Consider the following 113864-nt stretch of genomic DNA (forward strand, 5'->3'; position numbering starts at 1 on the left):
ATCGCCCGGATGATCTGCTGATTAGCGAGGTCGGTCAAGACGAGCCCTGGCTTGATATCTGTCAGTTTTTAGACAAGCCGGTTCCTAATCAGCCTTATCCCCATAGCAACAACCGCGCTGGTAAATTTCACAGAGCCGCTAGGCTGAGGCGGCAGCTCGCTACCTGGGTGAGATATGGTGGCCGATAAGCTAATCAGCTAAGGCGCAAAGCAATCTGAAGTGTCTCCTGTCCTCTTTTTATGCCGGGTGCCCGATGTCTTCTAGCTCTCTACTTAAAAGCGGTCTTTGGATTACAGCCAGCAATTTCTCGCGGCGCTTCTTTGCGCTGCTGAGCAACTTAGTTCTGGCGCGGCTGCTGCTCCCGGCAGATTTTGGCGTGATTAGCATTGCCTATATTTTTTGGTCTCTGTTTACGCTGTTTATCCAAAACTCGACGGGTCTTTTTATTCTCTATAAAGGCACGAGCGAAAAGCGCTATCTGGATACGACCTACTCTGTGAGCTTGGCGATTGGGGCGGTGATTGGGGTGGCGCTAGCGGCGATCGCCCCGCTAGTTGCCCGGTTCTTTGACGAGCCTGTACTCACCTGGCTGCTACTGGCCTACTCGGTCAATTTGTTTTTGTCGTCTGGGTATTACGTCTATGCTGCCATTCTGATGCGGCAAAAGCAGTATGGCGTTCTTGCAAAAGATACCTTTATCGCCTCGATGGTGCGCCTTTTGTTTACCATCGGCTCGGCTTTTTTGGGGCTGAGCTACTGGTCGTTTGCCATTGGCGACGCTGCCTTTTGGATCTTGAGCTACGTGCTGGTGCGCTATCAGTCTCACTTGCGGCTCTCGCTGCGAATAGATCCGCAGATTTGGCGAGAAGTGACCAGCTATTGTCTGAGCGCGGTCGGGTCGAGCTTTGGGTTTTATGCCAACTCCAATTTGGACAACTTTGCCGTGGGCAAGCTGCTGGGTAAGGCCAGCCTGGGCTATTACAATCTCGCTTATCAGCTAGCAATGGCGCTATCAACCATTCTCAACCCGGTGATGAATGAGTTGGGCATGCCCGTCTTTGCCGAGATCAAAGATCTTCATTTGCAAGAAAAAGCGCTCTCTGGCGTTGTCAAACAGATTGCCTATTTAGCGACACCGCTCTACGCGCTGATCTTTTTGATTGTTGATCAGCGATTTATTGTCTTTGTGTTTGGTGAAAACTGGGCACCGGTTGCCAATATTCTGCCGTGGCTGCTGCTTTCGACTTATTCAAGGGTACTCAATGGCCCGCTTAAGGTGATGCTCTCGGCTAAAGGCATGCCCAATATCAATGCAAAGGTCAATCTGGCGATCGCCCCAGTGGCCGTAGGCAGCTTTTTTCTGGGCGCTCATCTGGGCGGGGTGATTGGGCTGGCGATCGCCGCAGCCATCATTCTAGGGCTGGTGTGGACTCTCTTTTGGTGGTGGGTTGGCTGTCGCGCTGTGGGCTGGTCAATGGCCCGAATCTTGCTACCAGTGATCAAACCCTTTGTGCTGACGCTGGCGGCGCTCGTCGTTGCTGTGCCGCTGCCATCCATTGTCAGAGCCGTGGCGTTTACCCTTCTCTATCTTGGTTTGCTCAGGCTGTTTGACTCGCAGCAGCTGTTCTCTTATATGGCGATCGCTAAGCAAAGCCTCTCTAAAGTAATCCGCCGCATTCGACAAGCGAGCGCCCAGTCATAAGCGCTATCAGGCTTTCCTCGCTTTCACCAGTGCCCCACCTCTATTAAATGCTGCCCGTAACCCTATGAAAGTCAAAAACGTTTTAGTAACCGGAGAAGCCTTATTCCTGCAGCGACACCGCTTTTTGTTTGAAGAACTCGCGCAGCACGTTCAGACGATGGGCTTTCTAGAGCGCGAACCAGCGTGGTATGAGGCTTCTCCTATTCGCAAAGGCATCAAAGCCTGGTACGGCTTACGGCTCGGCTCATTACAGCAGGCCCACGCCGCCTTTCAAAAACATCCGGCAGGCTTTCGCGATCGCTCACAGCGACTAGAGAACCGCATCTACCAGCTCCCAGCTATCCCCGATTTGATATTTCACGTTTTTGCTACCTACCGACCTTTCTGGTATCCGGCAGAGATTCCTTACGTCTTGTTTTTAGACTTTACATCTGCCCTCTCTGGCCACATGTGGCAACCCTGGGCAGCGGCGATAAGTCCGGCTAGCCGGCAAGGGTGGCTTGAGTGCGAGGGCGCTACCTACACAGCCGCCCATCATATTTTTTGCACGAGCACTGTAGTCAAGCAGTCTCTCATCGAAGATTATGGCCAGCCCGACCCAAAAGTTACGGTAGTCGGAGCCGCTGGTAACTTCGTCAATCAGCCTTATACGGGTGAGAAAAATTTTGGTAGCCAGGTACTGTTGTTTAACGGTTCAGATTTTGAGCGAAAGGGCGGTGATATTGTCTTAGCTGCCTTTGAAAAAGTAAGGCAGGCGCTGCCCAATGCCAGGTTGGTTATTATTGGTAAAAAGCTAGACATCGCTATCGACGGGGTCGAAAATCCTGGCAGTATTACAGACGCTGATCGACTAATTTCTCTCTTTCTCAATGCAGATTTAGTGCTGGCCCCCGCCAGGTGTGACCCGTTCGCCATTTTCATACTTGATGCGATGAACTACGGGGTGCCCTGTGTCATTGCCAAAAACCCGGCCTGCGGCACGGCTGATTTTGTTCAAGATGGGGTGAATGGCTTTGTGATTGATCAAGATCCGCTAGATCCTGATACGCTGGCGCGGCGAGTGATTCAACTGCTCAAATCTCCTGAGCAGCTAGCAGAAGTCTCGCAGGCCGCCAGAGAAACGATGAAAAAGACACTGAGCTGGCAGGCGATCGCCGCTCAGATGATGCAAGTTCTCGCGGCGCTACCCGAAAAAGCCGAGATTTAGACCGAGATTTAGTTCAGGGGTCAGTTTAACTATTGTCACAACAGCTACAGCCATCTTAAATCGGATTTGTCCATGCAGTCTACAGCGTCTCGGTCTACTCCAGATATTGCCCTATTCATTCGCAGTCTGCATGGCGGCGGGGCAGAGCGGGTTTTCTTACACCTGGCCCGTGGCTTTGTCGAACGCGGCCTCTCTGTAGACTTAATTCTGCCGCGTAAAACCGGCGCTTACCTGGCCCAGGTACCACCTGAGGTGCGCATTGTCGATCTAGAATCACCACAGGTTTTGCGCAGCCTGCCCAAACTGGTGAACTATCTGAAGCAGCAGCAGCCCCGCGCCCTGCTAGCCGCTCTGCACTATCCCGCTGAGATTGCCCTGTGGGCGAAGCGCATGGCCGGCAGCTCCACTCGGGTTGTCGTCTCTGAGCGCAATACGCTCTCGGTACAGGCTCGCCATACCCAGCAGCTCTCTGTGCGGCTGACGCCACTCGCCGCCCGGCTGTTTTACCCCTGGGCAGATGATATTGTTGCAGTCTCTCAAGGGGTTGCCGATGATCTAGCTAGCACTACCCGCCTCCCGCCCAACGCCATTAAAGTGATTTACAACCCGACGGTCACCCCCGAGCTGATAGAAAAATCAAAATCGGCGATCGCCCATCCCTGGTTCGCCGACGGGCAGCCTCCCGTTATCTTAGGCGTGGGTCGGCTGCATCCTCAAAAAGACTTTTCTACCCTCATCCGCGCCTTTGCCAGCGTCCGACAGCGGCGGCCCGCTAAGCTGATCATTCTGGGCGTTGGGCCAGAAGAAGCCGCGCTCCGAGACCTGATTGAGACACTGCAGCTCTCTGCCGATGTCGATTTGGCTGGCTTTGCCCAAAACCCCTATGCCTATATGAGACAAGCCGCCCTCTTAGCCCTATCTTCGGCCTGGGAGGGCTTTGGCAACGTCTTGATAGAAGCGCTGGCGGTCGGCACCCCGGTCGTCTCGACAGATTGTCCTAGCGGCCCGGCTGAAGTCTTAAACCACGGCCAGTATGGGTTGCTCGTGCCGGTAGGTGACAGCGAGCAGATGGCCAAGGCCATTCTCAAAACGTTGGGAACTGAAGCTAAACCCGCCGATGACGCCTGGCTAGCCCAGTTTACGCCCGAAATTTGCGTTCAAAAATATCTTCATGTACTAGGATTCTCCTGAGCGTAGTATTCGACCTCTTATGCCAAATTTTCTAGAACCTCTTATAAATCCTGCACGGTTAGTCTCATCGCCGCTTTCGCTGGCGGAAAAGATTTTGTATTGGACGGCTGTACTCACGCCGGTATGGTGGCTATCGGGTATTCAGACGCTGTTTTATCCGGCGGTCGTGATTTTTTTGTTGCTTTACTACTTCAGGTTTGATACTGTCTTGCGGCGGCGGCTGCCCCTTTGCGTATGGGCCTGGCTGATCATGACGGTTTTTATGCTGTGGACCACGATTTTAGGGCTTGAAGATATGTCGGCTGGTCTGACGACGGTGGCAGCGGCGATGGTGACTTTCTTTAAAAGCTACCTGCTGATTTTTGCAGCGATCGCGCTCCCTTTCTTCAGTCGCATTCGTCTTCCTATTTTGACACGCGGCATCGTTTTAATGACCCTCGGCATGTTGGTCAACCTCATCGTTCAGATGGGGCTTCTGGTAGCCGGAATGTCTCAACAGGTGCTAACACCACCGCTGGCCCGGTTAATTCCTGGCGATGTCTCTAGCAGTCTGCTGGTTAAGACAGCAAGCTTTGAGTTTTTTGCGGGTTTACCTGTTCCTAGAACCATCCTACATACTGCTGATCCGCCGATTTTGGGCGTCTGTAGCCTGCTGTGCTTTTTAATCTGCCTGAACGAAACAAACCGCCCGCTGCGCAACTGGGCGCTGTTCAGCACGATTTGCACGCTGATTATCAGCTTCAGCCGCACCGCCTGGATTGGCTTTATCGCCAGCTTGATTTTGCTGGCCTGTCTGCGCTACGCCACTGTCCGTCAGCTACCGCTCTGGCTGACGGCGATCACGCTGTCTATTCTCAGCTGGTTTGAGCTGACTGTAGGAGCGCTTTTGCAAAAACCACAGGAGATTTTCGATAGTGCTCGGGCCTCTTCTTCCTCTACCCGTGCCTTAGTCGTCAAAGAGACATTAGAAGCCTGGCAAGAAAAGCTCTGGCTAGGGTGGGGAGTGATTCGCGGCAGGGCCTGGATCTATGACGATAACTACATTACCTTAGGGTCTTTTTCTACCTATGCCGCTGTCCTCTATCTCAATGGCGTCATTGGGTTTGTTGTTTTTATACTGGCATTAGGGCTAACGGTTGCCGACTTTTACTCAGGTGCTATTCGTAATCATTTTGCCTGTCAGATTGCGCTGGTTGGCTTTTTGATACTGTGTATTTTAATTCAGGCAACGCCACTGAGCTGGATGGCGATCTACCTTTGGTTTTTCTTTGTCTGGATAGGCGCTGTTTTGCAAGAGTACAGACAAGAGACGCAACAGGCCGACCGACTGAGCTGGGAGCAGCTAGTTCACAACCACGCCAGCAGCAGCTAGCGGCCAATTGGCAGGCAGTACGGCATAGATCGTAGGCTATAGACTATACACTTTAGACCGCACACTTTAGACCGCACCCTTTAGACCGCACGCTTTAGACACTGCCTGCCCAATCTGCTAATACGCGCTGATACGCTTTGAACCCTTACTTGGTCTTCGACCAATCTCATAATGGCCAGACTGCTATCTCTGCTGATTAGACACTGGAAGCCTCTCCTGGGCCTAAATATTCTTATTTTTGTCGGCATTATTGCCGGTAAACTGCTGACCTACGAGCCGGTTTGGCAGGCCGATGCCAAGCTAGTCGTTCCCGATACGACCAGTGACCTCGATGCCGACCTGGGTCCGCTGGGCTCACTGAGCACGAACAATCCTGAATTTTCTAATCAAGTCAATCCACTGAAGCTGCAAATATCGATTCTCACCAGCGACATTGTGATCGAGCAAGTCCTAGCTCAAGATCCGCAAAAGGAAAAATTTCTATCGCTGACCAGCTACAAAAAACTGTTTGACATCTCACCTGAGGAGCAATCTACCACTATTGAGATTGTCGCGACCAGCCCCGATCCGACCCTGGCGCAGCAGAGAGTCCAATGGCTGCTACAGGCGTATCAGGCCCGGCTAAACCAGCTAAGAACCTCTGAAAGTAGCGCCCGAGGAGACTTCAACCAAGATAAAGTTAGCCAGGCCAAAGCCGATTTAGAAGCCGTACAGTCAGAGCTAGCGCAGTTTCAACAAGCGTCAGGATTAGTCAATGCCGATGTGCAAACCGCCGAACTCGTCAAGCTAATCAACTCATTAGAAGCGCAGTTCATTGATACCCAGGCCACCGCTCAGATCAATGCCGATCAGGTTGAAGCGCTGAGCGCCCGGCTAGTGCTGACGCCCGATCAAGCGGTGCAGGCACTAGGACTGAATGAAAATGAAAACTATCAGCTGGTGCGCACGCAGCTAGCAACGCTATCAGTAGCGCTGGCCGAAGCCGAAGCCGAGTTTACCCCAGCCTCTCCACAAGTACAGCTAGCACAGCGTCGTCGAGATGAGGTTGCTGCCGAGCTGCAGCGATACTTAAACCAGGTCAATATTCCTTCGTCGCTAGATCTGTCTTTAACCAGCGGGGCAGAGGGCCGCTCAGAGCTGATTCAGCAGATGGTTTTGGCCGATAGCCTAGCGGCAGCTCAGCTCAACCAGGCCGCACAGCTCCAGACCAAAATCGGTCAGCTCAACAACACGCTCAGCTCGGTACCGGAGGCTCAAGCTCGTCTGCTCGAATTGCAGCAGCGCTACGATGTAGCAGAGGGCATTTACAAGGGGCTGGTAGCCCAGAGTCAGCAGTCGAATATCAGTGCGTTCAGCGCTTACCCGAGTATTCAGGTTTTAGATCCGCCCCGGGTTGACCCAGAGCCGATTGGCCCCAATTTGAAGCTGGCAATTGTCAACGCGCTGCTAGCGGCCATTGTCTTTAGCGCGGCCCTGCTGCTGCTGCTAGAAGGGCGCGATCCGCTACTCTCTCCTAAAGATTTGGAGACGATGAAGTTTGACTTTATTTCGCGCATTCCCCGATTTAAAGCTAACTTTGCGAAGCCAGTGCCTGACAAAGATCAAGAAGATCTCGTCGAGCTTCAGTGGTTGGCCTCTACTATCAGCGCCCAATCTTTGGCTAATCGAACGCTACTGGTAACGAGCGCAGTAGAGGAAGAAGGCAAAACGGCGATTACGATTGGCCTAGCAAAAGCTCTGGTCAATTTGGGATACAAAGTGCTGATTATTGATACGGATGTCTACCGGCAAGAGCTGAGCCAGCGGCTAGGAGTTAAGTTGTTTAATTTGCCTGGCCGTGAGACTGTTGATGTGCAGCCAAATCTATCGCTCAAGGCTCTCTCTGCTGATAAGCGCAGCCTCAAAGATGAATTCACCTATCTCTGGAGCCATCAGCAGAGTCACCGGCAGTACGATTATATTTTGGTAGATAGCCCGCCTTTTACAACCAGTAGTGAAGCGGCTTTTATGAGTCAGCTGATTGGTAATGTTTTGTTTGTCGTCCGACCAGATCTGAGCAGTCGCAATCGGGTTTATCAAAGCCTCGATCAGCTCGGTCAGTATTCGATCAAGCTGCTGGGGCTGGTGATTAACTACGATCAGGCGCAGACCATGCCCTACTCGCCTACTCGCACAGTGAATGAGCCAGCGAGCGTTGCCAACAAGTGATCCGCCAGCTAGAGTCAGTTCGCAGAAGCTGACCCTTAAAATCAGTTAGGATTATGAGAGGGTGTTGTTTTTAGAACAGTGACCTCATCCACAGACAGGTGTATCTTCCGCCACCGCTTACTCACGCCATGCTGCCGGGTCTTCCACGCTCCCTCTCACCAAACACTTTCACCCCAGTGCTATCGACTACTCTATGACAAGTCCTTGTTCTTTGTTTTTACTCGCTCGTAGAATTCTTCCATCACTTCAATAAACGAACTGTCTCGATTCCAGAAGGGTGGAAAGTCTCCTTGCTTTTTAATTAAGATCGCAGAGACACCAGATGATTCGGAGGCTTCGATAGTCTGAGGCAAACGCTTCGTGCCCTGCCAGAAGTCTCTCAGGCTGTCAGCTTTTTCGCGATGGGTGACCGGACGGGTGTAGTAGGTTTTAACCGACTCAGGAGGCTGTTGCTGTAGCGTTAGCTCTGCTGAGAGTGCCTGTCCGAGCGGTGATTTGGCCAGCTCTGCTTTTAAGTCTTCTCGGGAGAGACCGCGCAGCTCAAAGAGCAAAAACGGATCGTTGTCGAGTTCTGCGGCAATCAGATAGTGAACCCCGGCGATATGCTTGCAGGGATTGCTCCAGTCCGGGCAAGAGCAGTCTGTATGAAAATCATCTTTGCTGTGGGGAAGCAGCCTCAAGCCCAGGGTCGCAAAGCTATCCTCTATATTTTCAGGAATTTCGTTGAGCAAAAGCCTAGAGATCAAGCTGGCTTTAGAGGCGATCAGGGCGACGACTGCTGCCCATTTTGCTTTGCTAATCGGCTCAAATTCTATCTGGGTGGTGTATAGCGGTTCTTTATAAACGCCAAAGTAGGGGTTGACGGAGCCTCTGACTTTGGCGGTGACGGTACTGTCTTTGATTTCAAAGCTTTTGACTTTGTTGCCGCGAGCGTAGGACCTACCTCGACTGAGGCGACCGGCCCCGGTAATCTTCTCCAGCGCTTCGATAAATTTTTCGCCCCACCAGCTGCGGCTAAATTCAGCCATGATGTTTTCCTCCCAAAAATTTGAGCATCTAATCTAAAACGGCACTAAGGTTGAGCGAAATCAGCTGCTTAAAAGATTCGTTATCCAGCTCTGTTAACCAGGATTCGTCTGAACCAACGATGGAGCCTGCTAACTTCTTTTTATCTTCGATCATTTTGTCGATGCGCTCCTCTAGCGTGCCGATCGCTACAAACTTATGCACAAACACATTCTTATCCTGGCCTATCCGAAAGGCGCGGTCAGTGGCCTGATCTTCAACTGCCGGGTTCCACCAGCGGTCGAAGTGGAAGACGTGATTAGCTTTGGTGAGGGTAATGCCAACCCCGGCTGCTTTTAGCGACAGCACGAAGATAGAAGGCTCGGTTTCAGGGTCTTGAAATTCGGCGATCATTTGCTCGCGCTTCTCGCGGTTAGTGCCGCCGTGAATGTAATAGGTGTTGTAGTGGCTGTTGTGCTTGAGATGCTGGGTTAGGGCTTCACCGATTTCGCGATACTGGGTGAAGATCAGGGCGCTTTCATTTTCTTCTATCACCTCGCTGAGCATTTCTGTTAGGCGGCTGAGTTTATGCGATCGCTCTACCGAAAATTCACTTTCATCTTGCAAAAACTGCCGGGGATGATTACAAATTTGCTTCAGCTTAGTCAGGGTCGCTAGTATCAAGCCTTTGCGCTTCATGCCTTCGGCGGCATCGAGATCTTTACCCACATCTTGAATCACCGCTTCATAGAGAGAAGCTTGCTCTTTAGTCAGGTTGCAGTACAGCTTTTGTTCTACTTTATCGGGCAGATCTTTAATAATCGATTTGTCTGTCTTTACCCGGCGTAGAATAAACGGCTCTACCAGCTTTTTGAGCGTAGCCGATTGGGTAGGCTGGTTATCTCTTTGAATTGGTAGCTCAAAGTTTTTACGAAACTGAGCCTGTTTGCCTAAATAGCCCGGATTGAGAAAGTTAAAAATTGACCAGAGATCCATTAAGCGATTTTCGACCGGGGTGCCCGTCAGGGCCAATCGGTGATTAGCTTCGAGTTTTAAGATTGCTTTGGTCTGGGCGGTTTTCGGATTCTTAATGTTTTGAGCTTCGTCCAGCACGATACGATGCCAGGTGAGGTTACTCAGCAGCTCGGCGTCTTTGCGGGCCAGGGTAAATGAGGTGATCACCACGTCGCGTTTGAGGGCGATCGCCTCGAAGTCTTCAGGCTCTACCACCCGCTCCGACCCGTGGTGAATCGTCGCCCTGAGCTGCGGCGCAAACTGCTCCAGCTCTCGCTGCCAGTTGCCCAGTACCGAAGTCGGCGCAATTAACAGTGTCGGCGGCAGATATTCAATTCCCGCCTCAGCCGCCTGCTCTCGCTCCTGCACCAGCCGCGCAATCACCTGAATGGTTTTACCCAGACCCATATCGTCGGCCAGGCAGCCGTTTAACCCCAGATTATCCAGGTAGTGCAGCCAGGAAAGCCCTCGCTTTTGGTAGTCTCGCAGCGTACCCTGTAGCGCCGCTGGGTCGGGCATCTGCTCCAGGTGACTTTTGTCATTGAGCTGAGTGAGCATAGTAGAGAGCACATCGTCGCGGTCATACTCCACGTCTATGTTCTCTTCATCCGCCGTTAGCTTCATAAAGTCCAACAGGCTCAGTTCAGGATTTTCCGCCTGTTGCTTTTGCCAAAACTCCAGCATCTGCTGCATTTTGTCAGGATCTAGCTCCATCCACTGGCCGCGAAACTGTACCAGCGGTGATTTCGCGGCTACTAGCTGCTGCCATTCCTGCTGACTCACCGACTGGTCGCCAATGGCAAACTCGTACTGATACTTCACCAGCGTGTCGTAAGAAAAATAGCTTTTGGTCTGACTGCTGCCAGATGAGCTGCTGCCCTGCGCCCTGAGCTTCACCTTCGCTCGCTGGCGTCCTTTAGGCGTCCACCAGGCAGGCACTACGACTTTATAGCCGGCATCTTCTAGCACCCAGGCGGCATCTTTAAGAAAGTCAAAAGCGGTTTGCAGATTGACCGCAATGCCAACCGGTTCATCGGTTTCGAGCCCTTTCCAAAACAGAGGATAGATGCGGGCGGCATAGCCTAAGTTCATCAGCAAATGCTGCTCAAAGCTGTCGCCGAGCTGTTTGCGCAGTTCTTTCCCTTTTTTGCCGCGCAGCCGCCAGATATCTGCTAGCGGCAGTCGCAGCGAAGGATCGTCTTTAGGAGCCACTTCAAACTGAATAAACCAATCGCCTTCTGGCTGTTCGGGATCTTGCAGATGGAAGTAAATATGGAAGGGAATGGCGGTTTGAGATCGGGTGATGCGATCGCGCCAGGTCTGCCACTGCTGATACTGTTCTTTCCACTCAGGTGAAGTCCAGGGCTTGTCCAAATCGGCAAAAATGCAGTGCTCCAGTAGCGAACCTTCCGTTTTTTTGCGAAAGGTTTGCGGGAAGCCCGTTTGAGAAATCAGCTCAGCCAAAAAGCACTCTGAAAAATGCCGCAGTAAGGTTTCCCTATCGTAAAAATCGGGCGTTTTCTCGGGGGGCGCTGCTGTAGATTTTTCAAAGCCAGCGGCGCAGATGAGCGGCATGTAATCGACATAGGTTTGCAGCTCGGTTTCGTAGCGATCGCCGATCAGATCCCAGGTCGGGTATATCTCAAAATTGGGCAATTCGGCCTTAGCTTTCGTCCGTTTTTGGGCGGCAGTGGATCGCTTGCTGCGGGCATTACTCTTTGCTGGCGGCAGTTCTCGGTAGCGCATCGCCGGGATGTACTGATCTCGCTGCAGCACCTGTTTTAAAGACTGAGTGTAGTAATACCAGAACAGCAGATCGGCCCCTAGCTGCACCTCAGCGAGATTGTAGAGCGCAATAAAATGTAGCTCGTTGAGCACACTGAGCGATCGCCCGGCAGGCAGGGCATAGCCGTCAACGTCCCAAAGCTGATAGTCAAACGTCTCGGGCGGATCTTGCTCTAAGTAGCGAGAAAGCTCTAAAGAAGGCAGCGGCAAGTCATCGGCAGTGGGTAGCCAAAAACGATGCGGACGGATGCCTGCCTCGATGGATCGAGAGGAAGCAGGCTTAATACCGAGTTCTTCAAGTAGGGTGGCTAGAGCTGAGCGGGCTAAGTGATGGGGGAAGCGATCGCCCGGCTTACTGGCTTTTGATCGGCTCGGCTCACTCGTCTCTGGCTCACTCGTCTCTGCCCATAGACAAAACTGCCCGGACTGGATGAACGTATCTTCGGCCTGAGGAACCCAGGTGCCATGCAAAATTTTCATCACACATGCTAGCTGAAAGAGGCAATGCTTTTATACTAATGCCTATACAGTACAGGGCTGTGAGGAATTTGACAGCTTTCTATACGGTCACTGGCACACCCACGGAGAGACTAATGTCTTTATCTCGGTGTCTAATCGCCAGATCAGCGCCTTCCTTGAGTAAATAGGTCACAGAGCCATGCTGAATGTCTACCGTTAAAAGCTGCCCTCGAACCGTGACAGAAAACTGTAGTCGGTTTAGCTCAATGGGTAGCTTAGGGTCAAAAGAGATCTCCCCCCCATAATCGCGCAGGCCGCCAAAGCCATAGACCATCACCATCCAGCTACCGCCCATTGAAGCGATATGACAGCCGTCTTTGACGTTGCCCGACAGATTTCCCAGGTCCATAATGATCGCATAGGTGGCGTAGGTAAACGCCTTATCAATATCGCCAATCTCTGAGGCAACAACGCTCTGAATGCAGACAGAGAGCGAAGAATCTCCCGTCGTCAGCGCGTCGTAATACTCAAAGTTGCGCCGCTTCTGCTCCGCAGAAAACTTATCGCCGAGTAAAAACATAGCCAACACCAGGTCTGCCTGCTTAATCACCTGATGGCGATAGATGAATAGCGGATGAAAATGCAGCAGCAGCGGATATTTTTCGGGGGGCGTATTTTCAAAATCCCAGACTTTTTCGTCTAGAAATCCGTCGTGCTGAAGATGAATCTGCAGCCTTTCATCAAAGGGGATATACATCAGCTCTGCCGCTTGCTGCCAGGCCGCTATCTCGCAGAGGTCTAGTTTAGTATCGCGCGCTAAGTCATCAAAGCGCTCTGGCAGATCTCGCTGCATATGCTCCAACGTAGCAACAGCGTAGCTCAGATTCTCCTGAGCCATGAGATTGGTGTAGAGGTTGTCATTAACCACTGTGTTATATTCATCAGGCCCGGTGACGCCGTGAATACAAAATTTCCCCGCTTGTCGCTCTGAGAAGAAACCGATATCACACCATAAGCGGGCCGTTTCTATCAAAATTTCGGCCCCTTCTTCGTAGAGAAACTTGCGATCGCCCGTAATCTCTACATATTTTCTCAGACCAAAAACAATGTCGGCATTAATGTGATACTGCGCGGTGCCAGCGGCATAGTAAGCAGACGCTTCTTCTCCGTTAATCGTTCGCCAGGGAAAAAGCGCTCCCTTTTGGCTGACCATCCGAGCCCGCTGGCGGGCTTTATCTAACAGACTGTACCGAAATTTCAGCAGATTTTTGGCCAGCTCAGGGTTGGTATAGATCAAAAAGGGCAGTACATAAATTTCGGTATCCCAAAAGTAATGACCTTCATAGCCCTGGCCGGTTAACCCTTTAGCAGGTAGACCCAGCCCGTCGGTGCGGCTGACGGCCTGAAGAATGTGAAACAGACTGAAGCGAGTAGCCCGCTGCAAGGCGGCTGTTCTATTTTCAACGTCAGGATTGCCTTCGAGCTGAACGTCACTGCGCGCCCAAAAGTGGTCTAAGTAGTGCCGCTGACCGCGCTGTAAATTCTCAAATCCAAGCTTGACAGCTCGATCAAGCGTTCGCTCTGCGCGGGCACAGAGCTCTTCGGACGGAGAGTGCGTAGAAGTGTGGTAGGTCATGTATTTGGTGATCTGGATAGGCACCCCCGCCCTGGCCTCACCCGAAAACACAATTTCGCCACTATCGTCGCCGCATTTACGGCTGCTAGAGAAATCGCAGTCGCTGACCAGCGTATGGTCAACCCCACAAGCCAGGGTCATTTTGCTGGCGCGAGTCTGCTGTGCTAGCACCAAGCGATAGCCAAAAACATCGCAAGACTGAGGCAGCAGTACCCGGCTGGCAAACTCTCTAGATCGACGCGGATCGTTGTAGGGGCTCGACGGTTGCCCACTCTGAGCGTCGGGGTCGTAGTGAATTTTGGAGATAATGGCGATGTCAGCCTCGCCGTCTACGGCAGTGACCTCGTAAAAAATAGCGGCTAAGTGGCGATGCTTAAACGAGACTAGCCGACAAGATTCAATAGCAATCTGTTTACCCAGAGGCGTCTCCCACAAAACTTTTCGGCTCAAAGTGCCGGCTTGCATATCGAGCACTCGCTCGTAGCTCAGCAGTTTGGCCGTGGGTAAAAAGAAGGGCTCATCGTCTACGTACAGTTTGATAATCGTGCTGTCGGGCACATTGAGCATGGTTTGCCCCGTCTTCGCAAAGCCGTAGGCTTCTTCGGGGTAAATGATGGGCCAGAGTTCGTGAAAACCATTGACGAAGGTGCCGCTGTGATGGGAGGGTGCACCTTCTTCAAAGCAGCCCCGGATGCCTAAATAACCATTGCTCAGGGCATACAGCGTCTCCAGTTGACCTAAAAAGCGAGGATAAAACTGTTTTTCTTCTAGCCGCCAGGGATGCGTCGGATAAATGTGCTCAGGTAAGTTGATAGGCTCGCAGTGCAGCATGTTTTACAAAACTCTCTCATTAAGGCCATCGTGAAGGGCAGCGCTGTTTAGCGTTCCCTACCGAGGAATCAGCTCGCTCAGATCGCTGACAACAATATCTGCGCCGTTTTCCTGGAGAGCGCTGGCGTTGTTTTGTCGGGCCACGCCGACAACCAGCCCAAACTGCCCGCTGCGGCCTGCCTGGACGCCTGCGATCGCATCTTCAAAAACCACTGTTTTTTGCGGCTCACTACTCAGCTGCTCTGCGGCTTTAAGAAACGTATCGGGGGCAGGTTTACCCGGTAAATTGCTCTGTTCTGCCAGCTTGCCATCCATGATGCTATCAAACAAGTGAATGATCTTGGCGACTCTCAAAACTTCTTTGCAGTTGCGACTAGACGAAACGACAGCTAGCTTCACCCCCTGACTGCGCAAATAGTCGACTAAAGCCAGCGCCCCGGGGTAAGCGGCAATCCCTTCCTGATGTAAAACATCGGCAAAATAGCTGTCCTTACTATTGCCCAAGCCACAGACCGTTGTCTGGTTTGGCGGCGAGTCGGGCGACCCGTAAGGGAGCTGAATGCCGCGCGCATCGAGAAAGCTCTCTACGCCCGGATAGCGAGGCTTACCATCGACATACGGCGGGTAGTCGTCCTGAATGCTGAAAGGCTGAAAAGGGGTGCCCGTGGCTTTGGCATGGTGCGCCAGGAAATCGTCAAATACCCGTTTCCAGCAGGCGGCGTGGATTTTGGCAGTGGGCGTGAGCACGCCGTCTAGGTCAAAAAGTACAGCCTCAAACTGAGTGAGCGGAATCGCTAGCGTCATCGTGGTGCTGCCCCTAGGGTATCCGCTCATTATCGCTTACATACGAGGCGATTACGCGCTAAGTCGTCAGACCAAATTGGTCTGAACGGGATTCAACTAATTTGGCCATTTCGATGGGGTATTTGCCCAACAGATCACGAACTTGGGCGTCTGTGACTTGAGAAAAATCTTCATACCAGAGCGAAATTGCGCGAAAGGGATGAGGCGTCATCAAACAGACAAGCTGGTCTACCATCGCTCTAAAGTGATGGCACTCAGATTGTGGAGCGACTGGCACGGCTAAAACAACCTCTTTTGGCTTTTGCGATCGCAATATGGCGAGCGCAGCTTTAGCCGTAGCTCCGGTCGCTATCCCGTCATCCACCAAAATGACGGTGCGATTACGAATATCTAGCTGAGGACGACTGCCCCGGCACATCTGCTGTAGTCGCTGTAGCGCTATCTGTTCTTCGGCGATCGCCTGTTCAATCTCGCGCTTAGAAACATTCAGCCAGCGAATCACTTCATCATTTAGCACTCGGACGCCCTCAGTTGCAATAGCGCCGAACGCCATTTCCTTAGATCTGGGCACGCTCAGCTTTCTCACCAGGCAGAGGTCTAAAGGGACACTCAGCGCATGAGCGATTTCATAGGCTACCGGAACACCGCCTCTAGGCAGACCCAACACGACGGTATCAGCGCGAGTAGCATAGGTCTGAAGACAGGTTGCGAGCTGTCTCCCAGCGTCCGTTCGGTCATAAAATTTTTTCATATACTTGCTTCCTTTGATATCTAAAAACAACGTATTTATTCGGTGGCTATGTCAGAATAGTAAGTGAGATACAAACTCAGCGCGGCTTCTCTCTTCGTTATCGCAGCTCGCTGAAAGGAGACTGCTTGTGAAACTTAGATCGGCCCCGCATCCAGCACAGACTTTCCGGTGGAAAACTGCTCCTTTGGCTTTAGCGACAGTGCTTTTGTTAACGGTCTCGCCAGCATTATCAGAAGCGCCTTTATCAGACGCTGCGGTCATCCGTCAAAACAACGTACGCCAGCTGATTTTACTCAATGAGTGTATGGGCTGTGACCTGGCGGGCGTCACCTTGAATGCCGCTCATCTGATCGGAGCTGACTTGCGCTATGCCAACTTACGATTTGCTACGCTGATTGACAGCAACTTAGAAGGCGCTGATCTGACCGGAGCCGATCTCACAGGCGCTAACCTTACCGATGCCTTTTTAACTCATGCCATCCTGGCGAACGCTCAGCTTGACGGCGTAAATTTCAGTGGTGCCTGGCTTTACCAAGTTGATGTCTCAGGCGCTGATCTAAACAACATTGAGCTGACGGGCGCGCAGGTATTAGATACGCCGATCAGTGTTGGTGGAGAAGAGCCTCTAGAAGAAGGCGTCCCTTTAGAGCCCATGATGCCGTTCGAGAACACTAATCCAGCCACCCCCTATGAGCCGTTGATTAGCCCTGAATCTTAGCCGTAAATCTTAGTCCTGAATCTTAGCGCCGAATCTTAGTTGAGTCACAGTCATGGCGGGCCTGCGACAATCCGGTCAGTCTGCGCCCCTGTCATCAAACGAACGGTACGCTCGCTAGGCACTGTCTAGCCAGTCAAACATAGCGCTAACATGCTCTATCTCGACCAGCTCATGCTTCCACAAGGTGATAGGGAGCAAGCTGATATCTGCTTGATGATGATGCAGTGCTAGTGCGATCGCGTCACGAGAGAGCAGTAGTTCGCTCTCTAGAAATTGGAGAAATTGAGATTTAAGGGTGTGTGTCATCATGATTCCTTGACTGCGATTTGTCGATACTATGTTTGTTGACGGCGTGGGGGTGCAATTAGCAGCCGAGCCGCATCATATTCACATTGGCCTTTTAGGCCATTAGCCATTGGCCATTGGCCTAAAAGGGGCAAGTCTGGAAGATATAAGAATTATGGCCGTCAGTTATGAGGAACTTATGAGCTATGCAGCTTATAATGAAGTTAGGTAAATACCCCGAAGTACCTCTAAAAAAAGCCTCCCTAAGTTGCACACTAAATCAAACCCTAGCTTTGGCCATTTTGATATGAACCCCCAGCTAGAGAAAAATATTAGCCAGACTGAAATTCAGCTGTACGAAATGAGTACGGCGTTAGGTCACGCAGTAGAGGGCATTTCACGACTAGATAGCCAGGGGCGCTACTTGTTTGTCAACGAGGCCTATGCCCGCATGGTAGGCACTACGCCGGTTGAGATGATGGGTTGCGACTGGCAGTCAACCGTTCATGTAGAGGATCGCGCCAAGGCGATCGCTGCCTACCAGCGGATGCTCGCTCACGGTAAAGCTGAGCTAGAGTTCAGAGGGCTCAGGCGAGATGGCTCTGTTTTTGATAAGTCGCTGGTTATGGTCTCAGCCTACGACGAGCAGCAGCGGTTCACTGGCCACTATTGCTTCATGAAAGATGTGAGCGATCGCCAGCAAACAGCAGCCAAGCTACAGCAGCAGCTAGAGAGAGAACGGCTGCTTGCTAAGATCACCGATGCCATTCGGCAAACGCTCGATCTAAACCAGATTTTACATACCGCAGTCGATCAGGTTCGCCACTTTCTACGGACTGATCGCGTGATTGCCTTCCGATTTCTACCCGACTGGCAGGGCATAGTCGAAGCCGAATCAGTCACCGCTGGCTGGACGGAGACGCTGGGGATGAAAATTCAGGACTTGTGCTTTGGCGAACTCTACGCTGAAAACTACCGCTATGGCCGGGTCAGCGCGATTAGCAATATCGACACGGCAGATATCGGCCCCTGCTACGAAGAACTCTTAAGCGCTTTTCAGGTAAAGGCAAATCTGGTCGTTCCCATTTTGCAGGGCGACCATCTCTGGGGCTTGCTGATTGCCCATCACTGCCGTGCCCCTCGTGAATGGGAGCCTGAGAATACTCAGCTACTCAAACAAGTCGCCACCCAGATGGGTATTGCTATTCGGCAGGCAGAACTGCACCAGCAAACCCGCGAGCAGGCAGCTCTGATCGATATTGCTACCGATGCGATCTTCGTGCGTGATCTTTCAGGCAAAATTGCATTCTGGAGCCAGGGCGCAGAGCGGCTATACGGCTGGCGGCAAGAAGAAGCGATCGGCCAACCGGTTCGTCAGCTTCTAAAGAAGAAAGACAGTTTGGCGATTGAAACTGCCATTCGCACCACTATGGAGCAGGGTTTTTGGCAAGGAGAGCTGACCCAATCGACTAAAGCGGGCAACGAAATTTTGGTCGCCAGCCGTTGGACATTGATGCGAGACCCTGCCGGACATCCGCAGTCTTTGCTAGAAGTCAACACCGACATCACCGAAAAGAAAAAGCTCGAAGCGCAGTTCTATCAGGCTCAGCGGCTGGAGAGCTTGGGGCAGCTAGCCAGCGGCATTGCTCACGATCTCGGCAACGTTTTAACCCCCATACTCGGCATCGCTCAGTTGCTGCGCATCACCCAAAAAAATCCAGATGCCAGCACCCAGCAACAGCTAGATATTCTAGAAAAGAGTGCCAAACGCGGCGTTAGCATGGTCAAGCAGATCCTTACCTTCGCTCAGGGCAGCTCTGACGATACAACAACGGTAGATGTTGCAGCCCTACTGCAAGAAGTCATTGATGTTATCCGTCAGGGTTTTCCAAGCTCTATCGAGATTCATAAGAGCATGCCTCAGTCAGCGTCAGGTGACGGCTTTGGAAGCGTTTCTGCCGATTCGACTCATCTCCATCAGGTGTTTATGAACCTGTGCATCAACGCTCGCGATGCCATGCCAGGTGGCGGTGTGCTGACGATCTCGGTCGATAGCGGTTTTGTTGACGCAGCAGTTGCCAGCAAAATCCCAGATGCCTCAGTCGGACACTATATGATAGTGACAGTTACCGACACCGGTACGGGTATTCCGCCTGAAGTACGCGATCGCATGTTCGATCCGTTCTTTACGACCAAATCGCCCGACCAGGGCACCGGGCTTGGGCTTGCCACCGTGCTTGGCATCGTCAAAAACGCGGGCGGCTTTCTCAGAGTGATGAGCGAAGTCGGTCAGGGCACCCAGATAGAAGTGTATTTGCCGTCGGCTAACTGACGCCGCTGCCCCAGCATAATACCCCAGCGTCATGCCCCAGTTCATCTTCTATGCCTGTCCTACTGGTCCTCTGGCTCAGCAGCTAGCTACCTATTTTGAGCGCACGCAGCGATCCTGTGGCCCCAACGCCGCTCACGCCTATATGCCTCACTGCACGCTGACAGGATTCTTTGAGCAGTGCAGATTGCCTTCATGATTCTAAACACTTGGTCGGGGTGTCCTGGCATTTAATGAGGAGGGCAGTCAAACCGAGGTCACGCTACCCTTGAAAACCACCCGATCTGTTGTTAAGGTATTGCCCGACAGCTTTGAAACTTCAGAGCACTTCTATCCTCGGGTTCTCAACGCCCAGATTCATCCGCTGGTACAGCACTTCTTGAGCTTAGGCAATAGCCGCATTGCCGAACGCTACATTCACCTGCATCCAGAAGTTGATCCTCAGGCAGTCCATGCCGTCCTCGCCCACGATACTAAGTATTTTCGCTGGGGTGGGGCTGATCTGTTTGCAGCTACCACGGACAAGGGCATTCGGCGGATTATTGTCATTGAGACCAACTCTTGCCCATCCGGGCAAAAGTCCATGCCCTTCGGCACTGACGCTCACGAACAGAGCGGCTACCGGACACTGCTAGAGCGCACTTTTTTGCCTTTGCAGCAGCAGCGCCGCTTGCCCAAGGGCGGGCTCGCCGTGCTTTACGACAAAAATGAGATGGAAACCTCTGGCTACGCAGCGATGATGGCCGATGTCACCGGTGAACCGGTGTGGCTAGTGCCCTGCTTCCAAAACGATCCAGATTTGCCGGTGCGCTTTACCGAAGACCGGGTCTTAGAAATTCGCACGCCTGCCGGTGAGTGGGAGCCCATTCGAGCGGCCTTGCGGTATGTCACTCAGCGCCCCTGGAGTCGGATTCCGCCTATTACCCGTACCGCCATCCTCAACCCAATCGTGGTGTGCTTAACAGGCGGACGCAACAAATTAGTTGCCGCCAAAGCCTACGACTTTTATAACGCCGAGCTGCGGTCTACCGGGCTGATGATCCGCACGCCAGAAACCATTTGGGATGTGGCCAAAAATGAGATTCCGCTGTGGGTAGAGCGAATGGGCGGCATCGCTGTGGTGAAAGATCCTTACAGTAACGCCGGACAGGGGGTCTACACCATCACCAACCCGCGCGAGCTAGACGAATTTATGGCTATCGACTTTCGCTTTGAGCGCTTTATTGTCCAGAGCCTGGTCGGAAATTCTGGCTGGAGTTCGCAGACAGCTCAGGGGCGGTTCTATCATTTGGGTACATTGCCCAACCGCCGTAAGGAAATATTTGTCGCTGACCTGCGCATGATGGTGGGCGTCGGTGAGAGCGGGCCGTATCCGGTGGCTATCTATGCACGCCGGGCGCGTCAGCCACTAGCGACCACGCTAGACGGCAGCGAATCTTCTTGGGATATGCTCGGCACCAATCTCTCAGTACTGCATCAGGATGGCTCCTGGGGAAGCCAGTCGGAGCGGCTGCTGCTCATGGATAGCCGAGACTTCAATCAGTTGGGCATCGGATTAGATGATTTAATTGAGGGGTATATTCAGACAGTTCTATCGGTGATTGCTATTGACAAAATGGCTCAAAAACTGATCACCCAAAAAGGAACTTTCCGCCGCCGTTTGTTTAGTTCGCTCAATCCAGATCCAGCCTTTGTCAACGATATCAATCTATGAGTAGTCGCGCTTCGCTAGATTTTCCGGGTGCCTATGTTGTTGAAACTTTAGAAATTGAGCAGTTGCCAAGGGGGAGTTCTACCAGGCTGATGGTAGATCTCATTCACGATGGGTTAGGGCGGTCTTTACGGCTGCCCGTCGTCGTCGCTCGCGGGAAGCATCCGGGGCCGGTCTTTGGACTGACCGCCGCCCTACACGGCAACGAAATTAACGGTATCCCTGTGATTCACCGTTTTTTCGATACGCTGGATCTGCAGACGCTGCGAGGAACCGTCGTCGGGGTGATGGTAGTCAATGTACCGGCCTATCTTAATAACGAGCGCACTTTTGCTGACCGCACCGATATGAATCACATCATGCCGGGCAAAGCCAGTGGTAACATCGCCGAGATTTACGCCTATCGCTTTATCGACCGGATTGTCCGTCATCTTAACTATCTCATTGACCTGCATACGGCTAGCTTTGGCAATATCAATTCGCTCTATGTGCGGGCCGATATGACCAATGAAGTAACCGCTAAGATGGCCTATTTGCAGCATCCGCAAATTATTTTGCACAACCCCCCCTCTGACCGAACGCTGCGCGGGGCGGCGATGGAGCTAGGCATTCCGGCAATCACGTTAGAAATGGGAGACCCGCAGGTTTTTCAGTCAAAATATATTAAGGCAGCTCTAGTTGGGGTGCGGCGGGTGATGGCCGAAGTTGGGATGCTTCCCCGGCGTCCGGTTTCTCCGGGCCCGCCGCCGGTTTTATGCCCCAAGTCGCATTGGCTATATGCCGATCAGGGCGGTCTCTTAGAAGTTTTACCCAAGCCGACCGACCGGGTAGAAAAAGGGGAAGTAATTGCACTACAGCGCGACATTTTTGGAGAGGTGGTGAGCCAGTACCGGGCTCCTGAAGACGCGGTCATCATCGGCAAGAGCGTGAATCCGGTTACGCAGACCGGGGGGCGAATTTTGCACTGGGGAATCGTCGAGTCTCTGGGCATTCATCCCTTTCACAGCAAGCCTGAAGCTTAGTTGTTTTCTCTGAATTGTTTTCTCTGGCTGTTTATTCGGCTGTCTTTTGGAAGTGCGATGCGTTTTTTGTTTTTAGTGAATGACACGGATGCCATTCAACCCTCTCAAACGACTGCCCTGCTGATTGCTGCTGCGGCCCGGCATCATTCGGTGTGGGTGGCAGCGGTGGGGGATTTATCTGGCCGCAGCGATCGCCGACCCTGGGCCTATGCCAAACAACTGCCCCCCGCCCCTTACGATAATTTAGGGGCGATGACAGCGGCGATCGCCACCCTCCCTGCCGAGCCACTACCGCTAGACGGTGCGACCCTCGACTGCTTGTTCATCCGGACCAATCCGGCCCGCGACCTGGCTCGCAGCGCCACTCATCAAACGGCATTAGCCCTGACCCGGCTTGCCCAAGACCGGGGAGTGCAGGTGATTAACCAGCCCGATGGCCTGATCCGGGCCGCAACCAAACTCTATCTTCTAGAACTGCCCGAGTTTACCTATCCGCCTACGCTGGTGAGCCAAAATCGTACTGAGATTTTTGACTTTATCAAAGACTTGCGCTGCCCAGCAGTGCTCAAGCCGCTACAGGGAACAAGGGGAAACGATGTGTTTTTCGTCTCATCTGAAGCGGATAAGAATTTAAATCAGATGATTGATGTGATCGGGCGGCAGGGATTGGTGATGGCGCAAAAGTGCATCCCCGGAGCTGAAGCCGGAGACACGCGGGTAGTGGTGATGAATGGTGAAATCTTAGAGATCTCTGGAAAACCGGCGGCGGTTCACCGAGTGCCAGGACAAGGAGACTTTCGCAGCAACCTTCACGCCGGCGGAACAGCAAAGCCCGGTGTGGTCACCCATGCCATGCGTCAGGTGGTTACGGCCATTAGCGAAAAGTTAGTCAGCGACGGACTGTTTTTGGTAGGACTCGACTTTATCGGGAACCAGCTAATGGAAATAAATGTGTTTAGTACAGGCGGGCTGCTCCACGCTGAGCGGTTCACGGGCATGGCGTTTGCAGAGCAGGTAATTGAGTGGGCGGTTTCTAGCTCTCACAGCATCCATCGCTAGCGCCGGAAATTCGTACGGTAGCAATATCTATACCGTTAGGGCTAGCCACTTCTCTCTTTTGTCAGAAGAAGACTCACCGCGCTAACAGTATAATGCTACCTGCCTTTGAAAAACTGAACGGAGATTTTATGATAAAGCTATTTACCCACATGGCCAGTGCCGTAGCGCAGCGCCTGACTCGCTTGTGGGCCGGTTTGCAGCTACAGCGATTTGTCGCGATCGCCTTTGTCGGCCTATTCTTATTGACCACCAGCGTCGATAACTCTAACCTGAGCGCCAGCACCAAGGACATGCTAAACGACATGATCGCTCGGGGTGAAAGCGGTCGCCCGGTCACCACCGGCCAGTGGCAAGGTGAAAACGAACAGCTACAGGGCAAGCCGGGCAAGCAAGCCAAGCGAATTGTAAAAGAGTCAGCAGACGCGGTTGGCGAAATGGGCGAAATTTATCCCGGCAATGCCAAGACTGTTTTGCCTGGTCTCGAAAATCGTTCGCTAGAGTCTGACGACTAATCGAAAGCTCGGTTGATAACTAGCGGGTTATTAGCAGGAGACAGAAGGCAGGAGACAGGAGTCAGTAGTACTTCTTGTCTCCTGCTTACTGTCTACTGTCTCCCCGCTTACTCACCCCCTAACCGGCATACCGCCCCAAAATCTGAGCCAGCCCCGGCACCGCCGCCGCCACATCGCGCTTGACTGACTTGCGCAGCTTTTTATAAGAAGACAGAAGGATGCCGCTACCTTTCTTTTCCATGCGAGCATCAGTAGTGCTGAGAATGACATCGGCAGCGCGATCGCTATTTTGGCTGAGATACGCCACGGGGTCGCCTTTTTCGGTTCCTTCTGTCCACATGGGGTCGAGGGCAGCTAGCGTTTCGGGTAAGAGTCGCTGAATCGCCCCTGGAATATAGTCAGCTCCGATGCCCTTCACCACACCATAAGCAGCCTTTAGAGCCAGACCGGAGAGACCGCTTTTGGCCGCAACTTGCTCGTCTATGAGCTGCGCACAGTCGGCGGCGATGCTGCGGTAGGTCGCTTTATCGTTGATTTTACGAGTGAGTTCCATAGCAAATTTAAATTAGTCAGCCCACATAATAGTGTCTAATCGTTTCTGGCTGTCAAGATGCTATCCGGAAGCTAGGACTCCTCACAAAACCTTTAAGCTTAAACAGGGCGCTCTATCTTTGAAAGGCAGCTTCGGCTGGTTTAGCACCTGCCAGTCTATCCCAGCAGACCACGCCTCCTATGAAAACAGCCCTCTTCCGCCCTGATTTTCCGTTTTCACCTGCTAAGTTTCCGGTCTTTTACGGCTGGGCAATTTTGGCGGCCAGTGTGCTCGGTGTGCTCACCATGACCAGCCGCACTATGCTCGGCAAATGGTTTGACCGGGGCGGCGCGGGCAGGTATCTGGCACTGAAGGTATTTTTGTGGCCTTTGGGTTTGCGATCGCCCCTTACGGCTTTAGTCAGGCGATCGCCCTGTTGGGCTGGCGCGGCACCTGGCTAACTCTGGCAGCGATCGTCGGCATCGGCATGAGTAGCCTCGGCTGGCTGCTGTTTCGCGACAGTCCCGAAGCCTGCGGCCTGCGGATGGATGGCGACCCGCCGCTGGCACCGTTGCAGCCCGGTCAGGCTGAGACCGCCGTAGAGATCTGGGGACTCACCCGGCGGCAGGCGCTGAAGACGCTGGCGTTTTGGGCAGTGACGCTGGCGGTTGCCCTTCATTTTTATCTTTATGATGCTGGGGCAGGCAATGGGAATTGCAGCGATCGCCAATCTAGATCGGCCCGGCATGCTAATTCCGGCAGTGGTGGGCCTGGGCATTAGTGGCGGCTGCTTTGGTACGTTAACGACGGTGGTGCTACCGCGATTTTTTGGGCGGGCGCACCTGGGGGCGATCGCAGGCGTTCAGATGATGGTAATCGTCATCGCCAGCGCTCTTGGCCCGTCTTTATTGGCAAACTTCAAAGCGATCACCGGCTCTTATAACGGAGGGCTCTACACCTGCTGTTTGTTTGCACCTATTGTCATCTTCTTAATGCTATTCGTACAGCCGCCGACTGCTAGAAAGGCTAATAGGCGGTGACCAGGAACCAGGCAGTCAAAAGACAGCAGCGGCGATAAGCCAGTTTTCATACTATTAGGCTCTATGTTGTGAATGCCAAACTCCTCCTGTTTAGCAAGATTTTTGCTCCGAGCTGCTACCTTATGTATATGAAGCTTTAGGAGAGAAGGCTGTAGACGGTGTCAAACTATTTTCGGACAAAGTTCGGACAAGGCTTTTGATCAGGCGTATGGGTCAGTCAACCCCCCTTCATAACTGCCCCTTTCGCTGGAGCTTGACATGAAGATAATGCTTGTAGAGGCTCCCACGGTTGCCCGCAGCCTACAGCATCTGCTCTCCAGCCATCGCTATGAGGTCACTGTCGCCAGCGAAGACTTAGGGCTACAAGACTTAGGGCTACTTTCAAGAGCAGCAGCCGACCATCATCTAATTGTGGTGAATGCCCTACCAGGGCAGGAAGAGGCCCTATGCCAGCAACTCCGCCAGGACGGCTGTCAGACGCCCATTCTCCTGCTGCTGCCCTCGACAGATAGCCATCCTGGTATCACGACCCTCAAGGCTGGCGCAAACGACTATGTGACCAAGCCTTTTATAGATGCCACCTTGATGGGGCGAGTAGAATTTTTGTTGCACTGCAGCCAAAACAGTTTGCAGCCTGTACAAAACTTGGCCTCTGTTGGAGAGGGCACTGTTAGAGAGGGCATTATTGATTCCTGTATTGATGTGGGCGATCGCCAGCAGACAGAACGCCAACTTCAGCAACAGCTAGAGCGCGAAAGACTGATTGCCAAAATCACTGACTCTATCCGCCAAACGCTAGATCTAGATGAAATCTTACAGGCTGCGGCCGGCCAAGTCCGCCATCTTCTACAGACTGATCGAGTCATTATCTTTCGCTTTGAACCTGACTGGCAAGGCGTCGTTGAGGCCGAATCAGTCGCTCCCCAGTGGATTGCCACTCAAGGACTGCACATCCAGGATTCGTGCCTCAGCGAACTCTATACCAAAGGCTACACTCAAGGAAGAGTCAGCACTATTGAAGATATTGACACAGCAGACATCGATCCCTGGCACAGAGAACTACTGAGAAACTTTCAGGTGCGAGCCAATTTGGTCGTCCCGATTTTGCAAGGGGAAGCGCTTTGGGGGTTGTTGATTGCCCATCACTGCTCTGGCCCCCGGCAGTGGATCGCTGAGAGTACTCAGCTGCTGCTGCAAGTTGCTGCCCAGCTAGGAATCGCCATTCAACAGGCAGAACTGTACCAAAAAACCCGAGAACAGGCCGCCCTCATCGACATTGCCACAGATGCCATTTTTGTTCGCGATCTGGCCGGTCATATCATGTTCTGGAGCCAGGGCGCAGAACGCCTGTACGGTTGGCGGGCAGATGAAGCCATTGGTCAGGTTTCTCACCAGCTTTTAAAGAAAGAGAAGGCCGAATTCGAGCTAGCGCTCGATACCACACTAGCGCAAGGTTTTTGGCAGGGAGAACTGGCCCAGTCAACCAAAGCTGGAGACGAAATTTTGGTTGCGAGCCGTTGGACTTTGGTGAGAGATGATTCAGGTCGCCCGCAATCCCTGCTGGAGGTCAATACCGATATCACCCACGACAAGCAACTCGAAGCTCAGTTCTATCAAGCTCAAAGGCTTGAGAGCTTAGGCCAGCTAGCCAGTGGCATCGCCCATGACCTGGGCAACATGCTGACGCCTATCTTAGGAATTGCTCAGCTGCTGCGCATTACCCAAAAAGATACGGATGAGCTGACTAAAAAGCAGCTGAATCTGCTGGAGAGCAGCGCCCGGCGGGGCACTGACATGGTCAAGCAGATTCTCACCTTCGCTCAGGGCAGCCCTGAAGAAAAAACGATTGTAGATATTGTAACCTTACTGCAAGAGGTGATTGACGTAGCCAGACAGGGCTTCCCCAGCGCTATCGAGATTCATCAAGATATCGCACAGGCTCCAGGTTCGGCGCTGCGACCCAGAGAAGTTTCTGCTGATTCAACGCATTTGCACCAGGTGTTTATGAACTTGTGCATCAACGCTCGCGATGCGATGCCCCAAGGCGGTGTTCTCACGATTGCTGTTGATAACTGTTGGGTCAGTGAAGACATGGCTAGCAAAAACCTGGAAGCGGCGGTGGGCGACTATATCGTAGTCACCGTGACTGATACGGGCAGCGGCATTTCTCCTGACATACGTGATCGCATTTTCGATCCATTTTTCACCACCAAATCTTCAGATCGAGGAACGGGGTTAGGGCTAGCCATGGTATCGGGCATCGTCAAAAATGCAGGCGGTTTCTTAACGGTTGCAAGTGAGGTCGGGAGTGGCACTCAGATGAAAGTGTACTTGCCTGCCCTAAACTAACGCTTCAGCTCAGTCAAATCCATAGGCATCAGAGATTGTAGCCGCCGCCTTGATGCGTATTTTTAAGCTTTTCGCCAAAACTACAAGCACTATACTCAGTCTCGACCAATAAAAAGTCCACGATACTGTCCCAGATATTTCTTTAGTTTCACTAAATTGTATAAGAAGTAAGCTAGTATTGTTCTCTATCAAGAGAACCTTTCGCTATTTACTATCTATGACAATGACCGTTTTACCGCAGCTAAAAGAGATAGAGTCAGACCTAGTCGCCAAAGAAGAAACGCTGGCCGCACAACTAAAAGAACTGCGTGAGCAGTTGAATGGCGTGCGAGCTGTCATGCCGATGTTCGAAGGCAAATCTGAATCTGCTACAGAAGCACCAGCCCCGGCTGCTAGCAGCCAGCCTGAAGAATCCACACCATCTGTGGTGCCACCAGCCAAGGAAACAGCCCCCGCTGCGACAAAGGCCCCTAAAGCCAAGCGTAAAAAAGCAACAGCGAAGAAAGACGGTCGCGCCGCATCGTGGCAAAAGTACACCCGGCCCGGCGTCAAAAACGAGTCTATTCCAGATGCTGTCCGGTTAATCCTAGAGACCCAGCCAGACAAAGACTTCAAAATAGTGGAAGTGATGGAAGCACTGTTTGAAGAGGGAATGCCGAAAGCGCAATACTTGAAAGCTCGCAATCGCATCTCGAATGTACTGTCTGGCGGCGTTCGCGCCGGCGACTGGCACAGAGGAGAGCGCAGCACCTATCGCTTGACAACCGCCTAACTGCTGTCGTCTTGCGTTTAGCTCCACTTGGACTAGCCGCCGGACTGTAACAGCGCTGAGAAGATTTAACTAAAGTTAAATCTTCTCAGCGCTGTTTGAAAAGTTACTTGCGAAACCTGTCTGTTTCGTCGCTGACTGCGCTCAGACAGACGCTCAGACAGACAGATCTGGACAAGGCGATCAACTGCTGTAAGGCTCAGGCAAAGCGCTGCTGTTTAGGTTGAGCATTCAGGCAATATCTTTAAAAGATTGGCATTTGGGTAAGTTTGGGTAAGGTATATTTGGTTTGCGGATGCTTTGTCGCTAGCTCAAGATCAGCTCGAAGCAGTCAGACCTGAGCAGACGAAAGCGTGATGCCAACTTTTTATCTACAGCAGGTACTTTGATGGATTCTAGGCAAAGGCCGACGGTGGAGCCGCCCAATGGCCCCCAGGGGAAATCCGATAATCCTTGGATAGAAGCGCTTCAGACGGTGGGTCTGAGCATAGTTTTGGCGCTGGGTATTCGTACCTTTGTCGCCGAGGCCCGCTACATTCCGTCAGGCTCTATGCTGCCCACACTAGAAATCAATGACCGCCTGGTCGTCGATAAAATTCGCTACGATTTCAGCGATCCCCATCGCGGCGATATTGTCGTTTTTCATCCCCCTGAGACTGCCGGCGAGCAGGCTGCTCAGGAGGCGTTTATTAAGCGGGTGATTGGCCTACCTGGGGAAACCGTTATGGTAAAAGGCGGGCAGGTCTATATCGACGATGTGCCGCTGACTGAAAACTATCTGGGGGCTCCGCCTACCTACCAGTGGGGACCAGAGACCGTGCCCCAGGGGGCTTATTTGGCGCTGGGCGACAACCGCAACGACAGCTACGATGGTCACGTTTGGGGGTTTGTGCCGCGCGATCGCATCATTGGCCGCGCTACCCTGCGATTTTGGCCGTTTAACCGGCTAGCCTATCTGGCTGACCCCACTTACAGCGCCGAAAAATAAGTCTCAAATAAGCCTCAAGGCCCTGAGAGGTTAGGCCACAGCAAGCGCCGCCGCCTGCACATTGAGCCATTGTTTTAAGTGGTCGGCCACGCGAATGGCGTTGGCGACAATCGTCAGAGTTGGGTTGACGCCTGTATTAGACGGGAAAAAGCCGCCGTCTACCAGATATAAATTATCGAGGTCGTGGGCACGGCAGTTGAGATCGAGCACAGCGGTCTCTGGGTCGGTACCGAAGCGACTGGTCCCGCACTGATGCCCGACTGCAGCTAGCGGCTGAATGCTGCGCGGATAGAGGCCAAAGGGGAGCACCTGCTGAGTAGAGTCATCCATGTTTTTAAGGATGGTCGTCCAGCGGTGAACCAGGCGATCGCGCGCTTCTACATTGTTCGGTGTGTAGTCCAGGCAAATTTTTCCATTTACCAGGCGCACTCGGTTGTCAGCCTTCGGCAAATCTTCTGTCTGGAGCCACCACCCTGTCGCATGATCTGCAAGTACGTCCAGCACGGTCTCCGGCGTAAATTTTACATAGGGGGCCAGCAGATCGGGCGCTTCAGCCGGGATCATGCCGCCTTTGACATTGCCCGTATTTTGCACCATGCCCATCGGGTAGGGAAAATCGTCTTCACCCCAGTAAAAGTCGTTAATTGCAATCATCTTTTGATGCACCGCCGGATTGGGCTCAATGCTCAGCGCCACCATTGAGGTCGAGAGATGCTTCATAAAGTGGCGACCGAGCTGGTCGGAGCGGTTGGCGAGACCGTGGGGATGCTGTTCGTTTGCCGAGCGCAGCAGCAGCGCAGCGGAGTTAATGCTGCCGCAGGCCACGACGACAATATCTGCTGAAAAAAGCTGATCCTCACCATTCTGGGGTGGGTCAGAAGCCCCGGACTTCTAGTCCGCTCTTGTCTTAATGCGGTCTAGCCTGCTGCTCAATGTATTGCTTAACGACTTCTATCGGTGCGCCGCCTACAGAAGTTGCAAAATACGAAGGGCTCCATAGTGTTTCAGGCGATGGCTTTGGGTGCCCTGCCTTGCTGTAGGCCCGACTAGAAACGCCCTTTAGATGCTTTGCCAGCATAGAGACGCTTAGTTTTGGCGGAAACTCAAGCAGGACATGGACATGATCCCCCTCCCCATTGAATTCTAAAATCCTAAATTTCATCGAATCCGATACAGAGCGCATTGCCGCCTCTATGCACTTCAGCCCTTCATCAGTAAACACTTTGCGCCTGTACTTGGTGATGCAGATCAAATGTATTTTGAGGTCTGTAACACTGTGCCGCTCTCGCCTAAATTCATGGGTTGCCACTGGTCTAAATAGTCGCTATATTGGGTGCAGGACAACTTTAACACAAGCCATGAAAGCCCGCTATACATACCGTATCTACCCTAACCGCTTGCAGCAAGACAAACTTGCTCAAGTGTTTGGCTGTGTGCGTGTCGTTTACAACGATGCCCTGGCGCTGGTTAAGGCTAAGCCGGAGGGTGAGAAGTGGCCTAGCAATGCTGAGTTGCAAAAGCTTGTGATCACGCAGGCTAAGCGCACAGAGGCTAGAGACTGGCTGTCTTCTGTGTCTGTCGTCCCATTGCAGCAGTCAGTTCAAGATTTAGGCGTTGCCTTTAAGAACTGGTTTGCAGCACTGAAAGGGCAAGGTAAGGCTAAATTCCCTCGCTTCAAGAAGCGCTCTCATGAGCAGTCAGCACGGTTTACCGCGCGAGGGTTTAGCCTTCTGAATGGCAAGCTAGTGCTGGCTAAGATGGGCCTGTTCAAAGTTCAGTGGTCGCGTGAGCTACCCTCTGAACCGAGTTCTGTGACCATCATCAAAAACACGTCGGGACAATACCATGCCAGCTTTGTTGTCGAGATTGAGCAAAAGAGTGTTGAGCCTTTACGACCGTCAATCGGGATCGATTTGGGCATCAAGGTTTTCGCTTTCCCTAGTGTGGGTGAGCCCATCTTAGCTCCTGACTATTCAAAGCTTGATAGGCGTATCCGTCGCCTTCAGAAGCGTATGGCTAGACAGGTCAAGGGCTCTAATCGTCGAACTGCTACCCGTCTGAAGATTGCCAAGCTACATCTGAAGATTCGCAATATCCGCGAGGATTTCCTACACAAAACAACGACCAAGCTGATCCAAGAAAACCAATTGGTTTCGCTTGAAGATTTGAATGTGTCAGGGATGGTAAAGAATCGGAAGCTGAGCCGCGCGATTTCTAGGCAAGGGTGGAGAGAAGCCAGGACGATGCTAGAGAGCAAGGCAGCGCAGTATGTAAACCGCGCTGTTACTGTAATCAGCCGCTGGGAGCCCACCTCTCAGCTTTGTTCTGATTGCGGGTTCAAGTGGGGCAAGGTGGATCTGTCTGTGCGCTCAATCCTTTGCATAAGCTGCGGGGCTGAACACGATAGAGACAAAAATGCTTCCCAAAATATAGAAAAGTCGGGCAGGCTTATGTCCGACTCTAAAGAGACGTTGAGAGAGCATAAGTCTAGCTTGCTAGCAATTCTCGATGATGCGTCTAGCCACAAAGTAGAGCAGCAGCTTGGTCTGTTTGCCTAGCTTTAGAATCCTCGGACTTTTAGTCCGAGGAGCATGTCAACCCGCTCTAAAATCAGAATGCGTTTGCCTGTGGGCGCTAGCTGGTGGGCTACTGTGCCGCCGCCAGCGCCTGTCCCGATAATGATGATGTCGTATTGAGAGTGGGGCATAAGAAACTTGATAATAGGTGAAAACAAGGGAGCGGGGCAAAGAGCTTGCTAGCGCCGCTTAACTTTCTGTAACGTAAGGATAATTTTCTAGGCAGATCATCTGTCGCAGGTATGTGTTTGGCGCGATCGCTCAATAGACAGCCACCAAAACAGCCATAAACAACTATGTAGCGTAGCTCTGTCTTTCGTTAGAAGTAGCTCTGTCTTTTGTGAGAAATAGTTTGGCTAGGGCAGCTGTGAAAGATGAGAAAATCTCCACAGAGACATACTCTGTTTTGTTTTAACTGCCGCAATAATGAGTCATTGGCTTGGTGGCAGCGTAGCTTTACTATCTGGGTTATCCGGCCTAATGTCAGTGATTTGAACTTATGGGTCGGGTTTGTGTCAATGGTTGATCTGTTAAGTAAGTGGCCTCGCTGGCTGGTATTGGAGATTGTGATTCCGCTGACGCTACTCAATGGCTGGCTGTTATACAGAGGGCTACAGTACTTTCAGGAGCTAGTCACACTTTTGTTGATAGCGACGCTGCTGGCCTTTTTGCTGGGCTACCCGGTGCGTTTACTCCAGAGCTGGGGCATGCCCAAAGGCTATAGCGTGATGGTGGTCTTTGTTACGGCGCTATCGCTGCTAGCGTTGGCGGGCGCGGCGCTGGTGCCGACGCTAATACATCAATTTAGTGAATTTACCACCCGGCTACCCAACTGGCTCGAAAACGGGCAGCAGCAGCTAGAAGCGGTCGATGACGAAATTGCTCAGATGCCGCTGAGCGAATCGATGGATCTCGACGTGCTAGCGACTCAGTTTTTTGAGGCAGTCCCTGGCGAACTGCGGCTGCTGCCCAACCAGCTTTTAAACTTAGCGTTGGGAACGGCTGACAATATCGTCGATGGTTTGTTTACAGCCGTGCTGACGCTTTACTCTTTGCTCCACGGTAAAGATTTTTGGCAGGGGCTTTTGCGGTGGTTGCCCGGTGAATGGGGCGATCGCGTGCAGCGGGCAGTGCGATCGCAGTTTCAAAGCTATTTCGTCGGTCAGGCCACCATTGCCTCGCTGACGGGGACGCTGCTCGCTGGCGTATTTTTTCTATTTAAGATCCCTTTTTGGCTGGTTTTTGGCCTCAGCGTCGGCATTGCCGGGCTAGTCCCCTTCGGCGATTTGCTGGTGATGGTCGCCGTCAGCGCACTGGTTGGCATCAACGATCCGCTGCTGGGCGCAGAAGTGATTGTCGCCTGCCTGATCGTCGATCAAATCATTGACAACATCTTCGCACCGAGAATTTTAGGCGACGCGGTTGGGCTCAATCCGATCTGGATTTTGCTGTCGCTATTAGTAGGCGCACAGCTAGCAGGAGTTGTGGGCGCTGTGATTGCCGTCCCCTTAGCAGGCTCCATTAAACAGATTATTGACAGCCTGGAAGCTAAGCCAGCGGTAATTCTCCTCGGTTCTGATCAAAACTCGCCGGAGACGCCTTCAGATCATGATCGCTCTGCCGCAGTCGCACCCATATAAGCAGGCAGGAGGCAGGCAGGAGGAAGGCAAATTGTATACAGACATAATTCAACTGAGCTAAACACAAAAAACCTGCCATCTTGACCATTAGCGGCTATAGTGTTGGCGAACAAATATATCTTTTGAAGTATCTTTACCTGAGGCGAAACCTATGAAGCAAGTCAATTTCGTAGTGATTTTCGTAATCTGTCTGGCGCTGGTGCTCTTTGGCATTGAAAACACAACGCCCTCGGTGATTCACATTGTCCAAGGTGTCGATTTTGAAGCGCCTTTAAGCGTAGAGCTGATTGTGGCTGCTGGCATTGGGGCGACGCTGGCCTGGGTGTTTAGCGTGTGGGTGCATTTGCAGGGCGTAGCTCAGAAAAATCCTGAGGTGCAGCAGCGAGAAGTGCGAATTCAGCAGCTAGAAGAAGATGTCGAGCGCTACCGGGTAGAGCTAGAGCAGCTACCCATGCTGCCTCAGGCCAATGGTCAGGCAGAGACGGATGAAGCCTATGTGCAGTAGAGCCTATGTGCAATAGAACCTATGTCTGATTCACTCGCTCAGGGCGCGATCGCCTTTCTGATTGACTTGGCCGAAAAGGGAGAAATCGACCCTTGGGATGTGCAGGTGATTGACGTGATCGACCGCTTCCTGAAGACGTTAACCGAGCAGCCGATTGTCAAGCAGCCGCTGGGTCAGGGCCGGTCTTCCTATGAGTCGAGCTTGTCAGAGTCCGGGCAGGCTTTTTTATACGCCTCAATGCTGGTGCTGCTCAAGGCTGATACGCTGGTGCGCCACGAGCTAGTGCCAGAAGAGACCCTGGATGACGACTGCTTTGACGAGGAGCCCGATGCCGATACGAGCGAGCTGCCGCGTAACCTGGAGCAGCACATTCATCGGCGGGCAGTGGCCCCACCGCCCGCTAAACGTCAGGTGACACTCAATGAACTGATTGGCCAGCTAGAAGCGATCGCCGCTGCCATGTCAGAACCGGCCAGGGTGCGATCGCCTCAGCCCAAGCCTCACTCCAGGCGGGAGGCCGTCAGAGCGATCGCTCAGCTCGCCCATCAGGAAAACCTGAACGAAATTGCCGACGCCCTGAATGACTTTTTAGAGCGACATTGGGACGATGTCTTTGAAGATGCCGTCAACTGGATGGACTTTGAGAAGCTGCTAGAACACTGGGCCAGCTTTCGCCCCGAGCTATTAGGCGGCCCGATCAAAGGCGAACTCTCCGATGCCGAGTATCGGCACGAAAAAGTTGGCGTCTTTTGGGGACTATTGTTTTTGACTTCTCAGTCGAAAGTAGAGCTGTTACAAGAAAACTTTTATCAAGACTTAAAGGTACGTCAGCTCAATGAAGCGACTCTGGCAGAAATACCGGCTTATGTTTTGCCAGATTAACTTAACGCCATAGCACCCATTTGATATCTTTTCTTGAAGTGTTTAGAAAGGCCGTTATCGCTGAAACCAGCCAGGAATCATGCAGGAGTGAGATTAGCGTTCTTGCGGATCGTCAGTGCTTCGCATATCCAAAAGATCCTCTTTGGAAAAGAATTGGCCGATTCTTTCGGGCAGCAAATCGTTAAGTGGGCTCTCTCTCCGATAGGTATTTTCAGCGGTGTCTTTACTATTAGGGTTGTTTTCGTTGTTTTTAATCGCCTGCTTTACGATAGGACGCATAGATTCGCCGTAGTGCTCGACGGTTTTCTCCCCACGGGCTTTATCCATCTCATAATCAACGCTGTAGGCGATTAAAGTACGATTGGTCGGAGCAGCGCTCTGTCCCACCACAGGGCTACCTTCTAAACTGCCTGTAGAGCTGCTAAAAAGACTGGCGATCGCCACAAAGCTAATCACAAACGCTATTGTCACCTTCACAAACTGACTGCCATGCCATTGGAAACCCATACTATCTTTTGATTGATCCATCATGGTTTAAGCTTAAGCCTCACTTGAGCGAACTTCTCTAGATAACTTAACTGTAAACTAGCGACGTTGGGGCTGATAGTACCGGGTAGTGAAGGAAGCGAATCTGTCAGATCTGGGTATCCCAATTGGCTTGAAGGAGGATCAAGGTAACCTCCCCCCTCCTGCTTTTCTTAAGCCTCCTGGAATAAGACTTCCAGTTCTTCTACCCCTTGCCTGAATCGCTCTCTGCGAGCGCTTAGAGACACGAATTCTGCCATCCGCGATCGCAGCCTCAAAAAGTTGCCCACCTCACCAATTGCTCGGCAGAACCGCTGCGCAGCCTCGAACTCGCAAAATCCCAGTGTAAGAGGGCTTGCTTGATAGAGAATGCCCTCTATAATCTCGCGTTTTGTCCAGCTTCAGATCTAGATAGCAGATTGAGAGGTGCTCTGCTTAGTATTTGCTAGAGCTGAGCGCAAGTCTCCGTTTTGCTCTGCTAAAGCCGTTTCTGCAGTCTGCTGATCTACGCTGGTTAGATGCATCACTAGGGCCACCTTCACCTGCAAGCCACTCCGCTCTAGCAGATCGCCCGCCTCAGTTCGATCTAAATCAGTGAGGTCACAAAGAATGCGGATGGCGCGATCGCGTAGCTTCGTATTCGTCACCGCCACATCGACCATGCGGTTGCCATAGACCTTGCCGAGCTTTACCATCACCCCTGTAGACAAAATATTCAGCGCCAGCTTAGTCACCGTCCCCGCCTTCAGCCGAGTAGATCCGGCTAGCACCTCTGGCCCCACGATTAGCCGAATATCGACATCCGCCTCTACCGGTACCTGCTCAGCAGGGACACAGGCCATAAAGATGGTGTCCGCGCCGCACTGCTTTGCCGCTCGTAGCGCCCCGTGGACATAAGGCGTGGTACCGCCCGCTGTGATGCCGACGACCACATCGCGCCGGGTGACTTTGTGATCGATGATGGTTTCTGCCCCAGCTTCCGCTTCGTCTTCTAGCGCTTCTGAACTGCGCAGTAGCGACGCAGCCCCACCGGCAATAATGCCCTGCACTAGCTCCGGTGGCGTGCAAAAAGTAGGCGGACATTCAGCCGCATCGAGTACGCCTAGCCGACCGCTGGTGCCTGCCCCGACGTAAAACAGTCTGCCGCCGTCTCTCAGGGAAGCGGCTGTGAGGTTAATGGCCTGCGCTAGGGCTGTTCTGGCGTGAGCGATCGCCTCCACCGTCCGCTGGTCTTCCCGGTTAAAGACATCTACCAGTTCTAAAGTAGAGAGCTGATCCAGGTTCCGACTGTGAGGATTATTTTGCTCTGTGAGTAAGTGCCCGCGATTGATATCAGTCATAGTGGTCAGTCCTGGGAGTTTAGAGCAGCTTTTCTAACTGCTGGCGAATGCGATCCATTTCGTCTGAAGAGGAGTCGTAGACACTGCCCTGAGCGGACTCCTCAGGCGGGGCGTCCAGATTCCAGGTCGTCTCCTCTACCATTTTCTCAGGCGGCATGAGCAGCGTGCCTTCGGGGACACTGACGGCCTCGTAGCCAGCGCTCTCACAAAATTCTTCAATCTCTTCAGTTTCAAACGCTTCTACGGTCGCTGGCGGAAAATCTTGCGCCTCCAGCAACCCGCCAAAGCGGATGGCGTCATCTTCTACTTCAAACATCAGCACCAGATTGCGACCCTCCATTTGCAGCGAGTGAATTCCCTCGTTTTCAGTGCGAGCGTTAAATAAAACGACGTAGACAGGCATGGTTGGCTGCAGATAGATGAGTAATTAGGCGTATAGGGATCTTAAAGGATACCGCGCCGACGGCAACCGGGTACCCTGCCTAGCCGCCCTTCTGTAATAATGGGCTTTGCTTACCTTTCCTGCATTCCTATGGCAACGTTCTTACTCGAAGTAGGTACTGAAGAACTCCCGGCAAGTTTTGTCAGCGAGGCGCTAGCCCAGTGGAAAGCGAAAATTCCTGCCGATCTAGAAGCGCACTATCTATCTCTAGACCCAGAGACCGGCGGGCTGGCGCTTTACGGCACGCCCCGACGGTTAGCGGTCGTGATCAGCGGGTTAAGCGATCGCCAGCCCGACCGCGAAGAAGAAGCCAAAGGCCCCCCGGCCAAAGCCGCCTTTAAAGCTGGTAAGCCCACTAAAGCCGCTGAGGGTTTCGCCGCCTCCCGAGGCGTCGCTGTGGCGGATTTAGAAATTCGCGATACGGAGAAGGGAGAGTTTGTCTTTGTTCAGCAAAAGATTTTGGGGCGGGCGACCGCTGAGCTGCTGCAAGAATTGGTGCCTAACTGGATTTTTGGGTTAGAGGGCAATCGCTTTATGCGCTGGGGCGACGGCGATCTGCGGTTTCCCCGACCGATTCGCTGGCTGGTGACGCTGCTAGATGATCAGCTGCTGCCCGTGACGATTGAAAATGGATCTGAGGTTTGCCAGAGCGATCGCACCTCTGAAGGGCATCGCGTTCTCCATCCTGACCCGATTGAGATTAGCCAGGCGAAGGACTACGTGAGCGCCCTGCAAGCGGGCTATGTGAGCGTTGATCCGGCAGTGCGACGAGAGACGATTTTACAGCAGGTAGCCGCCGTCGCTGAATCGGTCAGCGGTCATGCGGTCGTCAGTGAAGACTTGCTGAGCGAAGTGGTCGATTTAGTAGAATGGCCGACTGCCATCATCGGACAGTTTGACGACGAATTTTTAGCCCTGCCGCCGCAGGTAACGGTGACTGAGATGGAGAGCCATCAGCGCTACTTTCCGGTGCGGCCCGCTGCTAACTCGGATGAGCTGCTGCCCTACTTTATTACCGTCTCTAACGGTGACCCGGCCAAGTCTGAGGCGATCGCCCGAGGCAACGAGCGCGTCATCCGAGCCCGCCTGTCTGACGGCAAATTTTTCTTCGATGCCGACCGTAAGCAGCCCCTGGAGGAATATGTGAACCGGCTGGGGAACGTCACCTTTCAAGCCCAGCTCGGATCGGTGCTCGACAAGGTTCATCGGGTGGGCAAAGTCGCCGCCCTATTGTGCAGACAGCTAGACCTGAGCGCCGAGCAGACTGAGCAAGTCGCGCGCGCTGCGCTACTGTGCAAAGCCGATCTGGTGACGCAGATGGTGGGCGAATTTCCTGAACTTCAGGGCTACATCGGCCAAAAGTATGCGCTTAGCAGCGGCGAACCTCAAGCGGTTGCCGACGCGATTTATGAGCACTATTTGCCCAAGGGCGCTGGAGATAGCTTGCCGCAGTCGCTCATCGGTCAGGTAGTCGGCATTGCCGACCGGCTCGATACGCTAGTCAGCATTTTTAGCATTGGCAAATTGCCCAAAGGCTCTACCGATCCGTTTGCGCTGAGGCGGGCGGCTAATGCAATTGTCAATATTGTTTGGGACGCGGGCCTACCGCTGGATTTACCGGCTGTGATTGCTCAGATCGTTCAAGATTTTGCGAGCGATCGCTCAGGAGTCAGCGCCACTAAACTCACCGAGCAGCTCACTGACTTTTTTGAGCAGCGGGTGCGCAGCCTGCTGCAAGAGGATATCGACTATGACCTGGTCAATGCGGTCTTGGGCGAAGCGGCTTATCGGCAGCGGGCGCTGGCTGATGTGCGGGATGTGCGCGATCGCGCCACCTTCCTCCAGACGATCCGCAGCGATGGCAGGCTCAGCCGCATCTACGAAACCGTCAACCGGGCCTCTAAACTCGCTGCTCAGGGCGATTTAAACACTGAAGTGCTCGATCCGACAGGTCAGGTCAACCCGGCCCTATTCGAGCAGCCCTCAGAGCAGACCTTTTACGATAGTTTGCAAAAGCTCGTACCTCAGACCCAAGCCGCCCAAGCCGAACGCGACTACGGCAAACTGCTCACCGGTCTAGAGCAAGCCGCCCCTGCCGTCGCCGATTTCTTCGACGGGCCAACCAGCGTTTTAGTCATGGCGGAAGACCCTGACATTCGCCAAAATCGTCTCAATCTGCTGAGTCTGCTGCGCAATCATGCCCTGGTTCTGGCAGATTTTGGGGCCATTGTAAAAAGCTAAGTGAAAAGTTAGATCAAAAGCTAACCGCTCAAGTGCATACGCTTTCCCGTATACTGACCTATCGAATTCAAAGACTGCTCAGCGCCCACACACCTTCAATCAGATTTTCATGAAAACAGCCCATGTTATCGGTCTTGGCCGATCTGGAATTGCTGCTGCGCGAGTTCTAGCTCGTCAGGGATGGCAGGTGACCTTAAGCGACCAGGGGACAGCCCGCCGCCATCAAGCCGAAGGGCAGGCGCTGCGAGATGAAGGCATCACCGTTAAGCTCAATCACAGCTTTGACCCAGAACCGGGGCTAGATTTACTGGTCGTCAGTCCAGGCGTTCCGTGGGATGCACCGGCTTTGGTCAAGGCGCGCGATCAAGGCATCGAAACCATTGGAGAAATGGAGCTGGCCTGGCGTAGCCTATCGGATCGGCCTTGGGTGGGCATCACCGGCACTAACGGCAAAACCACAACGACAGCGCTGGTAGCTGCTATCTTCAAAGCTGCTGGGCTGCAAGCCCCCGCCTGTGGCAATATTGGCTACGCCGCTTGCGAGCTGGCGCTGACTGCCCCGCCCGACTGGGTGATCGCCGAGCTGAGCAGCTACCAAATCGAAGCTGCGCCGACACTAGCGCCGACGATTGGTCTGTGGACGACCTTCACCCCGGATCATCTCAACCGACATGAAACGGTGGAAAATTACTACCGCATCAAAGCGTCTCTGCTCGAAAAAGCGCAGACCGCCATCATCAATGGCGACGACCCCACCCTGCGGCGCAAAGCCGCCGATTACTCGCCTGACAGCCACTGGACCAGCGTGAAAGGCAAAGCCGCCCTTGCACCGCTAACGCCCGACACCTATATAGAAGACGGCTGGGTGATGCACAAAGGTGAACAAATTGTAGAAACCCGGGCGCTGCGGATGGTCGGTGAACACAACCAGCAAAATCTGCTGATGGCAGTCGCGGCAGCGCGGCTAGCGGGCATAGAGGTAGAGGCGATCGCTCAAGGCGTCTCCCGGTTTCCGGGGGTCTCTCACCGCTTAGAGCACATCTGCACCTGGCGCGGCGTAGATTTCATTAACGACAGTAAGGCGACTAACTACGATGCGGCTGAAGTGGGTCTGCGCTCAGTGGCTGGTCCGGCGGTGCTGATTGCGGGTGGTGCGGCTAAAGATGGTGATGATATTGCCTGGATCAATCAGATAAAAGCAAAAGCTGCCGCCGTCCTGTTGGTGGGTGACGCGGCTGAGGGGTTTGCGCAGCGGCTGACGGCGATGGGCTACCCTCATTGCGAAGTTGTTGAAACGATAGATCGCGCTGTGGCTCGCAGCACCGACATTAGCAAGGCGCAGTTGATTAAAACAGTTTTGCTCTCACCGGCTTGTGCCAGCTTTGATCAGTATCCTAACTTTGAAGTTCGCGGTGATGATTTTCGTCGGGTCTGTACCAAATATTTAGGCGAGATGTAGGTAAGTGCCTGAACTGCCTGCTGTTTAAGCTTTTGGAGTCTTCGTATTTTCGCTTTGAGTGTCAAGTCACTGTGAATACCCTTATCGTTCCAGCACCTATGTAGATACAACAGTAGTCAGGTATCTTTTTTCAGGAGAATGGTGCGTGCGTGCGTTTTTGGGCTGTTCGTTTTTCGGTATTTGTTCGTTTATAGCTGTTTTGGTTTTATTGTTGGTTGATCGTAATGCTTTCAGGTCTTGGGCAGCGATTGACGAATGTGGAGATGATTGGGAGCAGTAGGCAGTCAGTACTGAAGATTTTGTGGGCTGCTTGATTTTGTTCTAGAAGCGGGCGATCGCCTCTAAAACTACTTCAGTGCGGCTCAGTGGGCCGGGTTCGTAGGTAAAGGGCTGAAGCTTTCCACCCGCAGCCTGAGCAGCGTAAGCCTTGATCACAGTAAGATTCTCCTAACGAGTGGGCTGTCAGCCCTATTTCAGCCCTATTGTAGTGGCCCGGCTGCTAACTCAATCATTTTGCCGCGCCAGCCTTTTTTAGACCCCTACCCTACCCGCTATGACTCAGCCCGACTGTATCCTTGGCATCGACATTGGCACGACTAGCACTAAGGTAGTTTTATTCAGCGCTAGCGGCGCATCGCTCGACCAGCACACCGTTGGCTATCCGCTGCTATCCGCTCAGCCCGATGTGCAAGAGCAAGACCCCGAAGAAATCTACCAGGCTGTAATCGAAAGTGTCCGCACCGTCATGCAGCGCCACCCGGCCCGACTAAAGACGCTGATGGGCCTATCTTTTAGCGCGGCCATGCACAGCCTGATCGCTGTTGATGATCGCGGTCAACTGCTGACTTGCAGCATCACCTGGGCCGACCGTCGCAGCACGCCCTGGGTAAGCAAAGTTCGCCAGTGCTGCGACGCTCACGCTCTCTATGCTCGCACGGGTACCCCTGTTCACCCCATGTCGCCGCTGGTAAAGCTGATGTGGCTACGTCACGAACAGCCCGATCTGTTTCGGCAAGCGGCAAAATTTATCTCTATTAAAGAGTATGTAATCCACCGCTGGTTTGCGCAATATGTGGTGGACTACTCCATTGCCAATGCGACTGGCCTATTTAATATGAAGGCGCTCGATTGGGATGCAGAAGCCTTAGCGCTGGCCGGAATTACCTCAGCGCAGCTCTCGCAGTTGGTGCCGACCACTCACATTTTGTCATCAATGACCTCAGAAGCGGCTGACAGCATGGGGCTACCGGCGAGTGTGCCGGTGGTGATTGGGGCGAGCGATGGAGCGTTGGGTAATTTGGGTATGGGCGCAATGACGCCTGATGTGGTGGCAATTACGGTGGGGACAAGCGGAGCCGTGCGCGCAATGGTAGATCGCCCCCAGACCGACCCCAAAGAACGGCTGTTTTGCTATGCCCTCACAGAAAATCACTGGGTGATTGGTGGCGCTACCAATAATGGGGGCATTATCTTGCGCTGGGTGCGTGAGCAGCTGGCTATGGCTGAGACAGATACGGCCCGGCTGTTGCAAGAGAATCCCTATGATATTTTGACGGCGATCGCCGCCACCATCCCAGCCGGTTCTGAAGGGCTAATCTTTCATCCATACTTGGCCGGAGAGCGATCGCCCCTGTGGAATGCCAACGCCCGAGGCAGCTTCTTTGGCTTGGGCTTGCACCATACTAAAGCTCACATGATTCGAGCGGTGCTAGAGGGGGTTGTTTATAACCTGTATATTGTTTTAACTGCTTTGGAAGATGTAGTTGGCCCTGCTAGCAGTATTCAGGCGACCGGCGGGTTCGCCCGCTCGACGCTGTGGCGGCAAATGCTGGCAGATGTCTTTAACCGGGTGGTGACCATTCCAGAAGTTTACGAAAGCTCATGCTTTGGCGCGGCAGTTTTGGGGCTCTACGCGCTAGAGCGCATTCCTCACCTAGAGCAGGTATCAGAGATGATAGGAGAGAGCGATCGCCACTGCCCTATTCCTGAAAATGCTCAGCAGTATCAGGTGATGCTACCGCTATATATGCAATTGCTCGAAAGCTTTGCGCCTTTTTACGAGACTATTGCCAAGATACAGTCTACCTAGAGATCAGGGATATTCCGTTCCAGACGCATCCTGGGAAAGTCTCTAGAGTAAAAGAATTCGTTGATTGAGGCTTTCCCAGGAATGAGCACTGTATAATTCCACTGTATGGTTCCGCTGGCCCTGGCGAGATCATTGTTGGCAGGACTCAAGGTGGTGGTGGTAGCGTTGCCTCCGTTCTCCTCCGTGACGCCGATCCGGCTTGTCGAGGGAGTGGTACTTAACCCTCACTCCATAGCACTATACTCACAGCATTGGTGAATTAATTTTGCCACTAACCCTGTCCATCCGGTCTGGTGGCTAGCGCCTAGCCCTTCCCCCGTATCGCCATTAAAGTACTCATAAAAGAGAATATAGTCTCGCCAGTGAGGGTTGTCTTGAAACGTTTTGTTGTTGCCATACACCGGGCGGCAGCCGTTCTCATCTCTCAAAAAAGTGCCAATCATCCGCTGTTCCAGCTTGGTGGCCACGTCCCATAGGTTCATCTCATCACCAGAACCATAAGGACACTCAATTTTGAAGTCATTTCCAAGAAAGTGATGATAGCGCTGTAGAGATTCGATCAGCAAATAGTTAGTGGGAAACCACACTGGGCCTCTCCAGTTAGAATTGCCGCCAAAAAGCCCCAAGCTAGATTCGGCGGGTTCGTAGTCTACCCGGTAGATGGTGCCATCGACATCGAAGGTATAAGGGTGGTCAGCGTGAAAGCGTGACAGAGCGCGAATGCCCGTCGGCCCCAAAAATTCATGAGGTTTGAGCATTTTTGCCAAAATCCGCCGTAGCTTATCCGGTCTTACGACCGAGAGCATCCGGCGTTTTCGACAGACATTAGGATCGTCCCCCGGCCTCGGTTCAATCTCCATCGTCGTGACGTTACGACATAGCCGGGTGCGATTGGCTTCAAACCATTCTAGCCGTTCGTTAAAGCCGGGTAGCCGCTCCATCAGTTCTGGCTCTAGCGTCGTAATCGCATAGAGCGGCATCAGCCCCACTAAAGAGCGAATTTTGATTGGCACCCGAGACATATCCGGCATGTGTAGCACATCGTAGAAGAAGCCATCTTCTTCATCCCAGAGCTGTACGGCGTTTTCTCCAGTTGCGTTCATCGCTTCGGCAATATAGATAAAATGCTCGAAGAATTTGGTCGCCATGTCTTCATACACCGGATTCTCTAAAGCCAGCTCTAGAGAAATTGAGAGCATATCCAGGCAGTACATTGCCATCCAGCTAGTGCCATCGGCCTGCTCCATTCGCCCACCAGTCGGCAGGGGTTTGCTACGGTCAAACACACCGATGTTGTCTAACCCCAAAAAGCCCCCTTCAAAGACGTTATTACCCTCGGTATCTTTGCGATTGACCCACCAGGTGAAGTTTAACAACAGCTTTTGAAAGAGTCTTTCTAAGAAGAGGCGATCGCCCTTCCCCGTCATCTTCTTCTCAATTTTATAAACCCGCCAGGTAGCCCAGGCATGTACCGGCGGATTGACATCGCCAAACGCCCATTCATAGGCCGGGAGCTGCCCGTTGGGGTGCATATACCATTCGCGGGTCATCACATCGAGCTGTTGCTTGGCAAAGTCGGCGTCAAGCATCGCTAGCGGAATACAGTGAAAAGCCGTGTCCCAGGCGGCAAACCACGGGTACTCCCAGGTGTCGGGCATGGAGAGAATATCCTGACTGTCAAGATGGTGCCAGTGACAGTTGCGGCCTCGCTTTCTCTGAGGCGGCGGGGTAATGGTGTTGGGGTCGCCCTTCAGCCAGGTGCTGACATCATAGAGATAGTATTGTTTGCACCACATCATGCCTGCAAAAGCCTGCCGCTGCACATTGCTCAGGTCTTGATTGTGAACGAAAGGAGAGAGCTGATGGTAAAACTTGTCGGCTTCCTGCTGACGCAACTGAAAGGTCTCTTCAAAGCAGCTGCCTAGCGGATCGTTGAGCATTGGGTTGTCGGCCAGCCGGAGCCTGATCTGTTGCGTTTCACCCGGTGACAGAGTGAGGTGATAGTGTACCGCCGACTTGGTGCCCGTTTGCGCTGGGTTAACCGCTGACTTGTCACCGTCAACCACATATCTGTGAAAGGCGTCTTTGACGTAGGGAGAAGGGTTGGCAACCTCAAATAGTTTCTCTTTGTTGGTTTCGTTTTCAGTGAATAGCAGCCCCGCCGTGGTTGCTAAGGACTGACTGCTTAAGTCAATCCATTTGCCCGGATTTGATTGGGCAGTCTCATTTTGATCTGCGTCAGATGGGACAGCGGTAGATCGGACGGCTGTGGGGGGCTGACAGTAAAACCACTGCTTGCCCAATTCGGGATGGCTGGTTTCGATGATCGATACGTTGCCGCTAGTGAGACTGGCCTTGATGGTGGGTTTGGGCGTTTGGCTATCCCATGACCAGGTGTTGCGAAACCACAGCGTGGGCAACAGATGTAGTTCAGCGGTTTCTGATCCGCGATTGGTGACAGAAATCTGGATCAGCACATCTTCGGCATCGGCTTTGGCATATTCCACCTGAACGTCAAAGTAGCGATCGCCCTCAAAGATACCGGTATCCATCAGCTCAAATTCTGGGTCAGAGCGATCGCGCCCATCGCCCCATCCTGCCTGCTTCAGCCGCTCGTAGGGATATTCTGCCTGTGGATATTTGTACAGCGCCTTCATGTAGGAGTGGGTCGGCGTGCTGTCCAGGTAAAAGTAGTATTCTTTAACGTCTTCGCCGTGATTGCCTTCGTTGCCGGTGAGGCCAAAAAAACGTTCTTTTAAAATAGGGTCATGAGTATTCCACATCGACATCGCAAAGCAGAGCAGCTGCCTGTCGTCGCTAATGCCGAGGATACCGTCTTCACCCCAGCGATAGGCCCGTGATCGAGCCTGCTCATGAGAAAAATAACTCCAGGCGCTGCCGCTCTCGCTATAGTCTTCGCGGACGGTGCCCCACTGCCGCTCACTTAGGTAAGGGCCCCACTTTTTCCAATTCGCCTGCTGGGTCTGATGTTCCTGAAGTCGGATCTGTTCGGGTGTCAGGGGGGGGCGCGTCATAGCAGGCGGGAGTAGCAACAGGGCGTGAGGTCGATCCACAGGCGATAGCAACACCCATAAACTATAGAGCCAAACTACCGGGGGAGGCTAGCGCCAAAGGTTGAGCCGGTCGCTTTTACAGGCTGCTTTGCGCCAAACTTTGTTCGAGCTGCGCGGTGCGGGTCACGCTCATGCGGGCCAAACACTGCGTTTCGCCAATGACCGTTGGGCTGTAGAGCGCTTCAAAAGCACAGTTGCTGTTGCGATACTCTATCCAGGCAATCTGCGCTTCGACCAGGTTACTCGTGCGATCTTCGCTTAAGGCGGCTAAGAGTGACTGATAGGTTTGATTGAGCTGAGCGTCTGCCGCCTGATAGCTGAGGTTGGGTAAAGCGGGTCGTCGCAGCTCAGCAGTGCGAGTTTGGGTGCGATCGCTCAGACAGCCGCTATAAATCATCGGTGCCATCGATCCGCCATCAAACTGACTGCGCTCAAACTCACAGTCGAGATCGCGAAACGCTAGCCAGGCAACTTCGGCTTTGCCCAGCGCTCGTTTCCCACTGCTTGGCTGCTCGGCTTTGACGGCCTGATAGACCCGGTTAAGCTCGGCATCGGCTTGAGTGTACGAGGCTTGGGCGCAGCGGTTCATGGCCTGCTGAGTTTGAGCACTGTCGCAGGCAGGGAAGGCTGCATCCGTCGTCTCATCAGCCGGGGCGATCGCGCTGGCAGCACCGTTTGGTTGACTCGCCAGATCGGGGTTATCGGGGGTAACAGCGCTCTCTGGCTGACCGATGGGTGCTGTCGCTGAGTCAGTCGCAGGCGTGGGCAAAGCAGAGGGTTCATCAGCCGATGGTTTGGTGACAGCTGGCTCAGTGACCGCAGGCTTGATGACAGACGGCCCGCTAGGCGACGTGCAGGCAACGACGCTGAGCAAAAGACCCGCTGCTATGAGCTGCCCCACGATTAAACCAGGGCGATTTTTTGGGGGCTGCGGACGTGGCGTTAGCGCAGCCTCTCGATCAGAGAATCGATCTTTGAGCAAACCGTCTGGCCAATTCTGCTGAGACATTATCCAAACCTTCAAGCGCAACTGTCTGCTTCAACCGTAGCGATTTGCCGCCGGTTTGATCGCCTCTGCCAGGTATCTTTCTGAAGCGTCTTTTTCCTAAAGTGCCTTTTCTTTGAAGTGCCCAGAGCTAGCTAGCTAAGTATGGCCGCATCTAATTCGGCGAGGGCTGTTTCCAGGCTGTCGTTGACGATTTGCTGATCAAATTCGTGGGCGGCGGCCAGCTCGGTTTTGGCCCGGGCCAGGCGGCGGGCGATCGCCGCTTCAGAATCTTGACCTCGGCTGCGAATACGCGCTTCTAAGGCCGCTACGTTTGGCGGACACAAAAAGATTTGCTTAGCATCTGGAAAATTCTTTCTGATCTGGCGCGCCCCGACCAGCTCGATTTCTAAAATGACTCGCTGTCCCTGGGCGACCGCCGCTGCAATCGGGGCTTTGGGCGTGCCGTAGCAGTTACCAGCAAACTCAGCCCACTCCAACAGCTCCCCTCGGCTAATCATCTTATTAAACCGATCGCGGCTGATAAAGTAATAGTGCTGACCGTCTACCTCACTAAGGCGAGGTCTGCGGGTGGTCGCAGAGACCGATACTTTGATATCAGGATGGCGCTGGAGCAAATGCTTGAGCAGTGTTCCTTTCCCAACGCCGCTTGGGCCTGCCAGCACAATCAGCCGGCCTGAGCGCCTGTCTATCTGCTCAGCAAAAACATCGAGGGTCGGCTGTTCTGGTGAAGTAGAAAGGGTAACCATAGTTAGGAAGTGTAGCTAAGCAAAAAATATAGCTAAAAACAGCATTTAAAGGGCTATTTGATATCGCAGTTGCTTAAAAGGTTAACTAAAGGGCTAAGGCAGCGGTGCCATCTCGTGTCACCGCTGGTCGAGAGATTAAACAGAGGGCAAGTCAAACAAAACGGTAGTCATATAGCGCTCAGCCCACTGCGGATCAAAGGCTTTTGCCAGCACCCGGCGAGTTTTATCATTTTGCTGCTGCTGCTGGCAGTAATAGCGCTGACGGTCTAAGAATTCTCTCAGGCGGTCGGGCTCAGGCTGTTTGGCGATCGCCTGCTGCACATGAACCGTCAGATAGTCTTGAACCTGGGCCAAAAACTGCTGCTCCTCTGCTGGGTTGGCGGGTTTTACGAAGCAGCAAAATTCCGAGAAAATCCGCTGTCCCCATTCCGGCAGATCGCGAGGCTGAAGGTAGCCTGGCTGATCGAGCGCCTCCAGCGCCTGAGTATAGCGCTCACTTAAGTGACCATCCGCCGTGGCCGCAGAGAGATCGACAATTGCCGCGCTCACCTGCCCCCGACCGCTGACAATATCGCAGCCAAAGATAGGAAGCCCATATTCAGGGCGAGGAAACATGACGCAGTGCAAAATGTCTAAATTTTTGCCAATGCGCGCCAGCTCCAGGTGCAGTTTGCGAAACTGAGGGGTTTGATAGCAGCGGTTGTCAATCACCAGCTTTTCGCCTTCTAGCTTGCCTTCTACGTAGCCCAGGTCGTCAGGCAGGTGGTAGGGAGAAAGCGATAGATGGCGTTGCCAAATAGTCTCTATCCCCTCGGCGAGCTGGCGAATCAGAGGATGCTGGTGCTGGCAAACAGAAGAAGCAGTAACGGAAATCGACATGTATTCAGCGCTGATACAATCCACACAAGGTGTAAACCCCTAGCATAGCAGTTTCAGCAGGCTCTCAAATTATTCCTGAACTGACAGCAGCCGCTAGAAAAGATCTATAGGTAGAGGACACCCAGGTCAGCTTCGAGTTACGCCTGAAACGACTTTACCCCATGCTTTTTAACTGCCCTCTAAAGCTCTTCAACAGCCAGTCCTCGTGCGGGCACTGCTCATGATCGCCAGCCAGCCACAGTCTCGTCAGCTTCTCGGGGTCAATCAGCAGGCTTATCAGTCGCTGAAAGCAGCCATGAGTCTCGATCTGCGACGCCAGCTGCTAATCGCGGTGTGCGACGATGTGGCGCTACAGAATCAGCTCGCTACCCAGCTGCAAAATGATTTGGAAGATATAGCTGCGATCGCCCAGGCCGCGGCAGATCCTGCTATGGAAAAAGCAGAGGGGAAAGGGGAAAGGGGAAAGGGGGAAAGGGGAAAAGGGGGTAGCAGAGCTATTAGTCCCGGCTCGTTAGGTGAATGGGCGCGTCCTTGTTCGCCAGATGTTGCTGGCCAGCAGCGATCGCTAGAGCGGCTCTGGTTTGACCCTGAAGATGCTAACTTGACCCGGCAGATTGCCCAGTGGATGCAGCAGACGATGCTCACAGAAGGCGCTCTGCCTCAAGTACAGATGTTGGGCATTGAGCAGATGACCCGTCAGCCTGCTATTACTCAAAATCACTTTTTGCGATCGCTCGAAAAAATCGAAGCGCTTCTCCCCCGGCTCAATACCAGTTTGCTGGTATGGATGCCCTGGCCCTGGCTACGCATGATTCAGCAATCGGCCCCGACGTTTTGGAACTGGCGCAACGGCGTTTTTGAATTTGTCAGCGATCCGACCCCGACCTCAGCGTGGCAGGAGTCGCTGCATCAAGATGAAACCAGCGCATCTGAGCAAGACATCCCGAAAGACATTCCGAAAGACACTCAGCCAGATGCTAGCCCCAACGCTGACTTAAGTGCCGACTTCGACACCTATCCGCTGACGGGCAATCTCTATGGCGAGGCTGGCGATGGTGAAGATGCCATTGATGTTGTTTCAGAAGCTATTGACGCGCAGACTGTACAGCCTAAGATTGCGCTGCATACCGTCCATGCTGAACCCGTTGTCCCGTCAAGTGAAGCGGTTGAGACACACACCGCTATTTGCTCACCTCCCTGCCCAGCGTGCGAAGCAGGCAACCCTAATATCTCAGAAATCAGCACCCTTGATATTGAGGGACGTACTGATACAGCAGACAGTTTTGAGCCAACGGTTCTTCATCGGAAGACGCTTAAAAAGCAGGTTGTGGAAACGGCAGGCGGTCTGCATTCGATTGTCAGCCAGGGCAGCCGCAGCAATGCCAGATCAGAGGCAGTGACCAGCGCTCAAGCCGATATGGATGGGCTGGACGATATTGCGCTCATATTTGCGGACTCTGCTGTGGGTGAGCTGCAGGTAGGAGAGAGGAATGGGAGAGTAGAGGAGACAGGAGAGCAGGAAAGCAGAAGACAGGAGACAGGAGAGCAGAAGAGCAGGGGGCAGGAGACAGGAGATCAGGAGAGGGTTGATAAACAGAAGGCTGCGGATGATTACTTTGCGGTGGGCTATGTTTACCGCAATCGGATAGAGGCTGGCGAGCGGGGGCTAGCGCTGATTGAACCGGCGATCGCAGCTTATGAGGGGGGGCTGCGCTGCCTGGACGGGCCGCATCCTAACTGGGGCAGTAGCCTTAACGATCTCGGGACGCTCTACTGGCTCAAAGCGCAGCAGCTGACTAACCCACAGCAGTCTGTAGACTGCATGAGTCATAGCATCACGCTCTATCAAGAGGCGCTCACTAAAATCGATCCGCAGCAGCCTACTAGCATCGCCGGGCAGCTCTATAGCAATATCGGCGCGGTCTATAGCTTACTGGCAACTTATGAGGAGCCAGTCGCTTATCTGCAGGCGGCCGCGACAGCCTACGGTCAGGCGCTACAGTTGGGCACTGTGGCATTGTCTGCTGAAGAGTCTGCTGTTTTGCAAAACAGTCTGGGTTCGGTTTACTGGAAGCTTTCTCACTACGATGCAGCACGGCCTAATTTATATCGGGCGATCACAGCTTACAAAGCAGCTTGCTCAGGCTATCGCCCCGATCAGCAACCGCTCGACTATGCAGCCGTACAGAACAACTTGGGTATCACTTACTGGAGCCTGGCTAAATACGAGCAGACTCAGGAATTGCTGAAGCAGGCGATCGCCACTTATAGCAACGCGCTTAAGTACCGCACGCCAGAAGTAGACCCAGCCGCCTGCGCCATCACCTATAACAATTTGGCCCTGGCCTATTGGGACTTGACCAAAGCCAATGACCTCTATCTCGACCAAAAGGCGCGCTACCAGAGAAACGCGATCATCGCCTTCGAAGCGGCGCTCAATATCAGTCAAGCAGCGAACACGCTGAGCAAAATGGACAGCGCGGCAATCTACCACTGTCTGGGCGATGTCCACGCGCAGATGGCCGAAACTGCGCCTTCTCTGCCGGAGATTGCTGAGAGTTTGCAAAAGTCTCTGTACAGCTACCTGCAGGCAATTGATGGCCTGCCCGCTGACTCAGCTGCCTATCAGGGCCGCTTTAGCGCCATTGTGACCAACCTGCGGGCTCATTACAATCAGCTAGGGCTCGCCGGGCAGCAAGCCGCCCTGAATACGGTGCCGCCAGCTCTGCTCTCTCAGGTAATGATGTCTCTGTAACAGGGGCTTAAGAAACAGGGGTTTAAGAACAGGGGTTTTAAGCGAGCTTACGATAGGCTAGAGAGGTCTTTGTATGTATTCCGTGAGGCCGATATGCCCCTCCTGATTGTCGCCGCTATTGCCATTGCTTTCTTGGCGATCGCCTTTGCCCTAGTCAATAATCAGCCAGTCATCATCAATCTTTTAATCGCGCAAGTCTCTGGCTCCCTAGCGCTGGTTCTCCTCTCTACACTGGCGATTGGCGTCCTGATCGGCCTATTGGTAATCACCCCAGCGCTGATCAAAAGAGGATGGCGGGTCTCACGCGCCAAAAAGCAGACCACTGAGCTAGAAGAGCAGCTCTCTGGTCGCGATCGCGATCTCACCAGTCAAACCCGCAATACTGACCGGCTGCGGCAAAGCCATGAAAACCTGCTGCTAGCGCTGAAGCTCACCGACCCAGGCACAGGTCTGATCAATGCCGAGGTGCTCCCTCAGACTCTCTCAGCACTCATTCAGCAAATGAAGCTACAGCCAGGCAATCCGCAGTTCAACGCTATTGGTCTGCTGATTGTCGATGCTAAGCGGCAGCTGCCCATTGGTGCGGTTGAGACGACAGCGCGGCAAAATGCTCAGCTCGATCAGGCGATCGCCGCTGTGATCCGCCAAAGCGTCACCCTCGACACCTGGCTATACTGCGACAGTCGCGATGAAAACGGCGCGCAGTTCATGTGCGTACTCACCGGCATGGATAAAACCGGACTCAAACAGTATGGCGAAACCCTGCAATCATCGCTGACTGAAGAGCCCTTGACCCTAGCAGATGGCTCAGTCGTCGCAGTCGATGCCAAGGTCGGCGGGGCCATTGCCGACAAAAACCACCCTACCAATCGCGAGCAAATCATCATCGACAAAGCCTATCAGGCCCTTGCCGAAGCCGGTAAGCACTCAATCAACCCAATTAAAGGCAGCAGCCCTGTGAAGATTGTTCAGGTCACCGACACCTGAAGGGCAGCTTTAGCCTGACTAGCTAGCTCATTGCCGGTCTAGAATTCACTCGATGCACTATTACGGCGTCGCCGTCAGCCAGCCACCGCTAAGCACGACCGTCAGCGCCATAAAGACAATCGTCAGCAGCCAGGTCGCCCGGTTCAGCGTTTCCTCTGCGCTCTTAGTGCTGGTAAAGAGCTGCGCCTGCCCGCCTAATGCGCCTAGCCCATCACCTTTGGGGCTATGCAGCAGCACCAAAACACAAACGCCGATTGCAGCGATCGCCCAAACAACCTTAACAACTGTGACTACCATGACAATTCCGCTAGGCCAACGCTAGCCCCAACTGGTTACTCACCCTATCCTATCGCGCCCCCCGCCCTTCTGTCTCCTGCCGCCTGTCTTCCTACCGCTGCAAAGAAACCTTCACCGGCGAACGACTAGACTTATAGTCGGCCTGCGGCTGCACAATCATCGATTGCCCGGTCATATCGGCAGGAATCGGCAGCTGCAAAATCTGTAGAATTGTCGGCGCGACATCGGCCAAACAGCCGCCCTCCCGGAGCTGCACCTCACAGCCATGACCCGGAATTTTTAGCCCCTCGCCCTCGATCAGAATGAACGGCACCGGATTGGTCGTATGCGCCGTCCAGGGCCGACCCTGCTCATCGTGCATGTATTCTGCGTTGCCATGGTCAGCGATGATCAAAGCGGTACCGCCCGCCCGAGCGATCGCTGCCAGCAATCGGCCAACTTCGCGATCAACCTCTTCAAGGGCGCTGATAGTGGCATCCATTTTGCCAGTGTGACCCACCATATCTGGGTTGGCGTAGTTCATGACCACCAACGAATATTTGTGTTTGTTGATGGCCGTGATCGCCGTATCGGTCACCTTAACTGCCGACATCTTAGGGGCTTTATCGTAAGTGGCCACCATCGGGCTGGGCACTAGCTCCCGATCTTCACCTGGAAAGGGTTCTTCTAGACCGCCGTTAAAGAAATAGGTGACATGCGCGTATTTTTCAGTTTCAGCGGTGCGAAACTGCTTAAGATTGTGCCGAGCGACCACTTCGCCCAAAATATTATCCAGGCTTTGAGGGGTAAAGGCCACACCCACCGGCAGCGACTGGTCATACTGGGTCATGGTGACAAAAGTCAGCGGCAAAATCGGATCGCGCTCAAACTCCGAAAACTCACGCTTGACAAAAGCCTGAGTCAGCTGGCGAGCCCGGTCGGGGCGAAAATTAAAAAAGATCACCCCATCCCCGGCTTCGACGGCTCCTGGTGATAGTCGCATCGGCTCGACGAATTCATCGTTGATATCGTTTTCGTAAGAAGCCTGTAGCGCCTCCAACGCTGAGGTACCACTGCCCTCACCGTCTTCTGTCATTACCCGATAGGCTTTCTCGATGCGATCCCAGCGGTTGTCTCGATCCATCGCATAGTAGCGACCGCTCAGAGTGACTAACCGACCGATACCCATCTGCTCAATCGCGTCTTGGAGTTTTTGTAGGGAAAATTGGCCGTCGGTAGGTTTAGTGTCGCGCCCGTCAGTAATGACGTGAATACAGACTTCTGAAAGATCTTGAGCCTTGGCCATCTCTAACAGACCGACTAGATGGCTGAGATGGGAATGCACGCCGCCGTCTGAGCAGAGGCCCACTAGGTGTAGCTTGCTGCCTGCGTAGCGCACCTTTTGGAACACCTCAAGCAGAGCCGGATTCTCTTGAATGCTTTTGTTTTCCACCGCGTCTGAAATTCTTACCAGCTCCTGCGGTACGACCCGGCCTGCCCCAATATTCAGGTGCCCGACCTCAGAGTTACCCATTTGGCCGTGAGGCAAGCCCACATCTTTGCCTGAGGTGTTGATAGTAGTATGAGGATAAGTCGCCCACAGGCTGTCGATTACCGGCGTTTTGGCGTGACTAATGGCATTGCCGCTGCTGTCTTCTCGGCATCCCCACCCGTCTAAGATGACGAGCACCATTGGAGAAATAGGCGTGTCTGCCATACCAGAAAATCCTCTACAATTTGCGACAGTTCGGAAAGGTTTTAAGTGAGTTCAGTTCTACCTGGGAGGTGTTCCCAGGCAGCGACCGCTCTGACAAAAATATAGTGGATGCTAACAGCAATCTTGACAGTAGAGAGCGTTTCTATTTGAGCTGAGTTTGAGCTAATTTCTTTCTGCGGCAGCTTCGGCGTCAGTCCCTATGTGAGAGGCTAAATACTGCTACACCTACTGGTCTGCCTCAGTTAGTCACTGATTAGGCCGCTGCTTTATGGCATCAAGGCTCAAGACTAACCCTACAAGACGTGCGTTTAGGCTCAACTCACGCTTAAAGCACTAAAGTAGCGCTGCTGTCTGCGATTAAGATACGAATCCAATCTTTTTTATCAAAGGTTTTTATAGTTACCACTACTCTCGCAGAAAATTTGCAATTAGAGTGCAAAAAACTTGTAAGTAGATATCTAATTATTTAGCATGTGTCACTCCTAAAATAAAGCGCTTTGGCCGTCTGATCTGTCTGAATCTGTAAGACGGCACTCCCAACTTTAAGGATAAACGCTCAGCTAGCGCCTTTTGTAGCTGCTTTGGCCTGACGCTGTTTCTGTCGTTTGGCTGCTACTTTGGCCGCTTTCTCCGCTTCGATTGTCTCTAGCCTAGTGCGCTCTTTTTCCTCTGAAATTTTATCGAGATAGTAGCGGTAGTCACCCCGGTACAGGCGCAGTTCACCCTCGCGAATCTCGACAATCTTGTTGGCGACCTGAGAGACAAAGTAGCGGTCATGAGAGACAATCAAGGCGGTGCCGTCGTAAGCCTTGAGGGCGTTTTCCAGCATCTCTTTTGCGGGAATATCTAAATGGTTCGTCGGCTCGTCTAAAATCAGCAGGTTCGCTGGCTGAAGCAGCATTTTTGCCAGGGCCAACCGGGCCTTTTCGCCCCCGCTGAGGGCTTCTACTTTCTTAAAGGCCGCACTGCCGCTAAATAAAAATCGACCGAGCAGCGTGCGCACTTCTTCGTTTTTCCAGTCGGGCACTTCATCGTGAATGGTGCCAATGACGGTTTTCTCTAGATCTAGCGCTTCTGCCTGATTTTGCTCAAAATAGCCGGGGATCACGTTGTGCGCGCCCAGAGCGACGGTACCATCGTCGGGCGGCTCGCTGCCGATAATCAGTCTCAGCAGGGTCGATTTGCCTGCGCCGTTGGGGCCGACAAAGGCAATGCGATCGCCGCGCTCGATCTCTAACCCTGTCCCCAAAAATAAGATTTTATCGCCATAGGTATGGGTCATATCGGCAATCGTCACCACTTCCCTGCCGCTGCGGGGAGCGGGCGGAAATTTGAACTGTAGCCCGCGCAGATCCGCAGTGGGGGCTTCGACTCGTTCGATTTTGGCCAGCTGCTTTTCGCGGCTCTTGGCCTGAGTGCTGCGGGTAGCGCTAGCCCGAAACTTCTCGACAAAGGCTTGCTGCTTGGACAGCTCCTTTTGCTGACGCTCGAAGGTACTCTGCTGGGCGACTTTGCTTTCTGCTTTTTGAGCCAGGTAGGTGCTGTAATTGCCGAGGTAGGTAGTTGAGACGCCGCGTTCGGTCTCCACGATAGAGGTACACAGCCGATCTAAAAACTCTCGGTCATGCGAGACAATCACCATCGGAATGGTGAGACCTTTGAGATAGTTTTCTAGCCACTCGATAGTTTCCAGGTCTAGATGGTTGGTCGGCTCGTCTAGCAGTAGCAGATCGGGCGACTGCAGGAGAACTTTGCCCAATCCCATTCGCATTTGCCAGCCACCACTGTAGGAGCTGACGAGGCGATCGCCCGCATCGCTCTCAAAGCCCATCTCTGGCAATATCTTCTCGATCCTGGCCTCTAGCCCGTAGCCGTCGAGCGCCTCAAACTGGCGCTGCTGCTTGTCGAGTTTGTTAATTAGCTTCTCTAGCTGGCGCGGATCGGCGCTCTCCATCTGCTTGGGAATATCAGCGAGCGTCTGCTGGATTTTGTTGGCCTCAGAAAAGACCGTCCAGAATTCTTCCCTAACCGTCCGCCGGGGATCAACTTCAAATTCCTGGTTGAGCGCAGCGATGTGCAGCTCGTTCGGGCGAATAATCGAACCGGTTGTGGGCTCTACTTCGCTCAAAATAATCTTCAGCTGGGTTGATTTGCCTGCGCCATTCACCCCAACTAGGCCAACACGCTCCCCAGTTTTCACTTCCCAGTTAATATCTTTGAGGACTTCACCGGTCGGGTAGATTTTGCTGATGTTTTCAAGGCGCAGCATAGACAAAGCTCCTTATGGGCTCCTTAGTAGTAGTGACAGTAATCCGCTAAGGGAAAACTCGGGCAGACAGTAGCTCTTTGGCTTGGTAACTTACGATTACAAGTTTTGCAGTATCTTAACAAAAATGTAACAAAAAGCGGGGGCGGGCATTTCTGTATACTCTTTAGGGATGACCGGCAGACGCGGTCAGTTTGAAAGATTACCAACGCTGCTCTGAGCCTTTATCTATGAGTTCGACTTCGCCGCTGCCGTGCTTAATGCCAATTTTGATGCCAGTCTTGAGCGGTTTTAGCGTTGCCGCTATGGTGCTAACTGCTGCCATGCCCGCCACGGCTCAGAGCCTTACCTTACCAACCGAATCGCCTGCTCTCCCGGCTGAGTCACCAGGAACTCCTGTGCCAGCGCCAGCGCCAGCGGCTGATCCAGACAGCCTCGATGCTGAGATTGCTAACTATTCAGACGAGGCGATTTCTATTGACTATCCGGCCACCTGGCAGATTGAAGTAGAAGACGACAGTTTGAAGATTACCAATCTGCCCGATACAGAAGCTGATTTGGTCGCCACTCAGATCTTTCAAATAGACGCGCCACCCGGCCCTTTGGTCAATGCCAATATTGACAGTTTTCTCGAAGAGGGCTCAACGGTTGGCCGCTATCGTACGATTACCGTTGATGGCCAGTCCGCCCTGGTAGTGTGGCTCTCTGACCGCCCGGATACGCTGAGCCAGGCGATCGCTACCTTCATTGGCTACGGCGATAAGACAGTTTTTCTTTTCAGTCGCTACGCCGACACTAATAGCACCGCCGAATCAGAGATCTTACGGCTGCATACCTCTTTCTCCAATCTAGCGGTCCAAAGCTCAGCCGCAGAGGGACCATCTGTCGGTAACTAACGTAGCGAAGAGTCTGTTTTTTGAGAAGACGGTGTTTTTTGAGAAGAGTCTGTTTTTTGAGAAGGCGGTGTCTTTTTGTCAGCGGGCTGCTGAGCGCCGCCCATTAAGTACAGCAAGGCCATGCGCACGGCGACACCGCTAGCGACCTGCTGAGAGACCAGGCTCACCTGCGGATCGTCCATCAGGTCAGAAGTGATTTCGACGCCGCGATTGGTCGGCCCTGGGTGCAGAACTTTGACATTGGGTGAGCAGTGCCGGAGGCGATCGCGCGTGATGCCAAACCGCTGATGATACTCTCGCAAGCTAGGCAGCAGGTGATCGCTCATGCGTTCTTTTTGCAGCCGCAGCGCCATTACAAAGTCAGCATTTTTCAGGGCCGAGTCTACCTGCCAGTGAATGAATACTTGCCGCTGCACGGTCCCTTCAGACGTTTCTAAAGGGAGTGAAAAGGCTTCGGCAAAAGCTTTAGGCAGCAGCGTTGGCGGCGCGGCTAAATGCACCTCAGCGCCACAGGCCGTCAGGCTCCACAGGTTAGAGCGGGCGACTCGTGAGTGCAAGATATCGCCCACTACTGCTACCTTTTTACCCCGCAAATCGACAATTGACGGCTGCTCTGGATTGAGCGAATTGCAAATAGTCAGCAAGTCGAGCAGGGCCTGAGAAGGGTGCTCGTGCTGGCCATCCCCAGCATTGAGGACGCCGACACCTGCGCCTAGCCGATCTAGCTCCTGAGCGATGGTTGCCGGTACCCCCGCCCCCCGATGGCGGACGACCATCAGGTCAGTGCCCATTGCCAGGTAGGTTTTTGCGGTGTCTAAGATGGTTTCGCCCTTGGTCAGCGAAGAGCTACCAGGTGAAAAGTTAAGCGTGTCAGCCGACAGGCGCTTGGCGGCGAGTTCGAAACTGCTCCGGGTGCGGGTAGACGGTTCAAAAAAAAGATTGGCAACGACCTGGCCTTGCAGCGTGGGCACTTTTTTGGTGCGCCGCGAGAGCACACCTTGAAAGCTAAGCGCCGTTTGCAAAACACTCTCATACTCCCCTGGCGTAAACTCTGCCAGAGAGAGAATATGGCGTCGATGCCAGGGGAAGGTACTCATACGGCTAGTTCACCGCTCAAGAGAAGGGTTAGACGGCGTAAAAGCTTGGCAAATTGGCACAGGGTGGCGACAGGGCAGACATCCATTTTGTAGGATAAGGGTATCTTTAATAGTGCTGTATTCAGTATTTCGTCAGATGGTTCGGTTGCCAAAACGTATTTCCAAGCAGGTTGTGGGGGCTGCCCCATTTAAGCTTACTAATACTTGTGTCACTGGCCTCGCCCTGACGCTCAGTCTGATTTTTACGGGCTGCGCAACTGCGCCCGACAAAGTGGTCGTAGAGCCCTCTCCTAGCCCCACGCCTGAAGCCGTAGAAACCCCTAAGCAAACCGCGCCGCCGACTGAGACCCTCGACAAGGCTCAGCCGGTTGAGGCTCAGCCTGATGGCCAGGCAGAGGGTGCTAAGCAGCCTGATGGCCAGATGGTGACTGTCTCGGTCTATACCATCGATGCTCAGTGCAATAATTTTGTCGAGCAGGCAGTGCAGGTACCCAACGAAGGGGCGATCACTGAGGCCGTCGGCAAAGCTATGGACGCGATTGACTACAACGCCTTTAAGCTGGAGAGCTATCAGGTCAACATCAACGGCAGTACGGCTACGGTTAATATGCAGCTCGCGCCGAGTTCGCAGCGTCAATTTGTCTCTCTTTCTAGCTGTGAGCAGCGGGCACTCTTTGGCAGCGTCGAAAAAACCCTGCTCAATAATGCCGATTGGAATGTCAGCGCCGTCAAGTTTACTAACAACGGCCAAGAAATTCTGCTTTAGTTCGTTTTTTAATCGCCATCTTCTCACCGCTTAGAGACCGCTAGCGAGTCTTTTAAGTACCAGCGCCACGGACGATCAGCGGCTTTAGTAATGCCAATGCGAGTCGTTTGCACGATTTCTTGGGCGGTCACCGGACGGCCATGCTCTAGCCATAAGCCGCTTTTGGGGTGGTAGCGATCGCCATCCAACGTCCGATCAATCTCCAACGCTCTGCATAGTTTTCCTGGCCCGGCTGCTGTGCGGTGGGGTTTTTGGCTGTGTTTGGGATCGAGCTGTGGCGGAATATCCCACAGATCCAGCGCTCGAATCAGGACGGCACTGCCGGTCCCTGGCGCTTCGGTGACCACATTCAGGCAGTGGTACATGCCATAGATCAAGTACACATAGCAGTGCCCTGGCGGGCCAAACATGGCAGCATTGCGCAAACTCTGGCCCCGGTAGGCATGACAGGCCGGATCGCCTGGGGAGTAGGCTTCGGTTTCGACAATGGTGCCGCGAATCAGAGGGCCATTGGGGAGTTGCCGAACGAGTGTGCAGCCAAGGAGATCGGGGGCGACTGCGACTGAGGGGCGATCGCACCACGCTGCCGAAATCAGTTTTTCCATTTGCGTTTCTGCTGGCTGACCCCCAGACTGATCCTCATTACAATTTGTCATAAACCATTAAGAATTAACATGCCATCAGAGTGAGTTGTTAGGATCAGCACTGACGTATTTCTCTGAGGAACCCGAAAGGGCTTCAGCTATCTTTAGACAATGGATATTAAACTTGTGCTTTTTCTAATGACGGGTCTATTTGCCGCCTGCTGCCTATTCTTTGGCACTCGCAACGGCTTTTACGACTCTAAAAACTACCATGGCAATGGCTCTGCCCATTAATGGCTCTATCCATTGCTCAGAGATGCATTGCCCAATGCCTAAAGACTGCCCGTGACTGAGCTATCTTGTCTGCCATATAGCGTCGGCTACGAAAATGAAGGGGTCTGTCTGAGCATTCAGATTGGCCCCTACTCTATCTTGCTCGACTGCGGCCTTGCCGATATCTCGGCGCTGCGAGAAGAAGCTGCCGATTTTGTTTTCTGCAGCCATGCCCATACAGACCATGTCAGAGGGCTGTTGCCCCTGCACCGGGCTTTTCCCCACCTGCCAATTTTCAGCAGCGAGGTCACTGCTCGCCTGGTGCCGCTGAACTGGCCCGACCAAGAAGATGCCAGGTTTTGTCGTTCGCTGCCTTGGCGATCGCCAGTAGAGCTAGCACCTGGGCTGACGGTCAGGCTATGGCCAGCCGGTCACCTGCCAGGAGCAGCCTGCTTTTTAATCACCTATAAAACGCCTCAGCGCACCTACAGCGTTTTCTACTCAGGCGACTGCTTCTTATCCAATGGGCGATTGGTCGATGGCTTACCCCTGGCAGAGCTGCGCAACCTCAAGCCCGACGTTTTGATTATCGAAGGCAGCTATGGCACCGAGCGGCACCCGCACCGCAAGCAGCAGGAAAATTATTTAGTAGAGCGCCTGAGCAAGGCGTTGACTAACCACGGACGAGCGGTCTTTCCCAGTCCGCTATTGGGATTGGGGCAAGAGCTGCTGATGCTGCTTCGGAGCCATCACCACTTCACCGGTCAGCCGCTAGATATCTGGGTCGATCCGCTGGTTGCTTTGGGATGCGATGTCTACTTAGGAGCCCTTTCGTCACTGCCCGCTACCGTCCAAAATTTTGCTCAGCACCAGCCCCTGTTTTGGGATGAACGGGTATTGCCCCGAGTCAGGCGGTTAGGGGTACGCGACTCCCCGGCAGATCTCGCAGCCGGGACAGACCCGGCTATCTTGATTGTTCACCCGGCCACACATCCCAGCGTTTACTGTCAGGCCGGTCTGTCGGACTGGACTGTGTTTGTGCCTGACTTAGAAGACATTCCGCTGTGGCAGGGTCAGCTATCAGACCCCTTAGACGGCCAGTTCAAACGGCGCTGGGCACCGTTTGATTGGCTAGCAGAAATGCAGACTACGTTGGCAAAGCCGGTTTTAGAGGATATGGCTACCGGCAAGACTGAAATAGAGCACTACATGCTCACCAGTCACAGCGACGGGGGAGGCACTACTCAGCTAATTCACAATTTGCGGCCCCAGCACGTCATTTTTGTGCATGGAAACCCAAAGCAGCTTACCGATCTGGCCGGTTTAGAGGCGCTGCAAAGTCGCTATCAGCTACATCTACCAACCGCTGCCCAACCGATTGATTTACCTTTGGCAGAGTCGTTTTGGCAACCTGCCCCGCCGCGCGAAAATCTCTACGAGGGCGAGGTAGATATCTCCGCTGAGGGGGTGGTGCTGACGCTTCCACCAAACCTAGAAGGTGACCCGCGTTGGATACAGCTGGCTGATACGGGCATTGTGGAAGCCAGTTGGCAGGGCGATCAGCTGGTGATTCGCGGGCTCAATCAGCAGGAACTGATGCAGGTAGCGCCTCGCGATCCGGTGGCGTCAGCCCGAACTTGTTATTACTGTCGTCATTTGCGCGGCCAGCGGTGCCGTAATCCAGAGTCGCCGCTGGTGGGTTTGCAGGTGACTTCCGAGGGGTCTTGCTCAGTATTTGAGCGCTCCAGTCGGTCGTTGGGGTAAGGGTTACTAAGTGACGTTCTGGTACAGCGGCAATCTATTTGAAGCGGGAGAGACCGGTAGCAATCCTTCTGTGCCTTTAGATGGGGTAGGGCTGCGATTTGGGGCGACGGTGTTTACGACGCTGCGGATTTATAGAGAAGACCTGCACCATCCGCTCACTCAGTGGGCAGGTCACTGCGATCGCCTCACCCGATCCATCCAGCAGTTTGGTTGGACGCTCCCAAATTGGGCGAGGATTTACCAGGGCTGCGAGCAGCTCAAAAGCCGCTACCCGATTTTGAGAATTACGCTCTTTGCCGATGGCCGTGAGTGGATTACAGGCCGGGCGCTGCCGCCTCAGCTACCGGTTCAGCAGCAGACAGGCGTCACCTGTTGGGTTGCCCCACCCGACTATGCCCGCAGCTTGCCCGCCCATAAGACCGGCAATTACTTAGCCTGCTGGCTTGCTCAGCAGCAGGCCCAGCGCTGTGGCGCTCGCGACGCCATACTGACCAACACTCAAGGCGAATGGCTAGAGACTGCTACCGGCAACCTGTGGGGCTGGGCCGAGGGGCAGTGGTGGACGCCGGTGAGCGATCAGTGTTTGCCGGGGCTGATGCGAAGCCAGCTAATGCAAGTCCTAGCGGCGACAGGTGAAAAGGTGGGCTGCCAGCCTTGGACAAAAGACCGGGTGATGGGGTTTGAGGCGATCGCCTACAGTAACTGTGCTGTCCAGCTTTTACCTATCCACACAATTCTAAACGGGGCAACTACACTAGAATATAGCTCTCAACATGCCAGTATCAGGGCATTGCAAGAGCGGATCGCTGATTTGGAAGCTGATCTAAGGTAGTAAAAGAGACCTGAGCACTGGCCCAAACAGCTAACGCCTGTAGGGATTCCTGAAAATGAGTTAACATAAGTTAATAACACAGGATTTAACGCTAGCAGTATTTGAGCTGTAGATTCTTGAGAATCAGATTCTTGAGAGCCAGCCCTCAGCTCCCAGACTAGGCGTCCTCACACCACCACTTAGGAGGCTTTCCCCCGGTGAATAAACGCTGGAGAAACGCGGGTCTTTACGTATTACTCGTCGTCGTTGTGATTGCGTTGGCAACCACATTTTTTGATCAACCCCGTGTCGAGACCCAGTCTTGGCGCTATAGCAAGTTTATTGACGAAGTTCAGCAGGGCCGCATCGAAAGCGTCGCCGTCAGCTCTGACAAGTCTCAGGCCCGCTTTGCCGCTCCTGATGGCACTGGCCGGATCGTCGTCAATCTTCCTCAAGACCCCGGTCTAGTCGATATTCTCACCAGTAACAATGTCGATATCTCGGTGCAGCCCACTCAGGACGAGAGCGCCCTGGTACGGGTTTTTAGTGCGCTAGTTATTCCAGTGCTGCTGCTGGTAGCGCTGTTCTTCTTATTCCGCCGCGCCTCAAACGGTCCTGGTAGCCAGGCGATGAACTTTGGCAAGTCTAAGGCCAGAGTACAGATGGAGCCTCAGACTCAGGTGACCTTTGGCGATGTTGCCGGAATCGACCAGGCCAAGCTAGAGCTAGCCGAGGTTGTAGACTTTTTGAAGAATGCTGACCGCTTTACAGCGATCGGGGCCAAAATTCCTAAAGGCGTTTTGCTAGTTGGCCCACCAGGAACCGGTAAAACCCTCCTAGCGAAGGCCGTTGCTGGCGAAGCTGGCGTCCCCTTCTTCTCTATCTCCGGTTCCGAATTTGTTGAAATGTTCGTCGGTGTCGGTGCTTCCAGAGTCCGCGACCTATTTGAGCAGGCCAAATCTAACGCCCCCTGTATCGTATTTATCGACGAGATTGACGCCGTTGGCCGTCAGCGCGGTGCGGGTCTGGGCGGCGGTAACGATGAGCGTGAGCAAACGCTGAACCAGCTCCTAACCGAGATGGACGGCTTTGAAGGCAACACAGGCATCATCATCATTGCCGCGACTAACCGGCCTGATGTCTTAGATGCGGCCCTGCTGCGCCCCGGTCGCTTTGACCGTCAGGTGGTGGTAGATCGCCCTGACTATGCGGGTCGTTTAGAAATTCTCAACGTTCACTCTCGCGGTAAGACATTCTCTAAAGACGTAGACCTGGAGAAAATTGCCCGCCGTACGCCTGGCTTCACAGGCGCAGACCTATCTAACTTGCTCAACGAAGCGGCAATTCTGGCAGCGCGGCGCAACCTCACCGAAATCTCGATGGATGAAGTGAACGATGCCATTGATAGAGTGTTGGCTGGCCCCGAAAAGAAAGACCGGGTAATGAGCGAAAAGCGCAAAACGCTGGTGGCTTACCACGAAGCCGGTCATGCGCTGGTCGGTGCGCTGATGCCTGACTATGACCCCGTTCAAAAAATCAGCATCATTCCTCGTGGCAGAGCCGGTGGCCTCACCTGGTTTACCCCGAGTGAAGAGCGCTTAGAGTCGGGTCTGTATTCTCGCTCTTATCTGCAAAACCAGATGGCGGTCGCCTTAGGTGGCCGGTTAGCTGAAGAGATCGTCTTTGGCGATGAGGAAGTCACCACGGGTGCTTCTAACGACTTGCAGCAGGTGGCGCGGGTCGCTCGTCAAATGGTGACTCGTTTCGGCATGAGTGACGTGCTCGGGCCGGTGGCGCTAGGTCGCCAGCAAGGCAACCCCTTCTTAGGCCGTGACATTGCCAGCGAGCGCGACTTTTCTGAGCAGACCGCTGCCTCGATAGACTCGGAAGTACGACTGTTAGTAGACCAGGCATACGACCGCTGTAAGTCTGTGCTTGTCAATAATCGTCATATCTTAGACAAGCTCGCCGATATGCTGGTAGACAAGGAAACTGTGGATTCAGAAGAGCTACAGAACTTGCTAGCTACCAACGATGTGAAGATGGCTAGCATTGCTTAAGGAAGGTGATTCGCTCAGACTGGTCAATCTATTCGATGGCTATCTGAGCGGATTTTTTCAATAGATCTTGCACATCTAAACTAATAGCCGCCCTTTTGATTTTCTAAGGGCGGCTTTTGTCTGTCTTTTATAGCTGAGATGCGGCCTAAAGAGCAGCTTCTTCTAATTCCTCTGCCAGGACTTCTGCCGAATTATTAGGGCTTTCAATGAGTTTGACTTTATGCAGCGATGCGCCCAGTTCGTCGATCGGTTGGCGCAGCAACTGACAGAGGTGAATGACGATATTTTCAGCAGTCGGCACTACCGACTGAAAGTAAGGTACGTCTTTGTTGAGGAAAGTATGGTCGAGCGGTTCAATGACGTGCTGAGCGATCGCTCCCTGCATCGCGCCTAGATCCACTAACATACCCGTGCGCGGATCGACCTCGCCCTTGACTGTTACCTCTACCCGATAGTTATGGCCGTGACCATTAGGCCGAGAGCATTTGCCATAGATCTCAGTGTTTGCCTCGTCGCTGAGATCCGGCAGCGCTAGCCGGTGAGCGGCGCTGAAGTGAGCTGAAGTGGTTAAATAGGCTTCCATTCCGTTTCCTTGATAGTCGGCCCAGAGATCTGGCGTTTCGAATAGCTGAATATTAATGAGGGGCAAGTGAGGCAGCAGCCGCTGCCAGATTACCCGAGCCACATTTTCCGTCGTGGGCAGAGTCGCTTGAAACGCCTGCCAGGTCTCATTGAGATAAGAAAAATCCAGCGGCTCTACGACCTCCCGGCGAATAATGTCTTTAGCCTCTGTCAGGTTAAGCACCATGCCATAGGGGTCTAGCTCGCTTTCAAGCGAGACATTTAGCACATAGTTGTGGCCATGACCGGGCGCGCGCGCGCACTTACCAAAAAGGCGTAGATTTTCGTGCTCGCTCAGCTCATCTAGCCAGTATCGGTGGCTTGATGAAAACTGCGATCGCCGATTGACAATGCACTTCATAGGGAACTGGCTTCTACAGATTAGTCAAACCAGCAGAACAGACTATAATCTTCTGTCTGCTTAGGATATTAAGAATTACAACGATTTCTCTATGATAACACCTGCAAAAAAAGCTGTATTCCTTCTACATCAAAGAAAACCACAAATTTAAAGAGAAAGTCTAGGCAGGTAACCGTATGTCACAAGTCCTTGTTATTAGAATTTGCAGCTGTAACAATGAATACAGAAATAAGACTTGAGCCCGTTCATCTCAGCCTTCACCTGAGACGGAAGTAAGGATAGCCAGGCTTCGCTAGCCCTGAAGGAACGCGTTGCCTCATGAATGTTTTCGCATTTATTTTTTTGAGGAACGAAACAATGAAACTTACCTATCGAGGTATTGAGTACGACTACAACCCCCCGAGGCTGGAGGTCACTGATAGCGAAATTTCCTGTCAGTACCGGGGGCATGCCGCTCGCTACAGCTATGTCCGCCATGTGCCAATCCCTCAGCCAGCTGAGCGATTGACTTACCGAGGGGTTGCCTATCAGACGACTCGTCAGGGAGGAATTCAGCAGATTACCCCGCAGACGGCAACTGGCACATCGCCTGCTTTGCTAACTGGCTTGCGCAGTAAGTTAGTCAGCAGCAGCCCGGCTGCTCAGGTCCGCCGCGAACTGCTGCGTGAGTCTAGCCGTCTGCACAAGGAGAATATCAGCCGCTCTTTGCAGCACCGCGTGGAAGTGGCCAAGACACAGGGCAACGAAGCACTGCTTCAGCAGCTAGAGTACGAAGCGCGTCAAACAGTATAAGCAGTATTAAGTTGGCTACCACTTGATGCTGTTTGGATAGGCCTTGGCCGTAAGAAGGGAAGGGATCATCGGGTCTCTTCCTTTTTTGTGGATGGCGAAAGGTTTATGGCAAGCGGTTTCCCTTTTGCTGGGTCGGACTGTTAGAAGATGCTGGAGCTTGGCAATAATAGCCCATTGACGCTGTTTAGATAGGGAGCCTCAGGATGGGCGTTTTCAATCAGGTGTTTGGGAGAGTCTCGGATGTGAAGCTAGCAATGAATTCAGCCGAGGCATTGGCGGCGATCTGTTTAGTGGCGATCGCTGCTGATGGCTATCTCTCCAAATCAGAAGAAGCTGAGATGACGCTACGGCTAAGCCGAATGCGGCTGTTTCAAGACTCTACAGAGAGCTTAGAGCACATTCAAGACAGCCTGGTAAGTAGACTAAAAAAGTATGGCCCCCAAGCCCTGATCGAAAGTGCCAGAGCCGTGCTACCGCCCAGTTTGGCTCCGACTGCCTTTACGATCGCCGTCGATCTGGTCTTTGCTGACGGCATTGTCTCCGCCGAAGAGCGAGCCTTTATAGATGACCTGCGTCATATTTTAGTCATTCCCGACGATTTGGCTCTGAAGATTGTCGAAGTGATGACGATCAAAAATCAGGGCTAGGTCAGCGGATGCTTTCCTGGCACACCTACCGCCCGAGGGAAATCTGGAGGCGTGAGTCTGACCTTGTGGATAAACAGGCAGTGGCGGCTGCTTTGGGTCAGCGGCGTCTGCCAGCTTTGCAGATCGGTCAGCTCGCCGCCCAGCAGCTCAATCACCGGCAGCAGCGCCTCGGTGTCATCGGTGCTCCACTGGCCGCGAAAGAGCACAGCTTGTCCGCCAGTCGTGAGCAGGGGCAGGGCGTACTCTGCGCAGGTTGCCGCAGAGCCGACAGCGCGTACCAGCGCTAGATCGTAGCGGGCGCGGTGGGCTGACTGCTGACCTAGCGCTTCTGCCCTAGCCGCTATGCAGGTAGCCAGTAAGCCGAGCTGGTGGCACAGCGTTTTGAGAAACTGCACCTTTTTGCGGGTGGCATCGACCAAAGTAAGATCGATAGGGGCCAGCGGTGAGAGGGCGATCGCTGCTGGAATGCCTGGAAAACCAGCGCCAGTACCAATGTCGATCATGCGAATCGGGGATTGATCAGAATCAACGTCAGCCTCCGCAGGCAGAGACGCTGCTGTATCTTCAGCAATCCAAGGGGCTAAGCCGCTGAGAGAGTCCCAAAGATGCTTTTCCCAAAATTCATCAGGCCCGGTGATTCGAGTCAGGTTTAGCTGCTGATTGCCCGCCAAAATCTGCGCGTAAAGCTGCTGAAATAGATCTTGCTGAGCCTCAGTAGGCTGCCAGCCCAGGCTTTGCTGCCATAAGTCTAGATGGGCGGGTAGAGGCTGCGATAGGGGTTCTGCAGCTTGGAACCCTGACGCTGGGGACGGCGTTTGGCCCGTTAGCTGAGGTGAGTCTGAAGGAGGAGAGGGGGCCATAGGTGAAGCGGTAGATCGCGCTATGAGTAGCTGAGATGAAAGATTTAGGTAAAAAGATTTAGGTAAATGGCTCAGGCAGCGGGCTGAGGCTGGCGGTGGCGCAAGCTGGCTGGCTGGACGCTGCTGAGCTGACCGTGGTTGATCGTCCAGCAGTGATCGGCGATGTCAACCAGGTCTTCGGCATCGTGCGAGACGATCAGCAGGCTCCACTCTTTTTTAAGCTCGGCCAGCAAGCTCACTAGCTGCTGTCGCATTGACCAGTCGAGGCCAGCAGTCGGTTCATCTAGCAGCAGCAGATAGGGCTGCCGAATCAGCTGCACTGCCAGGGCTAGCCGCCGCTGCTGACCGCCGCTGAGCTGCTGGGGCGAAGCCTGCAAAGACAGATGATCTAGCCCTACTGCCGCGAGGGCCTCCTGAACCCGATCTGAGCTGAGTTCGGGGGGGTGACCCAGGCGCAGTTCTTCAAAGACGGTATGGCCGCAGAAGTGCCGCTCAGGAAACTGAAAGACCAGTCCGCCTAGCTGCTGCAAAGCTTCGGGGAGCAGCGACTGCTCACGCCAGAACAGCTTGCCGCTAGTCGGCGTAGCGAGCCCGGCCAAAATTTCTAGCAGTGTGCTTTTTCCCGATCCGCTGGGGCCGACAATCAGCCCTAACTGCTTGGGGCCGAGATCAAATGAAATCTGCTTTAAGATGGGCAGAGCGCTGGCAGTGGGATGGTAGCTGATATCTCGCAGGTGAAGCATACAGAAAGCGTCGGCTGATATCGGTCGATGGGCCTTTCAATTGTATAGTGCATATTAGGTAGTGTTCGTCTGTTTGTCTTCGGTGTGAGGTTTGTGTGCAAGTTCAGTTTCGTGAATGTGACTTTTTTAATCTGTGGATCTGGCTGGAGTTTGAGACGGTGCCTTCGGTGGCGGAGCAGCAGTATATAGAGGAGATTTTTAGCTCCTGGTTTTTTATTGGGAAGCTGGGCGGCTTTAATGCTGAAAACCTGCAGGTGCAGGAAACGGGCGTTGATATCAGCTATTTTGACTATGACGAAGATGAGTCGGCGCGATCGCTCCTCTCGCTCATGCACAACATGGCAGAAGTCGAATTTCAAGGGCTCTGGGCGCGCTGCTGGCTGGATCTGGGTACGACCGATGCGATCGCCCTCGACGTGCTGATCAACACCGTGCGTCAGTTCAGTCAGGACTATGTAGAGATTCGGCAGATTATCGTTGGCGGTGAAAACGAAGACTGGCCGGTGCCTGAAGAAAATCCAGAAGCGGCCTTTCCTGACTAGGCTTTGCGATGGCTAAACGCATTCGACCGATCTCGCTGGGCCTGATTGAGCACAGCGGTCATATTTTTGTTAGCCAGGGGCAAGACTGCCATACTCAGGAAACCTTTTATCGTTTTTTAGGAGGTGGCATTGATTTTGGGGAAACCAGCCAGGCGGCGCTAGAGAGGGAATTCGTTGAGGAGATTCAGGCTGAGCTGACCGATATTGAATATTTGACCTGTCTGGACAATATTTTTACGATCAACGGTAAAGCCAAGCATGAGCTCATTCAGTTATTTCGCTGCCGATTTGTCGATCCGGCTTTCTACCAGCTAGAAGAGACATTTGAGCTGATTGAGGGCGATCGCACCGAAAAAGCCTTCTGGCTAAATACCCAGCGCGTCTTCAGCGGAGAATGCCGACTGGTGCCGGTCAGCTGCTTACCCTATCTAAAAAAATCACTGAAAAACTGACCCGTAAGGTCACGACTCCAAGTCTGAACTATGCGGAATCTGACGGTTCTTCGCAGGCCCCAATGCTCACCCAGCTAGTCGAACCGTCTTGCCAGTGTTCTTTTTTCCAAATGGGAGCATTGTGCTTGAGGGTGTCAATCGCGTATTGACAGGCAGCAAAGGCTTCGCCCCGATGCGGGCTACCGACAGCGACCAGCACGCTAATTTCGCCCACGACTAGCTTGCCAGTGCGATGGTGAATGACGACGTGAGTAATATCGGCCCAGCGCTGACGAGTCTCAGCGGCGATTTTCTTAAATACCTGCATGGCCATTGGCTCGTATGCCTGGTACTCTAGCGCCACCACCGGCTGACCGTCGGTTTGATTGCGCACCATGCCGCTCATCAGCACAATCGCCCCGTTGGCCCCATCGTCGGCTAGCTGATAGGCCCGTTCTAGAGAGAGAGGGGCAAAGGCGATCGCAAAATCATCGGTTGGCTGATCGCTAATCTGAGTATTCAGGTCAAAGGGCAAGCCAACGGTCATGATAGTGAGCGAAATATGGTAGGACTTTGAAAGCGAATTCTGCTAAGCGCCCTTAATGAGCGGATAGCTGCTTCTAGCTGGCATCGCCAGGGTGCAATAGAGCTGTTCTAGCAGGGTGATGTTTTGGCTTAGAGTATAGCGCTCCAGGACACGCGATCGCGCCTTTTGCCCCAGCAGCGTCGTAATTTCAGAATGTTCACGAAACAGCGGCAGCACCGTTCTCAGCTGGCTGGAGACCTTTTGCGTATTGAGAATAACGCCTGCCCCCTGCGCCAAAACCTCGCCATCGGCCCCGGCATCAGTCGCTACGCAGGCGGCACCACAGGCCATCGCCTCTAACAGCGAGAGCGAAAGCCCCTCGACTAAAGACGGCAAAATGAAGCAATCGGCCCCTCGCAAAATTTCAATGCGACGATCTTCATTAGCCACAAAGCCGAGCCACACGATGTTGCTATCGGTGTAAAAAGCTCGGAGAGACGACTCTAAAGGCCCGCTGCCGACAATCGCGAGCTTGTTCTCTGCCCCCATGTTCGCCAGCTTCCATCCTTTTAGCAGCGACTCCACGTTTTTTTCTATCGCCAGTCTGCCCTGATACACATAGAGTTGCCGCGCATTGAGCTGCTTTTTAATGCTAGAAAACCCGGGGGCATAGCGATAAGTATCGACCCCGTTAGGAATGACGGCCATCCGCTCTGACGGCACGCCCAGTTTCACCAGCAAATTTTGCTGAATTTGTGAAAACACAATTACCCGGTCGTAATGGGCCAGGCAGGGCGCATAGAGCTGATAGGTAAAATGCTGGGTGCTAGAGGAGAGATTGCGGCGTTTGCGGTCAAAGGCAGGGTGAAACGTAGCGACCAGTGGAATGCCTAAGCTGCGGCAAATCTCGGGCAGCTTAAAATCTAACGGAGAAAGCGTTAGAGACGCATGAACTAGATCGGGATCTAACTTTTCTAGGGTATCGGCCAGCAGCCGGGCCGATCCTAACGCTGGAATCGTTAAAATTTGAGACTTAAAAATAAAGGGGAGAGAGACTTCTTCGTAGCTAGAGTGATCGTCTGTAACCTCGTCAGACTGGGCAAAATGTAGAAATGTGACCCGATGGCCCCGATCTAACAGGGCATTGGTAATTTCTCTGCCGTAGGTTACGTTGCCACAAAAGGGAGATTTTTTACCAAGCCACGCAATATGCATTTACCGGTCAAAACGCTGGTTATAGGAGGAAATTTTGCAGTTAATGGTTGCTATCAGAACTGTTTGCTTTAGCAGCTAGAAGCCGCTCCTTCAGACTTTATCAGAGTGGGTGGGGTGGGGCGATCGCTAGCGGTGAACTCTCTGATTCGGATGGCCCGTCACAAGTGAACCCTTTGGGTATCAAGATGACCAGACGCACCGTAATTTTCACCAGAGCCTTTGTTACTTCTGATACTGACAAGCATATTGGCTTAGTATAAGCGCAGATGGTAGCCTTTACCGGGCGATCCCTCGGCCAGTGAAGGCAGAGAAAACTAGATGTAAATACTGAGATCAGATGACTACGCGGCGGTCTCGTCGACAGGCTCCCGCAGAGACGCCCGAACGAGCGACCAGGTAAAAAAACCGCCCATGGCCACCAGTATCGCCAGCAGGCCAAACACCGTTCGTAGGCCTAAAAAGGTTTCAGCAATGCCAGCTAGGGCTAGCGGTAGGCTCAAGGCGATATTGACCACGTTGTTTTGCAGACCAAACACTTTGCCCCGCATTTCTTCTGGCGTTTTTTCTTGAATGGTCGTCTGCATTGGGATGCCCACCATCGCGCCGAACAAACCCAGGCCGCCAATCAGCCCCAAGCTAGGCCACAGCTGTGCCGGTGCTAGTGAAAGTCCGGTCAGCATAGCCGCCATGCCCAGAGAGCCAGTGAGCCCTAGCTGAGGCCGAGAAAACCGCTGACCAAACTGGCCAATCGCTACTGCCCCAATCGCCAGACCGACCCCGCCCGCTGCCAGTAAAAAGCCAAACTGAGAAGAGCGAATCGTCGGAATCACTTCAGCTAATCTGACGGCCAGCACAGCTAGGGCCGCAAAGACAGAAAATAGGACGGTGAGCTGAATGAGGGCGCTGCGCACCTGCACCTGCTTTTGCAAGTAGGCTAGCCCGTCTTGAATGTCGCTCCAGACGTGGACCTGCTCAGGATTTTCAACTTTGGTTTCGTGGGTGGTCAGTAGCAGGAGTAAGATGCCTGCGATCGCATAGCTCACCCCCACCAGCACCGACTTGCCCAGCCCCGAACCGTTATCGATCGGAGCTAGCCACCTATCGGCTAGGGCCAGCAGCGGCTCACCTACCGCAAAGCCGATAATCACCGAAGCCATCATCGTCGTGGTGTAGAGCGAGTTAGCTGGCAGCAGATTACGCTCTCTGACAATCAGCGGAATTGCCGCCTGCTCAGCTGGTGCAAAAAATTGAGTCAGGGCAGAAACCAGAAAAGTAACGACTAGCAGAATGTAAAAGCCTACCGGCAGATCGAATACGTTCCAGCCAGCCGTCGCCCACAGCATCGCTGGCAGCAACGCCACCAGTAGACCGCGCAGCAGATTGGTAAGCACCAGCACAGGTTTTTTCTTCCACCTGTCTACATACACCCCTGCCAGGGAGCCAAAAAGTACAGCCGGAATTGTGAAGGCAATCATGATCGCCGATACCCAGCCGCTGATAGTCTGCTCTGGCGACTTGTAAGTGTCAGAGATGATGGCAATCATCAGCACCAAATAGACTTTGTCCGCTATTTGGGAAAAAACTTGACCGCTCCACAGCGTTAAAAAGTTGCGATTGCGAAACACTGGCCACAGCCCCGCCTCACGAGACGATTCGACTGTCTCAAGCTCACTTCCTTGAAAAGGGGTATCCGGCCCAATATCGCCAGTAGGTTCACCAGCAGACTGAGGCACGTTTTTGGGCTCTTTTGAAGCTGGCTCTAGCCCGTTATCTGCTGCTGCCCTTTTCTTCGCTTGTGCTGCTGGATCTTCAGGGCTGTTGCCCAGTGCTTTGGCGGCTTCGGCTTCTTCATTGTTTAGATGGTCAGTGTCAGATTCAGACTCGCGAAGCATGAGTTGAGGAGGTAAAGCAGGTGTCAATGAGCGTGGCGGAACGAATAGGCCGATCAAACTGATATTGGGTGTACTGTCGCAAGATTTTTTCTATATGCCGCCACATGATGTGCGGTTCAGAGTGGTCTGCCATTTTTGCGGGCGTTCCGGCCTTTTCTATTGTGCCTGATCGGGCGGCTAATTTGGGGTTTGCAGAACTGGCGACGCTCAAAATCAGCTCAGGCTGGCTAAGCTGCTGCATCAGGGCCAGCTCAGCAGCGCTCAGATAGCCCACGATGCCTAAGTTGGCAGTCAGCTCTTTTGAAACCACCGGTCTACGGCGCTGACCCGGTCGGGGAGGCTGAGTCGCAGATGGCTTGGCCAGAGATTGGGGTAGAGATTGGGGCAGATAGTCGGCGCTAGCGTCGTGGACAGCCAGAGACGGGGCAGACCGATTGAGCCGCTCTGAGCGGGCCTGCGCTATCTGCTTCAGGCGATCGCTCTCCATCCTCTGTAGTTCAGCCATATCGACAACCCCTCCTGAGGAAACGCTAAACCCAGCGTACCAGTCCGGGTTGCCCAGTTCAGGCACGAGCGGCGATCGCGACAGACAGCAGCGAAACACTTCAGGTGCAACCCCAGCTAACACCAGCAGGTGAAAGACAGCCTGAACCAGACAGGGTAAAACATTCGCCCTGGTCGCCGCTTCTAACCGGCCCAAATGCTCAATGAGTAGATAGTACAGCTCTGCCTGAGGCTGATCAGTCAGCGCCTGAGAGAGAACGATTTCTGCCAAATACTGACTGGCAGTGAGCTTAGCGAGATCTTTACTCAAGCCAGGAAAGGAGCGCAGGGTTTCCGCCTGCACCAGCTTGTCAATAGATTTTCCTTTGACAAACAGCAGATCGTTGACGACAAAGAGCCCAGAGCGTCCGCCCAGCTTGGACTTGTGTTTGCGGGCACCAGGAGCGATCGCCCTCACCAGCCCCTGCTCTTTGGTCAGCACCGTCACCAGCCGATCAGATTCGCCCATCGGCATCGCCTTCAAGTTGATGCCCATCGTTTTGTAGCTGCGTTGCGTCATATGCTAATTTGCGTCGGTGTCGGTATCGGCCTGAAGCTGTAAGATTTCGGGGCCGCGAGAGGTGCCCAGCCGGGTAGCCCCTGCTTCTATGAGCGCGATCGCCTGTTCGGGTGTGCGAATGCCGCCTGAGGCTTTGATGCCAATGCGTTCTCCGCCAATCTGACGCAGCATCTGGACATCTTCTACCGTAGCGCCGCCCTGCCAGCCTGTGCTGGTCTTCAGAAAGCTCACACCTGCATCCAGGCAGATTTCAGCAGCCAGTCGTTTTTCATCGCGGGTGAGCAAAGCCATTTCTAAAATCGCCTTGACCGGCTGGCCCGTCAGCTCTACAATCGCCGCTATCTCAGCGTGCAGCCGATTGGTCTCCCCCATTTTTAGCCAGCCCAGGTTAATGACTACGTCTAGCCCGGTAGCGCCATTTTCAACCGCTTCTTGGGCTTCATAAAGCTTCACCTTGGCGGTGGTCGCTCCGCTCGGAAAGCCAATAACTGTACAAACTTGAGGGCGCTTACCGTGCAGCCGCTCAACAGCTAAAGGCACATGCACCGGGTAGATACATACCGAGGCAAACCCATAGCGGTCAGCTTCGTCACACAGATGGGCAATTTGCTCCGAGGTCGCCGCCGGGGCGAGCAGCGTATGGTCAATCAGCGGGGCTAGATCGACAGTCCGAGCAGTGCGGGTACGGCCAGCATTCATAGGTAAGTAAGATGTTAAATTTATGTCGTTTTTACAGGAAATTACTGAACCTTGACGTTGGCAAAGGTCACCCGAGGCTCATATGAGCTTATATATGGACAGGCGCTGTGCTGAAACGCGCACTCAACCGAGGACGCCCAAGTAAAACTAAATCCATCGCTCTATTGTTTTTAGCCCCTCTGTTATTTTCGGCCCCTCTATTATCTCTAACTTAGCGGGAAAGTGCCTATCACAAAGGGCAATCTTGATACATCCCGCCGTCATACCCTCCTGACCGTCGTCACTTTTCCCTGCCTGCCTCCTGTCTCCTGCTCACCCGCTCACCTACCATCCGCTATGGCCGTACCGCTAATTTCAGCCATTATCTGTACCCACAACCGTGAACAGTATCTGGGCGCTGCTATTGATAGCCTGCTGAGCCAAACGCTAGACAGCTATGAGGTGATCGTGGTGGACAATGCCTCTACCGATGGCACCGCCGCCGTCGCCAAAGCCCGGTTAGATAGCCCGAAGGTGAGCTACGTCTATGAGCCAGCGCTAGGGCTATCGGTGGCTCGCAATACGGGCGCAGCGGCTGCTCAGGCACCGATTATCGCCTATCTAGATGACGATGCTGAGGCCAGTGCTGGCTGGCTTGCGGCACTACTAGCAGTGTTTGACCGCAATCAGAAGGTGGCGATCGCCGGCGGCAAAGTCACTTTAATCTGGCCACCCAACGCGCAGCCCCCCCGCTGGCTCTCAGACGATCTATCCAGCGGCTTAGGCGCTTACGACTTGGGCAATGATCTGGTCTATATTCAGCAGCCTGCGCTTACCCCCCGGGGGCTCAATTACGCCGTACGCAAGCAGTTTTTAGACTCAGTTGGGGGCTTTGATACCCATCTGGGCCGGGTGGGTAAAAATCTCCTCTCTAACGAAGAGCAGCAGATGACCCGCCTGGCGCTCGACCAGGGTTGGCAGGTGGCCTACGTGCCCGATGCGCTGGCAGCCCATAACGTCGCCCCGGCTCGGATGAAGCCTGCCTGGTTCCTCAGCCGCAGCTGGTGGCAGGGCATTAGCGAAAGCTACCGGGAGCAGGCTAGCGGCACTACTGGCCTCTGGCAGCTTCGCAGCGGCGGCGAACGCCTGGTGCGCGGCCTCTATAAAACGCTCAAATATATTCATCGGCCCGCTCAGCGATTTGAAAACTTTGCCTATGCCTACGGTCAAATTGCCTATTTGGGCAGCGTTACCAACCATCTAATCCGCCATCGGGACAGGCCCCAAACTGTGGTTTAGCCGCCTGGTTCTAGCCTGCCGCCGCCCTCAATCTGACGACTTTAACTACTCCTTCGCCGCTAATATCATGACTGCATCCATTCCAGTTTCTGTTCTCATTCCTGCTAAAAACGAAGAAGAAAATCTGCCCGCCTGTATTACTAGCCTGGCGCAGGCTGACGAAATTTTTGTCGTGGATTCTCAGAGTGAGGATAGCTCAGTTGAGATTGCAGAGCGCTTAGGCGCAAAGGTCGTCCAGTTTGACTTCAACGGTCGCTGGCCCAAGAAGAAGAACTGGTCGCTGGATAATCTGCCCTTTCGCAACGAGTGGGTGCTGATTGTTGACTGCGATGAGCGCATTACGCCCGAATCTTGGGCCGAAATCGCTGAGAGGATCAAAAACCCCGATCTGGACGGTTACTACATCAACCGCCGGGTCTTTTTCTTAGGCAAATGGATTCGCCACGGCGGCAAATATCCTGACTGGAACCTGCGCCTCTTTCGCCATGCCAAGGGCCGCTACGAAAATCTCAACACTGAAGACATTCGCAATACCGGCGACAACGAAGTGCATGAGCACGTCATGATTCCTCACGAAAAGGTGGGCTATCTCAAAGAAGACATGCTCCACGAAGATTTTCGCGACCTTTACCATTGGCTAGCCCGGCACAACCGCTACTCCAACTGGGAAGCGCGGGTATATTACAACCTGCTCACCGGCATGGGTGATGACGGCACTATTGGCGGCAATCTGTTTGGTGATGCGGTGCAGCGTAAGCGCTTTCTCAAAAAAATCTGGGTGCGCTTGCCCTTTAAGCCGCTGCTGCGCTTTGTGCTGTTTTACTTCATTCAGCTGGGCTTTTTAGACGGATATGCAGGCTATGTGTATGGGCGGCTGCTCAGTCAGTATGAGTACCAGATTGGGGTGAAGCTGTACGAGCTAAAGTTTGGCGGTCGGCTAAATAAGCTGGAGCGCAGCAGTGAGCCTGCCCCAGTGCAGGCGAGTCCGGTCTCGAACTGAGGTTCCCCAGAGTGGATGTAAAGTCAGCTGCGGATGATTTTGGGACACCGCCGTTTGTCGATTTGAGCCGCTACCATCAGCCGGGCTACGAGGCGGGCGGCTCTAGGGTAAAAATGTTGGTGTGGTGGCTGGTGCAGGCGGTGATCTTCCCGCTGACCCCACATACGGCTCATGGCATTCGCTGCTGGCTGCTGCGGCTATTTGGTGCCAAAATCGGCCAGCAGGTGATGATTCGCCCCACTGCCCGGTTTACCTACCCGTGGAATGTTGAGATTGGCGACTGTAGCTGGGTCGGGGACGACGCTGTGCTTTATAGCCTCGCCCCGATTAGGCTGGGCCGTCACTGTGTGATTTCGCAAAAAAGCTATCTCTGTACGGGCAGTCATGACATCAGCGACCCCCGATTTGGGCTAATGACCGGCGAGATTGTGATAGAAAACGGCGTTTGGGTAGCGACTGACTGCTTTGTGGGCCCCGCTGTGCGAATTGGTGCAAATGCGGTGATTGGCGCTCGTAGCACGGTATTGCAGCCGATGCCGGGCGGACAGGTTTGCCTGGGCACGCCCTGTAAGCCGGTTAAGCCTAGACCGATGGATCAAGTAGCCGATGCCGGGCGATAGCTGCGCCAGAGATCGGAATAAATGACGCGATCGCTCTGCCAGGGCTTATGGTGACCGCCACTCCAGTGGATAACGTTGACTTTATTCGGGTCGCGTCTGAGCAGCCGCGCTATCCAGTGGGGCTGCCCATAGCCGCAGCAGTTCCACCGCTTGTCTAGAGGGATATAGGTGTCTTTGAACATTAAGTTAAAGACGGTTTCATCGCCCAGGTGATAGAGGCGGTAGTCGTTTTTGGCATCCAAATCGAGATAGTGGTGCAGCAGATCGTAAGTTTGCTCCGTCCAAAAAGAGAGGTCGGTAAGCAAGACGCCGCTATTGAAACTGCTTTTGAATTTGCGCAGGTCACCCCACATTTTGAAGGGGTTGCTGAAGTAGAAAATCGCTGGAAAAAACTGAGGAACTGCGGCCAGATAGCGCTGTGGCGTCAGCTGCTCGCCCTGGGCAAAGAGCGATCGCACATCTCCTAGCACCAGCGTATCGCCATCGAAGTAAATTACCCGTTGCACATCGGGAAAGAGATCCTTGAGAAACAGACGGGCGTACTGCATGTAGCGGGAGATTCGCCGCTCTGGTTTTTTCTCTTTAAACCGGCTGTCTAAGTAGTGCTTGAGATAGTCTGGTGGGGTGAATTCTCTGACTCTAAAGATCGCTGCCTCCGGACCATGGTCAGCGGCAAACGTGCTGTGCAGCAGATCAGTAAAAAAGGGGCGATCGCCCACCGGTACCGCAATATTAAACCGCAGCGGTAGGGTACTATTCCCTTCGCTTGCTGAGTAATTCTGCCTGTCACTGGCGTTGCGAAGAATAGAGTTGATGACCACCAGCAGCGGGGTCTGAAGCGCACGGTTCAGTGAAAAGGCAATGTCAACGTACATAAAAATCTCGCGTCGCGGGGCTGTAAGTCTAAAAGATGAGTCTAAAAGAGGGAAAACGGTACCAGGCCTAATACTCTACTGAAAAATCGCCGCCTAAGGCCAGGTGAAGTAAAACGTGGTGCCCTGACCGACTTGAGAGGTGAGCCGGAGAATGCCGCCCCGATTTTCGACGATTTTTTTGACAATAGATAGCCCAATCCCGGTGCTGTCGGGATTATTAGCTGAGAGGGTCTGAAAGATTTTAAAAACCTGCTCATGATACTCAGGGTCTATCCCTGGCCCGTCGTCGGCTACGGCAAATTCGTAATGGCTAAAATTGTAGCGATCGCTGTGGCTAACCTGCTGAGCCGAAACGGTCACTTTGCCATCTTTGCGGGTGTGATGCTTGTAGCTGTTGCTAATTAAATTGCTAAAAATCTGCTGTAGCAGCAGTCGCTCGGTTTCTAGCGTGGGCAGTTCTCTAGCAATCTGCACGCCAAACTGAGGCGGTAGGTCCAGCGATTCAACGACCTCTTTCACGAGTTCTGCTACATTGACAGTCTCAATCGGGTTTTCACCGCGATCCGCTCTAGAGTATTGCAGCAGCCCGTCAATCAGCGCATGCATTTTGGCTACTCGGGCCTGTAGCAGGGTGATTTGTTTGCCGATGGCGCTATCAGCAGAAACGTCTAGATCTTCCGCAATCCAGTCAGAGAGATTGTTAACCGCTCGCAGCGGCGCTTTGAGATCGTGAGAGACGATGTAGGTAAATTCGTTGAGGTCTTGATTGCGACGAGCGAGGGTAACGTTGAATTGACTGAGGGATTCGTTGGCGATCGCCAAATCCCGATTGCGGTCCACAATCACCTGGTCGGCCTGACGATAGAGATAAAAGGCCACTGCATAGCTAATCAGGCTCAAAACGACCGTTGCCGCCAGCAGCCGATCAACCAGCTGTTTGGTTCGCTGTAGCTGCTCTCGCCGACTCTGAAGGAGCTGCTGTTCCTCAGCTTTTAGACTGTCTAGCTCAGATCTGAGGGTATTCATTTCAGCTCCACCCTGGGCGATCAGGCTCTGCAGCTGGGCCGCAGACTCAGAGGATCGCTCAGGGGAGCGGCCCAACAGCTGACAAATATCTTCTAATAGGCTTAGATACGTCTTTATGTCAGCCTGAATAGCGGCTAGCCGCACTTGCTGATTGGCGCTGTTAGCCGTGAGCTGGGCGAGCATAGCCACGCGATCAGGAATGGCGCGTCGGGCGTGCTGATAGGGCTCTAAAAACTGAGGGTTTTGAGTCAGGCCGTAGCCGCGCACGCCGGTTTCTGCATCTACCAGCAGCGTTAGCAGCTGATTGCTTTCTTTAAGCGTTTCTTCAGTGTGAATCACCCAGTTAGAGGCCAGTCGCTCTTGCTGCCGTGACCAGCTCCAGTTGATTAAGGACGACAAAGTGAAAATAGTGGGTACCAGCAAAATGAAAGCACCCCGCCGCGTGATCGAGAGTCCCAGCCAAAAGCGACGCATAGGTCAACGCAGATAATGCTGATAACGTTCAGCCATGCTAGCACGGTTGATTTGCACTTAATCCTGAGGATGTCTTTGCTATTGACAGGGTTCAAAGTCCGGGCAACCGATTAGCTGCGGTAAAGGCGTCAATTCGCCTGTCAGCGGCCAGTTGTTTTGCTCAAATGTGTCTTCTATCCGGCGAATGCGGTCATCTGTGAGCGGATGAGTCTGCTGCCACTGCGCTACCTTTTTCAGCGCGCCCCAATCAAAGTCACGAGCCCGAGCCCGCTCAAAAAAGCCGAGGCTGTGTCCGCCGTGATGGTAGTGCGCCATCATCAGCGCGATCGCATAGTCATCGGCGGCAATTTCCTGCTGACGGCTATAGCTGAGTTCGGCCAGGTTCACTGCGCCCGCAAGGCTCCTCGGCCCCAGCCCCAGCCCTAGCAGGCTATTGAGGGTGATGAAAACGAGCGATCGCCCCAGTGCCTGCAGCGGGTCACGGTGGTGCAAATGCCCCAGCTCGTGAGCCAGCACAAAAGCCAGCTCATTTTCACTCTCTACCGCCGCCAGCAGCCCGTCGGTAACAAACAGATAGCTGCCCGCTGTGACCATGGCATTTTCTACGGGCATATCGAGAATGCTCACCTTTGGGGGTGGATACTGGGCGGGGCCGACGGTCTGGGCAGCGCCTGCCTGTAGCTTTTCTAATAGCTGGTTGAGATAGGTGACCCGGCGATCGCGCTGATCAGCCTCAAAGGGAAGAGAAGCCACCAGCGTCGCCCCGATTTTCTCCTCGGTTTGGCGGCTCATGCGCAGGGCCATCTGACTAGCTACCAAGCCCAAGCCACCGTAGATCAGCGCCCCGACACAGGCCACCGTCGCTAGCAGATAGGCCACATTCACCAGCGGATGAACCGGCGTAACGTTTACTTCTTCTGTGATTTCTTTAGGAACGTAGGGCATGGGGACGAAGGATCAAACTAGCTGCGGAGCGCAAATTGGCTAACGAATTGCCGTTCCGTAGGCCATAATCTCTACGGCTGCTAGCCCGCTACTCGACTGCCCCCCAATGCAAGACGTTTCAAAGCGCACGTTGACCACTTGAGAAGCGCCCCAAGCGATCGCATCTTCCTTCATCCGCAGCAGCGCTTCCCGGCGACCACGATCTATCAGGCTTTCGTACACCACCATGCGGCCTCCGACCAGATTGCGCAGTGCCCCCGAGAAGGTCTTGAAGTAGTCATTGGCGACAACGACACTGCCAACAAAGAGCTGGGTTTCGTGGGCATGGGGCAGGGCTTGCTTAGCCCCAAAGCTAACCACCGGCACATGCAGCGTCTGCTTTTCTCTAGCCCTGATCGATATATAGTGCTGCTGCTCAAAGTATTGTCCGGCAAAAAAGCCGACGCCAATCAAAATCAAAAAGACGATCAGTTCCATGGCTGCACTCCTATCGCACTTTAACGGCAGTACCATAGGCAAACAGCTCTGCCGCTCCCGGCGCTACCGAAGAGGTGGCAAAACGCACGTTTACCACTGCATTGGCACCGAGCTGCTGAGCCTGCCTGACCATCCGCTCTACCGACTCTTTGCGGGCCTCCTGCAGCAGCTCGGTATAGCCCTTCAGCTCGCCGCCCACAATATTTTTGAATCCGGCCAGAATATCTTTGCCGATGTGCTTGGCCCGAATCGTGCTGCCCTGAACCAGTCCATAGTGCTCAACGATTTCCTTACCCGGCACTCCTTCCAAGGTCGTGAGAATCAGAGCTTTGCTAGAAAGTGCGCTCATACCAAGTTACTCCAGATCGCTTTAAGGACGCTTCAACACGAAAAGTCGCCATACCGGATAAAATGCCCCTCTTTGACTGCAGCCTACCAACCAGTCCACTCGGTTAACTATCAGCAGTCTCCCCTTACTCCTTCTTCTTTTCCTTTCCCCCTTCCCCTCTTTCAGATCAATGTCAATTTAAACCTACTCAGCCCGCCTGAAGATAGGTCGCAAAAAACGCAGTCGTCTTCTCCCAAGCATCTTCAGCCGCAGCGGCATCGTAATTTTGCCCAGAAGGATTAGCAAAGGCATGGCCAACGCCCGGATAGAGGTTAATACTGCCCGGATTGCCGAGCGCAGTCAGCCGAGATTCAAAAACTTTGACATCCTCAACTGCGATAGAGCTGTCGTCTTCGCCGAAAAAGCCAATTACGGGCATGTCTAGCCCGTCCAAGGCTTCAGGAGCCAAAATGAGCTGACCGTAGTAGATCGCCATCGCGTCCAGGTCGGGCAGCAGTAGCCCGGTGCGCAAAGACCAGTTGCCGCCAAAGCACCAGCCAACAGAGCCGAGCTTGGGCGCAGCGTATTTGCCGGTCAAAAACTGAGCTGCCTGGTTGATATTGTCTTGAGCAGGGCCAGGAGAATCCATCACTGAACGCATTAGTTCGCGGGCCTGTGCCGGGTCAGTGGCGACTTCTCCGCCATAGAGATCGATAGCTAAAACGGTGTAGCCTTCTCCGGCGAGGCGGCGGGTCATAGCTTGAATATTGTCAGTAAGCCCCCACCATTCGTGAATGGTAATCAGGGCGGGTAGGGCCTCGCTCTCTGGATTTTCAGGCTGCGCGAGATAGCCGGTGACGGGCTGGCCTGCTACTGTGGCATAAACAATTTCCTGGCCAGTGACAGGGACGCTGGGTTCGGCCATGGCTGCAGGTGTAGCGGTGGGCTGGTCGCCGCTGTGCTCTTCTGCCAGGGTCTCCATGCTATCAGCGGGCTCGTTGCCCTGGCTGGCTGGCTCAGAGCTGGTGCTGCCACAGGCTTGAAACAATAGAGCCAGTGATAGGGCCAGAGCAAATAGTGTTCCCCCCAGCGATCGCCCAGAGTTCCCTTTAAAAAGACGCATCAACTCCCTTTGTCTCCATAACTACTTATCCATCATGCTTTATCAATCACGCTCGGTAGCCGTCTCAAGCGAGCCAATTCTTTAAGAAAGTTTCTAACCAGCGATCCACCGCAGCACTGTAGCGGCGATGGTTTTGCAATTGCACCGGGCGAGTCTGCGTATCGGGCGCGCCAATCAGATCAGCGCCATGGGTGCTCCAAAAGTCCACCATCTCGGTCGTCATCTCGGGGTGAAACTGCAGGCCATAGGCGCGATCGCCCCACCGAAAAGCTTGATTGGCAAACGTATCGCCTCGGGCCAGCAGCACCGCTTCGTCTGGCAGCTCAAACCCTTCTTTGTGCCACTGGTAAATGTTCATCTGAGGCGGAAATAGACCGGCACCCGCTGCCGTTGCATAGACCGAGTAATAGCCAATTTCTTCAAGCGCATCGTCGTGATGCGTGACCTTTGCACCCAGCACCTTAGCCAGCATCTGCGCGCCCAGGCAAATGCCCAGGTAGGGCAAACCAGCCGCGAGTACCTGCCGAATCCAGGCCAGCTCTTTATGCAGGTAGGGTTCGTCATCGTTAACGCTCATTGGCCCGCCAAACACCAGCGCCGCTGCATAATTTTCCAAGTCATCGGGTAGCGGCTCACCAAAAATAGGCGCACGAATATCTAGCTGATATCCCTGGTCAATTAGCTTAGAACCCACCAACCCGGCAACAGAGGTCTCCTTGTGAATAATGGTCAGGATCTTGCTAGGGCTAGGGGCTGTTTTGGAGGCCATGATACAGGGTTTTTAAGAGATGTCTGCAGGACTAATATAAGTAATACAGGGCTACTGGCTGGGGCGGAGTAGAATCCGATACCAACTTTCAGCATAGCCACTTACTCTAGCGCCGATCTCCGCAAGAGAAAAGCTCTACTAGCTTTATGCCAGCAGAGCCTCTGCCATTCATAGTGCCTGTTAAGAAGTGGGCCAGTCAGGTCTCTTCGCGACTGTCTTCGCTGCTGCCCGAAGAATCGTATAGCGCATCGAGCTGGTCTCTGGCATCTTCCATTGAGATAGAGCGCATTACCAGCAGCGGTTCGTTAATCACATCGCCGCTGTCGTCTAGCAGTTCGGGATGAGAAACCGGGCGACGATCGCCTCGATTGGGCGACATGGGCTGACGCGACTGAGTACCCAGATTCACCAGGTTGCGAATCATATTAGAGACGGCCAAGACGGCTAAGACTGTAAAGGCGAGAACGTAAAGCAGGTGAAGCATAGGGATAATCGGGATAGAGGAGGGCTTACGGACGGCTAGATTGACGGATGGCCAGATTGAGGGTTGCCTGGATTTTCTCGGCGCAGGCGTAGGGCAATGCCCCAACATTCGTGAACAAGCTTATGCCAGGACATGACCACCGGCATATCAATACCTGCTTTGCCCTCGGTGGCGGCGGCTAGCGCTTGGGCCGCGCTGACTTGCTTTTGGGCTGAACGGACTTGCGATCGCAGCACTTGCTGCTGCTCTGGACTAAGAAAGTCAATAGATTGAGCCTCTAGCAGATCGGCACTCCGGCTAAACCAGTGCTGAAAGTCGTCGAGCAAAGGAGGCAGCACGGTCTGAAGCAGCCTGATGTCTTCTGGAACCTCTGGCGAGCTGTCTTCGGGTGGCGTGGGGTAAAAAGGCATATTTTTGCTACCGACCTACCTATAGTTTAGTACGAACTTTCTGCTGGCGTGAGCAAATCAGGTCGGTCTCAGGCATTCTTCAGTCTAATGAGGGGTCAGCGGTCTGCTTTAGGTCCAGATCCAGGTCAAAGTCGGTAGCGATCGCCTGAATTTCATTTAGCGTCTGCCAGCCCGCTGCCCAGATCTGGCGATTTTTGAGAACCTTAGCATTTAGCCAAAACCGGGCCTGAGGGTCGCAAGCGGCCACCAGCTCGGCAAAGACCCAGCCGCCTTGATTTTTCCGATTGACGACGTGAAAATGCCGCCAGCCCAGAGTTTTCTGCTGAGCCGTCCATTTGGAGCCGACGAGATGAGGAAATTTGGGTTTGGCCAAAGGACAGCGCTAGAGTGAAGGAGTTTAAATTTTGACAGTCAAGATTTTTAGACAGTCAAGATTCTTAATAGGCTTAGTGTAAACCAGCGCAGCGAGCAGCAGCAGTGCGGGTTACTTGGCTAACTGAAAGCGGACACTTTCCGGATCGGCTATTAAATGCCACATCGATCAAGCCTGTCAGTGCTAAGATGCGATGCCTTGATGTGCAAAAAGCTGCGCGCTAATCGTACCTAATCTTCTAAGGTTTTTTCGAGGCTCCTCTAGGGCTACGCACCATGATTGAAGTTGACCAGCTCAGCAAAACTTACGGCTCCACGGCTGCTATTAAGGATGTGACCTTCAGGGTAGAGCCGGGCGAAATCCTCGGATTTTTAGGCCCTAATGGAGCCGGTAAAACGACGACCATGCGGATTTTGACTGGTTATCTACCCGCTAGCGCCGGGACAGCTCGGGTAGCCGGTAAAGATGTGCATACCGAGTCAATGGCGGTGCGACAGAGCATTGGCTATTTGCCAGAGACGCCGCCGCTTTACCCGGAGATGACGGTAGAGGGGTTTTTGCACTTTGTCGCGCGAATTAAAGGGGTGGCAGCGGGCGATCGCGCCACTCAAGTAGCGTCAGCAATCACGCGCTGCAACCTCCAAGAAAAGCAAAAGGTGATCATTCGTAAGCTGTCAAAAGGCTTTCGGCAGCGAGTTGGTATTGCGCAGGCGATCGTCCACAATCCGCCGGTCATCATCCTCGATGAGCCCACAGTGGGCCTTGACCCTCGGCAGATTATTGAAGTGCGCAACCTGATCAAAAGCTTGGCCGGAGAGCATACGATCATTCTCTCGACGCACATTTTGCCGGAGGTGAGCATGACTTGCGATCGCATTGCCATTATCAGCCGGGGCGAAATTATCGCGACCGATAGCCCAGAGCATTTAGTGGCGCGGCTGACCGGCCAGGGCGGCTACTGGGTGGAGCTACGCGGTGAGGTCGCCCGCAGTCTGTCGGTGCTACGCTCGGTACCCGGTGTGGTCAAGGTCGATCCGGTGGTGACAGAGGGTTTGCCAGAGGAGCATTTTCGCTTTCAGGTGACGACGGCGGGGGGAGATTTGGGCAGTGCGATCGCAGCCCAAGTCGTCAGTCAGGATCTAGAGCTATTTGAGCTGAGCCGCAACCGCGCCAGCTTAGAAGATGTGTTTATTAACCTGACGATGCAGGAGTCTCAGTCGGGAGCTGACGAGCCGATAGATAAAGGGGACACGGATTTGTTAGAAGAGCAGGAGACAGGAGAGCAGGAAACAGGAGAGCAGGAGACAGCAGCATTGCTTTCAGAAACGGCTTCAGCTGAGGCTGTTCTGCCGGAGCCGCCAGAGCAAGCGGCAACAGACCGGTCAGACGATACGCCTGAGGAGAGCGAGCAGCGATGAAAACTTTGTTAAGCAATCTGATGGCGATCTACCGCCGAGAATTACAGAGCTATTTCACCTCGCCTTTTGCCTACATAATTGCGGCGGTGTTTTGGCTAATTGGCGGATTGTTTTTAGTGACGCTGCTGCTCTCTCCTAATGGCATCATCGCTCAGGTGAGTGCTGCCGATCAGCTGGGCGCAGGCGCGCAGGCCATTGATGCACCTTACGAATTTCTTAAGATCTATCTCAATTTGCTGGGCTCTCTCTCCATGTTTGTGCTGCCCATGCTCTCGATGGGGCTGTACGCCGAAGAACGCAAGCAGGGCACGCTGGAGCTTTTGGCGACTTCCCCCGTAACCAATTGGGTGGTGGCGCTGGGCAAATTGCTGGGCGTGGTGACGTTTTACAGCGCGATGCTGCTGCCGCTGCTGATTGCTGAATCGGTGGCGTTCGCGTCGAGTGAACCGGCTTTTTCGCCAGCGGTTTTGCTGATGGGTCACTTTGGGCTGTTGCTGCTAGCGGCGGGAGTGCTCTCGCTTGGCATGTTTATCTCGTCGCTGTCAGAGAGTACGGTGCTGGCAGCGGTGATGACGTTTGGGCTGGTGCTGCTGCTGTGGGTGATTGATGCGATCGCCGCCGACCTTCCTGGTGTAATTGGTGACGCGCTGAGCCATCTGTCGCTGCTCTCTCACTACACTGATTTTACTCAGGGCATCTTTGATACCAGCGGCCTGATCTTGTTTGTTAGCTATGTTGTGCTCGGTCTGTTTCTTACCGCTCAGTCGATTGATACGCTACGGTTTCAGCGCTCCTAGATCCTTTCTAAAGCCCATGTTTTACCGGTGCAGCCAATGAAGAATTTGCAGCCTATTTTGAAATATTTAATCTGGCCAGGGCTGGCGCTGGTGACCGCTGGCTTGGTCATTGGCATCCTCAACGGCTGGACGCTAGTGGCCGTGGCGCTGCTGGTGATCGGGCTGATGCTGATTGTCTCTAGCGTGGCGGCTAGCGATCTGCGTAGCTGGAGTGGTTTTTGGCAGCGGCGCTCGACTCAGGCAGGCACCAATGCGGCAGTGTCGGTAGTGGCCGTGCTGGTGATCTTAGGGCTGGTCAACTTTTTGGGTGCTCGCTACGACAGCCGCACCGATCTTACAGAAGGGCAATTGCTGACGCTTTCGCCAGCCTCTCAGGAGGTGGTCGAAAACCTGGAGCAGCCGACCGAAGTGCTGATTTTCAGCCCGGTTCCTGACCCTACTGATCAGCAGTTACTGGAAAACTATCGTCGCTACAACCCCGATTTTACCTACCGCTATGTAGACCCCTTTGCCGAGCCTCAGCTATCGCAGCAGTTAGGTGTAGAAACCGGTGGAGAAGTGTTTTTACGGGTGGAGAGTGAAAACGCTGACCAGCCGGTTCGCAATCTGTTAGTCCAGCAGGTGAGCCCTCAAGAGCCGCTCGCAGAGCGCCAGCTCACTAACAAACTGGCGCAGCTCAGCCAGGAAAACATGGCGGTGGTGTACTTTTTGCAGGGGCACGAAGAGTACGCGATTGATGGTTCTCAGGCGGGCTTTGCTGAAGCCGCTAACCGTCTGCGAGATGAAAACTACACAGTAGCGCCGCTGAACCTGGCCGATACTGGCGGGGTGCCTGCCGATGCCGACGTGCTCGTGATTGCCGGGCCACAGCAAAAGCTATTCGATCAGGAAGTGGCGGCTGTTCAGGCCTATCTAGAAACGGGTGGCAGCGTATTTGTGCTAATTGACCCTCAAGTTGAAACTGGGCTAGAGGGGCTGCTGAGCCAGTGGGGAATTGTTGCTGAAGATACGCTAGTGATTGATACTTCCGGGGGCGGTCAGCTAGTGGGTTTGGGACCTGCCGCGCCGCTGGTAACAGACTATGGCGACCATCCGATTACGGCTGCTTTTGGCAACGGTCGCTCCTTCTTTCCGGTGGCCCGGCCCTTACAAATAAAAGAAGTCAGCAACATCGAAGAAACGCCGCTGCTGTTTACCAACGAGAACAGCCATGCTCAAACTATTACAGAAGGTGAATTATCAGTCGATCCTAATCAGGCTCCTGCGGGGCCATTTGCATTGGGAGTTGCCCTCGCCCGGCCAGCGCAGGTAGAAGGTAGCGCGGCTCCAGAATCGGCTGAACCAGAGGCTGTAGAGCCAGAGGCTGATGCGGCGGCTGAACCTGCTGATACCGAGCCGACTGATCCTGAGGAGAGCCGGATGGTGGTCATCGGCAACTCTAGTTTTGCTACTGACGGCCTGTTTGACCAACAGCTCAACGGAGACGTGTTTTTAAACTCGGTGAGCTGGTTGAGTAAGCAAGATAGTCTCACCCTCTCCATTCGCCCCAAAGAAGCGACCAATCGCCGTTTTAATATGACGGTGACTCAACAGATTTTGCTAACGCTGCTGGCGCTGGTAGTATTCCCACTGCTAGGGCTAATTGGGGCCGGTACTCTATGGGCGCGGCGGCGCTAAGGAAACCAGTCACTATGTTAAAGCGTGGAACGGTATGGCTATTGGTGGGGGCGATCGCCCTTGGCGGCGGCGTTCTCTTATTAGAAAGCCAGCGCGGTAAAAGCCAGGCCACTGGCGAGGCCGCAGATAGTCTGCAATCAGACAGTCCGCAATCAGACACTATGCAAGGTGAAGGCGAGATCCTCTTTCCCTTCGCCGAAGAAGACGTTGAGAGCCTGACGATCAAGCGGCCAGAAGGCGACATTGCCTTTACCAAAAGCGCCGACGGCACCTGGCAGATGGCCTCACCAACTGCGGCTCCGGCTGAAGCGGGGGCGATCGCCTTTCTACTCAGCCAGCTCACTAGCCGCTCAACGCACACCCTGAGCGTAGAGCAAAGCACGCTAGCCGACTTCGGCCTGACTAACCCGACTGGCACCATAGCGTTAGTCGCCAACGGCAACCCTTACGAGCTTAAAGTGGGCAACGCCGACTTTACCGGCAACCAGCGCTATGTAGAGGCGACAGATACACCAACCGCAGAGACAGCAAAGAATAGCTCAGAAGCCGAACCCGGCAACTCAGTGAAAATTCACGTCGTTTCTGACAACATCGACAACGCCGTCAATCGGCCCACGCCCGAATGGCTTGCCCCAAATGAGGCAACTCCAGACCGCCAGCCAGAAGCCGTTCAGCCCGAGGAAGCCCCCTCTAATACAAATACTCCGAACTCTCCAGCAGAGTCACCCGGCACAGACTAGCCAACCCCCCCTTAGTCTTTGCGTACCTGTTAGTCTTTGCGTTCCTGCCTACTGCTTTCTGCCCACTAATTTCTAGCAACCTTCCCTAACCGACCGACCGCGCAGGCAGTCCCAGGCCAAGCGGCTGCGAATTATTCTGCTGACGATTTTCCTCGCCATACAGAGAAATTGCCAGGATAGTCGCAATAATCAGCATCAGAATAATCGCGCCCGGCCCCATCGCAGCGTCCCCGCCAGCTCTCGCCCGAGCGCTGCGGTCATTTACCCTTCTATCGTGCGCATCTTCAAAGAACTCATTACCGCAGTGCAAGCAGCGATAGTGCATAATTTCGTCAATTTTGGCAGTGCTGTTAGTCGTGAGCTTGTGCTCATTGCATATGGGGCAGGGCTTTTTGCTATTGATGTCTTGCAAAGTGGTATATACCATGACAGGCATTGCTCCAACGAAGAAAAAGAGAAGCGCAGCGGCTAATGAGTCTCAGTAGGCACACGCACAATCTGATGTATTTAATCTAACTGCCTGGTTGAAAATGATGAGTCTATCAAAGGCGCTCTCATAAAGACATCAGAAAACAAGGGAAGAATTACGCAGGAACTTTAAAGAACTTGAAAAACACCTGTGAAATATCGGCGCTATGTCCAGTACAGCAGTACAGCGCGAGGAAAATACTGGTCAATTTTGGTTTCGATGAATCTACGTAAATCTTGAGCCGTCTCCTTGTCATATACGTATTTGATGCCGCCAAACTTGTTACGCTTCGTCGTGCGGCGCTCAGTCTCCATATCCAGCTTGCTGTTGGGATACCATTCTTCAAGAACTTCTTTAGACTTAGCGGTAAACCGATGGCTGATCAGCTCAAAGGCCAGGTCGCAGTCAAAATCTAGAGCAGCGGCAATTTGCTCAAACAGAGCTTCGTAGTGCTGCTGCCAGTCTGTAAATTCCATAATTGGCGCAATTACCAGCCCAACTGGGTAGCCGCCCCCGCCTTGGGCTTTGGGCAGCGCTAGTTTGCGCAGAGCCTGAAGGCGACTTTTCACATTTGCTGTTCCCCCTTCAAACGAATGCGACACCGGATCGGCGTTCACGCTCACCCGGCAGCGCGTGCGGCCATTGTGCGGGATATTTAGCAGCGGATCTACATTGTCAAACTTAGAGACCCAGCGCAGTTCCTTATTGGGTTGAGTGCCGAAGTAACGAATGCACTCGCCCAGACTGCCAGTCAAATGCTCTAGGCTCAGCGGATCGGTATAGCAGCTCACTTCAAAGCTAGTCGGGCGATCTGGGTCAATCGGCTCGCCTTTCTTGTCTGTCCTTTTCAACGGCCTTGCCGGCGACAGATAGTTGTCTGTGTTTTCTAAAATGCTGGGCAAGTTGGCAAATACTCGAACCACCGGCGGCCCTGAGAGGCTGCTGGCCAGATAGCAGTATTGGCAGTGGGCCGGACAGCCTTCCGCCAGGTGAAACTGCCAGTCAGCAGAAGGCGGAATGGGTTGCAGTTTAAAAGCGCTAGGCGGTGAAGTGACCACCGCCATCGTCTGCTTGGCTTTAGCGTAGGTTTCTCGTTCGCTGTCGCCCTTCATGCCAGTGATGCGGTTTTGCGTCAGCTTGGTAATAGGCAAGCCCAGATCTTTGACCCGCTGATAAATTTGCTCTCCCCAGCTTTCTTCTAGCGCAGCGGGCGTAAATAGCACCTGCCGGGGCATCCACAGGCGCGTTGTTTTAACTTTTTCGGCAGGCTGCTGAGTAGAGGTGTTGACAGGTGAAATGCTGAGGGCTGACATGAGCTAAGGAGGCAGAGAGCAATACGCACAGCACCGCCTTTACTCAAGGGAGCACCGCTGGCCCTCATAGCGTGACAAAACTACGCATGGCTCGCCCACTCTCTCAGGAACGATTTGCGGCTATGTCAATTTACAGGCACGGTTAGCCACAGCGTCGCCAAATTGATGACGCCCACAATAATCATCAGCCCCGCAGGCATAAACTTTCGCGTCTTTACCAACCGCACGATGAATACTATCAGCAGCAGCAGGCTAACCACTGCCGAAAGCAATGGCCCTAGCGCCGCACCGCCGAACAGCAAATACGCCCCAATTAATAGTAGTAGGCCGCTAACAAAGCCCGAAATCAGCGAGACCTGACTGCCAGCCTGTTTGTAGCCAATAGCTCCGCCGATAATGGACAAAATGCCGTAGAGCAAGGTGACAAACGCTGCAATTGGAAGACCGGTCATCGTGATTCCTGCCGAACAAGGGGGACTGACCATCGGCCTTATCAGTAGGCCGGTTGGCTGTATAGGAAAAGATAATACGGTAAGAGAGGGCACTGCTACAGAGCGCAGAAAGATGACTTAACTTTTCACCACGTTGCTTCGTATGGCGCAATAACAAGCGTTTTGAAAAGCAACATGACGACCAGTGAAAGGGCTGCAAGTAAGGGAACAGCAAAATTCATGATGTGTCTCGCGTCTGTATAGGATAGTGACTGATGTCATAGAAAGGACTGGGTTATGGGATTGGATGGTGAGGCGATCGCAAAAATTCAAAACTACCAGCAGCAGTCAGCCTCCCTATTGCTCTACCAGTCCGTACTCACCAGCGACATTGGCGAAGCCTTCTTAGCTTTATTGAAGGCGCTAGCCAAAGGCGAGAAAATTAACAGTTCCCTGGCCTACGGAAAATGGTTTTCCGCCTTAGCCACGCATCAGCAAAGCTGGCAGCAACATCTGGTAACGCAGATTTTGCTAGCAGACAACGCCTTTTCGCAGCAGGTCCAAACTGCTGCAATAGATACCCCTGCCGACCATCTCGCGCCCGGCATCGTCGCCGCCGCTCATCACGATTTGGCCATTTTTAAAGCTCTGTACCGCCTGCCTGCTGAGCAACTGAGCCACTGGATAGGGCAAGTCTGCGAGAGTAGCCCGCCACCTGCCATGCAGCTCAGCAGTGAGCCCAAGCTACCAGTCGCATTCCCTCATCAGCCAGATTGGACCTCGGCGCTGGTAGAGCTTGCCCAGTACTACTCCACTCACGGCGTCGGCATCTTCGGACAGTTCAGGGCATTTCGCTGGCAGTCTGGGCAAACCAAAGGACAACTTGTCGGCATCGCCACGCCTGATCCCATTCGGCTAGCGCAACTGATCGGCTACGACCACCCCAAACAGCAGCTCGTGCAAAATACTGAATCGCTCCTGCGCGGCTACACCGCCCAAAACGTATTGCTCTACGGCAGTCGAGGCGCGGGCAAATCTTCTCTGGTCAAGGCGCTGCTGAATGAATATAGCCACCTGGGTCTTCGCCTGATAGAAGTCCCTAAATCCGAGCTGCAAAACCTGCCTCAAATCGTCGAGCCGCTGCGCCGTACACCTCAAAAATTCATCATCTTTGTAGACGATCTCTCTTTTGAAGACGATGACGAAGCCTTTAAGTCGCTCAAGGTCGTGCTCGAAGGGGGCGTCACTGCCAGGCCGCAAAACGTGGTGGTATACGCCACCTCCAACCGTCGCCATCTGATTCGCGAATTTTATGACGAGCGGCCCCGACCTAAAGACGCTGAGGAAATTCACGCTTGGGATACGCTGCAGGAGAAGCTTTCGTTTAGCGATCGCTTTGGCCTCACCCTCACCTTCACGCCCGCCGATCAGCCCACCTACCTCACCATCGTTCGCGAACTTGCCCAGCAAGCCGGTCTCAACATAGATCCAGACAATCTCGACTGGCGCGCCCGGCAGTGGGCCACCCGCCATAACGGTCGCTCAGGCCGCACCGCCCGCCAATTTATAGACTTTTTAACCGCAGAGCAGGATGACCAATCTTGAGCGAACCCGCTACCTTATGAGAAGCTAAAAGCCCAAGTAACTCCCTCCAGTCTTCTCTATGGCAAGCCAATCTGACCTGCAAACCACCACACTCGGTCCCAAAGGGCCAAAGGTTCCCGCGCTAGGCGTCGGCACCTGGTCGTGGGGAGACTCGCTATTTTGGCAATATGGCGGCGGCTATGGCGTCGATGAAGTCCGCGCTGCCTTTAATACCTCCATCGCAGCTGGGGTAAACTTTTTTGACACTGCCGAAGTCTATGGCTTGGGTGAGTCGGAAAAGCTGATCGGTCAATTTATGAAAGGCAGCGCTAGCCTGCCAATTGTCGCTACCAAATATATGCCCTTGCCCTGGCGTTTTTCAGCCAAAGCTGTCGCCGACGCCCTCACCGACAGCCTGCAACGACTCAAACTGCCCTCAGTGGATCTGTATCAGGTGCACTGGCCCTTTGATTTTTTCATGAGCCAAAAAACGCTAATGAATGCGCTAGCAGACGAAGTCGATCAGGGGCGGATTAAAACCATCGGCGTCAGCAACTATTCAGCCAAACAAATGCGCGAAGCCCATACCTATCTGTCGGCGCGGGGCATTCCCTTAGCCGTCAACCAGGTTCAGTACTCGCTGCTCCACCGCAATATAGAAACCAATGGCGTCTTAGAAGCCGCGCGAAATTTAGAAGTGACCATCCTGGCCTACAGTCCTCTAGCTCAGGGCTTGCTAACCGGTAAATACACCGTCGGCAGCGACCTTCAGCCTACGGGCGCACGCCGCTTAGATCCCAAATTTAGCAAGAAAGGTCTGCAAAAAATCGAGCCTGTTTTAGCTGCACTGCAATCTATCGGCGAAGCCCACGACAAAACAACAGTGCAAGTGGCACTGAACTGGCTGATTGGCAAAGGTAACATTGTGCCTATTCCCGGTGCAAAAAACGCCAAGCAAGCTCAGCAAAACTCAGGCGCACTGGGCTGGGAGATGACTGACGTAGAACGCGAGCAGTTAGACAATGTATCTGCGCCCTGGTTGAAGTAATCTGACCTAGCACTCTGTCAAGACGTTAAGCTTTGACGCTGCACTATTAAAATTTAGGCTGGTGCTGTTGCAGATACAGGGTGAGGCAATCTTAGCCTGCCAGCAGTAGCTTAAACGCAGTCCTCACCCCTTGGGCCTATGGTCACTCTACAAAACGTCCCTATCACCCCCACTGAAGACCAGCTTCAGCAGACCCGGCAGCGCATTGATGCGTACGTTCAAACCGTCGCTAGTAGCCCTGACCACCGCGAGGGTGCGCTGCCATACATCCTTTTCCATGAGGGCAACACCCCAACTAAAGGAACCGTCCTGATGTTCCATGGGTTCAGCGCCAGACCACACCAAATGTCGCGACTGGCTGACTACCTATTCCGCAATGGCTTCAATGTGTACCAAGCCACACTAGCGGGCCATGCCTATCGCATTCCCGACCGGTACTGGCCCCAAGTTGACCTCAAGCCCGAAATCTTGATCCCTCTGCGAGAAAAAGTCAGCGCCGACCCAGTTCTGCAGGACTATCTCGCCAGTCTGGCTGCTACTAGCAGCGCAGGGGCAGTCTCTCTCTCCCCTGTGCAGATGGTTGGGCTAATGGCCCGCCTACGTCAGATAGAGCCTCGACTGAGTGACATCGTGGCCGCCATTGAGCGAGACAACGACCCCAACTTTGATCGCTATTTCGTCTCGTCGCATCTGGCCTATCTAAGCGATGCCCAAGCCCGGCTGGCCGAGCTAGCCGCCATGCCAGGGCCGATTTACACGGTGGGCCTATCGGTAGGGGGGGCGGTGGCCCTGGCTCTAGGTGCTCAGAACCCGCAGCGGGTGGCCAAGGTAGTTGCCTTTGCACCGCTGCTAGAGGTATATGGCGAAACCCGCGAACGCTACGTTAACCTGGCTGGCCCGCTCGATATCCGAGAGGTCGGGTGGGATGAGTTGCAATTTCCGCTGGGCTGCTTTACCGCTGCCAATCAGTTTGGCGCGTTTGTACGGAACCGTGACAACGTCGCGGCCCTGCGCCCCAAACCAACCCTGATGATTTTGACCGAAAACGAAGACGCGGCTGATATTCAAACCAACCAAAGCTTTGCGCAGTCGCTAAGCCGTGCCTCGCTGTTTAAAAGGTACGACAATCACTACCTTTACACCTTTCCTAGCGCGGCCTTGGTGCCTCACCCCATGGTTGACCCCCTGGAGAAAAGCCAAAATATGAGCAACGGCTACTGGAAGCCTATGTATCAGGAGACGCTGCGCTTTTTGGCGCAAACCGAGTTTAGGAGCAGTAGCTTGGAGCAGATGGGCACCGTCTCAGAGCTGCCCCCAGTGCCACCGATTTAAGCACTGATAGAAAAGTAGGCGAGTAAAGATGAAATCAACAAGCTCGCCATAGTGACCTTGATTACGCTTGGCGTCGCAGCTAGATCTATACAGCTACAGACAACCAAGCGCCATCTTGAGCCATCGAATTTGACAGTGCCACAAGCACAGCCACTAAGTTAGTCCCTAGCTCTCCTGAAGAAAAAGCTGAGCGCTCCTCTCCTCTTACACACTCTACAAAATGATTGCATACATTTTTCAAAGGTTCTGAGGGCGGCACTTCAATAGACTGAGAGGCTATATTTTGCGGGGTAAACCAGCCGCGCTGCTCAACAAAACTGCCGCGCTGCAAAGTCAGCGGACTTGCCTGATTCATTTCATCGAAGATGAGAGTGGCCTGGTCTCCTACCACACAAAGCCGCCGCTGCTTATCCGGATTTGCCCAACACAGATGGATCGTTGCCTGAAAGCCGTTCGAATACTGCAGTCGGCACCACACGACATCGGCAAGACCGCCAGGAGAAAGCGGGGTCTCTATATCAGGCTGGAGCCAGGTACTACCCTGCGCCTGCACCTGCATCGGGCTTTCGCCCAGCCAGTGGTTGAAGATAGAAATATCGTGAATGGCTAAGTCCCAAAGCGCATCGACATCGCGGCGGACGGGGCCGAGGTGGGTGCGGGTGGCGTAGCCGTAGCGAGGCGTGCCGATATCGGTAAGTGCCTGCTTGCCGGTGATGACGGCGCTGTGGAACAAGTAGGTGTGGTCAATCACAAGCTGACGCTGCTGCTTTTGAGCCAGGTCGCACAGGGCTTGAGAACTGGCGACATCTAAGGTCAGGGGTTTTTCGGCGAGGACGTGAAGACCTTTGGTCAGGGCGGTCTGAATCAGCTCATAGTGGGTGGCGGCGGGGGTGGCGATCGCACAAGCCTCTAATCCCTCCAGTGCCATCGCCGCCCGCCAGTCAGTCATCAGTTCAACCGAATCGTCCAATTCGGGAGCCACCGCCGCGAGCCGCTCAGCCGACGCCTCGACAACTGCCCGTAGCCGAATCTGCGGATGGGCCAGAAAGTTGCGCAGCAAATGGGTACCCCAGCGACCTACCCCAAATAGCGCCAGTTCAATGGGGGCCAGTTCAATCGGGGCTAAATCAATCGGATCAGCGGCCTGAGCCGTCAGATTTTCTCTCGTCATTTAACTCACTGCGCTCAGGTTCGAGCGTGATCAGGGCAACTTTAGCGGCGGCCTGTTCTGCTAGCTTAATAGAGCGGCCTTTGCCCTCTCCTAACAGCCGCTCTTGAAACCAGGCTTCGGCGTGAAAGCGCTCGTCGTCGCCGTGAATTTGGCTGATTTGGGTAGCTTTGTAAATCGGCAGAGCTTTGTAGTGAGACTGCGTAAACTCCTGCAGCGCGGCTTTGTAGTTTTGGCGGGCCGGATCGGCTTGCAGAATGCGAGTCAGACGCTCAAAGTGAGAATCTAACCACGGACGGATCAAGCTAAGGTCACCCACACTCAAATACAGCGCACCTAAAACGGCTTCAAAGGTGTCGGCCAAGCGAGAAGCGGCTCCGGCTTTGTCACCAACGGCGCTTTTAGACAAAATGAGATGTTGGCCCAGCTGATAGTGCTTAGCTAGACCCGCTAAAACCTGATCGCTGACTAGGTGCGATCGCACTGCCGACATCTCCCCTAGCGACATCTGGGGATAGGTCTCCATCAAAAATTCGCCCGCCGCTAACCGCAGGGCCGCATCTCCTAAAAACTCTAGCTTTTCGTTATTCTCATCGGCTGAGCTAGAGATATCGATAAAGGCTAAGCGCAGCAGGTCGCTTTTAACAGCGGCAGCCGGAATATTAAGCTGGGCCACTAGCCGGTCTAAGTCTGAGCGAGGAGCAGCGGTGAAATCAGCGGTCATGGGCACGAGAATCGTCAAAATAGACTGGTAAAAGAGGGTAGAGCTGGACCTAAGCCGGGTTCTGTTCCTCCGGGGCGAGCCCGCAGGGTGGTTATCTATCTGGGACGCCTGTTACCAGACGCCTCTAGCGGCGCGCTTTGTCAGAGCCGGTAAAAAGCCAACCGTCGCTCCTTTGGCCTTGCACCCAACCGGGGTTTACCTGGCCAGCACCTCTCGATGCTGCCGGTGCGCTCTTACCGCACCCTTGCACCCTTACTCGTAAAAGTCAGAAGTCAGAAGTCAGAAGTCAGAAGTAAAAAGGCAGGCTTTAAACTCATCGTTCATCGTTCATCGTTCATCCTTCCCGTTAGCGGTATGTTTCTGTGGCACTCTCCTCACGGTCACCCGTACTGGGCGTTACCCAGCAAGTTTGGCTTTTAGGGAGCCCGGACTTTCCTCAGAAATCCAGGTGGAGTTTTGAGGCTCTACCTGATTTCCGCAACCACTGAGCCAGCTCTATAGGCTCTAGTGTATCGCCATCGGGACGCTCATCGTCGCTGCCGCTGCTGTCTGCCCCAAAGTAAGCTCTCTAGCGGCCGGTTGCGACGGCCAAAGTGATGCAGCAGCCAGCGCAGGGGAGGCAGCGCAATCTGATCAGCCTCTATTTCTAAGGTGAAGCTAAAGGGTACGAGCAGGTTAATTAACTTACTGTCTGGTTCGGTAGTGCGCTTGAGGCCAATCATCAGATCGAGGCCGTAGAGAGGCTGAATGTTTTTTTGGCTCGATGTGGGGTCGGTAAGCTGCGATCGCTCCACCCGCTCCTTCAGGTCAACCAGCGGCCTAGCCAGCTTTACCTGATTGGTGTCGGCATCACGCACGTAGTTTTTTTCAACGGTCACATCAGAGACCATCGACTGCCCCGGATTCACCATGCTAAAGATCTGAGCCTGAGTCAGGTCTAGCGGCATATTAGGCGTAGCGCGAATAATCCGGTTGCCCTGGCCAAACATCTCTAGCGAGCTGCGATCCCAATTGATATAGATCTGAGCATCAGCCGTTTCATTGACGATCAAAATTGATAGATAGGAAACGGGTCTCAGCGGCTGCCTGCCGGTGGGAGAAACCTGAATCGCGATATTTTTCCTCAGCAGCTCACGAATGCCCTCATCGTCCAGGCCCATGTCTCTCAGCTCATCGAGCTTAGGCGAGTCTAGCGGCAGCTCGTCATGGGGGTCAAACGCCAGGTTGACCACCGGGCGCATCGCTTTGCTGCCGCCAAATCCTCGCTGCTCAGTGCTCGCTGTGATATGTCTGGCATCGGCCTGAGTAGAGAGCTGAGCCTGAGTCTGCTCTGTTAAAAAAGCTTGGTCTACATGAATAATTACCTTATCTTCCAGGCGGTCTTCTAGAGACAGCGCCATTTGATAAAGGACATAGATCACAACCAAAAAATAGACCGTCAGAAGAAGCGCTTCCATAGCTGCTGCGAACTAGACCCCAAGGGCTCATCGATAATTGCCCATAGCTTACACCGATCTAGCCAAAACCGTCCCGACGATTTCATCTACCGCCTAAGTGATAAACCCAAGTAATAAAAATGGTTACTTAATATTGATTTTTAAGTTTACTTTTGCCCTGAGTTTTGAGCGCGAAAGCTATCAAGTTCCAAGGCTTAAAAGGGGGGTTATCCCTCCCTTTAGCTAGATATCTTTACTGCGCTCAAAGCGCTATAATCTAGTTACATTGAATTCAGGAACAGACAGCTACAAAACATTTTTGACACTGTTAAAAGCTGTCGTTACTGGAGAAAACTTCGAAAAAATCGCTTTGCATAGAGGCTGTTTTTGCAGGAAGGAGAAAATTAGAGAAGAGGAAGAAGAGGTTATGCAATCACTAACCCAGTCATTTGTTCAATCCGCCACGAGGCTATCAGAAACGGTCGCTTATGCCGCCGCGCTATCAATCGGTATTACAGGCTTAGCCGCTGTCATCGATCCGGCCCCAGCTCTCGCAGAAAATCCGGAACACGTCACTCAGCTACTTGAAACCGGCATCTGTAATGCTTGTGACTTAACTAACGCCGATCTAACGGGCGCGCATCTTATTGGTGTGGATTTAAGAGATGCTGACCTCACCGATGCAACGTTGGCTTACGCCAACTTAGAGGGCGCAGACCTGACCGGTGCAATGCTAGTTAACACCGACTTGAATAACGCCTTTTTAACCAACGCATTGCTTGACGATACGACTATTAGAAATGCAGATTTATCAGAGTCGACACTGTATTACACCAGTCTCGATGGCGCTAGTGTAGAGGGGGTAGATTTGGCAGGCGCTGACGTTCTCAATACACCGATCAGCATCGGCGGCAGCTACGACGAGTAAGTGGCTATGCGATGATTAGCACCTCAGTAATTTTGCCGCGCTTGCTAGCTTTGGAGTTGATAGATCGCGCTGCTGCAATGGTTTGAATCTCAAAAATGCTGGTGTCGCTGTACAGATCGCGGATGAACGGACAGTCAGAATTAGAGGCGAGAACCTGCACTCGGCGGCTAGCCAGCTGAGCGATCGCTTCCTTCAGCTCACCCTGATCCTCAGCGGCAAATTGACAGCGGCTATAGGCAGTAAACTTACTGGTGTCACTGAGCGGATGGTAAGGCGGATCGAAGTAGACAAAGTCGCCGTGATCGCTGGCACAGTCTAAAACGGCGGTGAATGGCCGCTCTGTAATGTCAGCCATCTGCAGCGCGGCAGAAGCTGGGCGTAGCAAATCAGGTGCGCAGATCTTAGGCGACTTGTAGCGGCCCATCGGGACGTTAAACAAGCCTTTGGCATTTTCGCGATAGAGGCCGTTATAGCAGGTTTTATTCAGATAAATGAAGCGAGCGGCTCTATGGACAGGGTCAGTTGGAAGCTGCGATCGCACCGCATAGTATTGCTGTTCACTGTGACCGCACTGATAGACTGCTAGCTGCTCGATCAAGGGCTCTACCTGGTCGCGCACGCACCTATATACATTTACCAGCTCTGGATTGAGATCGCTCAAAAAAGCGCGTTTGCCCTGACGCCGAAGCTGCGATGCTAGATAAAAAAACAGTGCGCCGCCGCCCAAAAAGGGCTCGTGGTAGCGGTCAAACTCGCCGGGCAAAAAGGGCTTGTACTGTTCGAGCAGACGTGACTTTCCACCCGCCCACTTAATAAATGGACGAGCAGTAGCTACCAGCGTATCTTCAGCGCTGGCCTGAGTAAGCGATGGAGAGATAGTCATAGATCAACTGTATTATACATTGACTGCCCGTACGCTAGAGTCCTAGCTTTCTTAAGACCTAGAATGGTGCGGTAGGATATATAGACGAGTTTGCCTTCGAAGACACCTGAAGACATCCATTAGGCACTATGCAAGAATTCTTTGACAACGTTTCCCGCTATCCCCGCTATTTGATTTCGGTTTCTTTTGGCATTTTCTACAACGCCATTGAGCCGTTAATTCCGCTGCTTAAGCGACCGTTGACGGCAATTCCCCTCATTGGCGCGGCGATTGCTGGCTTTGTCGGCCTAAGCTATATCCTGAGAGCGATGTTAGGCATTGCTTAGCGATGCCCTTGAGCTTCTCTCTTTGTTACTAAACACTTTCTAACCCTTATGGCTACTAGCAGACGAGTTGCGCGGGTATCAGCCTCTATCAAGCGCGAAGTGAGCCAGATGCTGATCAACGGCATCAAAGACGACCGGGTCGGTTCAGGCATAGTCAGCATTACCGATGTAGACGTTGCTGGAGACCTGCAGCACGCCAAAATATTTGTCAGCATTTACGGCACCGATGAAGCTAAAGCCGAAACAATGGCCGGTCTCAAGGCTGCTGAAGGCTACGTGCGCCATGAGCTAGGTCAGCGGATGAAGCTGCGTCGCACGCCCGAGGTTACCTTTAAAGAAGATCGCTCATTTGACCTGGCTAGCAACGTCATCAACGTGCTCAATCAGATCAACGCTGAGCGCCAGACAGGCGACTCAATCGAGGCTCAAGAATTGGGCGATGTAGAAGAGTCATAAGGGTTTACCTAGACATTCATACAGACAATATCTAGCCTCGCTGCACCGCCGTTGGAGTTCAATGCTAGCCTCTCGCTTACCTAGCCCCGAAACCCTGAGCTTGGCCGAACAGGTGGCTCAAATGGTAGTCGTGCGCACGACCGGTCATCTCTTTGACCACGAGCTGGCCTATCCGCAGTGGGAAGCGACGAATACCGAGCTAAAAGAATATTTAGCGATGGGCGTGGGTGGCGTGATTTTACTGGGTGGCAGCGCTGCTGAGGTAGGCGTGCGAACTCAGCAATTGCAGTCACTGGCCAAGTATCCGCTGCTCATAGCCGCTGATATTGAAGAAGGGGTAGGGCAGCGCTTTAGCGGCGCGACCTGGTTTGCCCCGCCCATGGCGCTAGGGGAGATTGCCCGACGTGATTTGCCGCTAGCAACCCGGCTCTCTGAGCAGATGGGAGCAGCGATCGCCCAAGAAGCAGCGGCCATTGGCCTCAACTGGCTACTGGGACCTGTCGTCGATGTGAATAATAACCCGGCGAATCCGGTGATTAACGTGCGGGCCTTTGGCGAAACGGCGGATACTGTCGCTCAGCTCACGAGCGCTTTTATCCGAGGGGCACAGGGCGCTGTTCTCACCACTGCCAAGCATTTTCCTGGTCACGGTGATACCGAGATTGACTCACACCTCACATTGCCGGTGGTCAATCACGATTTTGAACGGCTGCAGCAGCTAGAACTGGTGCCTTTTGAGCGGGCGATCGCCACTCAGGTAGACAGCATCATGACAGCTCATCTGCAGCTGCCGAAAATTGACGCCCAGCACCCGGCAACGCTGTCGAAGGTGACGCTGAGCGGGCTGCTGCGACAAGACTTAGGATTTGACGGACTGATTGTCACCGATGCCCTCGTAATGGGTGGCATTACGCAGCGATATGGCCCTTACGAAGCAGCGGTGCTGGCGGTTGAGGCGGGAGCCGATATTTTGCTGATGCCAGGCGATGTCGAAGGGGCGATCGCTGCCGTTTGCGAAGCGGTCAAAATCGGGCGAATTGCGCCTGAGGCCATTTTACGAACGGTGGAGCGGATCTGGCGAGCCAAGCACAAAATTGCCGACCTACTGGTGACCGATTCATCCTCTCGTCATGCCTGGCAGCAGCAGGCCGTGCCGCCAATTCAAGCTGAGCAGATTGCCACTGAGCCCACCAGAGCCCTGGCCGCAGAGATTTTACAAACGTCTCAGCAGGTGAGCCACGCGCCCAGTCAGTCACTTGCGCAGGCGATTAGCGCGCCGCTGATCGCCGGTCAAAATCTTATTCTGGTTGACGATCTGCTGCACTGCCCCTTTCTTAGTCGCACGGCTCCAGCGGTGACGCTGCCTGCCCGTCAAGGCTACAGTCTGACGCTGATCGACAGCCGCAGCGCCGAGATGACGACCTTCAATTCGGCGGTGACGACGCTGGTGCAGCTATTTATTCGCGGCAATCCGTTTCGCAGTGGTCAGGAGTTGGAGGCGATCGCTACCCGCTACATCCAGTCACTCGGCGAAAACGTACAAGCTATCGTAATCTACGGCAGTCCCTACGTCTGGCAGCAAATCCAAAAGCTATTGCCTACCGGGACGCCCTGCGTATTTACCTACGGGCAAATGAAAGAGGCACAGGCGATCGCCCTTCAACCCCTATTAAATCCGGCAGGACCTCAGACTGCTCAGACTATTGTTAGCCCAGTTCGCAGCAATCTAGACCGCGCTTTTACCGACTAGCCTTCTTAGCAGATCACATTCCCATAATCGCGTAGCCCGAATCGACATAGATCACCTGACCAGTAATACCGCTAGCCAGCTCACTACACAAGAACGCGGCAGTATTGCCCACTTCCGTTTGGGTTACCGTACGGCGCAGCGGAGCCGTCTCTTCTACATGGTGGATCATATCGAGAATGCCGCCTACGGCTGAAGAGGCCAGCGTGCGAATCGGGCCAGCCGAAATGCCGTTGACACGAATGTTTTGCGGCCCCAGGTCAGCGGCTAAATAGCGCACGTTCATCTCCAGTGCTGCCTTCGCTATCCCCATCACGTTGTAATTGGGTATTACCCGCGCTCCGCCCAGATAAGTGAGCGTGACAATATTGCCGCCGCTGGGCATCAGCGCTTTGGCCCCTTGCGCCAAACGTACTAGAGAGTAGGCACTGACGCTGAGCGCCAAGTCAAAGCCAGCGCGTGAGGTATCGCTAAAGTGACCCGTCAGATCATCACGGTTGGCAAACGCCAGACAGTGAATCAAGATATCAAAGCTGCCCCACTTGTCTTTAATCGTGCTGAACAGCGCGTCTACCTGGTCGTCGTCTTGTACGTTGCAGGGCAAAAACAGACTGGGCTGGAGCGATTCTGTGAGATCACGCACCTTCTTTTCAGCGCGGCCCTTTTCATCAGGCAGATAGGTCACCCCAATCTCTGAGCCCGCTGCGTGCAGCTGTTGAGCAATGCCCCAGGCAATCGAGCGATTGTTGGCAATGCCTGTCACAAGGGCTTTTTTTCCGGTCAGGTCTAGCATGAATCTCTGGGTTAGTACATTTTGACGCGCTCTAGGAGCATACTGAAAAATGGGGCCATCCTGCCGAGCGAGGCCGCTAAAGGCAGTAAGCTGTCGCTGGGCAAAACCGGCGCTGAGCCGACAGGTTGCAGAAAATACCCCGATGCTAATACTTCTGCCTGCAGGTAGGGGGAAACTTTAGTTAAAATAGCGGTCAACCTAGCAAAGCCCCTAAAAATCTTGTCCGCTGACGGTTTCAACTGTACTTTGGTATTAGGTAATACAAAACGCTGTTCTGACCATAGGGTTTAGTAGTACTAGCCTGAATGAGCATCTCATGACATTCAGTACCTGATATGGGCAGTCTGCTTAGATATCAAGATAAATATCTATCTAGATAAACATTCCGCTTTAGACATCAGTGAGCCCATCGCCCCCACCTTTTCGGTTTTCAGTATGGTCGCAACTTCTGCCACACCGCTTTCTAATATGTTCCGCTCGCTTGCTGGCGGCGGCTTTCCACCGGTAGTCGAATCTTACGAACGCAATAAGACTATTTTCTTTCCGGGTGATCCGGCAGAACGGGTTTACTTTTTGACCAAAGGAGCCGTGAAGCTTTCACGGGTGTACGAGGCTGGCGAAGAAATCACCGTTGCCCTGCTGCGAGAAAACAGTGTCTTTGGGGTGCTCTCTCTGATTACGGGCGACCGATCAGACAGGTTTTATCATGCGGTGGCCTTTACGCCAGTAGAGCTGCTGTCACTACAGGGCGACCAGGTGGCTCAGGCGCTAGAAGAACACCCTGAGCTTTCTGCCTTAATGCTGCGCGGTCTGTCGTCACGAATTTTGCAAACAGAGATGATGATCGAGACGCTGGCCCATCGAGATATGGGTTCGCGGCTGGTAAGCTTTTTACTGATCCTCTGCCGCGATTTTGGCGTACCCGGCTCAGCTGGCATCACGGTCGATCTCAAGCTTTCTCATCAGGCGATCGCCGAAGCTATCGGCTCCACTCGGGTAACGGTCACCCGGCTGCTGGGAGACCTGCGCGAAAAAGGCATGATCTCCATTCACAAAAAGAAAATCACGGTTCACGACCCGGTGACGCTCTCGCAGCAGTTTACTTAAGGGAAGGGGCAGTAGACAGGAGACAGAATGCAGTAGGCAGGAGCCAGGAGACGAAAAGTATCTACTGTCTACTGCATTCTGTCTCTCACAAAACTGACAGATTTGCCTGCCGTCTGGCTATCTTCTTTACCTCAGCCCCCATCTCAGTGCAGTACCCTGATACTTGTATTGCACGGCTATGGCAAGGCGTTCGCGGCAGCACATGACCACTGGATTTGTACTACTCTTTGCGGTTGCCTGTTTGGGGGGTGTGATTGCGACTGTTGGCGATCGCATTGGCATGAAGGTGGGCAAGTCTCGGCTTAGCCTGTTTAACCTGAGACCCCGGCAGACGGCAACGGTCGTGAGTGTCGCAACGGGTATGGTGGCGTCTTTTTCGACGCTGTTGCTGCTGATTGCGCTAGATGATCAGCTGCGCAAAGGGCTGTTTCAGCTCGACGATATTCAGGCAGAGCTAGCCGATGCCCAGTCTGACTTAGAATCGACCCAGGCTGAAAAAGATGAGGTTGAAAGCACTCTGCAAGCATCGACTGAGCTGCAGGCAGAAGCCCAATCACGACTGCTCGAAACCAATGAGTCTTTGCAGACGGCGATCGCCCGTGAAAAAGAAACCCTCAGCCGGTTGCTCGATACCCAGTCTCAGCTCGACAGCGTCTCAGAGCAGGCAGACAGTCTCCGTGATGAAATTGGCGACCTGCGCTCAGAGCGAGAGGCGCTGATTGCTGAGCAAGCCAAAGTGCGGGCCCAAATTGCCGAGCGCGACCAGCAGATTGCCCAGCGGAATCAGCAGCTCTCTCAACGCAACCAGCAGCTTTCTCAGCGCGATCAGGAACTGCAGCGCCGTAACGCTGAACTGAGCGATCGCGACGCCCAAATCGCCCAGCGTGACCAGGATATCGCCGAGCGCGAAAGCCGTCTGGAAGTCTTGCAAACCCAGCAAGCCTTTCTCTCCGAAGAAATCGCCCGCCTCGAAAACGAATTTCAAGGATTGCGATTGGGTAATGTCGCCATTGGCCGTAACGAAACCCTGTCTTTTACCATCGCCCGCCCCGACTCAGAAACCGCTGCCCGCACAGCCGTCGAAGATGCCCTAGCTCAGGCCAATCGGTTTGTCGCCCGGACTATCTTGCCAGGCATAGAAGAAGAAGACATCGACAGCTTTGCCATTCGTTTTGATCCCGACACCGTTCAGCGAATTGTGGCGTCAATCGCCGATCAGCAAAACTATGTGATCAGAGTATCCTCAGCAGCCAACTACGTCGTTGGTGAGCCCTGCGTTAACGAAGCCCTCACCCAAAACGGTGACCCCTGTTTGCTCGTTAATGTAGAAGCTGCCATTAACGAAATTCTCTTTCAGCCGGGCGAAGTGTTAGCGGCTGTGCGTATAGAAAGCGACGACGTTAGCAACGAAACGCTGATCGAGCGCTTTACCCTGCTGCGAGCCACCGCAGAATTTCAGGCGCGCAGAAATGGCATTATCCGCTACCAGCCCATTATTGCCAGCGGGCTCTCAGATCCGATCCTAGAGTTTTTGGGTCAGGTGCAGCGGTACGGTGAGCCGCTTGAAATTCAGGCTTTTGCCAGTCAGCCAATCTATACAACTGGCCCGGTTTACCTGGAGTTAGCTGCCGTACAAAACAACCAGGTACTCTTCCGCACCCGAGCGGATGCTCAGTAGGCGAGTGTAAACAATGCTAACCGGGCTATGCAAAACAATCTGCAGCCAATCTCCATCTCAACAATTAGCAACTATTAGACATCATTAGAAACAAAGCTTTAACTATTGTAAGAAAGTGCCTTTGGTCTACTGATCTGGCCTGATAGGGCGGGTGCTGGCCTGGCTGCAAAGCATTGACACTCTGGCAAAACTGACAAAACTTTTCAGATAGTTACCAGATTTAAAAAAGATGAGTGGATCTATTATTTAGTGGCTAGAATGAATCAGCCGTTCTGACTCACGGGGTTGTCAATGAAATGGTCAATTAAGATTGCCTATCGGGCAACCCGCTATCGACTCTCAAAGCACGAGCAGTTCTGATTTGCATCGGTTTGATTTGCATTCGCGATATTCAGCAAGTCGGTGGCTCCATCGCTAATCGCTGTTCCCTTACCCAAACGCTATCGGAGCTTCCTCATGAAGTTTGAAGATATCTATCAATTCTTTGAAGATCCGCCGCCGGTCTATCTCAATAAAGAGCTAGCCGTTTGCTATGTACTCTCAGTGCTGACTCGCCACGATTCCTACGGCACAGAGCTAATTCATGCGATTGAGCAAGACTACCCTAACTACCGGCTCTCAGATACCGTTCTCTATAGCGCCCTCAAGTTTTTAGAAAACCAGGCGGCGATTATGGGCTACTGGAAAAAGGTAGAAGGTAGGGGCCGCCCGCGCCGTATGTATTGCCTTAGGCCCGACTGGCAAATGAAGGCACGCGAACTCGCCGCGCTGTGGCAGCGCTATATGGTAGGTCAGCAAAGCCGACCGCTGCATGCTTCGTCAGTGCCGATGGCCGCTGAAATCAAATATGCCGGTTCGTAGGGCTAACCCAGCGTTAGCAGGGGGCTATTGGTCAACCGATTTAAAGCGCAGGCAGGACTGATAGACTGTTTATCGGGAGACCGTTTGCGATGGGCTGTCTAAACGGTAGATAGTCTGAGGGTGCTGTAGTAAAGCTGCTGCATCCAATCGCTGGCATCTGGTTTTCCTCTCAGCACATTCATCCCCTCAAAAAATTGTTTTTTGCAGACCCCTCTCGGGCTTCTACGCTGCTGTTGACCAGCCTTATGGTGATTGGGCTTGGCTTTTTTATTCGCGCCTCTACCAAAGATCGCGTTGAGGTCATGCAGTTTGGATCGCAGCAGTCGCCTGAGGCTCTACAGCAGGCCGTTATCAAATACTTTCGGCTCAGAGCCTACCAGCCTATGGCTGAATCGGCAGATGCCAGCATCTCGGGTGAGACCGCTAAAGATCTGACTGCTACAGACCCGGCTACCTCGAACCCAACTACTTTAGTCGGCATGGTTAGCCCAAGCATTTTTATGGCTATCTTTTTATCGCTCTTAGCGGCTGTAGGCTTTGCCTGTCTATCGCTGATTGCGGCGACCTTGTTTCCGAGTTGGGGCGGGCGACTGATTGGGCTGGTGGCAGCTTCTCCCTTAGCGGGTGTGTTCTACTGGCGCAAGTCTAGTCGCCCTGAGGTAGTGACCCTGAAGGTAGAGCCAGAGGCTAGCCAGGGCTGTCTTTCTAAGCTGACGGTGAAGGGACATAGAGATGAGATTGCTGAGCTGCAGAGTGCCTTTACCCGACCCGAATTAAACGCATGGGCAGGGCTAAAAAAATGGGAAGGTGCCGAGTAGCTCAGCCCTTCCCATTTAGATGAATTTCTAAGCATCGCGTTACCTGGATGCATTCGGGTAATGCGAATCACTTGACCTGTTGTTATGCAAAGGTTTTGCCTGTGTTGCTGCATTCAAGCCAAGTGACCAACGCTATAGAACCAACGCTATAGAACCAACGCTATAGAACCAACGCTATAGAACCAACGCTATAGAACCAACGCTACAGATCCTAGCTCACCCTTGCTAACGCTTTCTTTTCAAAGCGGCTGGCAGCTTAGCTAGAAACTGCGAGTTCCTCTTCTTCTTCACTCATCAGAAGGCGGAGGCTAGGAAAGAGAAAGTGATTCTCTTCCACATACTGCGCGCCAAATAAGCCCTTTTCGGCCCAGAAGTAGCGATCAGTGGTATGCTCATTGCGCTTGACGAGCAGCAGTGCGGGCGGGCAAATGCCTTGAGCGTGAATGTAGTTGCGAGCAGCGGTGACGGGCTTTTCTTCCCCGCTCTCAATGCTGAACTGAGGAACTGCCTCTAGAATGCGACGTCCTTCTAAACGTCGTCGGCTCTTGCGCTTACGTCTTCGTGCCAAATTTCTTACCTCCTGTACCTGTTGGCCAGATGTAGCGATAGCTACAAAAAAGCCTAGACCTTGCAAAATATAGCAGGTATAACTTAAAATTTCAAGTTGGTTTAAAATCTTTGATAAGGTCGATAGAATCGCCTGCATACGAGCTATCGGACGGATTTTCAGCACTTTTGCGGTACTTTTCTCTCTGTGGTGGCATCCAAAAAGTTAAAACCTCTTAACAAACTTAATACTACGGTCACACTATCGGCGTGTTGATTGAACCGAATCCGCCTTAATTTTTTTCTTTTTTGTTCCCTCTTTTGCGACAAAGGCTGCGCATGACGGCGATCGCTAGTCCCGAATTTGTTTCACTCTGCCGGACTCAGCTACGGCTGCTCACTCAGCAAATGGCAGAGTCTTCAGCGGCTCTGTACATTGCTGATGTGGCAGATATGGCGGAGCAGGCGACCCAGCGGAATCAGTCCAATTTTGTCCCGGTGGCCAGCTATCCGGAGCCGGTCGATAGCTGGGTTGCTAACTTTACGCGGGCGACCCCTTGGGCTAATAGCAGCTACAGCGGCCCGTTGGCTCTACCTGCTGCCGCAGAGGCTCCTGCGGCCAGCGACCAATCAGCCACAGAGACTGAACGGGAGACCCATCCTGAGACTGATCCGTCCGCCGACAGTGCTGAAACTCACGGTGCTGAAACTCACGGTGCTGAAACTTCTAGAGCGACGCCAAACGGGTTTTGCTGGCCAGACATCTTGCATCCAGAGCAGCAGATGGTGGTGCCGCTGGTGTATACCGAAGTGGTCGTCGGTCTGCTGGTGACGGTGCGCCCAGATCGCGCCTGGCTAAATGAAGAGCGTCGCCACATTGAAATGGTGGCCGAATCGTTAGCAGCAGGCTGTGTGCTAGAGCGGCATAATCATTGGCTACAGCATCAGCTATCGAAGAAGCGTAGCCTTCAAAGTCGTCAGTCAGAGATTTTTCATAATTTGCTGCATCAGTTTCGTAATCCGCTGACAGCGGTGAGCACCTTTGGCCAGCTGTTAGTGCGGCGGCTAGCGACCGAAGATCCCAATCAGGTTGTAGCTACTGGCATTGTCCGCGAAAGCAAGCGGTTGCGAGAGCTAGTCAGCCATTTTGACCAGGCGGTGGCTATTGGCGATGCAGATTTAACGGTGGAAGGCGCGATGTCTGCGCTTTTGCCAGCGGCGCAGCGACTGTTGGCACCTGGACGGTTAGTGCCTTCCGGCGCAGGGCAGGGCGAAGAAGGGCAGGAGAGCAGGAGACAGGCGGCAGGCGGCGAGATTGACGCTCAGCGGGCCGAGCAGACGGCGGCTGATCAGGTGATAGGTGGTGCTGGGCTAGGTCAGCCGCTGACGATGTCTGCTCAGTATCTGCCTGACATTGTGGAGCCTATTTTGGCGGTAGCTAATATTGTCGCTACCGAAAAGGGCGTTGACTTGCAGGCTCAGGTGGCAGCAGATACGCCGCCTGTGTGGGGAGAAGAGGAGGCGCTAGGAGAGGTGGTGAGCAACCTCGTAGATAATGCCATTAAGTATTCACCAGCGGGGGCTCAGGTCTGGGTACAAACAGGGGTAAGCCGGGTCGGTGAGAGAGGCCACTATCAGGGCATTGTGGTAGGCGACACAGGGCTGGGAATTCCGGCTAGTGACCAGGCGCATCTATTTGAACGGTATTATCGCGGCGTGCAGGCGCATAGTGATCTTCCGGGAACGGGGCTAGGGCTGGCGATCGCCCAGTCGCTAGTACAGGAGATGCAGGGCTTGATTGAGGTGATTAGCCCGGCTGTTGGCACGCCCTGGATGCCTAGAGACCGGCAGGAAAATCTTGGATTGGGGACGGTTTTTATTGTCTGGCTGCTGGAAGTAGATAGGCGGTAGACAGATGAGATGGAATGGCAATTGAGAGGTGATTATCCGCGCAGACTGCGATAGTGATTGGCACGAATTTTGGCCATCGTGATATCTAGGTGGTCATCGGTATCGCCGAGAGTGTTTAACAGGTGAGCGCTTAAGGCTAGGGCCGCTTCAAATTCTGGCTGGACAACTTCTTGGGCCCCGAGCTGACTGAGCAGATCGAGTTCTTGGGTGGTGTGGGCGCGGGCGATGATGTCTAACTGGGGGGCGATCGCCCGCGCCCGCTGAAGCAATAGCCGGGTACTGATCGGGTCGGGCAGGGCAATCACTAGCGCCTTGGCTGCCGGTAGGGCCGCTTTGGCTAAGATCAGCTCTGAATCGGCGTCTCCTAGCACGTATGGAATTTTCTCGCGCCGCAGTGACTGAGCGGCTGCTTCGCTATTTTCGAGCACTAAGACGGGGTAGCCACGCGATCGCAGCAAGTTCACAATCACCCTTCCCACCCGACCAAAGCCCGCTATCACCACATGATTATCCATGTCTTCATGGCCGCCCTGCCGCTGGGGAGACTCTCGCCGCCGCAAAATCGCCGCTAGCCTGGGCTGCTGATATAGCCACGCTGCCAAAGGATCTGCCAGCTCAAAAGACAGCGGCGTCAGCACCAGCGTGATCGCAGTGGTACCCAGCAGGAGTAGATAGGTATCTTGAGAAATCAGATCATTCTCTAAACCCACAACGGCCAGCACAAACGAAAATTCACCAATTTGATTAATACCGCAGCTCGTCAAGACGGCCGTTTTCAGCGAATAGCCAAACCACAGCACAATCGGCAGCACAATCAGCGCCTTCCCCACCATCACCAAACTCACCAGCCCTAGAATGCGATCAAAGTTGTCAATCAGCACTCGTGGGTCAATCAGCATACCAATAGAGACAAAAAACAGGCTGGCAAAGGTATCGCGCAGCGGCAGCACTTTTGCTAGCGCATGGTCGGCATAATCGATTTCGGAGATCATCAGCCCAGCCACAAAGGCCCCAATTTCAATCGACAGGCCCAGCCTCGCTGTCACCAGCGCTACGCCCAAACACAGCGAGATCAGCGTCAGCAAAAACAGCTCACTGCTCTCAGTCAGCGCGACTTGACGAATAATCACCGGAATCAGCCAGCGCCCAATTGCCAATGCCGCCAGCAAAAAGCCAATTACTTTTAGCAGGGCTAGCCCGATTACTTGCCAGAGCGGACCGGGCTGACCGATAGCAGGCAGTATGGCCAGCATCAGCCCCAGCGCCAGATCCTGCGCGATCAGTATGGCCAGCATAATCTGGCCGTGACGGGTATTAATTTCGCCGCGTTCGGTGAGCATTTTGAGCACAACTGCTGTAGAAGAAAGAGACAGCAATGCCCCCCAGAAAACGCCCTGAGAAAGGCTATCTACCCAGCCAAAAGAGAAGGCGATCGCTGTCACCAGCCCTATCGTCAGGCCAATTTGCAACAGGCTGCCCTGCAAGGCTATGTTGCGCACCCGGTTGAGTTCTTCTAAAGAAAATTGCACGCCCAGCGCAAACAACAAAAAAGCGACGCCGAGTTCTGCTAGCGCTTGAATATTGCCGGTATCTGTAATCAGCCTTAGCCCCAGCGGGCCAATTACCAAACCACTGGTCAGATAGCCGAGCAGCACCGGCTGCCGCAGCCGACTCACCGCATAGCCACCGATGGCAGCAGCCCCCAAAGCCAGCATTAGTTCAAACGTAAACCCTGACTCTGAAGCCATATTGGTAGCATCCCTTGCGCGCTATCCCTACCAAACTAGCGGATAGACAGCGCTAGAGCTAGTGCTCTACCACTCAAACGTCCTGCCTACAGACAGAGGATTTTCAACCGGCTTTGAAGTCTGATCTAAGATGAAAAATATGAATTCGAGCGATTAACCGATGGGCTTACTGATCGATGGCGTCTGGCGTGACCAGTGGTACGACACCGAAGACAATAAAGGACACTTTAAGCGCGAGACCTCTAGCTTTCGCAATTGGATAACCGCCGATGGCAGCGCTGGCCCAGGAGAAAAGGACGGCTTTAAGGCAGAGCCGGGCCGCTATCATCTATATGTCTCTTACGCTTGTCCTTGGGCACACCGGGCGCTGATCTTCAGAGCGCTGAAGGGATTAGACGAGATGATTGATATCT

The 113864-nt window shown here is 53.5% G+C and carries 107 protein-coding genes, 1 other RNA gene, 3 pseudogenes and 1 riboswitch (2 of these 112 only partly in view); of the genes and pseudogenes, 58 read left to right on the forward strand and 53 right to left on the reverse strand.

The genetic code is table 11. The annotated features are described in order from the left end of the window. From CKL79_RS00270 to CKL79_RS00295, 6 genes are all read left to right on the forward strand, one after another. Positions 1–188 carry the 3' portion of a sulfotransferase family protein gene (locus CKL79_RS00270; RefSeq protein ID WP_141242117.1) on the forward strand. The gene continues 409 nt to the left of window position 1, outside the view, so only the last 188 of its 597 coding nucleotides appear in the window; the start codon falls outside the window, past its left edge; the stop codon is at positions 186–188. A 65-nt stretch (positions 189–253) separates the two neighbouring features. Next, complete coding sequence (locus CKL79_RS00275; protein ID WP_121967589.1) at positions 254–1702, forward strand: oligosaccharide flippase family protein; 1449 nt, start codon at positions 254–256, stop codon at positions 1700–1702. Positions 1703–1766: 64 nt separating this feature from the next. Continuing rightward, on the forward strand, positions 1767–2909 hold the full coding sequence (locus tag CKL79_RS00280) for a glycosyltransferase family 4 protein (protein ID WP_121967590.1): 1143 nt from the start codon (positions 1767–1769) through the stop codon (positions 2907–2909). A gap of 72 nt (positions 2910–2981) precedes the next feature. Next, positions 2982–4100 carry a glycosyltransferase gene (locus CKL79_RS00285; RefSeq protein ID WP_121967591.1) on the forward strand — a complete coding sequence of 373 codons (1119 nt, stop codon included), beginning with the start codon at positions 2982–2984 and terminating at the stop codon, positions 4098–4100. A 19-nt stretch (positions 4101–4119) separates the two neighbouring features. Further along, positions 4120–5472 (forward strand): O-antigen ligase family protein, encoded by a 1353-nt coding sequence (locus tag CKL79_RS00290; RefSeq protein ID WP_121967592.1) that lies wholly within the window; start codon positions 4120–4122, stop codon positions 5470–5472. A 171-nt stretch (positions 5473–5643) separates the two neighbouring features. Further along, positions 5644–7680, forward strand: coding sequence for a P-loop NTPase (locus tag CKL79_RS00295; protein ID WP_121967593.1), 2037 nt, complete (start codon positions 5644–5646; stop codon positions 7678–7680). Positions 7681–7757: 77 nt separating this feature from the next. Here the strand turns inward: CKL79_RS00295 and CKL79_RS00300 are convergent. The 6 genes and pseudogenes from CKL79_RS00300 to CKL79_RS00325 all read right to left on the reverse strand — a co-directional run. Beyond that, positions 7758–7876, reverse strand: a pseudogene (locus CKL79_RS00300) (IS5/IS1182 family transposase); the annotation flags it as partial. Next, entirely contained in the window at positions 7872–8708 is an 837-nt protein-coding gene (locus CKL79_RS00305; protein WP_121967594.1) for an SWIM zinc finger family protein, read from the reverse strand. The pseudogene CKL79_RS00300 and the gene CKL79_RS00305, both read right to left, overlap by 5 nt. A 28-nt stretch (positions 8709–8736) precedes the next feature. Beyond that, entirely contained in the window at positions 8737–11964 is a 3228-nt protein-coding gene (locus tag CKL79_RS00310) for a DEAD/DEAH box helicase (RefSeq protein WP_121967595.1), read from the reverse strand. Between the two features lie 79 nt (positions 11965–12043). Then, positions 12044–14410 (reverse strand): glycosyl hydrolase family 65 protein, encoded by a 2367-nt coding sequence (locus tag CKL79_RS00315; RefSeq protein ID WP_121967596.1) that lies wholly within the window; start codon positions 14408–14410, stop codon positions 12044–12046. 57 nt (positions 14411–14467) lie between these two features. Further along, on the reverse strand, positions 14468–15214 hold the full coding sequence (locus CKL79_RS00320; RefSeq protein WP_121967767.1) for a beta-phosphoglucomutase family hydrolase: 747 nt from the start codon (positions 15212–15214) through the stop codon (positions 14468–14470). 58 nt (positions 15215–15272) lie between these two features. Continuing rightward, positions 15273–15965, reverse strand: coding sequence for a phosphoribosyltransferase (locus tag CKL79_RS00325; RefSeq protein WP_121967597.1), 693 nt, complete (start codon positions 15963–15965; stop codon positions 15273–15275). Between the two features lie 184 nt (positions 15966–16149). On the opposite strand from CKL79_RS00325, the gene CKL79_RS00330 reads away from it, so the two are divergent. After that, positions 16150–16683 (forward strand): pentapeptide repeat-containing protein, encoded by a 534-nt coding sequence (locus tag CKL79_RS00330; RefSeq protein WP_205878938.1) that lies wholly within the window; start codon positions 16150–16152, stop codon positions 16681–16683. 114 nt (positions 16684–16797) lie between these two features. Here CKL79_RS00330 and CKL79_RS00335 read toward each other — a convergent pair whose 3' ends face one another. Next, the gene (locus CKL79_RS00335) at positions 16798–16992 is read right to left on the reverse strand and encodes a DUF2949 domain-containing protein (RefSeq protein ID WP_121967599.1); all 195 of its coding nucleotides are present in this window, start codon (positions 16990–16992) and stop codon (positions 16798–16800) included. 244 nt (positions 16993–17236) lie between these two features. Between CKL79_RS00335 and CKL79_RS00340 the strand changes: the two genes are divergently transcribed. The 6 genes from CKL79_RS00340 to CKL79_RS00360 all read left to right on the forward strand — a co-directional run bounded on the left by CKL79_RS00340 (position 17237) and on the right by CKL79_RS00360 (position 23601). Continuing rightward, entirely contained in the window at positions 17237–19300 is a 2064-nt protein-coding gene (locus CKL79_RS00340) for a PAS domain S-box protein (protein ID WP_141242118.1), read from the forward strand. Positions 19301–19331: 31 nt separating this feature from the next. Continuing rightward, the gene (locus tag CKL79_RS22995; RefSeq protein WP_170943907.1) at positions 19332–19496 is read left to right on the forward strand and encodes a hypothetical protein; all 165 of its coding nucleotides are present in this window, start codon (positions 19332–19334) and stop codon (positions 19494–19496) included. Between the two features lie 69 nt (positions 19497–19565). Next, the gene (locus CKL79_RS00345; RefSeq protein ID WP_121967601.1) at positions 19566–21011 is read left to right on the forward strand and encodes a hypothetical protein; all 1446 of its coding nucleotides are present in this window, start codon (positions 19566–19568) and stop codon (positions 21009–21011) included. Then, complete coding sequence (locus CKL79_RS00350) at positions 21008–22030, forward strand: succinylglutamate desuccinylase/aspartoacylase family protein (protein ID WP_121967602.1); 1023 nt, start codon at positions 21008–21010, stop codon at positions 22028–22030. The genes CKL79_RS00345 and CKL79_RS00350 overlap by 4 nt, the downstream gene beginning before the upstream one ends. A 57-nt stretch (positions 22031–22087) precedes the next feature. Then, positions 22088–23089, forward strand: coding sequence for a glutathione synthase (locus CKL79_RS00355; protein ID WP_141242119.1), 1002 nt, complete (start codon positions 22088–22090; stop codon positions 23087–23089). A gap of 128 nt (positions 23090–23217) precedes the next feature. Beyond that, entirely contained in the window at positions 23218–23601 is a 384-nt protein-coding gene (locus tag CKL79_RS00360) for a hypothetical protein (protein WP_141242120.1), read from the forward strand. Positions 23602–23719: 118 nt separating this feature from the next. Here CKL79_RS00360 and CKL79_RS00365 read toward each other — a convergent pair whose 3' ends face one another. Then, entirely contained in the window at positions 23720–24154 is a 435-nt protein-coding gene (locus tag CKL79_RS00365; protein ID WP_121967605.1) for a hypothetical protein, read from the reverse strand. 179 nt (positions 24155–24333) lie between these two features. On the opposite strand from CKL79_RS00365, the gene CKL79_RS23395 reads away from it, so the two are divergent. The 6 genes from CKL79_RS23395 (at position 24334) to lepB (ending at position 29279) form a co-directional block, all read left to right on the forward strand. Next, positions 24334–24594: a hypothetical protein gene (locus tag CKL79_RS23395; protein ID WP_205878939.1), complete on the forward strand. Its 261-nt coding sequence runs from the start codon at positions 24334–24336 to the stop codon at positions 24592–24594. Beyond that, the gene (locus CKL79_RS23400) at positions 24516–24914 is read left to right on the forward strand and encodes a hypothetical protein (RefSeq protein WP_205878940.1); all 399 of its coding nucleotides are present in this window, start codon (positions 24516–24518) and stop codon (positions 24912–24914) included. Before CKL79_RS23395 ends, CKL79_RS23400 begins: the two co-directional genes overlap by 79 nt. Then, positions 24880–25173, forward strand: a complete 294-nt coding sequence (locus tag CKL79_RS23405) for a hypothetical protein (protein ID WP_205878941.1) — start codon at positions 24880–24882, stop codon at positions 25171–25173. Before CKL79_RS23400 ends, CKL79_RS23405 begins: the two co-directional genes overlap by 35 nt. Before the next feature lie 258 nt (positions 25174–25431). Continuing rightward, entirely contained in the window at positions 25432–27522 is a 2091-nt protein-coding gene (locus CKL79_RS00375; RefSeq protein ID WP_121967606.1) for a GAF domain-containing protein, read from the forward strand. A 217-nt stretch (positions 27523–27739) separates the two neighbouring features. Beyond that, positions 27740–28294 (forward strand): hypothetical protein, encoded by a 555-nt coding sequence (locus CKL79_RS00380; protein WP_121967607.1) that lies wholly within the window; start codon positions 27740–27742, stop codon positions 28292–28294. Between the two features lie 385 nt (positions 28295–28679). Further along, positions 28680–29279 (forward strand): signal peptidase I, encoded by a 600-nt coding sequence (lepB, locus tag CKL79_RS00385; RefSeq protein WP_121967608.1) that lies wholly within the window; start codon positions 28680–28682, stop codon positions 29277–29279. A gap of 30 nt (positions 29280–29309) precedes the next feature. Here the strand turns inward: lepB and CKL79_RS00390 are convergent. Together CKL79_RS00390 and tnpA are read right to left on the reverse strand one after the other, a co-directional pair. Further along, positions 29310–30125, reverse strand: a pseudogene (locus CKL79_RS00390) (GMC family oxidoreductase); the annotation flags it as partial. A 61-nt stretch (positions 30126–30186) separates the two neighbouring features. After that, on the reverse strand, positions 30187–30588 hold the full coding sequence (gene tnpA, locus CKL79_RS00395; protein ID WP_121967610.1) for an IS200/IS605 family transposase: 402 nt from the start codon (positions 30586–30588) through the stop codon (positions 30187–30189). A 49-nt stretch (positions 30589–30637) separates the two neighbouring features. On the opposite strand from tnpA, the gene CKL79_RS00400 reads away from it, so the two are divergent. Then, the gene (locus CKL79_RS00400) at positions 30638–31837 is read left to right on the forward strand and encodes an RNA-guided endonuclease TnpB family protein (RefSeq protein WP_121967611.1); all 1200 of its coding nucleotides are present in this window, start codon (positions 30638–30640) and stop codon (positions 31835–31837) included. Positions 31838–31866: 29 nt separating this feature from the next. Here CKL79_RS00400 and CKL79_RS00405 read toward each other — a convergent pair. Further along, a pseudogene (locus CKL79_RS00405) lies at positions 31867–31986 on the reverse strand (NAD(P)-binding protein); the annotation flags it as partial. 387 nt (positions 31987–32373) lie between these two features. On the opposite strand from CKL79_RS00405, the gene CKL79_RS00410 reads away from it, so the two are divergent. The 3 genes from CKL79_RS00410 to CKL79_RS00420 all read left to right on the forward strand — a co-directional run bounded on the left by CKL79_RS00410 (position 32374) and on the right by CKL79_RS00420 (position 34882). Continuing rightward, positions 32374–33495, forward strand: coding sequence for an AI-2E family transporter (locus tag CKL79_RS00410; protein WP_170943908.1), 1122 nt, complete (start codon positions 32374–32376; stop codon positions 33493–33495). 151 nt (positions 33496–33646) lie between these two features. Next, complete coding sequence (locus CKL79_RS00415; RefSeq protein ID WP_121967613.1) at positions 33647–34000, forward strand: LapA family protein; 354 nt, start codon at positions 33647–33649, stop codon at positions 33998–34000. A 21-nt stretch (positions 34001–34021) separates the two neighbouring features. Further along, positions 34022–34882: a segregation/condensation protein A gene (locus CKL79_RS00420; protein WP_121967614.1), complete on the forward strand. Its 861-nt coding sequence runs from the start codon at positions 34022–34024 to the stop codon at positions 34880–34882. A gap of 93 nt (positions 34883–34975) precedes the next feature. Here CKL79_RS00420 and CKL79_RS00425 read toward each other — a convergent pair whose 3' ends face one another. The 3 genes from CKL79_RS00425 to CKL79_RS00440 all read right to left on the reverse strand — a co-directional run bounded on the left by CKL79_RS00425 (position 34976) and on the right by CKL79_RS00440 (position 37150). Continuing rightward, a complete protein-coding gene (locus CKL79_RS00425; RefSeq protein ID WP_205878942.1) occupies positions 34976–35413 on the reverse strand; it encodes a hypothetical protein in 438 nt (145 codons plus the stop codon). 401 nt (positions 35414–35814) lie between these two features. Beyond that, positions 35815–36747 carry an N-acetylmuramic acid 6-phosphate etherase gene (gene murQ, locus CKL79_RS00435; protein WP_121967616.1) on the reverse strand — a complete coding sequence of 311 codons (933 nt, stop codon included), beginning with the start codon at positions 36745–36747 and terminating at the stop codon, positions 35815–35817. A gap of 19 nt (positions 36748–36766) precedes the next feature. Beyond that, on the reverse strand, positions 36767–37150 hold the full coding sequence (locus tag CKL79_RS00440; protein ID WP_121967617.1) for a DUF3110 domain-containing protein: 384 nt from the start codon (positions 37148–37150) through the stop codon (positions 36767–36769). Positions 37151–37279: 129 nt separating this feature from the next. Between CKL79_RS00440 and glyS the strand changes: the two genes are divergently transcribed. The 3 genes from glyS (at position 37280) to gntK (ending at position 42978) form a co-directional block, all read left to right on the forward strand. Further along, positions 37280–39430 carry a glycine--tRNA ligase subunit beta gene (glyS, locus tag CKL79_RS00445; RefSeq protein ID WP_121967618.1) on the forward strand — a complete coding sequence of 717 codons (2151 nt, stop codon included), beginning with the start codon at positions 37280–37282 and terminating at the stop codon, positions 39428–39430. A gap of 109 nt (positions 39431–39539) precedes the next feature. Beyond that, positions 39540–40889, forward strand: a complete 1350-nt coding sequence (murD, locus tag CKL79_RS00450; protein ID WP_121967619.1) for a UDP-N-acetylmuramoyl-L-alanine--D-glutamate ligase — start codon at positions 39540–39542, stop codon at positions 40887–40889. A gap of 553 nt (positions 40890–41442) precedes the next feature. After that, positions 41443–42978, forward strand: a complete 1536-nt coding sequence (gene gntK / locus CKL79_RS00460; RefSeq protein WP_121967620.1) for a gluconokinase — start codon at positions 41443–41445, stop codon at positions 42976–42978. 224 nt (positions 42979–43202) lie between these two features. Here gntK and CKL79_RS00465 read toward each other — a convergent pair whose 3' ends face one another. The 4 genes from CKL79_RS00465 to CKL79_RS00480 form a co-directional block, all read right to left on the reverse strand. Beyond that, positions 43203–46013: a glucosidase gene (locus tag CKL79_RS00465; protein WP_121967768.1), complete on the reverse strand. Its 2811-nt coding sequence runs from the start codon at positions 46011–46013 to the stop codon at positions 43203–43205. A gap of 115 nt (positions 46014–46128) precedes the next feature. After that, positions 46129–47061 (reverse strand): lysozyme inhibitor LprI family protein, encoded by a 933-nt coding sequence (locus CKL79_RS00470; protein ID WP_121967621.1) that lies wholly within the window; start codon positions 47059–47061, stop codon positions 46129–46131. A gap of 131 nt (positions 47062–47192) precedes the next feature. Continuing rightward, positions 47193–47807 (reverse strand): guanylate kinase, encoded by a 615-nt coding sequence (gmk, locus tag CKL79_RS00475; protein ID WP_121967622.1) that lies wholly within the window; start codon positions 47805–47807, stop codon positions 47193–47195. A 135-nt stretch (positions 47808–47942) separates the two neighbouring features. Next, positions 47943–48686: a phycocyanobilin:ferredoxin oxidoreductase gene (locus CKL79_RS00480; protein WP_170943909.1), complete on the reverse strand. Its 744-nt coding sequence runs from the start codon at positions 48684–48686 to the stop codon at positions 47943–47945. A 205-nt stretch (positions 48687–48891) separates the two neighbouring features. Here CKL79_RS00480 and CKL79_RS00485 point away from each other — a divergent pair, with 205 nt between their 5' ends. Both CKL79_RS00485 and CKL79_RS00490 read left to right on the forward strand, forming a co-directional pair. Beyond that, a complete protein-coding gene (locus tag CKL79_RS00485; protein ID WP_141242121.1) occupies positions 48892–51441 on the forward strand; it encodes a tetratricopeptide repeat protein in 2550 nt (849 codons plus the stop codon). 93 nt (positions 51442–51534) lie between these two features. Then, on the forward strand, positions 51535–52428 hold the full coding sequence (locus CKL79_RS00490) for a LapA family protein (protein WP_121967624.1): 894 nt from the start codon (positions 51535–51537) through the stop codon (positions 52426–52428). A gap of 60 nt (positions 52429–52488) precedes the next feature. Here the strand turns inward: CKL79_RS00490 and secG are convergent, their stop codons facing one another. The 4 genes from secG to CKL79_RS24095 form a co-directional block, all read right to left on the reverse strand. Next, positions 52489–52725 (reverse strand): preprotein translocase subunit SecG, encoded by a 237-nt coding sequence (gene secG / locus CKL79_RS00495; protein WP_121967625.1) that lies wholly within the window; start codon positions 52723–52725, stop codon positions 52489–52491. Positions 52726–52816: 91 nt separating this feature from the next. Beyond that, positions 52817–54421 (reverse strand): 2,3-bisphosphoglycerate-independent phosphoglycerate mutase, encoded by a 1605-nt coding sequence (gene gpmI, locus CKL79_RS00500; protein WP_121967626.1) that lies wholly within the window; start codon positions 54419–54421, stop codon positions 52817–52819. 556 nt (positions 54422–54977) lie between these two features. Beyond that, positions 54978–56690 carry an ABC-F family ATP-binding cassette domain-containing protein gene (locus CKL79_RS00505; protein ID WP_121967627.1) on the reverse strand — a complete coding sequence of 571 codons (1713 nt, stop codon included), beginning with the start codon at positions 56688–56690 and terminating at the stop codon, positions 54978–54980. Between the two features lie 199 nt (positions 56691–56889). Beyond that, positions 56890–57012 (reverse strand): hypothetical protein, encoded by a 123-nt coding sequence (locus CKL79_RS24095; protein WP_276298676.1) that lies wholly within the window; start codon positions 57010–57012, stop codon positions 56890–56892. Here CKL79_RS24095 and CKL79_RS00510 point away from each other — a divergent pair. Further along, positions 56993–57583 carry a hypothetical protein gene (locus tag CKL79_RS00510; RefSeq protein ID WP_141242123.1) on the forward strand — a complete coding sequence of 197 codons (591 nt, stop codon included), beginning with the start codon at positions 56993–56995 and terminating at the stop codon, positions 57581–57583. The genes CKL79_RS24095 and CKL79_RS00510 overlap by 20 nt on opposite strands. Here CKL79_RS00510 and CKL79_RS00515 read toward each other — a convergent pair. Continuing rightward, positions 57580–58680 carry an aspartate carbamoyltransferase catalytic subunit gene (locus CKL79_RS00515; protein ID WP_121967629.1) on the reverse strand — a complete coding sequence of 367 codons (1101 nt, stop codon included), beginning with the start codon at positions 58678–58680 and terminating at the stop codon, positions 57580–57582. The two genes, CKL79_RS00510 and CKL79_RS00515, sit on opposite strands and share 4 nt — an antisense overlap. Before the next feature lie 172 nt (positions 58681–58852). Between CKL79_RS00515 and CKL79_RS00520 the strand changes: the two genes are divergently transcribed. Further along, complete coding sequence (locus CKL79_RS00520) at positions 58853–59446, forward strand: sporulation/spore germination protein (protein WP_141242124.1); 594 nt, start codon at positions 58853–58855, stop codon at positions 59444–59446. 23 nt (positions 59447–59469) lie between these two features. Here CKL79_RS00520 and CKL79_RS00525 read toward each other — a convergent pair whose 3' ends face one another. Further along, positions 59470–60051: a DNA-3-methyladenine glycosylase gene (locus CKL79_RS00525; protein ID WP_121967770.1), complete on the reverse strand. Its 582-nt coding sequence runs from the start codon at positions 60049–60051 to the stop codon at positions 59470–59472. Positions 60052–60201: 150 nt separating this feature from the next. Here CKL79_RS00525 and CKL79_RS24100 point away from each other — a divergent pair, with 150 nt between their 5' ends. The 4 genes from CKL79_RS24100 (at position 60202) to ftsH3 (ending at position 64938) form a co-directional block, all read left to right on the forward strand. After that, positions 60202–60324, forward strand: a complete 123-nt coding sequence (locus CKL79_RS24100; protein WP_276298681.1) for a hypothetical protein — start codon at positions 60202–60204, stop codon at positions 60322–60324. Positions 60325–60375: 51 nt separating this feature from the next. After that, positions 60376–62067, forward strand: a complete 1692-nt coding sequence (locus tag CKL79_RS00530) for an MBL fold metallo-hydrolase (RefSeq protein ID WP_121967631.1) — start codon at positions 60376–60378, stop codon at positions 62065–62067. A 10-nt stretch (positions 62068–62077) separates the two neighbouring features. Then, a complete protein-coding gene (locus CKL79_RS00535; RefSeq protein WP_121967632.1) occupies positions 62078–62899 on the forward strand; it encodes an aminotransferase class IV in 822 nt (273 codons plus the stop codon). Between the two features lie 197 nt (positions 62900–63096). Then, positions 63097–64938, forward strand: a complete 1842-nt coding sequence (gene ftsH3 / locus CKL79_RS00540) for an ATP-dependent zinc metalloprotease FtsH3 (protein ID WP_121967633.1) — start codon at positions 63097–63099, stop codon at positions 64936–64938. Positions 64939–65083: 145 nt separating this feature from the next. Here the strand turns inward: ftsH3 and CKL79_RS00545 are convergent, their stop codons facing one another. Then, a complete protein-coding gene (locus CKL79_RS00545) occupies positions 65084–65920 on the reverse strand; it encodes a 6-carboxytetrahydropterin synthase (RefSeq protein WP_121967634.1) in 837 nt (278 codons plus the stop codon). A gap of 240 nt (positions 65921–66160) precedes the next feature. After that, positions 66161–66233: riboswitch (Glutamine riboswitch) on the forward strand. A 44-nt stretch (positions 66234–66277) separates the two neighbouring features. On the opposite strand from CKL79_RS00545, the gene CKL79_RS00550 reads away from it, so the two are divergent. After that, positions 66278–66712 carry a DUF4278 domain-containing protein gene (locus CKL79_RS00550; protein WP_121967635.1) on the forward strand — a complete coding sequence of 145 codons (435 nt, stop codon included), beginning with the start codon at positions 66278–66280 and terminating at the stop codon, positions 66710–66712. Positions 66713–66915: 203 nt separating this feature from the next. After that, the gene (locus CKL79_RS00555; RefSeq protein WP_121967636.1) at positions 66916–67359 is read left to right on the forward strand and encodes a tellurite resistance TerB family protein; all 444 of its coding nucleotides are present in this window, start codon (positions 66916–66918) and stop codon (positions 67357–67359) included. On the opposite strand, the gene rsmG is transcribed toward CKL79_RS00555, so the two are convergent. Next, on the reverse strand, positions 67356–68219 hold the full coding sequence (gene rsmG, locus CKL79_RS00560) for a 16S rRNA (guanine(527)-N(7))-methyltransferase RsmG (RefSeq protein ID WP_121967637.1): 864 nt from the start codon (positions 68217–68219) through the stop codon (positions 67356–67358). The genes CKL79_RS00555 and rsmG overlap by 4 nt on opposite strands. A gap of 71 nt (positions 68220–68290) precedes the next feature. Continuing rightward, on the reverse strand, positions 68291–68962 hold the full coding sequence (locus CKL79_RS00565) for an ABC transporter ATP-binding protein (protein WP_121967638.1): 672 nt from the start codon (positions 68960–68962) through the stop codon (positions 68291–68293). A 95-nt stretch (positions 68963–69057) separates the two neighbouring features. Here CKL79_RS00565 and CKL79_RS00570 point away from each other — a divergent pair, with 95 nt between their 5' ends. Beyond that, a complete protein-coding gene (locus CKL79_RS00570; protein ID WP_121967639.1) occupies positions 69058–69504 on the forward strand; it encodes a DUF3531 family protein in 447 nt (148 codons plus the stop codon). Positions 69505–69512: 8 nt separating this feature from the next. Continuing rightward, entirely contained in the window at positions 69513–69956 is a 444-nt protein-coding gene (locus CKL79_RS00575) for an NUDIX domain-containing protein (protein WP_121967640.1), read from the forward strand. 28 nt (positions 69957–69984) lie between these two features. On the opposite strand, the gene CKL79_RS00580 is transcribed toward CKL79_RS00575, so the two are convergent. The 5 genes from CKL79_RS00580 to deoC form a co-directional block, all read right to left on the reverse strand. Beyond that, positions 69985–70482 carry a molybdenum cofactor biosynthesis protein MoaE gene (locus CKL79_RS00580; protein WP_121967641.1) on the reverse strand — a complete coding sequence of 166 codons (498 nt, stop codon included), beginning with the start codon at positions 70480–70482 and terminating at the stop codon, positions 69985–69987. A 42-nt stretch (positions 70483–70524) separates the two neighbouring features. Then, on the reverse strand, positions 70525–71676 hold the full coding sequence (locus tag CKL79_RS00585; RefSeq protein ID WP_121967642.1) for a glycosyltransferase family 4 protein: 1152 nt from the start codon (positions 71674–71676) through the stop codon (positions 70525–70527). Positions 71677–72017: 341 nt separating this feature from the next. After that, positions 72018–73568 carry an MFS transporter gene (locus CKL79_RS00590; RefSeq protein ID WP_240518568.1) on the reverse strand — a complete coding sequence of 517 codons (1551 nt, stop codon included), beginning with the start codon at positions 73566–73568 and terminating at the stop codon, positions 72018–72020. Then, positions 73552–74631 (reverse strand): DNA repair protein RecO, encoded by a 1080-nt coding sequence (recO, locus tag CKL79_RS00595; protein ID WP_121967643.1) that lies wholly within the window; start codon positions 74629–74631, stop codon positions 73552–73554. Before recO ends, CKL79_RS00590 begins: the two co-directional genes overlap by 17 nt. Positions 74632–74634: 3 nt before the next feature. Further along, positions 74635–75330 (reverse strand): deoxyribose-phosphate aldolase, encoded by a 696-nt coding sequence (gene deoC, locus CKL79_RS00600; RefSeq protein ID WP_121967644.1) that lies wholly within the window; start codon positions 75328–75330, stop codon positions 74635–74637. 336 nt (positions 75331–75666) lie between these two features. Between deoC and CKL79_RS00605 the strand changes: the two genes are divergently transcribed. The 3 genes from CKL79_RS00605 (at position 75667) to hpsU (ending at position 78228) form a co-directional block, all read left to right on the forward strand. Further along, positions 75667–76608 carry a glycosyltransferase family 2 protein gene (locus CKL79_RS00605; protein WP_121967645.1) on the forward strand — a complete coding sequence of 314 codons (942 nt, stop codon included), beginning with the start codon at positions 75667–75669 and terminating at the stop codon, positions 76606–76608. A 67-nt stretch (positions 76609–76675) separates the two neighbouring features. Then, the gene (locus CKL79_RS00610; protein WP_121967646.1) at positions 76676–77608 is read left to right on the forward strand and encodes a glycosyltransferase family 2 protein; all 933 of its coding nucleotides are present in this window, start codon (positions 76676–76678) and stop codon (positions 77606–77608) included. A gap of 11 nt (positions 77609–77619) precedes the next feature. Beyond that, positions 77620–78228 (forward strand): hormogonium polysaccharide biosynthesis acetyltransferase HpsU, encoded by a 609-nt coding sequence (gene hpsU / locus CKL79_RS00615; RefSeq protein WP_121967647.1) that lies wholly within the window; start codon positions 77620–77622, stop codon positions 78226–78228. Here hpsU and CKL79_RS00620 read toward each other — a convergent pair. The 10 genes from CKL79_RS00620 to CKL79_RS00665 form a co-directional block, all read right to left on the reverse strand. Then, complete coding sequence (locus CKL79_RS00620) at positions 78204–79103, reverse strand: glycosyltransferase (RefSeq protein WP_121967648.1); 900 nt, start codon at positions 79101–79103, stop codon at positions 78204–78206. The two genes, hpsU and CKL79_RS00620, sit on opposite strands and share 25 nt — an antisense overlap. 93 nt (positions 79104–79196) lie before the next feature. Beyond that, positions 79197–80603: a sensor histidine kinase gene (locus tag CKL79_RS00625; protein ID WP_121967649.1), complete on the reverse strand. Its 1407-nt coding sequence runs from the start codon at positions 80601–80603 to the stop codon at positions 79197–79199. Between the two features lie 78 nt (positions 80604–80681). Further along, positions 80682–81548 carry a M48 family metallopeptidase gene (locus CKL79_RS00630; protein ID WP_121967650.1) on the reverse strand — a complete coding sequence of 289 codons (867 nt, stop codon included), beginning with the start codon at positions 81546–81548 and terminating at the stop codon, positions 80682–80684. Positions 81549–81587: 39 nt separating this feature from the next. Beyond that, entirely contained in the window at positions 81588–82025 is a 438-nt protein-coding gene (locus CKL79_RS00635) for a heavy metal-binding domain-containing protein (protein ID WP_121967651.1), read from the reverse strand. 10 nt (positions 82026–82035) lie between these two features. After that, the gene (locus CKL79_RS00640; protein ID WP_121967652.1) at positions 82036–82374 is read right to left on the reverse strand and encodes a YbjQ family protein; all 339 of its coding nucleotides are present in this window, start codon (positions 82372–82374) and stop codon (positions 82036–82038) included. 187 nt (positions 82375–82561) lie between these two features. Further along, positions 82562–83476 carry a dienelactone hydrolase family protein gene (locus tag CKL79_RS00645; RefSeq protein WP_240518569.1) on the reverse strand — a complete coding sequence of 305 codons (915 nt, stop codon included), beginning with the start codon at positions 83474–83476 and terminating at the stop codon, positions 82562–82564. Between the two features lie 64 nt (positions 83477–83540). Continuing rightward, entirely contained in the window at positions 83541–84245 is a 705-nt protein-coding gene (locus tag CKL79_RS00650) for a glutamine amidotransferase (RefSeq protein WP_121967653.1), read from the reverse strand. A gap of 196 nt (positions 84246–84441) precedes the next feature. Next, a complete protein-coding gene (locus CKL79_RS00655; protein ID WP_121967654.1) occupies positions 84442–84729 on the reverse strand; it encodes a DUF2973 domain-containing protein in 288 nt (95 codons plus the stop codon). Positions 84730–84764: 35 nt separating this feature from the next. Continuing rightward, positions 84765–85139, reverse strand: a complete 375-nt coding sequence (locus CKL79_RS00660) for a DUF2605 domain-containing protein (RefSeq protein ID WP_121967655.1) — start codon at positions 85137–85139, stop codon at positions 84765–84767. Positions 85140–85218: 79 nt separating this feature from the next. Continuing rightward, on the reverse strand, positions 85219–85512 hold the full coding sequence (locus tag CKL79_RS00665; protein ID WP_121967656.1) for a TIGR02450 family Trp-rich protein: 294 nt from the start codon (positions 85510–85512) through the stop codon (positions 85219–85221). 275 nt (positions 85513–85787) lie between these two features. On the opposite strand from CKL79_RS00665, the gene CKL79_RS00670 reads away from it, so the two are divergent. The 4 genes from CKL79_RS00670 to CKL79_RS00685 are packed head-to-tail and all read left to right on the forward strand — an operon-like array spanning position 85788 to position 90144. After that, entirely contained in the window at positions 85788–86930 is a 1143-nt protein-coding gene (locus CKL79_RS00670) for an ABC transporter ATP-binding protein (protein WP_121967657.1), read from the forward strand. Next, positions 86927–87727 (forward strand): ABC transporter permease, encoded by an 801-nt coding sequence (locus tag CKL79_RS00675; protein ID WP_121967658.1) that lies wholly within the window; start codon positions 86927–86929, stop codon positions 87725–87727. The genes CKL79_RS00670 and CKL79_RS00675 overlap by 4 nt, the downstream gene beginning before the upstream one ends. Before the next feature lie 36 nt (positions 87728–87763). After that, positions 87764–89404 (forward strand): Gldg family protein, encoded by a 1641-nt coding sequence (locus CKL79_RS00680; protein ID WP_121967659.1) that lies wholly within the window; start codon positions 87764–87766, stop codon positions 89402–89404. Between the two features lie 14 nt (positions 89405–89418). Further along, the gene (locus CKL79_RS00685) at positions 89419–90144 is read left to right on the forward strand and encodes a DUF4340 domain-containing protein (protein WP_170943910.1); all 726 of its coding nucleotides are present in this window, start codon (positions 89419–89421) and stop codon (positions 90142–90144) included. An 85-nt stretch (positions 90145–90229) separates the two neighbouring features. Here CKL79_RS00685 and CKL79_RS00690 read toward each other — a convergent pair whose 3' ends face one another. The 3 genes from CKL79_RS00690 to CKL79_RS00700 all read right to left on the reverse strand — a co-directional run bounded on the left by CKL79_RS00690 (position 90230) and on the right by CKL79_RS00700 (position 92378). Next, entirely contained in the window at positions 90230–90571 is a 342-nt protein-coding gene (locus CKL79_RS00690; protein ID WP_141242125.1) for a hypothetical protein, read from the reverse strand. Between the two features lie 206 nt (positions 90572–90777). Next, a complete protein-coding gene (locus CKL79_RS00695) occupies positions 90778–91848 on the reverse strand; it encodes a spore photoproduct lyase family protein (protein ID WP_121967773.1) in 1071 nt (356 codons plus the stop codon). A 203-nt stretch (positions 91849–92051) separates the two neighbouring features. Beyond that, positions 92052–92378 carry a TMEM14 family protein gene (locus CKL79_RS00700; protein ID WP_121967662.1) on the reverse strand — a complete coding sequence of 109 codons (327 nt, stop codon included), beginning with the start codon at positions 92376–92378 and terminating at the stop codon, positions 92052–92054. A gap of 276 nt (positions 92379–92654) precedes the next feature. Between CKL79_RS00700 and CKL79_RS00705 the strand changes: the two genes are divergently transcribed. From CKL79_RS00705 to CKL79_RS00715, 3 genes are all read left to right on the forward strand, one after another. Continuing rightward, entirely contained in the window at positions 92655–93962 is a 1308-nt protein-coding gene (locus CKL79_RS00705) for an ATP-binding protein (RefSeq protein ID WP_121967663.1), read from the forward strand. Between the two features lie 58 nt (positions 93963–94020). Then, positions 94021–94989 carry an aldo/keto reductase gene (locus tag CKL79_RS00710; protein WP_121967664.1) on the forward strand — a complete coding sequence of 323 codons (969 nt, stop codon included), beginning with the start codon at positions 94021–94023 and terminating at the stop codon, positions 94987–94989. Between the two features lie 138 nt (positions 94990–95127). Then, positions 95128–96321, forward strand: a complete 1194-nt coding sequence (locus tag CKL79_RS00715) for an alpha/beta fold hydrolase (RefSeq protein WP_121967665.1) — start codon at positions 95128–95130, stop codon at positions 96319–96321. An 85-nt stretch (positions 96322–96406) separates the two neighbouring features. Here CKL79_RS00715 and CKL79_RS00720 read toward each other — a convergent pair whose 3' ends face one another. The 4 genes from CKL79_RS00720 to CKL79_RS00735 all read right to left on the reverse strand — a co-directional run bounded on the left by CKL79_RS00720 (position 96407) and on the right by CKL79_RS00735 (position 99670). Continuing rightward, on the reverse strand, positions 96407–97492 hold the full coding sequence (locus CKL79_RS00720) for a Gfo/Idh/MocA family oxidoreductase (RefSeq protein WP_121967666.1): 1086 nt from the start codon (positions 97490–97492) through the stop codon (positions 96407–96409). After that, positions 97458–98213 (reverse strand): ribonuclease III, encoded by a 756-nt coding sequence (rnc, locus tag CKL79_RS00725; RefSeq protein ID WP_121967774.1) that lies wholly within the window; start codon positions 98211–98213, stop codon positions 97458–97460. Before rnc ends, CKL79_RS00720 begins: the two co-directional genes overlap by 35 nt. Positions 98214–98248: 35 nt before the next feature. Further along, an RNA gene (rnpB, locus tag CKL79_RS00730) (RNase P RNA component class A) lies at positions 98249–98710 on the reverse strand. Positions 98711–98740: 30 nt separating this feature from the next. After that, on the reverse strand, positions 98741–99670 hold the full coding sequence (locus tag CKL79_RS00735) for a hypothetical protein (RefSeq protein WP_121967667.1): 930 nt from the start codon (positions 99668–99670) through the stop codon (positions 98741–98743). A gap of 265 nt (positions 99671–99935) precedes the next feature. Here CKL79_RS00735 and CKL79_RS00740 point away from each other — a divergent pair, with 265 nt between their 5' ends. Beyond that, positions 99936–100577 carry a pentapeptide repeat-containing protein gene (locus CKL79_RS00740; RefSeq protein ID WP_240518571.1) on the forward strand — a complete coding sequence of 214 codons (642 nt, stop codon included), beginning with the start codon at positions 99936–99938 and terminating at the stop codon, positions 100575–100577. A 4-nt stretch (positions 100578–100581) separates the two neighbouring features. Here CKL79_RS00740 and CKL79_RS00745 read toward each other — a convergent pair whose 3' ends face one another. Further along, on the reverse strand, positions 100582–101460 hold the full coding sequence (locus tag CKL79_RS00745) for a DNA adenine methylase (protein WP_121967669.1): 879 nt from the start codon (positions 101458–101460) through the stop codon (positions 100582–100584). 128 nt (positions 101461–101588) lie between these two features. Here CKL79_RS00745 and CKL79_RS00750 point away from each other — a divergent pair, with 128 nt between their 5' ends. From CKL79_RS00750 to CKL79_RS00760, 3 genes are all read left to right on the forward strand, one after another. Then, entirely contained in the window at positions 101589–101786 is a 198-nt protein-coding gene (locus CKL79_RS00750) for a DUF751 family protein (protein ID WP_121967670.1), read from the forward strand. A gap of 48 nt (positions 101787–101834) precedes the next feature. Beyond that, positions 101835–102242, forward strand: a complete 408-nt coding sequence (gene rbfA / locus CKL79_RS00755; RefSeq protein ID WP_121967671.1) for a 30S ribosome-binding factor RbfA — start codon at positions 101835–101837, stop codon at positions 102240–102242. A gap of 61 nt (positions 102243–102303) precedes the next feature. Continuing rightward, on the forward strand, positions 102304–103992 hold the full coding sequence (locus CKL79_RS00760; protein WP_121967672.1) for a glycoside hydrolase family 3 N-terminal domain-containing protein: 1689 nt from the start codon (positions 102304–102306) through the stop codon (positions 103990–103992). Between the two features lie 13 nt (positions 103993–104005). Here the strand turns inward: CKL79_RS00760 and fabI are convergent, their stop codons facing one another. Further along, complete coding sequence (fabI, locus tag CKL79_RS00765) at positions 104006–104782, reverse strand: enoyl-ACP reductase FabI (protein ID WP_121967673.1); 777 nt, start codon at positions 104780–104782, stop codon at positions 104006–104008. Between the two features lie 435 nt (positions 104783–105217). Here fabI and ntcA point away from each other — a divergent pair, with 435 nt between their 5' ends. From ntcA to CKL79_RS00790, 4 genes are all read left to right on the forward strand, one after another. After that, positions 105218–105889, forward strand: a complete 672-nt coding sequence (gene ntcA, locus CKL79_RS00775) for a global nitrogen regulator NtcA (RefSeq protein ID WP_121967675.1) — start codon at positions 105218–105220, stop codon at positions 105887–105889. A 178-nt stretch (positions 105890–106067) separates the two neighbouring features. Further along, positions 106068–107567 carry a DUF3084 domain-containing protein gene (locus CKL79_RS00780; protein ID WP_121967676.1) on the forward strand — a complete coding sequence of 500 codons (1500 nt, stop codon included), beginning with the start codon at positions 106068–106070 and terminating at the stop codon, positions 107565–107567. Between the two features lie 456 nt (positions 107568–108023). After that, complete coding sequence (locus CKL79_RS00785; protein WP_121967677.1) at positions 108024–108428, forward strand: PadR family transcriptional regulator; 405 nt, start codon at positions 108024–108026, stop codon at positions 108426–108428. Between the two features lie 194 nt (positions 108429–108622). After that, entirely contained in the window at positions 108623–109246 is a 624-nt protein-coding gene (locus CKL79_RS00790) for a cofactor assembly of complex C subunit B (protein ID WP_205878943.1), read from the forward strand. A gap of 256 nt (positions 109247–109502) precedes the next feature. Here the strand turns inward: CKL79_RS00790 and CKL79_RS00795 are convergent, their stop codons facing one another. Further along, a complete protein-coding gene (locus CKL79_RS00795) occupies positions 109503–109814 on the reverse strand; it encodes a DUF3155 domain-containing protein (protein ID WP_121967776.1) in 312 nt (103 codons plus the stop codon). A 299-nt stretch (positions 109815–110113) separates the two neighbouring features. Between CKL79_RS00795 and CKL79_RS00800 the strand changes: the two genes are divergently transcribed. Continuing rightward, a complete protein-coding gene (locus tag CKL79_RS00800) occupies positions 110114–111703 on the forward strand; it encodes a GAF domain-containing sensor histidine kinase (protein ID WP_170943911.1) in 1590 nt (529 codons plus the stop codon). 32 nt (positions 111704–111735) lie between these two features. Here CKL79_RS00800 and CKL79_RS00805 read toward each other — a convergent pair whose 3' ends face one another. Next, positions 111736–113451 (reverse strand): cation:proton antiporter, encoded by a 1716-nt coding sequence (locus CKL79_RS00805; protein WP_121967679.1) that lies wholly within the window; start codon positions 113449–113451, stop codon positions 111736–111738. A gap of 160 nt (positions 113452–113611) precedes the next feature. Between CKL79_RS00805 and CKL79_RS00810 the strand changes: the two genes are divergently transcribed. Then, positions 113612–113864: the start of a glutathione S-transferase family protein gene (locus CKL79_RS00810; protein ID WP_121967680.1), read on the forward strand. 719 nt of this gene lie beyond the right edge of the window; only the first 253 of its 972 coding nucleotides appear in the window; it begins with the start codon at positions 113612–113614; its stop codon lies beyond the right edge, outside the window.

Source organism: Leptolyngbya sp. BC1307 (assembly GCF_002286735.1).
GTDB lineage: Bacteria > Cyanobacteriota > Cyanobacteriia > Phormidesmidales > Phormidesmidaceae > Phormidesmis.

Excerpts from the sequence above, each read along its gene's own strand:
- CKL79_RS00610 (WP_121967646.1), top strand. The coding sequence starts at position 76,676 with ATGACTGCATCCATTCCAGTTTCTGTTCTCATTCCTGCTAAAAACGAA.
- CKL79_RS00625 (WP_121967649.1), bottom strand. The coding sequence starts at position 80,603 with ATGCGTCGCTTTTGGCTGGGACTCTCGATCACGCGGCGGGGTGCTTTC.
- CKL79_RS00760 (WP_121967672.1), top strand. The coding sequence starts at position 102,304 with ATGCTAGCCTCTCGCTTACCTAGCCCCGAAACCCTGAGCTTGGCCGAA.
- ntcA (WP_121967675.1), top strand. The coding sequence starts at position 105,218 with ATGGTCGCAACTTCTGCCACACCGCTTTCTAATATGTTCCGCTCGCTT.
- CKL79_RS00490 (WP_121967624.1), top strand. The coding sequence starts at position 51,535 with ATGCCCCTCCTGATTGTCGCCGCTATTGCCATTGCTTTCTTGGCGATC.
- CKL79_RS00675 (WP_121967658.1), top strand. The coding sequence starts at position 86,927 with ATGAAAACTTTGTTAAGCAATCTGATGGCGATCTACCGCCGAGAATTA.
- CKL79_RS00410 (WP_170943908.1), top strand. The coding sequence starts at position 32,374 with ATGGTTGATCTGTTAAGTAAGTGGCCTCGCTGGCTGGTATTGGAGATT.
- CKL79_RS00785 (WP_121967677.1), top strand. The coding sequence starts at position 108,024 with ATGAAGTTTGAAGATATCTATCAATTCTTTGAAGATCCGCCGCCGGTC.
- CKL79_RS00525 (WP_121967770.1), bottom strand. The coding sequence starts at position 60,051 with ATGGAAAAACTGATTTCGGCAGCGTGGTGCGATCGCCCCTCAGTCGCA.
- CKL79_RS00420 (WP_121967614.1), top strand. The coding sequence starts at position 34,022 with ATGTCTGATTCACTCGCTCAGGGCGCGATCGCCTTTCTGATTGACTTG.
- CKL79_RS00480 (WP_170943909.1), bottom strand. The coding sequence starts at position 48,686 with ATGTCGATTTCCGTTACTGCTTCTTCTGTTTGCCAGCACCAGCATCCT.
- CKL79_RS00620 (WP_121967648.1), bottom strand. The coding sequence starts at position 79,103 with ATGTACGTTGACATTGCCTTTTCACTGAACCGTGCGCTTCAGACCCCG.
- CKL79_RS00550 (WP_121967635.1), top strand. The coding sequence starts at position 66,278 with ATGAAACTTACCTATCGAGGTATTGAGTACGACTACAACCCCCCGAGG.
- CKL79_RS00415 (WP_121967613.1), top strand. The coding sequence starts at position 33,647 with ATGAAGCAAGTCAATTTCGTAGTGATTTTCGTAATCTGTCTGGCGCTG.
- CKL79_RS00350 (WP_121967602.1), top strand. The coding sequence starts at position 21,008 with ATGAGTAGTCGCGCTTCGCTAGATTTTCCGGGTGCCTATGTTGTTGAA.
- CKL79_RS00645 (WP_240518569.1), bottom strand. The coding sequence starts at position 83,476 with ATGCGTCTTTTTAAAGGGAACTCTGGGCGATCGCTGGGGGGAACACTA.
- CKL79_RS00705 (WP_121967663.1), top strand. The coding sequence starts at position 92,655 with ATGGGATTGGATGGTGAGGCGATCGCAAAAATTCAAAACTACCAGCAG.
- CKL79_RS00425 (WP_205878942.1), bottom strand. The coding sequence starts at position 35,413 with ATGATGGATCAATCAAAAGATAGTATGGGTTTCCAATGGCATGGCAGT.
- CKL79_RS00630 (WP_121967650.1), bottom strand. The coding sequence starts at position 81,548 with ATGCCCTACGTTCCTAAAGAAATCACAGAAGAAGTAAACGTTACGCCG.
- gpmI (WP_121967626.1), bottom strand. The coding sequence starts at position 54,421 with ATGGCAGACACGCCTATTTCTCCAATGGTGCTCGTCATCTTAGACGGG.
- CKL79_RS00510 (WP_141242123.1), top strand. The coding sequence starts at position 56,993 with ATGGTGCTAACTGCTGCCATGCCCGCCACGGCTCAGAGCCTTACCTTA.
- CKL79_RS00780 (WP_121967676.1), top strand. The coding sequence starts at position 106,068 with ATGGCAAGGCGTTCGCGGCAGCACATGACCACTGGATTTGTACTACTC.
- CKL79_RS00670 (WP_121967657.1), top strand. The coding sequence starts at position 85,788 with ATGATTGAAGTTGACCAGCTCAGCAAAACTTACGGCTCCACGGCTGCT.
- CKL79_RS00355 (WP_141242119.1), top strand. The coding sequence starts at position 22,088 with ATGCGTTTTTTGTTTTTAGTGAATGACACGGATGCCATTCAACCCTCT.
- CKL79_RS00605 (WP_121967645.1), top strand. The coding sequence starts at position 75,667 with ATGGCCGTACCGCTAATTTCAGCCATTATCTGTACCCACAACCGTGAA.
- CKL79_RS00360 (WP_141242120.1), top strand. The coding sequence starts at position 23,218 with ATGATAAAGCTATTTACCCACATGGCCAGTGCCGTAGCGCAGCGCCTG.
- CKL79_RS00805 (WP_121967679.1), bottom strand. The coding sequence starts at position 113,451 with ATGGCTTCAGAGTCAGGGTTTACGTTTGAACTAATGCTGGCTTTGGGG.
- CKL79_RS00655 (WP_121967654.1), bottom strand. The coding sequence starts at position 84,729 with ATGCTTCACCTGCTTTACGTTCTCGCCTTTACAGTCTTAGCCGTCTTG.
- CKL79_RS00285 (WP_121967591.1), top strand. The coding sequence starts at position 2,982 with ATGCAGTCTACAGCGTCTCGGTCTACTCCAGATATTGCCCTATTCATT.
- lepB (WP_121967608.1), top strand. The coding sequence starts at position 28,680 with ATGGATTCTAGGCAAAGGCCGACGGTGGAGCCGCCCAATGGCCCCCAG.
- murQ (WP_121967616.1), bottom strand. The coding sequence starts at position 36,747 with ATGACTGATATCAATCGCGGGCACTTACTCACAGAGCAAAATAATCCT.
- CKL79_RS00700 (WP_121967662.1), bottom strand. The coding sequence starts at position 92,378 with ATGACCGGTCTTCCAATTGCAGCGTTTGTCACCTTGCTCTACGGCATT.
- CKL79_RS23395 (WP_205878939.1), top strand. The coding sequence starts at position 24,334 with ATGAAAACAGCCCTCTTCCGCCCTGATTTTCCGTTTTCACCTGCTAAG.
- glyS (WP_121967618.1), top strand. The coding sequence starts at position 37,280 with ATGGCAACGTTCTTACTCGAAGTAGGTACTGAAGAACTCCCGGCAAGT.
- CKL79_RS00470 (WP_121967621.1), bottom strand. The coding sequence starts at position 47,061 with ATGTCTCAGCAGAATTGGCCAGACGGTTTGCTCAAAGATCGATTCTCT.
- CKL79_RS00465 (WP_121967768.1), bottom strand. The coding sequence starts at position 46,013 with ATGACGCGCCCCCCCCTGACACCCGAACAGATCCGACTTCAGGAACAT.
- CKL79_RS00690 (WP_141242125.1), bottom strand. The coding sequence starts at position 90,571 with ATGGTATATACCACTTTGCAAGACATCAATAGCAAAAAGCCCTGCCCC.
- CKL79_RS00325 (WP_121967597.1), bottom strand. The coding sequence starts at position 15,965 with ATGAAAAAATTTTATGACCGAACGGACGCTGGGAGACAGCTCGCAACC.
- CKL79_RS00335 (WP_121967599.1), bottom strand. The coding sequence starts at position 16,992 with ATGATGACACACACCCTTAAATCTCAATTTCTCCAATTTCTAGAGAGC.
- CKL79_RS00365 (WP_121967605.1), bottom strand. The coding sequence starts at position 24,154 with ATGGAACTCACTCGTAAAATCAACGATAAAGCGACCTACCGCAGCATC.
- CKL79_RS22995 (WP_170943907.1), top strand. The coding sequence starts at position 19,332 with ATGCCCCAGTTCATCTTCTATGCCTGTCCTACTGGTCCTCTGGCTCAG.
- deoC (WP_121967644.1), bottom strand. The coding sequence starts at position 75,330 with ATGAATGCTGGCCGTACCCGCACTGCTCGGACTGTCGATCTAGCCCCG.
- CKL79_RS00440 (WP_121967617.1), bottom strand. The coding sequence starts at position 37,150 with ATGCCTGTCTACGTCGTTTTATTTAACGCTCGCACTGAAAACGAGGGA.
- CKL79_RS00745 (WP_121967669.1), bottom strand. The coding sequence starts at position 101,460 with ATGACTATCTCTCCATCGCTTACTCAGGCCAGCGCTGAAGATACGCTG.
- CKL79_RS00310 (WP_121967595.1), bottom strand. The coding sequence starts at position 11,964 with ATGAAAATTTTGCATGGCACCTGGGTTCCTCAGGCCGAAGATACGTTC.
- rsmG (WP_121967637.1), bottom strand. The coding sequence starts at position 68,219 with ATGGCCCCCTCTCCTCCTTCAGACTCACCTCAGCTAACGGGCCAAACG.
- CKL79_RS00545 (WP_121967634.1), bottom strand. The coding sequence starts at position 65,920 with ATGAAGTGCATTGTCAATCGGCGATCGCAGTTTTCATCAAGCCACCGA.
- CKL79_RS00750 (WP_121967670.1), top strand. The coding sequence starts at position 101,589 with ATGCAAGAATTCTTTGACAACGTTTCCCGCTATCCCCGCTATTTGATT.
- CKL79_RS23405 (WP_205878941.1), top strand. The coding sequence starts at position 24,880 with ATGCTAATTCCGGCAGTGGTGGGCCTGGGCATTAGTGGCGGCTGCTTT.
- CKL79_RS00320 (WP_121967767.1), bottom strand. The coding sequence starts at position 15,214 with ATGACGCTAGCGATTCCGCTCACTCAGTTTGAGGCTGTACTTTTTGAC.
- CKL79_RS00315 (WP_121967596.1), bottom strand. The coding sequence starts at position 14,410 with ATGCTGCACTGCGAGCCTATCAACTTACCTGAGCACATTTATCCGACG.
- CKL79_RS24100 (WP_276298681.1), top strand. The coding sequence starts at position 60,202 with ATGGATATTAAACTTGTGCTTTTTCTAATGACGGGTCTATTTGCCGCC.
- CKL79_RS00555 (WP_121967636.1), top strand. The coding sequence starts at position 66,916 with ATGGGCGTTTTCAATCAGGTGTTTGGGAGAGTCTCGGATGTGAAGCTA.
- CKL79_RS00640 (WP_121967652.1), bottom strand. The coding sequence starts at position 82,374 with ATGAGCGCACTTTCTAGCAAAGCTCTGATTCTCACGACCTTGGAAGGA.
- CKL79_RS00715 (WP_121967665.1), top strand. The coding sequence starts at position 95,128 with ATGGTCACTCTACAAAACGTCCCTATCACCCCCACTGAAGACCAGCTT.
- CKL79_RS00710 (WP_121967664.1), top strand. The coding sequence starts at position 94,021 with ATGGCAAGCCAATCTGACCTGCAAACCACCACACTCGGTCCCAAAGGG.
- secG (WP_121967625.1), bottom strand. The coding sequence starts at position 52,725 with ATGGTAGTCACAGTTGTTAAGGTTGTTTGGGCGATCGCTGCAATCGGC.
- CKL79_RS00565 (WP_121967638.1), bottom strand. The coding sequence starts at position 68,962 with ATGCTTCACCTGCGAGATATCAGCTACCATCCCACTGCCAGCGCTCTG.
- CKL79_RS00305 (WP_121967594.1), bottom strand. The coding sequence starts at position 8,708 with ATGGCTGAATTTAGCCGCAGCTGGTGGGGCGAAAAATTTATCGAAGCG.
- CKL79_RS00650 (WP_121967653.1), bottom strand. The coding sequence starts at position 84,245 with ATGGCCTCCAAAACAGCCCCTAGCCCTAGCAAGATCCTGACCATTATT.
- CKL79_RS00735 (WP_121967667.1), bottom strand. The coding sequence starts at position 99,670 with ATGGAAGCGCTTCTTCTGACGGTCTATTTTTTGGTTGTGATCTATGTC.
- rbfA (WP_121967671.1), top strand. The coding sequence starts at position 101,835 with ATGGCTACTAGCAGACGAGTTGCGCGGGTATCAGCCTCTATCAAGCGC.
- CKL79_RS00515 (WP_121967629.1), bottom strand. The coding sequence starts at position 58,680 with ATGAGTACCTTCCCCTGGCATCGACGCCATATTCTCTCTCTGGCAGAG.
- CKL79_RS00660 (WP_121967655.1), bottom strand. The coding sequence starts at position 85,139 with ATGCCTTTTTACCCCACGCCACCCGAAGACAGCTCGCCAGAGGTTCCA.
- CKL79_RS00695 (WP_121967773.1), bottom strand. The coding sequence starts at position 91,848 with ATGCCCCGGCAGGTGCTATTTACGCCCGCTGCGCTAGAAGAAAGCTGG.
- CKL79_RS00585 (WP_121967642.1), bottom strand. The coding sequence starts at position 71,676 with ATGCATATTGCGTGGCTTGGTAAAAAATCTCCCTTTTGTGGCAACGTA.
- CKL79_RS00400 (WP_121967611.1), top strand. The coding sequence starts at position 30,638 with ATGAAAGCCCGCTATACATACCGTATCTACCCTAACCGCTTGCAGCAA.
- CKL79_RS00680 (WP_121967659.1), top strand. The coding sequence starts at position 87,764 with ATGAAGAATTTGCAGCCTATTTTGAAATATTTAATCTGGCCAGGGCTG.
- CKL79_RS00505 (WP_121967627.1), bottom strand. The coding sequence starts at position 56,690 with ATGCTGCGCCTTGAAAACATCAGCAAAATCTACCCGACCGGTGAAGTC.
- CKL79_RS00375 (WP_121967606.1), top strand. The coding sequence starts at position 25,432 with ATGAAGATAATGCTTGTAGAGGCTCCCACGGTTGCCCGCAGCCTACAG.
- CKL79_RS00580 (WP_121967641.1), bottom strand. The coding sequence starts at position 70,482 with ATGACCGTTGGCTTGCCCTTTGACCTGAATACTCAGATTAGCGATCAG.
- CKL79_RS00720 (WP_121967666.1), bottom strand. The coding sequence starts at position 97,492 with ATGACGAGAGAAAATCTGACGGCTCAGGCCGCTGATCCGATTGATTTA.
- CKL79_RS00575 (WP_121967640.1), top strand. The coding sequence starts at position 69,513 with ATGGCTAAACGCATTCGACCGATCTCGCTGGGCCTGATTGAGCACAGC.
- CKL79_RS00275 (WP_121967589.1), top strand. The coding sequence starts at position 254 with ATGTCTTCTAGCTCTCTACTTAAAAGCGGTCTTTGGATTACAGCCAGC.
- fabI (WP_121967673.1), bottom strand. The coding sequence starts at position 104,782 with ATGCTAGACCTGACCGGAAAAAAAGCCCTTGTGACAGGCATTGCCAAC.
- gntK (WP_121967620.1), top strand. The coding sequence starts at position 41,443 with ATGACTCAGCCCGACTGTATCCTTGGCATCGACATTGGCACGACTAGC.
- CKL79_RS00380 (WP_121967607.1), top strand. The coding sequence starts at position 27,740 with ATGACAATGACCGTTTTACCGCAGCTAAAAGAGATAGAGTCAGACCTA.
- CKL79_RS24095 (WP_276298676.1), bottom strand. The coding sequence starts at position 57,012 with ATGGCAGCAGTTAGCACCATAGCGGCAACGCTAAAACCGCTCAAGACT.
- rnc (WP_121967774.1), bottom strand. The coding sequence starts at position 98,213 with ATGACCGCTGATTTCACCGCTGCTCCTCGCTCAGACTTAGACCGGCTA.
- gmk (WP_121967622.1), bottom strand. The coding sequence starts at position 47,807 with ATGGTTACCCTTTCTACTTCACCAGAACAGCCGACCCTCGATGTTTTT.
- CKL79_RS00295 (WP_121967593.1), top strand. The coding sequence starts at position 5,644 with ATGGCCAGACTGCTATCTCTGCTGATTAGACACTGGAAGCCTCTCCTG.
- CKL79_RS00635 (WP_121967651.1), bottom strand. The coding sequence starts at position 82,025 with ATGGAACTGATCGTCTTTTTGATTTTGATTGGCGTCGGCTTTTTTGCC.
- recO (WP_121967643.1), bottom strand. The coding sequence starts at position 74,631 with ATGACGCAACGCAGCTACAAAACGATGGGCATCAACTTGAAGGCGATG.
- CKL79_RS00685 (WP_170943910.1), top strand. The coding sequence starts at position 89,419 with ATGTTAAAGCGTGGAACGGTATGGCTATTGGTGGGGGCGATCGCCCTT.
- CKL79_RS00290 (WP_121967592.1), top strand. The coding sequence starts at position 4,120 with ATGCCAAATTTTCTAGAACCTCTTATAAATCCTGCACGGTTAGTCTCA.
- CKL79_RS00280 (WP_121967590.1), top strand. The coding sequence starts at position 1,767 with ATGAAAGTCAAAAACGTTTTAGTAACCGGAGAAGCCTTATTCCTGCAG.
- CKL79_RS00590 (WP_240518568.1), bottom strand. The coding sequence starts at position 73,568 with ATGCTTCGCGAGTCTGAATCTGACACTGACCATCTAAACAATGAAGAA.
- murD (WP_121967619.1), top strand. The coding sequence starts at position 39,540 with ATGAAAACAGCCCATGTTATCGGTCTTGGCCGATCTGGAATTGCTGCT.